The organism is Thioclava sp. NS-SX20 (genome assembly GCF_057380695.1).
This window is the reverse complement of sequence record NZ_CM170816.1, coordinates 976,131-1,090,227: the sequence shown is the minus strand read 5'-3', so window position 1 is coordinate 1,090,227 and position 114,097 is coordinate 976,131. Positions and strand designations below refer to the sequence as shown.

Sequence of the window (114,097 nt, the reverse complement as noted above, 5' to 3'; positions counted from 1 at the left end):
ATTCGGCAAGCTACAGCTCTACCGGCAATAACACGATCATCGGCGCGTCCAATGGCGACTCGCTCGCGGGTGGCACCGGAGATGATTCCATCACCTCCAATGCTGGTGCCGATACGATTGACGGCGGCGCGGGCAATGACACCATCTATTACGGCCAAGGCGGGGCCAGCTCGCTTGATGGCGACAGTGTCAGAGGCGGCGATGGCGACGATATCATCGACGACATCAGCGGAACCAATAACTGGGCCTATAACGATACGATCGATGGCGGTGCGGGCAACGACACCATCTGGGCCAATGCCGGTGCGGATTCGGTCCTCGGGGGGACCGGCAATGATGTGATCTACGGCGAAGGAGACAATGACACCCTCTACGGCGGCGATGGCAATGACTTCATCAGCGGCGGAACGGGCAATGATCTGCTTTATGGCGATGCGGGCAATGATACGCTGCTCGGGGATGAAGGCAACGACACCATCTACGGCGGCGACGGCGCGGATGCGATCACGGGTGGCAGCGGCAATGATTCCCTTGATGGCGGGGCCGATGCCGATGTCTTCTTCTTCAGCGATGGCTGGGGCATCGACACGGTGCTGGGCGGCGGCACGACCACCACCGGTTCGGATAATGACATCCTCAATTTCTACAGTCTGGGGCATGGGGTCACCATCACCTCCAGCGATTTCGAGGATGGCTCCGCCACCGATGGCACCAGCAGCCTGACCTATGACAATATCGAAGGCTATGTCGGCTCGAATTATGCGGATTCGCTGGACGGTGCCCTCGATGGGTCGGGCTTTTACGCCAATATGGAGGCGGGGGACGATACCGTTCAGGCGGGTGCGGGGGACGACACGCTCTTTGGTGGCGATGGCAATGACAGCATCGATGCCGGTGCGGGCAATGACTATGTGGATGGCGGGGCCGGAAATGACACCCTGCGCGGCGGCGCGGGCAATGACACGCTTTGGGGCGGCACCGGCCAGAACCAGCTTTATGGCGATGCCGGAGACGACCTGTTCGATCTGCGCGCAACCGACGGGGCGAGCAGCATCTATGGCGGGGCGGATTTCGATACGGTCTCGCTCTCGGGCGGGGCCGCAGAGGTCAGCTGGACCTCCGACCCCAATGGTGTCGGCACCATCAGCTATGATGGCGGCAGCACTCTGACCTATTTCTGGGATGTCGAGAAAATCGACGGTACCAGCTATGATGACCAGTTCGATGCCGGTCTGGCCGGCAGTGGCGTCAATATCGATGCGGGCGCAGGGGCCGACAAGATCGATGGCAGCGCCTATGCGGACACAATCAATACAGGCACGGGGGATGATACCGTCTATGCCGGTGCTGGCGATGACATCATCTATACCGATCACGGCAATGATGTCGTTTATGGCGAGGCGGGCGATGATTACCTTCATGGCGGTGCCGGCAATACGACGCTTGACGGGGGCGATGGCAACGACACGCTGATCGCCGGAACCGGTGCCAATTCCCTGTCGGGCGGCGCGGGCAACGATTCCCTCGTCGGCTCGACCACCACCGGACAGGACACGCTGGATGGCGGTGAGGGCAATGACACAATCCTTGCCGGTCAGGGGGCCAATCTTATTTATGGTGGCACCGGCGACGACCTGATCACGACAGGCGACGGTGCGGATACGCTGGGTCTGGCCGATGATTTCGGCTCTGACATCGTCACCGATTTCGACATGACCGATAGCGGCGACGGGCATACGGTCGACCAGCTCGACGTGTCCGCACTCACCGATACCAATGGCGATCCGGTGAATGCATGGGATGTGGTGATCAGCTCGGACGGAGCAGGCGGCTCGGTTCTGTCCTTCCCAAATGGCGAGACGCTCACATTGCAGAATGTGGACCCGAGCCTGCTATCCACCGCGCCGCAGCTCTATTCCATCGGTATTCCCTGTATCGCGGCGGGGATGCAGATTGCCACCCCCGAAGGGCCGCGTGCCATCGAGACCCTGCGCGCGGGCGATTTCGTGCAGACGCAGGACAAAGCCGCGCGCGTGCTCTGGGTCGGGCGTCGCGATCTCGGGGAGCAAGACCTGAAGACCCCCCGTCTGCTGCCGATAGAGATTCGGGCCGGATCACTGGGGGCGCATGAAAGGATCGTGCTGTCGGGCCAGCATTGCGTTTGGCTCAGGACCGAGACCGGTCCGCGTCTTATCCGTGCCAGACATCTGGCCGATTGCGGCTGGCAGGGGGCAAGGATCATGCGCGGCAAACGCCAGATCAGCTATATCCACCTGCTGCTCGAAACGCATTCCGCCGTTCGGATCAACGGTCTCTGGGTCGAAAGCTTCTGGCCCGGCCCTGTGGGGTTTCAGGCGCTGTCGCGGCAGGACCAGATCTCGTTGCTGCGCACCTGTCCGCAGCTTGCGCCCGCGCTACTGGGCAACTGGCCCGTGCAAAGCCTCTACGGGCCGCAGATCGCCCCTGTGCTCGCACGCAAAATGGTGACCCCCGAACATCTCCGGCGATGGCGGGCGATGGCCCAGCCTGTCACCTGAGACAATTTGCCCTTACGTTGCCTGCATCATGGCGCTTGTGGGGAGATCTTCATCTGCGTAGGCGAAGCATGCTAGCGTTCATCGCCAGCGGTGAGAGTCGCTTTCTTCAGCCAAAAGGGGATCATCGTGATCATCCGCAAACGCCCCACAATTCTGGGGCTGTTCTTTATCCTGCAAGGCTCGGTCGTCCAGATCATCTGGCCCCAGATTCTGGTGGTATTCGGCATCGGGATTGCCGTCGTTCTGGGGCATGATCATTTCCCCGATTATATCAAGGGCCTTGATCCCTCGCCCTTCGCACTGATCGGGATTGCGCTGTCGATCTTTCTCAGCTTCCGTAACGGCGCCTGTTATGATCGCTGGTGGGAGGCACGCAAACATTGGGGCGTGCTGATCCAGTCCTCACGCGATGTGATCCGCCAGACCACCATGCTGGAAGACCTGCCCGAACGGAGCGCCCTTCTTCACAGCCTGATCCGCTTTGCGCATCTGGTAGAGACGCAGTTGCGCGGACGCAGCCAGAACTGGCAGAGCGACGAGGCTCTGGCGCAGGCCGCGCGGATCGTGGGGCAGGCCGAACGCGAGGGCAAGCTGACCCATGTCGAGGCGCTTGTACTGCATGAAAGCCTGACCCGCCTGTCGCAATCGCTTCTTGCCTGCGAACGGCTGGCCAATACGCCGGTGCCCTTTGCCTATTCGCTTTTGCTCCACCGCACCGCCTATATCTATTGTGTCATCCTGCCTTTCGGCTTTGTCGACACGCTCGGGGCGGTGGCCCCCTTGGTGGCGGGGCTTGTGGCCTATGCGTTCTTCGGACTTGATGCGCTGGCCGAAGAGCTGGAACAGCCTTTCTCGGACCGCGTCAACGCATTGCCGCTGACAGCTTTTGCGACCGCCATCGAAATCTCGCTGAAACGCGCCTTGGGCGAGACGGATCTGCCGCAGATGCCCGAAGCCGTCGATTTCATCCTGCGCTGACACCCCTTGCAAGACAACGGGCAACCGCATGGTCCATCCGGTTGCCCCCGGCACAAGCCCGAGCCGCAATTACGTCTCCGCGGTCATAAGACGGCTGCGCCATCCGGACAGCCTTCGCCACTGTCGCATCCCGCACCCGTTCCAAAAACATCCCTTACCACTTAGATGGTAAGGGATGTTTCATCTCAAAACGTGCGATATGGAGGTATGACCGTCAGAACGGAATTTCGTCGTCAAAATCGGGACGGCTGCTGCCGCCACCCTGCGACGGGCCGCCATAGCCGCCCGAGGACGGGCCGTCATCATAGCCGCCCGAAGAGGGGCCGCCATAGCCGCCACCCTGACCTCCACCGTAACCGCCGCCACCTTGGCCGCCGTCATTGCGCCCGTCCAGCAAAGTCAGTTCGCCGCGATAGGGGCGCAGCACGACTTCGGTCGTGTAACGGTCCTGACCGGATTGATCCTGCCATTTACGGGTTTCAAGCTGGCCTTCGATATAGACCTTCGACCCTTTACGCAGATATTGTTCCGCGATTTTCGCAAGAGGCTCGCTGAAAATCGCGACCGAATGCCACTCGGTGCGTTCCTTGCGCTCGCCACTATTACGGTCACGCCAGTTTTCCGAGGTCGCGATCCGCAGGTTGCAGACCTTGCCACCATTCGAAAAACTGCGAACTTCCGGATCACGGCCGAGGTTACCCACGATAATGACCTTATTGACCGATCCTGCCATCAAAAAACCTCCGCTGGCTGGCTGACATGCGACGCATGCCGCGATTCAAGTGATTGCGCCGGGTATACCAGACCGGCACGGCATGCAAAGCACGAATGCGCCTGCATGGCGGGTCACCCCGCCAAATCCGCGCACCCACACGCTTGCCCCGACGGCAGATTCAAAGGGTTTTCAACACGACGTTTTTGGGTATATTCAGCCGCAACCAAAAAAGCTGGGGACAGAGGATGATGCGGATAAAGGCTGCGGGGACGCTCCTTGCTTTGATCACTTGTGCCATCTCGGTGGCCAGCAGCCCTGCGATTGCAGAAGGTCTGCGCCTTTCAGGCGCCTCCAGCTCGAACCGTACCCAGCTTTTCCGCAACCAGACCCAGCTTCTGGATTCCCGTGCTGCCGGACAATATGAACACAGCTCGCGCCTGCGGCCCGATGGCAAGACCATCACGGCGGCGGTCATTCCCAGCTATACCGGAAAATATCGCGGGAAATACATGCCCATTGCGCGTGCTGCGGCCCAGAAACACGGCGTTCCGCCGGATCTGTTCCTGCGTCTGATCCAGCAGGAAAGCGGTTGGAATCCGCAGGCGGTCTCGCATGCAGGCGCGCGCGGACTGGCCCAGTTGATGCCCGCCACGGCGGCCAAACTAAATGTCGATATTTCCAATCCGGAAGAGAATCTTGATGGCGGGGCGCGATATCTGCGCATGATGTATGACCGCTTCGGGAATTGGCGCCATGCGCTTGCCGCCTATAATGCGGGTCCGGAAGCTGTTGCCAAATATAACGGTATTCCGCCGTATCAGGAAACGATGAATTATGTGAAGGTCATTCTGGGCAGCTGAGGCACAGGCCAAAGACCAGACATAAGAAAGCACGCGAAGTTCGCGTGCTTTGTCTTTGTTATGCCGGTATTTATTACGGAATAATGCGGGTGTATTTGCTGCCCGCAAGCGACGCCCCCGCAATCAGACCGGCCTGACCGAAGACCAGCGCAATGACCGGCGCGCGCGAGGTGGTGGTGTCGGTGCCAAGCGAGCCGCCCCGATCGGGCAGCGCATATTTGGCATCCGCGCCAATCTGCCAGCCATCCGCACGGCGGAACCCCGACAAGGCTTCGGGGGTCATGAAGAACAGCGCATGCGCATATTGCTGCGCCCCGATCTGGAACCCGAAAGACGCCGAGGTCACGGCGTAATAATCAACCGTGGCGCCATTGATCCGCAGCGCACCGCGCCCGTAAGAGCCGCCAATGCCGAAGCCCGCCTCGGTCACCAGCGGCATGTAGAGAACACCGACCGCTTTGCCCATCAATTCCTGCGTCCCCGGATAGCGGTTCAGCAAATAATCACGCGTCGCGTCGACCCGCGCATCGATCTGCGGCCCGCCATTGGACCCGATCCCGTTGCCACAGGCTGCAAGACCGCATGCGGCGCCGCCCATAGCCAGAAGGTTACGTCTGGAAATCATCTCACTGCCTCTCGCTCGATTTCACATCGGGCTTGACCGCCCGCCTAGGTGGGGCGCACCCCTTTGTTTGAAAGACTAGCCCGAAAAATCGGGCCTGTCACTTCCTGTAAGGGGCTGTCGGCCTCGGGCCAAGCCTTGATCAGGCCCCGTTGGCCAAAGCCCGCGCGGCGGCGGGGGCGAAATAGGTCAGCACCCCGTCACAACCGGCCCGTTTGAACCCCAGAAGGCTTTCCAGCATCACCTTGTCATGATCCAGCCAGCCATTGCGGATCGCGGCCATCGCCATCGCATATTCCCCCGAGACCTGATAGGCGAAGGTCGGCACGCCAAACTCGTCTTTCACGCGGCGGCAGACATCCAGATAGGGCTGGCCCGGTTTGACCATCACCATATCCGCCCCCTCGGCCAGATCGCGCGCCACCAGACGCAGCGCCTCGTCGGAATTGCCCGGATTCATCTGATAGGTCTTCTTGTCGCCCTTCAGGGCGCCCGACGCACCGACCGCATCACGGAAAGGACTGTAATAGACACTGGCGAATTTGGCCGAGTAGCTCAAAATCGAGACATCGCGCCCGTAGCCCGCATCCTCGATCGCCTTGCGCATTGCCGCGATGCGCCCGTCCATCATATCGGAAGGTCCCAGAATATCGGCACCGGCCTCGGCCTGAGCCAAAGCCATTTTCACAAGCGCCTCAACCGTTTCGTCATTCAGGATCACGCCATCCTTCACCAGACCGTCATGGCCGAGCGAATTATAGGGATCCAGCGCGATATCGGTCATAATCGCGATTTCCGGCACATGTTTCTTGATTTCGCGGATCACCCGATTGGTAATGTTTTCGGGGTTCCACGCCTCTTCGCACAGCTCCGTCTTGACCGCCGGATCGGTATAAGGGAACAGACATAGCGCCGGAATACCAAGCTCTGCCGCTTCTTCCGCCGCACGCACCGCGCCCTCGATCGTCTTGCGGAACACACCGGGCATCGAAGGCACCTCGACATCGGCCCCCGCGACATCGGTGATGAAAATCGGCCAGATGAGGTCTTTCACGCTCAGACGGTTTTCTTGCACCAGATCGCGCAAAGCCGCCGTCCGGCGCAAACGCCGCATACGGTTATGAGGAAAAGCAGGAAAAAGCGGTGTCATTCTATGTCTCCGTTATTACAAACGGGGTGCCACGCAGCGGCCAGAAACTCAAGCCTTTTGACCGCGGGGATGCTTCCCTCTAGCCTTTGAATCGGCTAGAAAAAGAACACATCCACGCGATCAAGCCAAAAGAAGATAAAGAGTGGACTTCACCAACACCATATTCGCCCTGATCGACATGCACTCCTTTTCCAGCCTCTGGTACTGGATCATGCTGGCGGTCTGCTGGTCTTTTGCCGCCCATTTCGCGATGGGCATCCCCTATGATCTGGTCACCCAGTACCGGCGCAATGCCGAGACGGCGGACGATCTGGTTCTGGCCGCTGGGCTGAGCGCGCGCCGCCTGATCCGTTTCAGTCAGGCCAAGGCGGCGCTGACGGCGGGGTGGTTTTTCCTGACAAGCTTCCTTCTGGTCACCGGGTTTGGCTATGGCGCCGAACTGGCACAGGCCGCCTTTCTTTTGGGCGTGCCTCTCAGTTTTGTAACAATCATGACCCTTTACAACGCAAAGCTCTTGTTGAGCCTGAGCGAGAACGGGCAGGCCGAGGCGATTGCCAACTTTGTACATGGTGCGAGATTTCGGGTGCAACTTCTTGGAATGTCCGTGATCTTTGTCACTGCACTCTGGGGGATGCTGAGCAATCTGCTGTCACAGACCATTCGACTTTGGTAGGCGCGGCACCTATCTAACCCTGCGGACCGCGCCCGAGACGCGCATAGACAAAGGCCCCAAGCGATGACGCATTTCGTTCTTTCCGGCGCACCCGAAGGGTATGACGCGAAACTTCTGGTCCGCGAGCTGGAGCGTGGTCAAAGCGTGATCCATATCGCCCGCGACGACAGGCGGCTTGAGGCGATGCGTCTGGCGCTGGGATTTTTTGCCCCTCAGGTGACGGTGCTCAGTTTTCCGGCATGGGACTGCCTGCCATATGACCGCGTCTCGCCAAATCCCGAAATCTCGGCAGCCCGCATGGCGACCCTGGCAGCCCTTCAATCGGGGGTGCCCGGACCCTTTGTCCTGCTGACGACGCTTTCGGCGGCAATGCAAAAAATACCTGCGCGTCAGGTACTTGCAGACAATTCGTTTGTGGCCAAGGTTGGTGGGCACCTTAAGGATGAGGCGCTGCGCGGTTTCCTGACACGCATGGGATTTTCGCCTGTGCCCACGGTGTCGGAAGCGGGCGAATTTGCCCTGCGTGGCGGTATCATAGACATCTATCCCCCCGGAGAAAGCGGTCCCGTGCGTCTCGATCTGTGGGGCGATGTGCTTGACGGGGTGCGCCGGTTTGATCCGGCAACCCAGCGCACGACGGAAAAGCTCACTCGGATCGAACTGGCACCTGTCTCCGAGGTCATCCTCGACGAAGCCTCGATCGCCCGTTTCCGACAGAATTATCGCGTGGAATTCGGTGCGGGTGGTGCCGAAGATCCACTCTACGAGGCCGTCTCCGCCGGTCGCAAACATGCGGGCATGGAACATTGGCTGGGGTTTTTCCATGACCGGATGGAAACGATTTTTGACTATATTCCAGAGGCCTCCATCTTGCTGGACGATCAAATTCCGGTCTTGCGCGAGGCGCGTTGGGAACAGATTTCCGACCAGTATGACACCCGTCGCGAGGCGATGACACGGCGCGACAGGGTGGATAGCGTCTACAAACCCGCCGCACCGCAACTTCTCTATCTTGATGAAGCGGCGTGGGACAGCATCCTGAAGCCGCGCCGTGTGCTTGCCCTGCAAGTGCTCTCTGCACCGCCGGGACCAGGGATTCTGGATGCCGAGGCGCGGATCGGGCGCAGTTTTGCCCCCGAACGACAGATGGAAGACGTCAGTCTTTTCGGTGCGTTACGTGACCATGTTCAGACACGGCTCAAACAGGGGCCCGTAGTGATCGCCTCCTGGTCGGACGGCGCGCGCGAGCGGCTCAAGGGGCTGATGGAAGATGAAGGGCTACATATCGCGCGGCTGATTTCGGATGCGCGCCAGATCGGGCCGGGGGTCAACCTGACGGTCTGGACGCTTGATCAGGGGTTCGAAGCACCGCCCAAGGGGGATGATCCGGCGCTGACCGTGATTTCGGAACAGGACGTGCTGGGAGACCGGCTCATCCGCAAACCGAAAAAGAAACGTAAAGCGGATAACTTCCTGACCGAAGCTCAGTCGTTGTCTCAAGGTGATCTGGTCGTGCATGTCGATCATGGGGTCGGGCGCTATAAGGGGCTGGAAACCGTTTCGGCGCTTGGGGCGCCGCTGGATTGCATCTTGCTGGAATATGCGGGCGGCGACAGGCTGTTTCTGCCGGTCGTCAATATCGAATTGCTCAGCCGTTTCGGGCATGAAGACGGACTTCTTGACAAACTGGGCGGTGGGGCATGGCAGGCCAAGAAAGCCCGCCTGAAAGAGCGTATCCGCGAGATCGCCGACAAGCTGATGCGCATTGCCGCCGAGCGTTACCTGCGCAAGGCCTCGGTTCTGGAGGTTCCGCATCACGAATGGGAGGCCTTCGCCGCGCGTTTCCCCTATAGCGAGACCGATGACCAGCTTGCGGCGATCGAGGATGTGGTGGAGGATCTGAGATCGGGCACACCGATGGACAGGCTGGTGGTCGGCGATGTCGGTTTTGGCAAGACCGAGGTTGCCATGCGCGCAGCCTTTGTCGCCGCCAGTGCTGGGGTACAGGTTGCGGTAATCGCACCCACCACGCTGCTCGCGCGCCAGCATTACAAAACCTTTGCCGAACGTTTCCGGAATACCGCGATCAATGTCCGCCCCTTGTCGCGCTTCGTGACCGCAAAAGAGGCCGCGGCAACCCGCGCGGGCTTGGCAGATGGCAGCGTCGATATCGTGATCGGCACCCATGCGGTGCTGGCCAAAGCGGTTCGGTTTATGAACCTTGGCCTGCTCGTCATTGATGAAGAACAACATTTTGGCGTCCAGCATAAAGAGCGTCTGAAAGAGATGCGCTCGGATATCCATGTGCTGACACTCACCGCGACCCCCATTCCACGGACGCTGCAACTTTCCCTGACCGGAGTCAGGGATCTATCCGTGATCGGCACACCGCCTGTCGACCGTCTGGCCATTCGCACCTATGTCTCGGAATTCGACACGGTGACCATCCGCGAGGCGCTTTTGCGCGAACGTTTCCGTGGCGGGCAAAGCTTTTACGTCGTGCCACGCATCACCGATCTGGCTGAAATCGAGGAGTTCCTGCGCAATGAGGTGCCCGAAGTCACCTTTATCACCGCGCATGGGCAGATGGCGGCGGGCGAGTTGGATGAGCGGATGAACGCGTTTTATGATGGCAAATATGACGTGCTTCTGGCCACGACCATCGTGGAATCGGGGCTGGATATTCCGACCGCCAATACGATGGTGATCCACCGCGCCGATATGTTCGGCCTCAGCCAGCTCTACCAGATCCGCGGGCGGGTCGGGCGCTCGAAGATGCGGGCCTACTGCTATCTGACAACCAAGCCGCGGATGCCGCTGACCCCGCAGGCCACAAAGCGGCTGCGGCTTCTCGGATCGCTGGACAGCCTTGGGGCAGGGTTTAATTTAGCTAGCCAAGACTTGGACTTGCGCGGCGCAGGTAACATTTTGGGTGAAGAGCAATCGGGGCATATCAAGGAAGTCGGCTACGAGCTATACCAGTCCATGCTGGAAGAAACGATTTCGAAGCTGAAATCGGGCGAGCTGGGGGAAGATGTAGCCGATGGCGAATGGTCGCCCACGATCAATCTGGGTGTGCCTGTCACCATTCCGGAAAACTATATCCCCGATCTGGATGTGCGGTTGGGGCTGTATCGCCGTCTGAGCCAGATCACCACCAAGGTCGAAATGGAGGGCTTTGCCGCCGAGCTGATTGACCGTTTTGGCCCGCTGCCGAAGGAAGTCAACACGCTGCTACTGGTGATCCGCATCAAGGGCATGTGCAAGCGGGCCCATATCGGCAAGCTGGATGCGGGGCCGAAAGGGGTCACACTCCAGTTCCACAATGATAAATTCCCCAATCCCGCGGGGTTGGTGGATTATCTTACCACAGAACGTGATCTGGCGAAGCTGCGCGACAACAAGCTGATCATCCGTCGCGACTGGTCCAATGACGCCGAGAAGATCAAGGGCAGCTTCGCGATTGCCCGTGATCTGGCCGCAAAAGTGCGCGAGGCCGAAAAGGGAGCGAAATAAAAAAGGCCGGGATTTCCCGGCCTTTACGCTTCATCCTTCACCCTGCGTGCGTGTCATCAGCAGCATGGCCAGCCCCGAGCAGACAAAGGTCGCGATCACCAGCGGCAGGACGGTGCCGTTGAAGGCCAGCCCGATAGGCGCCGCAATCATCACCGATCCCACGGTCGACAGCGCGGTGATCACCGAGGCCGCCATTCCCGCCAGATGCCCCACATTCTGCATCGCCAGAGCGTTGAGATTGCCAAAGGTGACCCCCGCCATTGCAAAGACCGAGGTGAAGTAAAGGAAGAACACCGCAAAGCCCCAGCCGCTTTGCGGCATACCCGCAATCTGCAAAGCCAGCATGACCAGCGAAATCACCACCTGCGTGCGATACGCCACCGACACGATCCGGCGCATCCCCAGCCGCACGACAAGGCGCGAATTGAGGAAAGAGAAACTGCCCGCCATCAACGCCCCAAGCGCGAACCACCGCGGGAAATGATCGGTGACGCCATAGGCTTTATAAAGCTGTTCCGCCGAACTGACGGCTGCGAACATCTGAGAAAAGCCAAGGGTCATGATGACAATGTAAAGGCAGACCTGCCGGTCGCGCAGCACTTCGCTGGCACCGGCCACAAGCGCGCCCAGCCGCAGGGGACGACGGCGCTCGGGCGGGAGGGTTTCGGGCTGACGCAGGAACAGCCATGTCACGCCGATCGTCCCGAACAGACAGAAGACATAGAAGATGCCACGCCAGTCGGAAAAGGCGATGATGGCCGCCCCGATCGAAGGCGCGAGCGCCGGCACGATAATGAAGATCATCATGATGATCGAAGTCACCTGCGCCATTTCCCGCCCGCGATAGAGATCACGCACCAGTGCCATCGGCACCAGACGCGGGCTGGAGGCCCCGAACCCCTGAATGAAACGGGCGACAAGCAGCGCCTCGAGCGAATTGGCAGAGATCGCGATAATGGCACCGGTCATATAGATGACGATCCCAAGCGCGATTGTGACACGGCGCCCAATCGCATCGGAAATCGGGCCGACAAAAAAGGTTCCGGCCCCCATCCCGAAGACGAAGGAGGTCAGGATCAGCTGGGCCTTGTTCACATCCTCGGGGGTGAGGGCTGCGGCGATATCGCTCAAGGCCGGAAGCATGGCGTCAATCGAAAACGCGACTGTGGCGATCAGAGACGCCAGCATGACGGTGAACTCGCGCAGCGACAACGTCCTAGCCGTCTGCTCGAGGCTATGGTCCATATGGGTCATGTATATCTCGAAGAAGGAATGTTTGAGCCTGACTATAATAAGCAGCCTTAGCGCGTCCACCTTTTAGGACGCGCAAAAAAGCACAACCGGCAATATCAGATGTGCAGCGCCTGAAAGCCTCAGTTCAGAATGGCATCCGAAGGCGCGCCAGACAGCTCGTCGATCACTTTCAGCCACAGCTCTTTCGGCTGGGCGCCGGTGATGGCATGGGTGTTGGCCACGATGAAGGTCGGCACAGCGGTGATGCCGCGCTCGCGGGCATGGGCATCACGGCTGGCAATCGTGTCGCAATCGGCATCGCTGGCCAGAAGGCGGCCAATCATCGTGCCATCAAGCCCCGCCGCCTGCGCAATGCGCACCAGTTCGCGCGGATCGCCGATATCGCGCCCCTCATACCAATGCGCCGCCATCACGCCCTCCATCACAGCGGTCGCTTTCTCTTCCAGACCGGCCCAATAGACAAGACGCAGCGCATCCAGCGTGTTTGGCTGGCGCAGCACTTTCAGCGGGTCAAGCGGCAGGGCGTCGGAGGCGGCGATCTCCAGAAGCTGCTGGTGCATCTTCACCGCTCCGTCCTGCCCGAATTTGGCCTGCAGGTAATCCGCGCGCGCCATGCCCTCGCGGGGCATGGAGGGGTTGAGCTGGAAGGGGTGCCATGCCAGTTGGAAAGGATGGCCGGGCCGCTCTGCGAGCGCGCGGCGCAACCGTTCATAGCCGATCAGGCAGAAGGGGCAGACCGGGTCGGCAAAGATATCAAGCGCGATCATGGGCTTTCTCCAGAGGGGGCAAGACGTTCAGAACGTCTGTGTTTCAGGCCCGACCTCTGGCGTCAAGACGCAAGCTCACGCGGCACCATCTTCCTCCTCGTCATCGCCGAAGTTTTCATCCTCGTCATATTCGTCTTCGCCATCGCCGACATATTTTGCGGAATTGCGGATCGAGTGGTCATCATGGGTCGGGTCCATCACCACATCCGAGGGCAGCTCGCCCGCCAGCCATTCGCGCAACTCTTCAGCAACATCTTCGGCCTCATCGCCGGTGGCGTCGCACACAGCCTTGATGAAAGCGCGCCGGTCGCCATCGATCTCTGCGAGGTCATCCTCGGTCAAATCGGGCCAGCGATCAGTGATCGCCTCGTAAAACGCGGTCCAGTTCTGCTCGACATGGCTCCATTTCATGGCGTCCTCCTGAGTAGCAGCCCCTCGTGACGGGGCATCGTCATCCTGTGGAGAGAAAGCCCGCCCATCGCCATTTGTTCCCAACTATCTGCCACCCCCGCAGGCAAGGGGGCAAAGCACGGAAAAGACGGGCAGCCTCCGGTCCAAGAACCGGAAAACGCACAAAACAAAAGGGCCGTTGCTTGCACATCGGCCCTTCTTCCAATGCGGCATATAGCAGGGCCCGCAAGGCCCGCCTCAGACGCGTTCAGTTCATCCAGCCCTGCACGGTGCGCGCGCCATCGGACACGTCATCCCCGACGCCTGCAATCGTGTTGCACGCGCTCAGCGACACCATCAGAAGGCCAAGCAAAACGAGCTTTTTCATTTGTCTGCCTCATACCACCAAGTGTCGGGCATGAAGCCCGGCCAGTCACCATAGACCGGCAAGGTTTCGGGATAATGAAGGCTGGATTTATGTGCAAGCCTCGTGCTTTTGGAATACCATGCGGGGATCACATAGCGCCCTTGGGTCAGGATCCTGTCCAAGGCCCGCACTGCGGCCACGTAATCATCGTGATCAGTGGCTGCCAGCATATGGCGGATCATCGCTTCGGCGGCGGGGCTTGCCATGCCCATGTAGTTCCAGCTTCCCGGCTGCGCTACACCTGCAGAGCCCCAATAGAGCATCTGCTCGTTGCCCGGGCTCAGCGAGAGGGCGCGCCAGTACCATGTCATATCGAACTGGTAGTTGCGCGCGCGCTGGACATATTGCGCATCGTCGATCGTGGTCACGCGGGCCTTTACGCCGATCCGTTCAAGCGCCTGCACATAGATATCGACCACCGATTGCGGATCATAGGGGCCGCTGCCATAGCCGCCACCCTGACGCAGCAGGATCTCGAACTGGAACGGCTGGCCCGACGCATTGCGCAGCACCCCGTCACGCGCCACAGTCCAGCCTGCGTCTTCCAGAAGTTTCAACGCCTTGCGCGTGTTCTTTCGATTCATCTCCCGACCATCCGAGACGGGCAGGGGCGTGCCCTCCAGCGTGCCCGGGGCAAGCTGGTCGGCAAAGGGGGCCAGCAGAGCCTTGACCTTGCCGCTGGCAGGGCCGGGCTGCATGCCTAGCTCAGAGTTGGAAAAGAACGATGTAACGCGGGGTTCGGCGCCATTGTTGAGAGTCTTGTTGATGAATTCGAAATTGAAAACCTCGGTCAGCGCCTCGCGAACCCGCCAGTCCTTGAACAAGGGGTTGCGGGTATTCATCACCAGACCGTCAATTCCCGAAGGACGGGCATGCGGGATCTCGTCCTTGACGATCTCGCCGGATTGGGCGGCGGCAAAATTGTAGTTATTCTGCCAGCGCGCATCGCTCATCTCGCGCCATGCATCGACATCCCCAGCTTTAAAAGCTTCGAATATCACATTGCCATCCTTGAAATATTCATGGCGGATCGTGTCGAAATTCCAAAGGCCGTGATTGAAATTCACATCCTTGCCCCACCAGTCGGGATCGCGCTTGAAGCTGATGAACCGCCCGTTGGAAACCTGATCCACCACATAAGGGCCAGAACCGACCGGAACCATGTCGGTGGTGGCCTCGAAATCCTTGCCCGCCCATTGCGCTTTTTCCAGAATAGGGCGCATCCCCATCAGCAAGGCCAGCTCGCGGTCGGGGGCGTTGAAGGTGATACGCACGGAGCGCGGACCGGTCTGGCGGATGTCTTTCACCTTGGCCCAGGCGTTGCGGTAGCGCGGATGCCCGTGTTCGCCAAGCGTCTTGTAGGACCAGATCACATCCTCGACGGTCACCGGCTTGCCGTCGGAAAAATGCGCTTCGGGACGGAGCGTGTATTCGACATAGCTGCGCGCCGCATCGGTATCGACGCTTTCCGCCAGAAGACCGTAAAGGGTGAAGGGTTCGTCGATCGAGCGCGCCATCAGCGACTCGGTCACATATTGACTGATTCCCGTCGCAGGCCGGCCAAGCAGAATCCACGGATTAAGAGAATCAAACGTGCCGACTTCGCCCAGTTTCAGCGCTCCGCCCTTGGGCGCGTCGGGATTTGCATAAGGCAGGTGGTCAAACCCGTCGGGCAGGGCAGGCGCACCGGTCATCGCCAGAGCATGCTGCGGTGCCGCAAAGCCTTTTGAGCCAATCAATAAAGGACTTGCTGCAAGCATGGCACCTATAAGCATGCGTCTAAAGGCGGTTCGTTGCATCGCGATGATCCCGTTTCTGCTCGTGGTATTTGAAGGAAATCTAACGGAGCATTAGGGCTTACGCAATTTTCCCTTTGAAACTACGCGCAGTTCGGCCTATAACAAACTCACTGCTCGATAGGTTTCTTGCCTGTATGAAACCTGCCTCATGACTTAGCGCCCGCCTTGTGCGGGCGTTTTTTTTGGTTCTAACGGCAGTTCTTAGCCAGTTTCCCGCTGCAGTTGCATCCATTAACGTTTTGAACGCGCAGGTTTTTTAGGTCCAAATCAGAAAGGCACCAGCCCGGAAAGATCCGGCGGCACCTCGACGAAGCGGTTTCAGATAATAGGGCGCTTTTGCTTGATGCGATTCGTGAACGCAAGCGAAAAAACCGCACGGCTGCGTGAATAAGCGATTTTTCACGTGATTGGACCTTGCCAGATTCGGCCCTAGGATGATGATCGCAGGCATAATCCAAAGGAGGACCTCATGAGCCTAAACGGAAAAACTGCAGTTATTACCGGATCTAATTCGGGAATCGGATTGGGCGTCGCCCGCGAACTGGCCCGCGCGGGGGCGAATGTTGTTCTGAACTCTTTCACGGACCGTCCCGAAGATCATGAACTGGCGAAGAGCATTGCACAGGAATTCGGCGTCGAGGCGCGCTATATCAAAGGCGACCTTTCCAAAGGGGCCGAGGCGCGTGGTCTGATCGAGCAGGCTGGCACCTGCGATATTCTGGTCAATAATGCCGGTATCCAGCATGTGGCCCCGATCGACGAATTTCCCGTCGATAAATGGGACACCATTATTGCCATCATGCTCAGCTCGGCGTTCCACACCACGGCTGTCGCACTGCCGATGATGCGCAAGGCAGGCTGGGGACGGGTGGTCAATATCGCCTCGGCCCATGGCCTGACCGCCTCGCCCTACAAATCGGCCTATGTCTCCGCCAAACATGGCGTGGTGGGCATGACGAAGGTTGTGGCCCTGGAAACCGCGAAAGAGCCGATCACCGCCAATGCGATCTGCCCGGGCTATGTGCACACGCCTCTGGTCGAGGCGCAGATCCCCGATACGGCCAAGAAATACAACATGACCGAAGAAGAGGCGGTGGAGAAGATCATTCTGGACCGTCAGCCTTCGAAACAGTTTGCCACCGTCGAACAGATCGGCGGCACGGCGGTATTTCTTTGTTCGGACGCAGCGGAACAGATCACAGGCACCACGATTTCGGTCGATGGTGGCTGGACCGCCTTGTAAGATCGCTACCGAAGGGGGCGCAGGCCCCCTTCCGATTTTACCGGCACCGTTCCGACGGGCACGATTGGTCGCCCGATTGCGGCTACACCATGATGGATTTGTAATTCAAAGCGGTTTGAAACGGCTGCGGGAGTATCACGGATGGACACCAAAAGGATCAATCTCGCGCTTCAGGGCGGCGGCGCACATGGGGCCTTCACATGGGGCGTTCTGGACCGCCTCCTTGATGAGGACTGGATCGAGATCGCCGCCATCTCCGGCACCTCTGCGGGCGCGCTGAACGGTGCCGCGCTGAAATCCGGACTGGCGCAGGCAAGCGGCACGAAAGGGCGCGAGGCCGCCCGCGAGGCGCTGAACTGGCTGTGGTCGCAGGTGGCCGAAGGCAATGATTTCCGCACGGATCGCTGGGTCTCGGCACTGTTTCCCTATCCGGACACGGTGACGCGCTGGTTCGACCTGTTCACCCCTGCCTTCTATATCGAAAACTGGCTGAGGCTGCTTTCTCCCTATGATTCCGGCCCGTTCTACATCAACCCGCTCGCTCGGGTGGTTCAGGATCTGGAATTCGAGAATGTCTGCGCCAAGGAAGGACCGGCATTTTTTGTGTCGGCCACCAATGTGCGCAATGGCAAGATCCGTATTTTTTCGGGCGATGAGGTCACGCCCGATGCGCTGCTGGCATCGGCCTGCCTGCCCAACCTGTTTCGCGCGGTCGAAATCGACGATCCCGTGACCGGACGGCGCGAAGCCTATTGGGATGGCGGTTACACCGGCAATCCGGCACTGTTTCCGCTTTTCGAGCCGCAATTCCCGCGCGACATCATGATCGTGAATATCAATCCACTGGCGCGCGAGGGCATCCCGACCACGCCGCAGCAGATCGAGGAGCGGATCACGGAAATCTCGTTCAACACCTCGCTGCTGCGGGAATTGCGCGCGATCAATTTCGCCCGTCGGGTCATCGCCGAGAAGCACCTGCCCGAACGCGCGATGAAAGACGTGCTGATCCATCTGATTGCCGATGACGACACGATGGTGTCGCTCAGCCAAAGTTCCAAGGTCTCTCCCAGCTATGGCACGCTGGGGCGGCTGAAAACGGCCGGTCAGCAGGCGGCAGACCGGTTTCTGGACCAGCATGCCGACAAAATCGGTAAGGAGCCTTCGGTCAATCTGGCGGAGCTTTTCGGCTAACCCTTGCGAAAACGCGGCTCAACGCGGTTTGGGCGCGTCTTTTTCCGTGGGATAGACCAATCCGGCAGAGATGATCAGCTTGGCAGCATCTTCGATCGACATGTCGAGATAGGTGATCTGCGAACGCGGCACAAACATCAGAAATCCCGAGGTCGGGTTCGGTGTGGTCGGCATGAAGACCGAAATCAGCGGATCTTCGGGGGTATCGGCCAGCCGCGCGACCTCGCCCTTGGCGGTGGAGGAAACGAACGCCATCGCCTTGATACCGGGGCGCGGATATTCGATGATACAGGCGCGGTCGAATTTTTCTTCGCCTTGGCTGAAAACCGTTTCCGCAATCTGCTTGATACCGGAATAGACGGAGCGCACGACGGGGGTGCGGTCTACAATCGCCTCCCCCGAACGGATCAGCGCGCGCCCGAAGAACCCTTTGGCCAGCCAGCCGACAACCAGCGTGAAGATCAGGAAGATCAGCACCCCGATCCCGCGCAGATTGACCCCGATATAATGTTCGGGGCGCAGCTCGTGCGGCACCAGCGGCAGCACCCAGCCATCAACCCATCCTGCCACCGTCCAGATCAGCCATGCTGTCAGGCCGATAGGGGCAATGACCACAAGACCGGTCAGGAAAGACGCCCTGATCGCGGCGAAGCGCCGGCGGGGCTTGGGTTTCTGGTCGGTCGGGGGAAGGGTCATACCATGTCCTGCAATCACGAATCCCCCGCCTGCCGGGGGCAACCCGCCCTAGATGGGAGAGCCCTACCGCTTTAGCAACATTTGCTTAGCGCAAAGTGACGATTTCTTTCGCAATTTGCGCCGCCAGTCGCGCATTGTTCAGAACCAGCGCGATATTGGCGGCAAGTGAACGCCCCTCGGTCAACTCGAAGATGCGTTGCAACAGGAAGGGTGTGACCGCTTTGGCCTTGATATTGCGCGCGTCCGCCTCGGCCAGAGCCTGTTCGATCACCGGTAGGATGACCTCGCGCGGGATCTCTGCCTCGGGCGGCACCGGATTGGCCACAAGCTGCCCCCCCGGCAGACCCAACGCTGCCCGCATCAGCGCCGCTTTCGCAATCTCGGCAGGGTGATCCGCCCGCAACGGTGCCGCAAGCCCTGAATCGCGCGACCAGAAGGCGGGCAGGGTATCCTGCCCATAAGCGAAGACCGGCACACCATCGGTTTCCAGCACCTCGAAGGTCTTCGGCAGATCCAGAATGGCTTTGGCACCAGCACAGACCACGGTTACGGCGGTCTGGCCCAGCTCTGCCAGATCGGCGGAGATATCGAAGCTTTCTCCGGCACCGCGATGCACGCCCCCGATCCCGCCCGTCGCAAAAACCGAGATACCCGCCCGCTGCGCACAGATCATGGTGGCCGCCACCGTGGTGGCCCCATAGGCCCCGCGCGACAAACAGACCGCCAGATCGGCCCGCGAGACCTTCATCACCCCTTCGGCCTGTGCCAGTTCCTTGAGTTGCGGATCGCTCAAACCGATATGGATACGGCCCCGCATCAGGGCAATCGTTGCGGGCACGGCCCCTTCGGCACGGATCGCGGCCTCGACACGGCGCGCTGTCTCGATATTTTGCGGATAGGGCATACCGTGGGTGATGATGGTGGATTCCAGCGCCACGACGGGCTGTCCTGCCGCGAGCGCGGCAGAGACCTCGGGGGTGAAGACAAGTAGATCGGTCATGTCGCAATATCTCCGGAAACATAACGGGCAGCAGCCAGAAGGGCGCGCGACAAAGCCTCTTCGCGCGGGCAACCAGCATATTCGGCCACCAGATGGGCAGCCATGAACGTGTCGCCCGCGCCAGTCACGCGGGAAACCAGAACCTCGGGCGGGCAGGCGGTCAGGACGCCCCCTGCCGACATATCGGCCGCATCGCGCCCGCCATCGGTCACCAAGGCGCGCCGCGCACCACGACGGGCCAGCCCCTCGGCGGCCTCGCGCGCCGAGCCGAACTGGCTCTGGCACAGAATGCTCGCCTCTTCGAGATTGACATAAAACGTGACGCGGGGATGGGCGAGCAATGGCAAAAGCCGCTCGGCCTTGCCAGGGCTGGCCGGGGCCACGCGCAAATCGGCGCGCGCGAAAAGCGGGGATCGGGCGATCTGTGCCAGAAGGTCGGTCGTCAGATTTCCGTCCAGCGCCACAGGCCCGTGCCAAGGCGCGTCGGCAGAGCCCAGACGGCCATCCGCCAGCGGCTGCAGGATCTTGTCGCCCGCGGCCTCCAGCGAATGCGCATCGGCAAGCGCGGCCACAAGGCCCGTCGCGCATTCTATCGCCATATAGCGATCCGTCGGCAGGTCAGCCGAACGGTAGACATGGCCCGCATCGATCCCCAGCCGCCCGGCCTGCGCCAGAAGCTCCACCCCCTGACTGTCGCGCCCGACGGCGGATAGCAGGATAGGGCGCATACCGAAGCGCGTCAGGGTCATCGCGATATTCATTGCAACGCCCCCCGGCAAGCGGGTGATCCGTCCGGGCATATCCGCCCCGAACCGCATCGGAGCGGGCGTCCGGCCGATAATGTCCCACAGCACCGAGCCGATACATACTATGTCACGCATCTCTGTCATAAGCCCTCCTTGCCGCGCGGCAGAACACGGCGCAAGAGAAACCTGATCAGAAGGTCAAATCAAGATCCAGCCCGCAATCGAAACTGTCATACCGGTAAAGCGCGACATTCGAGCGGTTATTGGTGTAGCTGCAGCGCAGCTTCGGAACACTGTTGCCAATGCGGATCTGGCGGAAGCTGGCAAAGACCGAAAGCTCGGCCGTCTCGTCATGACGCACCTCGCCCAATAGCGGGAAATCGGCATCGTAGCGGCGCCAGTCATAGCGCAGCGTGGCCCCCGCCGTCACCTTGCGCCCCAGCGGACGGACGATCCCCGCCGAAAGACCCAGCGCGCGATACCGATGATAGTCCAGCCGCACATCCGAGCGCCCGAGCCGCAGCCCGTAACTTAGCTGGGACGCCCCCGCCTGATGTGAGAAACTTCCAGCAGCTTGGTAAAAACGCCCGTCATAGCCTTGTTTATCAAGATAATCCCGATATTCCGCCAGGAGTGATCCGCTGAGGCTGGCTTGCGGCACCGACGCGGCGTCCAGCCACCAGCGCTTGCGGGCCACAACCCCATAGGCGCGATAATCCGAAGTCTTCTGATCCGCCAGCCCGTCATAGGCCCGATACCGGCCATAGGCACTTACCCCCCAGTCATCCGGTGTGAGGAGGTTTTCATAGGCCAGCGTCACCGACGGCTGGAGATAGCGCAGATCGCGCTGCGCATACCACTCGCCCGAAAGCACAGAGGACAGACGCAGCCTGTGGCCGGGCGCAGGGTGGAAGATCCAGTCGCCACTGACCGAAAACTCCGCGCCGATGCCGGTTTTTTCATCACCGCCATTCTCGATCAGAAAGGTGCCGTAATCGGTCACCAGATAGGTCTGCGAGGAACTGCGCGCGATATTGGTCGAGGGCAGCAGACCAAACGATCCGGAAAATCGGAACGGATGCGCGCGATCGAGCTGCCGAAGCGCCGCAAGATAGGCGGGACGGTTGCGCGTTTCATGCCGCAGCACATAGCGCAGAACGGCCTCGGCCCGCTGCGGCCTGCCCATCTGCGCCAGAACCCTGTCAATCGCGGTGGCCGCAGGCCGGTAATCGGGGCGCTGCGCGGCAATCTCGCCATAGACTTTCAACGCCTTGAGCGGCTGCCCCGACATCTCCAGCTGCGCGGCCAGCGCCATCCACTGTGCAATCGTCCGCGTCTGCTCGGCGCGCAGGGGCAGGGTGCAAAGCCCCACAAACAGGAAGAACCAAACAAAACGCATCAGAACAGAGCGGGCAAAAGACAGCACGTGGGATATCCGATTTCAAAACGTAAAAAGATGCGCCAATGCTGGCGCATCCTATCAGTTATCATAAGTGATAAAGTCAGTCTTCATAAGCCACAAAACCACCGCCCGTGGTTTCGGTCACGCCCTCATCGGTGGTGAACGTGCCCTCGACATCGCCAAGCGCCATCAACGCATCGTCCTGCTCGTAGACATTCCCGGTCATCGTCAGGTCGAAATCGGCCCCACCATCGCCATCCGACAGATGCCCCGTCGCACTTGCGTCAATAGCAGCGGAGGTCACGGTGCCATCCACCGTCAACGCGCCGGAAACATTGCTGACTTTCACCGGATTGGCTTCATCGGACGTATCGAAGAGCGCGAAATTATCCGCCGTGCCGCTGACGGTGCCATTGTCGAAATCGACATCCATGCTCAGCTTGCCGAGCGCATCAATCTCGTCCTCCTCTTCCTCGATGCTGAAGCCCATATAGCCCGACATGGACACAGCGCCCGAGGCATCGGTGGCCACGGTGGCATCGCCGTTCTCCACGGCGGCAATAGCCTCGTCATATTGCGTCATCACCGTCGCCGCCTCGGACGCGCTCAGGCGGGCACCGCCACCCGTGCCGTTGCTGCCACCGCCGCTGCTGCTGCCACCACAGGCAACCAGCGCCGTACAGGCCAAAAGTGCAAAGCCGGAAAGTTGAATACGCATGAAATTCTTCCTTTGATATGCCTGCGCAACATCGTCACGCCCTTAGGTAACGGGAAGTTGAGGTGATGTGATACTGCACCGCAACCTAGGAATTCTTATAGGTTGCGATCTGCGGTAAACGCTGCGTAAACTGGAAAATGGTGGGACAAGTCAGGTAAAATCGGCCGTGAACATTATCACGGACCGGCGATGTTGATGTTAGACAATTCGGGAGCCGAGGCACGTTTATGAGACGTCCCAAGCCACAAGACCCTTTCCTCCAGACGCCCGAACCGCTTGCGCCTGCCTTTACACCGCCCGCATATGAACGCCCCCAGCGCCGCCCCTTCGAGGGTGCCTATCTTCTGGTCGGCGGTGATGGCAGAATTTCCAGCCAGACCGAGGCCGCGACAGAATTGCTGAACGCCTCGGACAGCTTTGCAGAATGCAACGGCCAGTTCTGCGCCGATGCGCCGGTCTTACGGGCGCTGGATGAGGTGATCCTGTCGCAATCGCTGGTGCCTGTGCGGCTGGATGTGAGCGACAGCAAGCTGGGGCGGATCACCTGCCATATCTTTGCGCATAAGGGGCTTAAAAATACGGCGCTGGTCTATTTCTGGGCGGCCAATATGACACCGGAGCCTGCCTTCTCGACATTGCTGAGCAAGCGGGAATTGCAGATATTCCATATGATTGCCGACGGGATGCGCCGCGACCAGATCGCGTTCGAGCTGTCGATCTCGCTGGCAACCATCGATCTGCATATGACCGGATTGCGGCGCAAACTGGGGGCCAAGACCCTGCCGGAGGCCGTGGCGCGTGGCTACGAGCTGGGTTTGCGCTGAAATCTGCGCCCTAAAGTCGTTTCCATGCCCGTTCATGGCATATTTCGCTTGTCACGCTGGAAAAACCACGGTAACAGGCGCGCACTTCACAGGCGAAGGCGGGCCTCTCGGGGGAGACATCCTCGAAGGTCCACCGGTTGGGGCCACCTAGCACGGTGGTTCTCAAAACCTTCGCCCAGGCGCAAACCGGAAAAGGAAAAGACCATGGCGCTTCCCGATTTCACCATGCGTCAGCTGCTTGAAGCTGGCGTTCACTTCGGTCACCAGACGCAACGCTGGAACCCGCAGATGCAACAATACATCTACGGCGACCGTAACGGCATCCACATCCTCGACCTGACCCAGACCGTCCCGATGCTGGATAAGGCTCTGCAAGTCGTGCGTGACACCGTTGCAAAAGGCGGCCGCGTTCTCTTCGTCGGTACCAAGCGTCAGGCTGCCAAGCCGATCGCAGAAGCCGCAGAGAAATCCGCACAATACTACATGAACCACCGCTGGCTCGGTGGTACGCTGACCAACTGGAAAACCGTTTCCCAGTCGATCTCGCGCATGAAAACCATCACCGAGAAGCTTGAAGCAGGCGCAGAAGGCCTGACCAAGAAAGAGCGCCTCGGCATGGAGCGTGACCACGAGAAGCTGACCGCGTCGCTCGGTGGTATCGCCGAAATGGGGGGCCTGCCGGACCTGCTGTTCGTCATCGACGTCAAGAAAGAAGATCTGGCCATCGCAGAAGCCAACAAACTGGGTATCCCGGTTGTGGCTGTTGTCGATACCAACTGCTCGCCCAAAGGCGTTGACTACGTGATCCCGGGCAACGACGACGCCGCACGCGCCATCTCGCTCTATTGCGATCTGGCAGCACGCGCAGCACTTGACGGTATGACCGCTCAGATGGGCGCTGCAGGCGTTGACCTTGGCGCTCTGGAAGACGCACCGGTTGAAGAAGCCGTCGAGGCAGAAGAAGCGTAATCGCTTCACCGTCATCCCAATGACACGGGAGGGGGCTATGACCCCTCCCAATTATATTTGACAGGAGATCCGAGCATGGCGATCACCGCAGCAATGGTGAAAGAACTGCGCGAAAGCACCGGCGCAGGCATGATGGACGCGAAAAAAGCGCTGACCGAAACCGATGGCGACATGGAAGCCGCGGTTGACTGGCTGCGCACCAAAGGTCTTGCAAAAGCCGCCAAGAAATCGGGCCGCGTTGCAGCAGAAGGCCTGGTGGCCGTGGCTGTGAACGGTGGCAAAGGTGTGGCTGTCGAAGTGAACTCGGAAACCGACTTTGTTGGTAAGAACGCCGAATTCCAAGCGATCGTTGCGAAAATCTCGGCAGCTGCACTGACCGTTGACAGCACCGAAGAGCTGGCAAACGCTCCCGTTGACGGCAAGCCGGTTTCGGAAGTCCTCACCGACGCAATCGCGAAAATCGGCGAGAACCTGACCCTGCGCCGCATGGTGAAAGTGGAAGGCGAGACCGTTGTCTCCTACGTCCACAATGCCGCAGCTGAAGGCATGGGCAAAATCGGTGTTCTGGTTGCGCTGAAAGGCGACAACGAAACCATCGGTAAGCAAATCGCGATGCATATCGCAGCAACCAATCCGGCGTCGCTGTCGGAAGCGGATCTGGATCCGGCAATCGTCGAGAAAGAGAAGCAGGTTCAGATCGATATCGCACGTGAATCGGGCAAGCCCGAAGCCGTGATCGAGAAGATGATCGTGGGTCGTATGCAGAAGTTCCTGCAAGAGATCACCCTCGTGAACCAAGCTTTCGTTATCAACCCCGATGTGACCGTTGGCCAAGCCGCCAAAGACGCAGGTGTTGAAATCGTTGCATTCGCCCGCGTCGAAGTCGGTGAAGGCATCGAGAAGAAAGAAGAAGATTTCGCAGCAGAAGTCGCAAAGACTGCCGCTGGCAACTGATCTCTTCGATCTGAACGATTTGAAACGAGCGTCCTGCGGGGCGCTCGTTTTTTTATGGACGCCTGACAGGCACAGCAGGATTTCAAGCTAGGAGACGCGCATAGGGCAGGCGGGTTCCCTGAGGGGCCGGATGCAAAGAACAGGCGCTAGGGGACCAAAACCAAAAGGCCTGACATACGAAAATGCGTATGTCAGACCCGAAACCGGTACCCCGGCAAGACCTCGAGACAACGCGGATGAATGCTCGCACGCCTCAAGATCCCCATGTTCCTGGCCAAAGCCACCACTCACGGAACAGATTTAATCTAACGTAAATTCATCCTGCTTGAGAAGTAAGGAAAACCATACCTTGCTCATCGATCAAGAAAATAGAAGATACGGTGTTAAACTCTTGGATGATTTTTAAGATCTGCGCCCGCAGCGATTGCCCCGTGTTGCGGCTGGAAGATCTGGTTCATGACGGCGGCTTTCAAAACAGCCTGTGCCGTTGTCTCGACATTCAGGGATTCGCGGGCCAGCCGCAGATGTTTCTCGACCGTGGTGACGGTAAGCCCCATCAGACAGGCCACATCCTGCGCGGTTTTGCCATCTGCGATCCATTCCAGCACTTCGCGCTGGCGGGGCGAGAGATGGCGTTTCGGGGGGATATAGGGCAGGCTGGACAGGCGCATATGCATCAGCTGGCAGGCCACAAGAAGCGTCCGCTGATGTTCGCACCAGATCTGGTCCACCTCGGTCTGCGACAGCCCCTTGCGCGCGCAGAGGCCAATGCCACCGCGCGCCCGCGTATTCGATTGCGGAAAGCCGATCGAGATACCGGCCAGAATGTCATAGCGGCGATTGAGTTCGAGCACCTTCAAAGAGGCGGCATCCAGAGTCCCCGACTGGAGCTTCTGGGCAACCAGTCCCCAGCTTTCCCAGCCCTCGTTCTCCCAGGCCCATTGGATCATCGGGGCATCGGCATAAAGGCGACCGTCCAGCAGCGCCTTTATGTAGCATTTTTCGTGATTGGACAGAACGATGGTCTCATCCAGATCCAGCAGATTCGGCTGGGTCTGAAAGCGAGTGTAACCATAAAGCAGGCGATCAAACCCGTAATCGTCCATAAACCGGCAGTGATGCGCCCAGATCTCTTCGACCGAGGTCAAACTCAGGAGAGTTTCGATATATTCCAGCATACGCAAGTCACCACTCTTTCTCGCAAGGAGTAGTCTGCAACTGCTAAAAATATCAATACCTCAACACGCGTTGACCTTTGAAGGAAATATCCGAATACACGGAATGATCAGGCCTTTTGTTCCGCATATGATGCCAAAGTTGTAATAAGCGGACGATGGTCATAGCCCGCAGAGGCCGCCGCCGACACGATCTCGGCAATGTCCATGCGGCCCGCCTGTGCCATCGCCCACAGATGCGAGCTGCGCGTGCCAGAGCGGCAATAGGCGAAACAGGGCTTCTCGGCGTCGTTCAGACAGGCTTCGAACGCCTGCACCAGTTCAAGCGTCATTTCCCCCGGATAGAACGGCAGGTAATGCGCAGTCATACCATTCTCCGCAGCCGCTTTCACAAAATGCTCATGCGCGAGTTCGGGCGGATTCTCCTCATCGGGGCGATTGATGATGAGCGAGCGGAAACCCTGTTCGGCCAGCGTCGAGACATCCTCCAGAGAAATCTGCGGTGAGACGGCAAATTCAGATGAAAGCGGGCGAATATCCATAACATGCTCCTTTCCGGAAAACCGGCAGTATTCGGAGTTTATAGAGCCCATAGGGCAGGGTGGCCGCAAGAGCGATCTGTTCAAGCCTCGGGGATTTCGCGCAGAAACTTCGCGACATAGTCAGGAAACTGCGCGAAGTCATCGAAACTCGCCCAAGGAGCAAGGCTGTCGATCGTGCTTTTGCGATAACCGCGTGTGAACAGCAAGAACGGCACGCCCGCCGCATGGGCCGTCTCGGCATCCACCTCGGAATCCCCGACATAAAGGCAATGCTCGGCAGATAACGCGGCCCTGGCGACCAACAGCATCTGCGGATCGGGTTTGCGGACAGACAAGCTGTCACCCGCAATAATATAGTCAAAAAACTCTTCAATATTAAGATGCTGCAAGACAGTCTTCGCAGGCTGCATCGGTTTGTTCGTGCAAAGGCCGAGCGCCACACCCTGAAGGCGTAGCGCCTGCAGCGCCGAACGTGCGCCCTCAAAGAGCGTATTCCCCTCGCGCTGGACCTCGTATTGGGCCGAAAACGCATGAAAAAGCTGCGAGAGTTTGGATGAACTTCGAGGTATTTCAAGATGATCCGCGACGCAGTTCATCAGATGCGGCACCCCATGCCCGATGAACCCGCGCACGGTCGCAACCGGAAGTTCGGGCAGGTGCTGCGCCGCAAGCGCCTGATTCAGGGCAAGCTGGATCGCCGCAGCGCTTTCAACCAGCGTTCCATCAAGATCGAATATAACGGAAAGCGGCGGAGCTGCTGCGGCGATCGCGGTCATTCTTTCACACGTGCCGCTTCGGCCGCCGTGCGGATCGCCGTGATATTGCGCCCGTAGACATCGGGATTTGTCACCGAACCGCCTTTGAACACGGCAGACCCGGCCACCAGAACATCGGCACCGGCTGCCGCCATCAGCGGCGCGGTCTCGGGCGTGATCCCACCATCAATCTCGATATGGATCGGACGGTCTCCGATCATGGCACGCAGCTTGCGGACCTTGTCGATCTGGCTATGGATGAATTTCTGACCGCCAAAACCGGGATTTACGGTCATGACGCAGATCAGGTCGAGCTGGTCGAGAAGATAGTCGATCTGCTCGATACCGGTACCGGGGTTCAGCGCCAGACCGGCTTTGCAGCCTGCGCCACGGATCGCTTGCAGCGTGCGGTGGATATGCGGACCGGCTTCAAGATGCGCGGTGATGACATCGGCACCAGCCTCGGCATAGGCATCGATATACTGATCCACTGGCGAGATCATCAGATGGACATCCATGACCGTCTTGATATGCGGGCGGATCGCCTTGCACAGCGGCGGCCCGAAGGTCAGGTTCGGAACGAAATGGCCGTCCATAACATCGACATGGACCCAATCGGCGCCTTGCGCCTCAATGGCCTGAATTTCACGACCGAAATCCGCGAAATCCGCCGAAAGGATCGAGGGGGCAATTTTGATGCTGCGGTCAAAGCTCATGGCTCAGTGTCCTGCGATTTAAAGGGAATTACCGATGCTTTAGTGGGTTGCGTGGCTCAGGTCCAGCAAACAATCGGAAAACTGTCCTGAATGATATGAGATAGAACCAAATATTTTACATAATCCTGATTATTCGCATTTTATATAGCAAATCAAATAAGCCACATTACTCATTGTAAGATATGCATTTTCATATCTCCCGCCGACATCGTGATGCCGATGGGAGATTTCGGAACAGTCAGCCCGCATTTTCCGACAATTTACGCAACCGCGCGATAAGCGAGGATGTATCCCAACGGCCACCACCCAAGGCTTGGACATCCTTGTAAAACTGGTCCACCAAAGCTGTCAGCGGCAATGGTGCCTTGATTTCATCCGCTGTGGTCAGGCAGATACCAAGGTCTTTCCGCATCCAGTCTACGGCAAATCCGAACGCATATTCCCCCTTGGCCATTGTCTCTGACCGGTTGGACATCTGCCAGCTACCGGCCGCGCCCTGACTGATCACCTCGACGACATCCGCAATCGACAAACCTGCCTTTTCCGCAAAAAGAAGCGCCTCGGACAGGCCTTGCACCACGCCCGCAATCGCGATCTGGTTGGCCGATTTACATAATTGCCCGGCACCGCTTTCGCCCAGACGGCGGCAGATCTTGCCATAGGCCGCCAACACGGGCTCGACCGCATCATAATGGGCTTGGGTCCCACCGCACATGATGGACAGCGCGCCATTTTCCGCACCCGCCTGACCGCCTGAAATCGGCGCATCGACAAAGCCCAGACCTTTTCCGTCAGCCAAAGCCGCCAATTCGCGCGTGACCATCGCAGACACGGTCGTATGGTCCACCAGAATGGCGCCGCTCTTCATGGCGGAAAATGCGCCATCGGCACCGGCACAGACCATGCGCAGATCATCATCATTCCCGACGCAGGTCATCACCATATCCGCGTCCCGAACCGCTTCGGCAGGCGTTTTTCCAAGCGCACCGCCGTGGTCAGCAACCCATTTTTCGGCTTTAGAAGTAGTGCGGTTATACACCGTGACGTCATGGCCTGCGGCCTTCAGATGGGCCGCCATCGGATAGCCCATTACGCCAAGCCCCAGAAATGCGATTTTTGTCATCGGCAAACTCCCTCATCCGATCGGCAAACTCGCGCAAACGCGCGTTGATCCTTTGTCATACCTGACTTACTAAGCCGCAACCCCTGCTGGTCACATCCGGCTCAACTTTTGCAGACCTACCCGGAGCGCGCATGTACAAACTCTTCCGCTGGATGGTGCGATTGACCGCAGTCGCAATCGCATTGGTGGTGCTTGGCGCAATCGGCGTGTGGTATTTTGCCTCGCGCTCCCTGCCTGATTACAATGCAACCTATCGCGTCTCAGGCATTTCCGCACCGGTCGAGATCGTGCGCTCGACAGAGGATGTCCCCCATATCTTCGGCAAGAACGATCCGGACGTCTTTTTCGGCCTCGGTCTCGCCCATGCGCAAGACCGGCTATGGCAAATGGTCATGCTGCGCCGCACCGTTCAGGGGCGGCTTTCGGAAGTCTTCGGGCAAAGCACGGTCAAAACCGACGAGCTGATGCGCAGGCTGGGCCTCTACGACGCGGCTCTGGCCTCGGTCGATGCGCAGGACCCGCAGACCAAAGCCGCCCTTGAAGCCTATTCGGCAGGCGTGAACCAATGGATCGCACAGGTCAATAAAGGGGCCAAGGGGCGTGGCGCGCCAGAGTTCTTTTTGTTCGATAATTCAATATCCTATTGGACACCTGCGGATTCTCTCGCAATCCTGAAGCTGATGGCTGTCGAACAGAACAACCAGTTCAGCCGCGAAGTGCTGCGGGCCCGTGTGTCGCTGCTGGACCCGTCTTGGGTGCGCGATCTGCTGCCCGATATGCCGGGGAGCGTGACAGATACCCTGCCCGCCTATCACGACCTCTTCCCCGATGTGCCGCGCGCCTTACAGCAGGAAAGCGCGCCCGAGCCGCTTTCGCCCTTTCCCGCCGCAGGCCTTGAGGCAGGCTCGAACGGTTGGGCGGCAGCGCCTGACCGATCTGCCGCAGGCGGGGCGCTTCTGGCCAATGACCCGCAACTCGGGCTGACCGCCCCTGCCCTTTGGTATCTGGCGCGGCTGCAACTGTCTTCGGGCGGCGTTATTGGCGGTACTATCCCCGGCATTCCGCTGGTGATCACGGGCCGTAACGAACATATGGCCTGGGGCGTGACCGCCGCCTATGTCGATGACATGGATCTGCATGTCGAACAGATCAATCCCAAGGACCGCGAAACCTATCGCACCCCCGATGGCTGGCAGAAATTCATCACCAAGCGCACCATTCTCAAGGTCAAGGATGCACAGCCGCTGACCCTGACCCTGCGCAGCACCGAAAACGGACCGGTCCTGCCGGGGACGCATTTCGATCTGGGCACGATCACGCCGCCCGGATCGGTGATTTCTGTCGATTGGACGGCACTCGACCCGCATGATACCACCATGAGCGCGGCGATGAAGCTGATGGAGGCCAAGGATGTCACCGCTGCAATCGAGGCCGGCCGCGACTATATCACTCCGGCGCAAAATCTGATTCTCGCGGATCAGAAAGAGGTGGCGCGTGTGCTTGTCGGAGCCATCCCGAAACGCGATCCGACCAATCAGACCGAGGGGCGCATGCCCTCGGCGGGCTGGCTGGCACAAAACCGCTGGATGGGACGCCTGCCCTATGACAGCAACCCGCGCGAGGTTAATCCTGCCGATGGTATCGTGCTGAATACGAACAATAAAACAACCGATGCCAATTTTCCGAACAATGTCACCTTTGACTGGGGAGACAGCCAGCGCATCCAGCGGCTGAGCAAGCTTCTGAGCGAACGCGAGGTGCATTCCCGCGAGAGCTTCATTTCGGCCCAGTTGGATACGGTCAGCCCCGCCGCGCGCAACCTGCTGCCATTGGTGGGCGCGGATCTGTGGTATACCGGCACGCCTGCCCCCGATGGTACTCCCGAACGGCTGCGGCAACGCGCGCTTGAGCTTCTGGCGGCATGGGATGGCGAAATGTCCGAGCATCTGCCGGAGCCGCTGATCTATGCCGCATGGATGCGCGAGCTGCAAAACCGTCTGATCCGCGACGAACTGGGGCCGCTGGCCAGTAAATTTACCGCGCTAGACCCGCTCTTTATCGAACGTGTTTTCCGCAATACCCAAGGGGCGGCCCATTGGTGCAATGTCATCCAGTCCGATGCGCAGGAAAGCTGCACCGATATCGCGCGGATCTCGCTGGATGCGGCCTTGCTGTCGCTGAAAGAGAAATACGGCCCGAATGTCGAGAGCTGGCGCTGGGGCGATGCGCATGAGGCCCGCCACGACCACCCTGTTCTGAAGAACATGCCGCTGATCAGCTGGTTCGCAGATATCCGGCAATCATCTTCGGGCGGGGATTTCACCCTGATGCGCGGCAAGACCCTCGGCACGCCCGACGCCCCCTTCGCCAATGTGCAGGCGGCAGGCTATCGTGGTGTCTATGATCTGGCCGATCCCGATAGCTCTGTCTTTATCATCGCCACAGGACAATCGGGGCATCTCTTCTCGCGCCATTATGACGATCTGGCCGAACTCTGGCGTCGCGGCGAATATATTCCGATGTCCCTTGACCCGGAACTGGCGCGCGCGGCAGCGGCAGGCATTACCAAGCTGGTGCCTGCCTCTTAAGAGCATAGATGAAGACCAGCCGCTAATACGCAGGTATCAAAGCGTTTCAAGAAGACCTGAGGCCAAGCGACGCAGGACTATGCCACGGAATATGAAAACCTCGGCGTAACCATTTGCTACGCCGAGGAAATTCATCACCATCGTTCACAGAACAGCGTCAAAGGGCGTTAAAACGCCCCTTCTGGGAGGCCGTCCACTCGACCTGCAAGACCCAGCCTTCTTTCGACTGCGCCTCGTCACGCACAACATTCTCGGCATGAAGCCATGCATGGCGGCGGCCATCGGCAAAGGGCAGATGCAGCTCCTCGTTCAGACGCTCTTCCCCCAGACGCTGCTCGATTTCAAGCAGGAGCGCCTCGAAGCCTTCCCCCGTCAGCGCAGAAATCGCACAGACATCATCCCGCCGCTCGGCCTGCAAGGCGGTCGCCGCATGATTTTCTTCCGACAACAGATCGAGCTTGTTCCAGACCTCGATGAAAGGAACATCATCATCCACTTTAAGTTTGTCGAGAATGTCTTCTACATCAGCCGCTTGCGCGTCACTTTGCGGATGGGAAATGTCACGCACATGCAAGATCAGATCGGCTTCAAGCACCTCTTCCAGCGTCGCACGGAAAGCGGCAACCAACTGGTGCGGCAATTCCGAGATGAAGCCCACCGTATCCGACAGGATCACCTTGCGCCCTGAAGGCAGCGTCACCCCCCGCATCGTCGGGTCAAGCGTGGCAAAAAGCATATCCTTGGCCAGCACATCCGCGCCGGTCACCTTGTTGAACAGCGTGGATTTTCCGGCATTGGTATAGCCGACAAGCGCGACAATCGGAAACGGCACCTTGCGCCGCGACGCCCGATGCAACTCGCGGGTTTTGACCACCTTCGCCAGCTGGCGACGGATACGGACCATCTGTTCGTCAATCGCCCGGCGGTCCGCTTCGATCTGCGTCTCGCCGGGGCCCCCGACAAAGCCAAGTCCGCCGCGTTGGCGTTCAAGATGTGTCCAGGCCCGCACAAGCCGCGTGCGTTGATAGCTGAGCGCGGCAAGTTCAACCTGCAGCACCCCTTCACGGGTTCGCGCCCGATCAGCAAAAATCTCGAGAATCAAACCGGTTCGGTCAAGAAGTTTAACCTTCCATTCCTTTTCCAGATTGCGCTGCTGCACAGGCGTCACCGGCCCGTCTACCAGCACCAGTTCAATCTCCAGCTCCTGAAGCCTGGCGCCCAACTCCTCCATCTTGCCGGTCCCGAACAGATGTCCGGCATGCGGCTTGGGCAGGCGCACAATCTCCGAGCCCACAACCTCGAGGTCGGGCAAAGCCGCAGCCAGCGCCACGGCTTCTGCCAGACCGTGTTCGGGCAGTCGCATCCCGTCCCCGATCTTGAGGTCGGGATGCAGCACATAGGCCCGCGTGGGAGCCTTATCGTGGGAAACGCTCTCGCTCAAAGGAAACTCAGTCGTCGCCTTCATAAAGCGAAATCGGCTGACCCGGCATGATCGTCGAAATCGCGTGCTTGTAGACAAGCTGGGACTGGCCGTCGCGGCGCAAGAGGACGCAGAAGTTATCGAACCAAGTAATAACCCCCTGCAGTTTCACACCATTGATCAAAAAGATCGTCACCGGAATTTTCGTTTTCCGTACGTGGTTCAGAAACGCGTCCTGCAGGTTCTGTTTATCGGCAGCCATTATATTTTGCCTTTTCTCTTAGCATTTCGGGGACGTTGGCTCGTCCCACTCTGGCTTGAGTATGCGCAAGTCAACGGGAGTTACCACCCCCAAAAAGCGCTGGCCCCACATGACGCGACAAATCGTGCCATTAAAGCACTCATTTTCGCCACAGTTCGGGATTGAAGAGCGCAATGATCGCCAAAGTTTCCAGCCGCCCCAGCACCATAGCAGCCGCCAGAATGGCCTTGGCGGCGGTGCTCAGATCCCCCCAAGCCAGCGGAAAATCTCCTGCCACAGCGGTCAGCGGGCCGGTATTGGACAGGGCCGCAACCGTGAAGATCATAGCGGGTTCGAAATCGAGGCCTGTATAGGAAATCGCGATCATGACCACCGAAATCGAGAGCGCGAAGAGCATGAAGAAAATCCATGCCACGAATGCCCCCTGACGGCGCAGACGGCGCGCCGCAGAGCCTCCGCCGCCGACCGAGCTGGGATAGACAAGCAGGTCCAGTTCGCGCTCGCCATGCCGGATCAGCGCATAGACCCGCAGCAGGCGCACACCGCCGGCGGTGGTGGCGATGCCGCCGCCAATGATCGCCAGTCCCGACAGGATCAGACCCGGCGTCCCCAGCCCCGCCCATGCCCGCGCATCCTCCCAGCCGCTTGATTCAAAGCCGGTGGTGGTCAGAAAGGACAATGTCGTGAACAGCCCGCCCCAAAGCGTGCGCAAGATCACCCCCGGACCGGGATGGGAATCCGTATCCAGCGCCGCAAGCCAGTGGCGGAAAAAGAGCAAGATCACCGTCAGCAATACGATCATCGCCGCCAGCCGCAATTCAGGATCGTCGCGCAACCGCTTGGTCGCGCGCATTTCTCCGTCACCGGGCCAGAACCGGCGCGACAGGGCGGGCAGGAAGAAAACGAAGATGATGACCTCGGTCAGCACGGAGCTTTGCCCCGAGGCCAGGCTGCTGGTCGGCAAGATCCCCGAGGTTGCCAAGGTGGACATTGCCGCACAAAGCGCCACCAGATTATCTTCGCCCGAAATCCGCAAAAGCACCCAGAGAATGCCGGTCAGCCCCGTATAAACCGGAAGCAATTCAAGCGCATATCCGATCATCTTGTCACGGGTAACAACCCCGCGCTGGGTGCCGCGCAGATTGACATCCTTCACCTCGCCGCCCGGCCCGCCAGCAAAGAAGATCTCGAAGCCGCCGACCCGCAGCGGAGCCAATACGGCAATCGTCATCACCAGCATGAAATAGCCGCCGCTCCAGCCCACAAGCGCGCGCCACAGATGTAGCGACGGCGGCAGGCGCGCGGGCGCATATAGCGTGCCGCCCGTCGTTGTCAGCGCCGAGACCATCTCCCACCACGCATTGAACAGCGAGGTGTCGCGCATGACCTCGTGGAAAGGGATCGCCAGAACCAGCGGCAGCAGCGTGAAGGCCCCGACCATCGTCAATAGCGAGGACCGCTCGCGCGGGCCGCGCTGGTTTGCCCCCGTGGCCAGCGCCAGCAGCACGAAAACAAAAAGCAACAGCGAGCCGGTATAGAAAAACGGTCGTGCCACCGCGTGCTGATGCAGGGTCAGCGCATGTATCGCGGGCAGATACATCAGCAGACCCGACACCGCGACCAGAATCACGAAGAGCGGCAGATTGCGCAGATTGGCTCCCATCGGACGCGCTTCAGAAATAGTCGATGGAGACCTGCAGCAGGCGCTCCACCTCGGCCACGTCATCGGCCAGCGCGAAAAGAACGACGACATCGCCTTCCTCGATGCGGGTATCGGCACGCGGGCGCACCACGATCTTGTCGCCTTTTTTCAACCCGCCAAGCAGGACGCCCTCGGGAAAATCTATGTCGCGCAACAACTTGCCAGACAAAGGTGAGGTTCCAAGCACCTGCGCTTCGATCACCTCGGCCTCGGCATCGCCGATCGAATAGATCTGGCGCACCCGCCCGTGCCGGATATGGCGCAGGATCGAGGACACGGTCGTAGCGCGCGGATTGATCTGGGCATCGATCCCCAGCGGCTCCATCATCGGGATCAGCGTCGGGTCGTTGACCAGCGTGATCGCCATCTTGCAGCCCGCCTGTTTCGCGCGCACCGCAACCAGAAGATTGGTCTTGTCATCATCGGTCACCGCCAAAAGCGCATCGGTGGCCGAGACATTGGCCTCCTCCAGCAGCTCCTGCGACATCCCGTCGCCATGCAGCACAATGGTGCGCTCAAGCGAATCCGCAGCCCGTTCGGCTTTCTCGCGCGACATCTCGATGATCTTGGCGCGCGTCCTGTCGCTGCGGGCTTCCAGTTTCTTGGCCACAGCCAGCCCGACATTCCCGCCCCCGACAATCAGGATCCGTTCCTGCTTATGGGTGTTCTTGCCGAAAATTTCGAGCGTGCGCGATACATCATCGCGATGGGTGCAGAGATAGATCTGGTCGCCGGCAAAAAGCTGGTCATTGGGCTCGGGCGCAAACAGCCGCCCCTCGCGGCGCACGCCCACCACAATCGCCCGCAGGGTCGAAAACAGATCCGTCAACTGCCGCAAAGGCGTGGACAGCACCGGACAATCGGGCTGAAGCGATATGCCCATCAGCCGCAACTGGTCTTCCATGAAACTTTCGGTATCGAATGTCGCAGGGGCCAGCAGCCGCCGCATCGCCGCCTCGGCCACCTCACGCTCGGGGCTGATGATCACATCAATGGGCAACTGGTCGCGGCGGTAGATGTCGCGATATTCCTCGTTGAGATAGCTCTGCGAGCGCAACCGCGCAATCTTGCGGGTCACGCCGAAGACAGATTGCGCAACCTGACAGGTCACCATATTGACCTCGTCGGAATGGGTCGCGGCGATGATCAGGTCGCAATCGCGCGCGCCCGCGGCCTCCAGCACATCGGGATGCGAGGCAAAGCCCACCGTCCCCTGCACATCCAGCATATCCGAGGCACGGCGCACCAGCTCGGGGTTGCTATCGACCACTGTCACATCATTGCGCTCGCCCGAAAGATGGCGTGCAATCTGCCAGCCAACCTGTCCGGCCCCACAAATGATCACCTTCATGCGACCCTCCGCAACTCACTGGCTCCGGTTCTATGCGGCAGCGCGGCAGGGGTCAATCACCCGCGCCCGTGCCTTAATCCGCATCCTCTTCAATCCGCGCCATACGACCGCCCGTTTTCGCCCCGGTCACAACACCAAGAGACTTCAGTTTGCGATGCAGGGCCGAACGCTCCATGCCGACGAAATTCGCTGTGCGGGAGATATTGCCGCCAAAACGGTTGATCTGGGTCAGCAGATATTCCCGCTCGAACAATTCGCGCGCCTCGCGCAGCGGCAAAGTCGCCAACTGCCCCGACAGCACGATGCGGCTGGATTCGGATTCTGCCGGCTGGTCCCCCTCAAGCTCGCGCGCCTCGATCTCGCCCGTGCCATCCCCGAGGATCAGAAGACGTTCGATCACATTGCGCAACTGGCGGATATTGCCCGGCCATTCCATCGTCTGCATCATCGCCAAGGCGTCGGCGGACAGCTTGCGGAGCGGCAGACCCTGGGTCTCGTTGAACTGCGCAAGGAAATACTCGGCCAGCAGCGCCAGATCCTCGCGCCGCTCCGCAAGGCCCGGCACGGCAATCGGCACCACATTCAACCGGTCATACAATTCCTGCCGGAACCGGCCCGCCGCGATCTCGGCGGTCAGGTCGCGCGTGGTCGAGCTGATGACGCGCAGATCCACCCGCACCTTATCCGCACCGCCCACACGCAGGAATTGCTGTTCCGTCAGGACACGCAGGATCTTCGATTGCGTGCCCAGCGGCATCTCGGCGACTTCGTCAAAGTAGACAACGCCGCCATGTGCCTGTTCCAGAAGGCCTTTCTCGATGCCGCGCTCCGGCGTTTCGCGCCCGAACAGGACCTCTTCCATACGGTCGGGTTCGATCGAGGCGGAATTGACGGTGATAAAAGGCGCAGTGGCGCGGGTCGAAAGCTGGTGGATATACCGCGCAGCAGTCTCCTTGCCCGAACCGGGCTCGCCGGTCAGCATGACACGACCGTTGGATTTCGTAACCTTATCAAGCTGATCGCGGAGCTTTTTAAACGCCGCACTCTCGCCCAGCATCTCGCCCGTCTGCATATCACGGCGCTTCAGCGTAGAATTTTCGCGCCGCAAACGCGATGTTTCCATAGCACGTGAAATAACCACAAGTAACTGGTCGATATTAAACGGTTTTTCGATAAAGTCATAGGCACCCTGCTTGATCGCGGCCACCGCGATCTCGACATTGCCATGCCCCGAAATGATGATGATCGGAATATCGGGATTGTCACGCTTTGTCGTCTTCAGGATGTCGATCCCGTCCATCCGGCTATCCTTGAGCCAGATATCAAGGATCATCAGCGCCGGTGGCTCTGCATTGACCGCATCCATACATTCATCGGAATTCGACGCCATGCGGGTCGAATAACCTTCGTCTTGCAGGATCTCGGAAATCAGTTCCCGAATATCCTTCTCATCGTCGACAATCAGAATATCGCTCATGTCAGCTCACTATCCTTGATGGCGCGCACTGCCGCATGGGCACGAGGCAGGCGGATTTCGGCAAGGGCACCGCAATGGGCACCGGGGTGAAATGGCGGCGCATCCCGAAGCATCAAAGTGCCGCCATGCTCTTCAATGATTTTCTTTACAATAGAAAGCCCTAGACCTGTTCCTTTAGAGCGGGTCGTCACATAGGGCTCGAACAGACGCGACCGGTCTTCGGGCAGACCTATCCCGTTATCCATAATGCGCAGCGTCACGAATTCGGGCTGCACCTGCATCACAACGCGCACTTCCGGCGCATACCCCTCTTCAGCGCCTTTTTCATAAAGCGATTCAACCGCTTCACCGGCATTCTTGATAAGGTTTGTTACCGCCTGCCCGATCATGGTCTGATCAAGCTCGACCAGAAGCGGGCCCTCCGGCAGATCGGCATTCAAGACGGCGCCATGCAGCGCACCTTCCTGAATGGTAATGGCATCCCGCAGCAACTGCACCAGATCCACCTCGCGCCGGTCCGGCTCGGGCATACGCGCGAATTTAGAGAACTCGTCAACAATACGCCGCAAGTCATTGGTCTGGCGAATGATAACGCCCGTCAGCTGCTCAAGGGCCGGCTCCTCATCGCCCACATGTTTGCGGAATTTGCGCTTGATCCTTTCAGCAGAAAGCTGGATCGGGGTCAGCGGGTTCTTGATTTCATGCGCGATACGGCGGGCCACATCCCCCCAAGCCGCCATTCGTTGTGCAGACACAAGCTCGGTCACATCTTCGAAGGCGATCACATAGCCTTCGCGCAACCCGTCCTCGCGCAGACGCAGCGCCACGCGCACAAGAAGGCTTTCCAGCTTGCCATAGCGCGAAACCCGAACCTCTTCTTGAAGCACGTCCTGAACAGCACCGTGCAAACGACTGAAAATATCCAGAAATTCCGGAACAGCATCAGCGATCATCCGTTGGTGATCCTTGATATTATCCAGATCGAGGAGCTTGGCAGCAGAGCGGTTGATGAAATCGATGCGCCCTTCGGCATCCAGTCCGATCACACCCGATGTCACCGACCCCAGAACCGAGTCAAACAGGCGGCGCTGTTCTTCGGTGATCGAATGGCTGGCCATCAGAGCCACTCGCTGGTCCTTAAGCTGGCCGGTCATCCGGTTGAAGCTCCGCCCGAGCATGGCAATCTCGTCATCGCCCTCAGCCTCGAGCACGCGCGCATCCAGATCCCCCGCACCGACCTTTTCAGCGGCCACCGCCATACGCCCGATCGGCAACGAAAGCCTCTCGGCAAACCACAACCCAAGCCAGACAGCGGCGAGAATGAGAATGAGCGCGAAACCCATGTAAACAAGCCCGAATTCAAACAGAACCCGTCCGCGCGTGGCTTCAAGTTGCTGATACAGCGTCACCGTGGTGCGCGTGTCGTCCAACAGCGACAAAATCGAGCCATCCACTTTGCGTGACACGTAAAGGTATCTGTCAGCAAAGGCGTCTAACTGCTTGAGCGCGCGAAATTCGTTGTCATCCCAATCCTCGATCAGGACGGTTTTACCCGATTGCGCCTGAACAATTTTCTCTGGCGCTGGCTTCTCGAAATCGAACAGATAGCTGCGATCGCCACGCGCGACAATCTCGCCGGTTCCGTCAATGACATAGGCTTCTTTCAAACCGCGTTGAATACCGCTTTGCCCCGCCACCAGCAGTTCGCGCAGCTCCCCGTTCGACATGAAGGTCGCGGCCTGCCGGCGCAGATTCAGAAACCCTGCAAGCGCATTGGCATCTTCCAGAAGGTCACGACGATGTTCATCCTGATAGGCTTCGGCAGCTTGCAAAGACGTGCCAACCACCTGCCGGACCCGATCCGAAAACCAGCCTTCCATGCCGATATTGACCGTCAAACCGGCAAATAGCGCTACCAGAACTGTCGGGACAAGCGCGACAAAGGCAAAGATCCCCGTCAGGCGCAATGTCAGTCGGGACCCGACAGAGCGCTTTCGCCGCGCGGCAAGCATCTGTGCAAGTCGCGTGGTAATAAGCCCTGCCAAGCCCATGAAATAAATGAAATCCGCAAGCAGGATAAGACGCAGGGAACCGCTATCGCTCCCCTGTGCCAGCGGCCCCAGAACCACGAATGTGGCAATCGCCAGAATCGGCCCGAGGATAACAAGACTTAGGGTCATCATGTTCTGGACCCGACGCTGCCTACGCAAACGCACGAGCCGATCCCACCACGCCCCTCGATGTCGATTGACCGATTTCACTGCCGCCCCCGAATACCGGAATAAGCCGGATGTCCTTCTTTTGGGCGCATCTCTTGCTTCTGTTGCCAGATTACATCAGCGCGGCAGGAGTGTCACGCTAAATAAGTCACAGAAACGAAAATTTAAACATGGATTTGCAATGAAAAACCGCCCGGAGAAACCTCCGGGCGGTAGGATTTCAGGTCAGTTTCCGGCGGCGTGTCACCTGAATATCGAGATCGGTGATTTTCTTCCGCAAGGTGTTTCTGTTGATGCCCAGAAGGTCGGCGCAGCGGGCCTGATTGCCACCGGTGGCATCCAAAGCGATTTCAATCAACGGCGCTTCCATCTCTTTCAGGATCCGGTCATAGAGCCCCGGAGCTGGCAGGTTGCCCCCGTGAAGATCGAAATACCGGCGCAGGTGACGGGCAATCGACGCCGAGAGTTTTTCGCCTTCCCCGCCGGGTCGAAGCGGTTCGACAGCCGGTTGGTTGCCCAGAACGGCCTCAACCTCAAGCCGCGAGATCTCTTCCTCCGAAGAGGTCACAACCAGCCGCCGGATGGTGTTTTCCAACTGGCGCACATTGCCAGGCCAGGCGTAAGCCCGCACCAAGGACATCGCATCCGCCGAGAAATGCCGCAGCCCCAAGCCCTCATTTTCCGAGCGGCCAAGGAAATGTTCGGCCAGCAGCGGGATATCCTCCACCCTTTCACGCAGCGGCGGAACCGCCAAGGTCACCCCCCCGAGGCGGTAATAGAGGTCCTGACGGAACTTGTCCGCCTCCATCAGCGCCGCCAGATCGACCTGCGTTGTTGCCATGATCCGCGGCGCGGGGTCCGGCAGCGCATCCAGCAGGCGCACGATTTTCGCCTGCGTCTCGTCGTCATAATCGCCCACCTCGTCAAACACGAGACTGCCGCCCTTGGCCCGCGTGATCAGCGAGGCCGCCCCTTCGCTGCCTTGCAGATCCGAGGCCTGCGCGACCACGAAGGGCAATGTCCGACGATCAGAAAAATCGTGGATTGCCCGTGCGATAAGCGACTTTCCTGTACCGGATTCCCCCAAGATCAGCACCGGCAGATCGGCATTCATCACCCGCGCGACAAGGCGATAGAGCGCCTGCATCGACTGGGTGCGCCCGACCAGCGGCAGGTCGCTTTTCTGCTCGCGCGGCTCGATCTCGACGGGCTTCGGCGGCGAGACCTGATGCTTGCGTTTCTGCTCGAGCGCCTTTTGCGCGCGCTTCATCAGATCGGGCAGATCGAACGGCTTGGGCAGATAATCATAGGCATCGGCCTCGGCAGCCTGCACCGCCGTCATGATGGTGTTCTGCGCCGAAATCACGATGACCGGCAGGCCGGGGCGCAATTCGGCAATTTTCGGAAGCTGCTGCAACCCGTTTCCGTCGGGCATCATCACATCCGAGATCACCAGATCGCCTTTGCCCTCCTCGACCCAGCGCATCAGCGTGGTCAGGGAGGCGGTCGCATGCACGCGGCACCCTGCCCGCGTCAAAGCTTGGGTCAAAACGGTTCGGATGGTGCGATCGTCATCAGCAACAAGGACTGTACCGTCCATGGGCGTTACTCCTCTTCTCGGGCGACTGGCAGGGAAATACGGAATACGGTCCGACCGGGAACGGAATCGAGATTGATCCATCCATCATGGTCGGAAATGATCTTGGAGACGAGCGCGAGACCAAGCCCCGTGCCGTTCTCGCGTCCGGAGACGAAGGGTTCGAATACATTCGCCGCAATATCTGCAGGGATGCCGGGGCCGTCATCGATGATCTCGATCTGCAGCGGCAGCGCCTTCCCGCGCCCATCCGCCGTGCGGATACGCAGCTTATGTTCGTAGAAGGTGTGAATCGTGATTGTGCCTTCTGTTTTAGCGGCTTGGCTTGCGTTCTTCAGAAGGTTCAGGAAGACCTGCGTCAGCTGATCGGCATCGCCCAGCGTCAACGGCAGCGACGGGTCGTAATCATCGCGGATGACCATATGCCCGCCAAAGCCGACCTCTGCCGATTTGCGCGCACGGTCCAGCACGTCATGGATGTTGACAGGCTTCTTCTCCGGCGGACGGACATTGCCGAACTGCTCGACCTGCTCAAGCAGCTTGACCACCCGCCGCGTCTCGTCAACGATCAGATCCGTCAGTTCCAGATCCTCGCCCGTCAGCCCCATCGACAAAAGCTGCGCCGCCCCTGCAATCCCCGCCAGCGGGTTCTTGATCTCATGGGCCAGCATTTCGGCCATGCCAATCGCCGAACGCGCCGCGGTCTTTGCCATATTGGCGCGGCCAAGGCGGTCCGACAGCTCGCGCGGGGTGATGAGAAACAGGATCTGGTCGGGATCGGAGCCCAGCGTGGCAGTTTGCAGGTTGCATTGCACCGGCGCCTTCTCGCCCGTGGTCACCTCGACATCATTCACGAAAACCGTGGTCTGGCCGGAGCGGGTCCGCGCAAAGATCTCTTCGAGCGGGGCATTGATGGCCAGCCGCTCGGAGACGGATTTGCCCTGCATCGCACGGGCCGACAGATTGAGGAACTGCTCGGCTGCGGGATTGACCTCGCTTACGCAATCATAGCGGTCAATCAACAGGGCCGGAATAGGCAGGGAGTTCCAGATTACACCAGGAGCAGGCAGGGTCACGCGGCCATCCTTTCACCGAATGCGGCCCGGATCAGAGCGCGCGTGGCCTCTGGCGTCTGGGCACGAACCATCTCGTCACGCAGGGGCGCACCCGCCGCCTCGGCATACCAGCCAAGATGCTTGCGCGCGAGCCGAAGCCCCAGCTCAGCGCCGTAAAAGCGCAAAATCTCTTCGTAATGTCCAAGGATCAGCTCGGCCAGATCCACCCCTTGCGGGATCTCCGGCGCGGGCGTGCCGTAGATCTCATGGGCAATCTGGGCCAGAAGCCACGGGCGGCCCTGAATGCCCCGCCCGACCATCACCCCCGCCGCGCCGCTCTGGCGCAGGGCCTCGCGCGCGCTTGCAGCATCGGTGATGTCGCCATTGGCCACCACCGGAATGCGCACCGCCTCGACCACCTCGCGGATGGCAGCCCAATCGGCCTCGCCCTTATAGAACTGCATCCGCGTGCGCCCGTGCACGACAATCATCTGCACGCCCGCATTTTCGGCCCGACGCGCGATCTCGGCGGCATTCCGGCTTTCGTCACACCAGCCAAGGCGCATCTTGAGCGTCACCGGCACCTCGACCGCCGCCACCACGGCCTCGATCAAGGTCAGCGCATGGTCGGGATTGCGCATCAGCGCCGAGCCGGAGGCCCCGCCTGTGACTTTCTTCGCGGGGCAGCCCATATTGATGTCGATGACACGTGCGCCCATCCCCGCCACCAGTTTGGCCGCCTCGCCCATCGGCTGCGCCTCGCGCCCCGCAAGCTGCACCGAAGACGGCATGTCCAGCGACATATCGGTACGGGCCTTCGCCCGCACGGAAGGCTTCGCCGTCAGCATCTCGCCGGAGGCCACCATTTCGGACACCACAAGCCCCGCGCCGAACCCGCCGACAAGGCTGCGGAACGGCCTGTCGGTAATACCGGCCATCGGTGCCAACAGCACCGGCGGATCGATCAAGACATTATCAAGCTGGATGAACACGGAACTTCCCGAAGTAACTCTGGTTTTCTGCTACCGCCTTGAACCGCGATTCACAAATCCCCTCGGGCGATTCTATGGGCAGAAAGGCAGGAAAAATATGCATCCGCACATTATTTAGGCATCATAACGCGGAAATTGGTCGCATTTCAATAAAAGCCTGTTCTGATTGCACAGAACTTGCGCTTCGCCTAAGTCCTTGGCACAGATTTCGACAGGCAAGAGGTTCGGATGTCGATTGCATTGATCATCGTTGCCGCAGGGCGTGGCACCCGCGCCGGAGGGACGCAGCCCAAACAATGGCAGATGCTGGCCGGAAAACCGGTGCTGGCCCATACGATCGACAGTTGCCAGACGGCTCTGCGCAACGCGGGCAGGGATGCGCGGCTGCTTCTGGTGCTGCATCCCGATGATATGGCGCGCGGACTGGAACTGACCGGCGGCACCGTCACGCTGATTGCGGGGGGCGAAAGCCGTGATGCCTCGGTTCGAAACGCTTTGGAAGCCTTGGAGCACCAGAATATCGACAAGGTGCTGATCCATGACGGCGCGCGCCCCTTCCTGCCCGAAACTGTTCTGACAGGCGTGCTGGACGCGCTCGAGACCCTGCCCGCCGCCGCACCGGCCCTGCCCGTTTCGGATGCGCTCTGGCTGGGAGACAGAGCCCGCGTGGCGGGCACCCGCGACCGTAGCGGCCTCTATCGCGCGCAAACCCCGCAGGGTTTCCACTACGATGCCATTCTGGCAGCCCATCGGTCCCATCAGGGCCCTGCCCCCGATGATGTCGAAATTGCGCGTAGCGCAGGGATGGACGTTGCGATCACTCTTGGGCATGAAGACAATCTCAAGATCACCTATCCCGCAGATTTCGCCCGCGCCGAGGCGATCCTGCGGGCAAGAAAGGACGCCAGAATGGATGTAAGACTGGGCAACGGATATGACGTGCATGCGTTCACCGAGGGCGATCACGTCATTCTCTGCGGGGTGGAGATTCCGCACTCCAAAGCGCTTTTAGGCCATTCGGATGCCGATGTCGGCATGCATGCGCTGACCGACGCGATCTATGGCGCATTGGCGCAGGGCGATATCGGCCGCCATTTCCCGCCATCGGACCCGCAATGGAAAGGCGCGGCCAGCTGGATTTTCCTTGATCATGCCGCCAAGCTCGCGGGCGAGATGGGCTACCGGATCGGCAATGTCGATGTCACACTCATCTGCGAGCGCCCCAAAATCGGCCCCCACGCGCCCGCGATGATGGCCGAACTGGCCCGCATCATGGGCTGCGAGGCAAGCCGTGTCTCGGTCAAGGCCACCACTTCGGAGAAGCTGGGCTTTACGGGCCGCGAAGAAGGCATCGCCGCCATCGCCACCGTCACCCTGATTGCCGACTGACCCGACCGCCCTATCTGCGCCTTGAGGAGACGCCCATGCTGAATTTCATCAATACCTTCTTCTGGTCGGGCAAGCTGAAACCGGCCTCCGGCACCTGGGGGTCGCTGGCGGCGCTGGCCGTGGGATGGTCGATCGAGCACTGGCTGGGCTTCTGGCCGCTGGTTCTGGCCTTCGTCATTGCAACCGTTGTGGGCTTCATCACGGTGCCTGCCGAACTGAAAGACCGCCCCGGCGATGATCCCTCCGAGATCGTGATCGACGAGGTCGCGGGGCTCTGGCTCGCCATGCTATTTCCTGCTGTGGGCTTTTACATGCGCGATATGTCGATGGTCTGGCCCGGCCCCGTTGCGGCCTTCCTGCTGTTCCGTCTGTTCGACATCTGGAAACCCTCGATTGTCGGCTGGGCCGACCGCCTGCACACCCCGCAAGGCGTGATGCTGGACGACCTCTTCGCGGGGATCTTCGCGGGCATCGGCACCATCGTGCTGGCCGCGCTCTACCATATCCCGCTGATCCTGATGTCCTGATCCGGAGCCCCGTCATGTCCGACCTCGCCCCCCGCGTCATTGCCGAAGCCAAAGCCCGCGCGATCATGATTGCCACCGCGGAAAGCTGCACGGCGGGGCTGATTGCAGCCGCCCTCACCGATCTGGCGGGGTCCTCCGCCGTCTTCGAACGTGGTTTCGTCACCTATTCCAACGCCGCCAAAACCGAAATGCTGGGCGTGCCTGCCGAGATGATCGCCCGCTACGGCGCGGTCTCGGAAGCGGTCGCCCGCGCAATGGCCACCGGCGCCCTGCGCAACAGCCGTGCCACGCTTGCCGTTTCGGTCACCGGCATCGCAGGCCCCGGCGGATCGGAGCATAAACCCGAAGGGCGCGTCTGTTTCGGACTGGCCTGTGACTGGGCGCCCCCCGTCACGAGCACCTGCGAATTCGGCGCCATCGGGCGCGAACTGGTGCGCCTGCATACCCGCGAACATGCTCTGGATTTAATCCTGTCGGCGCTAAAATAAGCGCCGTAAAAATTCTCATAACGGCCAGTATTTAATCACACACCCCAAAATATACGCCATTTTTGCAGCATTTCATAAAATGCGCAGATATTAACCCGTTCAAGGTCCGATTTGCCTCTTTCAAGGCCCCCAAGAAGAGATATGCCGCCTGCGCGCTATCTTTTTACGGAGGACGTCGGATGAGCGGAGCAGATACCGCATGGGTTATGGTTGCCACAGCCCTTGTTCTATTCATGACCTTGCCGGGGCTGGCCCTGTTCTATGGCGGGCTGGTGCGGGCGCGCAACGTCCTGTCGGTCTTCATGCAATGTTTTGCCGTCGCCGCCCTGATGAGCGTTTTGTGGCTTGTCTTCGGCTACTCGCTCGCCTTTGGTCATGCGAACGGCTTCTGGGGCGGCTTCGGGAAAATCGCGCTGATCGGGCTTACACCCGAAACGCTTTGGGGCACGATTCCCGAAATCGCCTTCTTCGCGTTCCAGATGACCTTCGCCATCATCACGCCCGCCCTCATTATCGGGGCCTTCGTCGAGCGGATCAATTTCTCCTTCGTGCTGGCCTTCTGTGCCCTGTGGATGCTGGCGGTCTATGCGCCCGTCACCCACTGGATCTGGGGCGGCGGCATGATGGCCGATGGCGGGATTTTCGGCGCGACCGGCACCAAAGATTTCGCCGGCGGAATCGTGGTGCATGAGACCGCAGCTCTTGCCGCGCTGCTTCTGGCAGTCATGGTCGGGCCGCGCGCCAAACGCCACACGCCGCCGCATAGCCCCGTGCTGGTGGCCATAGGAGCGGGGATGCTCTGGGTCGGCTGGTTCGGCTTCAACGGCGGATCGCAACTGGCCGCCGATGGCGGGGCGGCAATGGCAATCACCGTCACGCATATCTCGGCCTCGGCGGCCTCGCTGTCTTGGGCCTTGTGGGAACGCATCAAATTCGGCAAATCCAGCCTGATCGGCCTTGTCACCGGCACCATTGCAGGGCTGGCCTCGATCACTCCAGCGGCAGGCTTTGTCGGCCCGCTCGAAGCCTTGGCCATCGGCGTCATCGCGGGGATCCTGTGTCAGGAAGCCGTGATCCTTCTGCGCGACAAAATCCGCATCGACGACTCGTTGGATGTCTTTGCCGTGCACGGAATCGGTGGCATTTTCGGCACCATCATGATTGCGGCCCTCGGCCACGGTGCGTGGCTGGCACAGCTGGGCGCACTGGTGGTGGTCGGGCTTTACACACTTGGCGTCAGCTGGCTGATCGCGAAACTCGTCGCACGGGTCTTCCCGATGCGGGTCTCAAAAGAAGACGAGAATAACGGCCTCGATCTCAGCTCGCATGGCGAGCGCGCCTATGACCATACGTCCTGAGCCATTTAAAAAGCCGCCTCTTGGGGCGGCTTTTTTTGACAGCATCTAGCGACGGCCCTCAGGCATTCCGGCCGCCTCAGGCATTGCCGTAAAGCGCGTGAGCGCGATCCTCGAACGCCTTCACGATACGGCGCATGGCCTCGTTGAAAACCGTGCCAATAACGCCTTGCAAGATCATGTTTTTAAATTCAAAATCCACAAAGAACTGAACCTTGCAGCCGCCCTCGGGAAGGTCTTCGAAATCCCATGTGCTTTTGAGATATTTGAATGGCCCGTCAAGATATTCGGTATCGATATGGTAGCGGTCGGGCCAAAGCGTCACACGCGATCCAAAGCGTTCGCGGAAAACTTTAAACGAAATCACCAGATCCGCGAGCATGACCGTAGAGCCATCGGCCTGAAGCTCGGTCGAACGGATACGCGCCGCAGAATTCCACGGCAGGAATTTCGGATAATTCTGCACATCTGCCACCAGATCATACATTTGGCGTGCGCTATACGGTAGCACGCGACTGTCAGACTGTTTTGGCATACCCGGCCTTCTTCCCATTACCCTTGTTTCGCCGCCCCTTTACTTGCGATAAACGGAACGAGATTCAAGAGCCGATCACGCAAAGCGGCTCTCCCAAGGAGCCAAAGCCGATGACCGACCGTCCCTATGAAATCGAAACGTTCATTTCTGCCAAGCAAATCGCCGCGCGTGTCGAGACATTGGCCGCCGAAATCACCGAACATTTCGCCGGAACCGACAAGCTGGTGGTCATCGGCCTGCTGCGCGGGTCATTCGTGTTCATCGCCGATCTGATCCGCGAGATCCATCTGCCCTGCGAGGTCGATTTCCTTGAGGCATCAAGCTATGGCAACGAGACGACATCTTCGCGGGAAGTCCGCATTCTCAAGGACTTGCGCGGAAATATTGGCGGGCGGGATGTGCTTGTGGTCGAGGATATTGTCGACACCGGCCACACGATCTCGAAGATCATGGAGATGCTTCGGGCGCGTGGTCCGCGCAAAATCGCCTGCTGCGCCATGCTTGATAAACCTTCGCGACGGGAAGTCGACGTTAAAGCCGACTGGTGCGGCTTTTCGATTCCCGACGAGTTTGTCATCGGCTACGGGCTTGATTTTGCACAAAGTCATCGCAACCTGCCTTATATCGGCACAGTCAAATTTCTGGATGACAAAAAGTGAACCTGATCTGGCTCCTGCGGATGGCGAAATGGGTACGTCATCCGCCCTCAAAACGACAGGTGCGGATCATGCTGGTGGTTGCGGCCTGCGTCCTCCTTGTTCTGGGGCTGGATTGGCTGGGCCTATGGCCGGATTGGGCCAAGAGCACGCCACAGAGCCGGCAGAGGATTTATTGAACAACCAAACCGCTTTGGATGATTTTCAAAGCGGTTTGAACTCAAAAAAAACGTCATCATGGGCGCATCTGAGAGAACGGAGCACAACCGTCCATGAACCACATGTCGGACAGGGCTCCCCAGTGTCGCAGGCTCTCAAACTGGCGGGCGTAAACATCATGCAAGGGCCCGCAAGGGGCCTTCGTCCTCCGGCAGCATGATCGATGATCAGGCCAGCCGTCCATCGCGTGGCATCCGGTGATCGACAGGCTCTATTGCGACGCTTTCGGCAGCAGAGGCCGGATTTTCTGAGCAATCACATCCTCGGTCAGAGGCCCTGCATACCGCATCAAAACCTTGCCCTGCCCATCCACGACGAAAGTTTCCGGCACCCCGTAGACGCCCCAGTTTAACGCCATCTGACCTTGCGGATCCTGACCGGCCCGCGCAAAGGGATTCCCAAGACTATTGAGGAATTTCAGCGCCTTATCAGGGGTATCTTTATAGTTTACACCAAGAATTTCCACCCCTTGCCCAGAGAGCGCCTCAAGGTTTGGATGCTCGACCCGACAGGGCGCGCACCATGACGCCCAGAAATTCACTAGCTTCACCTGACCGTCGCGCAGATCGCTATTGTTGAACTCCGGCAGGCTGCCCAGCGGGGACAGGGCCACGGCGGGCGCGTCCTTTCCGGCAAAGGCTGTGGGCAACTGGCTTGGATCCTGCCGCCACATCCCCCAGACGAACAGGATCGCCAATCCCGCGAAAACCAGCGGCGGCGCCAGCATCAGAGGCTTAACCATTGTGGCTCTCCTCACGGCTGTCCTGCATCGGCGTGTTTTGCCGACGGATGTCGTGCATACGGGCCTCCTGCCGCGCCAGTGCCGCCTTCACGCGGCGCCCCTGCCAAAGCGTGACAGCCACAAGCACCAGCAGCAGAAACAGACAGGCCCCCCAGCTGATCAGCACCGTATATTCGTATTTCCCCAGATCGATCATCATGCCATCCGCTCCCGTTGTTCAAGCGCATGCAAGCGACGACGCCGGATCTCGGTGCGGGTCCGCAGCAGAACCAGCGTCACGAAAAAAAGGCCGAACCCCACCAGACACAGCAGAAGCGGGAACCAGTAGACATTGGCGATATGCTGTTCGCGGTCCATCGACAGCGTCGCCCCCTGATGCAGCCCCTGATTCCAGAAATTCACCGCATAGCGCGACAGCAGCGCAAACACGGACCCCACAAGACACAGCACGCCCGTCAGATCGGCGGCGGTATCGGGATTATCGATAGCGGCCCAAAGCGCCATATAGCCGAGATAGAAAAGGAACAGGATCAGGAACGAGGTCAGACGCGGATCCCATGCCCACCACGTCCCCCACATCGGCTCGCCCCAGACCGCACCGGTGATCAGGGCGATGACCGTCATGACCATACCAACGGGGGCAGCGGCCTTGGCCGCAAGCGCGGAGACATGGTGGCGGCGGATAATCCAGATCAGCGAGGTGACCAGCATCATGATCCAGATATTGATCGCCATCATCGCTGCGGGCACATGCACATAGATGACCTTGACGCTGGAGCCGAAATTATCGGCGGCAGGCGTGAAGAAGAACCCCCAGACCAGCCCCGGCACGAGGGTGAGGACAGTCAGGACCACCACGAATGGCAGCAGCTTATCGGTCGTTCGCATGAACTTGACCGGATTGGCGTATTCCCAAATGGACATCAGTGGCGGCACCTTTCAACGAACGTCGCAGATGACCCATGCCCGCCACGGGCGTGAGAGTCTCTGATCTATCTCAGATTTATCCGGATTGCGGCTGCGGATGCAAATGGGACCAAAGCGGCACAGGCAAGGGTGATCCCTGCCAGCACCAGAGCGGGCGCCTCGACATTTGCACCCTCCGCCCCGCGGCGCACCAGCTCGGCGGCAAAAATCAGCGTGGGCACATAGAGCGGCAGCACCAGCAACGAAAGCAGCAACCCGCCACGTTTGATGCCCACCGTAAGGGCCGCGCCGAATGTCCCCAGCACCGAAAGCGCGGGCGTTGCCAGCAAAAGCGCGCTTACCAGCCAGATATAGCCCTTGGGGTCCAGATGCAGCAGCAGGCCGAAAAGCGGCGAGGCGAGCGTCAGCGGCAGGCCCGTCACCAGCCAATGCGCCAGCGCCTTCATCGAGACCACCGCCTCCATCGGAACGGGGGCCGTTGCCAGAAGGTCGAGCGAGCCGTCTTCGTAATCGAGCGCAAAGATCCGGTCCAGCGATAGCAGGCAGGCCAGCAGTGCCCCCACCAGCAGGATTCCCGGCGCGATACGGGCCAGAATCTCTGCCTGCGGGCCAACACCGAAGGGCACAAGTGTTACCACGATCAGAAAGAAGGCCAGCCCGAGACCGAAGCCACCACCAGCCCTGACCGCCAGTTTAAGATCGCGCAGCAAGAGGGCTCTCATAGGAAGGCCTCGTCGAAAGCACCGGCGGACCCGCCTGTGGGGGCCAGCGGATCGGCGCGATAGGGGCCAAGGTCCAGCACGCGTGCCTCGGGGAGACCGAGGTCGATATGGGTCGCCATCAGGGCCGCCCCGCCTTGCGCAAGGTGGCTGCGGATGGCCTCGGCAAACAGCTGCACCGACGCCTGATCCAGCGACACGGTCGGTTCGTCCAGAACCCAGATCGGTCGCCCCGTCACCAGCAGACGCGCCAGCCCCAAGCGCCGTTTCTGTCCGGCCGAAAGACTATGCGCCGCGCGATCCGCCAAAGCGTCGAGATTCATCTGCGCAAGGGCAGGCGCGATATCCTTTGTCGCATAGATATCGGCCCAGAATCTGAGATTTTCGACAACGCTCAGCGTGGCCTTCAACCCGTCCGAATGGCCGGCATAGGCCATAGATTCGGCGGCCAGGGACATCTCTCCGGCCAAGGCCGGTTGCAGGCCGGCAATGGTGCGCAAAAGGGTGGTCTTGCCAATACCATTTGGCCCGCGCAGCACAAGTGCCTCGCCATGATCCACGCAGAAGGAAAGCGCGGAGAGGATCGGAAGCCCCGCACGCGCGACACTGAGATCGGTGATCGTCAGAAGGGGCATCGGGCCGCCCTCAGTCACGCGCCAGCTCGGGCGGCAGGTCGCCCGGCATCGGCAGCAGCGCCACGGCCACGCGGCGGCCTTCGGTCAGCAGGACATTGTAGCTGCGCGCGGCAGAGGGGCTGGACATCGGTTCGGGCATCAGGCCCATTTCCTCGACCGCCGCGATGAAATCGGCAGGCGGGAAGGCGATATCTGCCCCCATGCCGACAAACAGCACATCAATGCGCCCGACCAGCGCACGGATCGCGGCAAGATCCTCGAAGCCGCCCCAATCGACAGCCCCTGCCCCATATACCAGTTGCGCACCGCGACGCACCGCACCAGCAATCCGGAAAAACCCCGGCCCATAGCCGTCAATGGGCGTCTGTCCGGAAAAACTGGCTTCGGTCATCTGCATCGCGGTCCCCTTGGGTCGTTATTTGGCTTCGCTACCGGTGTTCTTGTCAAAGAACTTCTCGGCGGGGTCTTTCTTTTCAGAACGGTTGAGACCGATCATCAGAACGATGTTTTTCGCAACAAAGACCGAGGAATAGGTCCCGACCACCACACCGAACGTCATCGCGAACACGAAACCACGGATCACGTCGCCCCCAAGCACCAGAAGCGAGATCAGCGCAATCAGCGTGGTGCCAGAGGTCATCACCGTCCGCGACAGGGTCTCGTTGACCGAGATATTCATTACCTCGCGCAGCGGCATGGTTTTGTATTTGACCAGATTTTCACGCAACCGGTCAAACACCACCACGGTGTCGTTGATCGAATAGCCCAGAATGGTCAGCAGCGCCGCGATGATCGTCAGATCGAACTTGATCTGCGCCACGGCGAAAATGCCGACGGTGATCACAAGATCATGCACCAGCGCGGCCACAGCGCCCACGGCAAACTGCCATTCGAAGCGCAGCCAGATATAGACGAGGATCGCGGCGGTTGCCGCCAGAACCGACAGGATCGCCGTTTTGATCAGCTCGCCCGAAACCTTCGGACCGACGGATTCCGTAGCCGTGAATTTGACATCCGGCGTTACCTCTTTCAGCGCGGCATTGATTGCATCGACGGTCTGCGGCGTGATCGACCCTTCGTCATTTTGCGCCTGAATGCGCACCTCGGCCACATTCTGGTCGGGGCCGAAGGAGGGGTCGAACACCTCGGTAATCACCACATCGCCCAGATCAAGCGGCTGGAGCGCCGAGCGCCAGGCCCCCACATCGATCGACTGGCTGCTTTCCGCGCGGATGGTGGTCCCGCCGCGGAAGTCGATGCCGAAATTCAGCCCCATCACCGCGGTGGCGATAATCGAGGCAATGACCAGAACCACCGAAAACCCGAAGGTCAGGAACTGGTGACGGAAAAAGTCGAATTTGGTCTCGTCCGGAACGAGCTTGAGACGGAATGCCATGTGTTTCGCTCCTTCAGAGGTCTAGCGTTTTCGGACGACGGCGGTCGTACCAGGTCACCACCATCAGGCGGGTCACCCAGATTGCGGTAAACACCGAAGTCACAATCCCGATGATCAGGGTCACGGCAAAGCCGCGCACCGGCCCTGCCCCCAGCACAAACAGGATAAGGGCTGTCAGGAAGGTAGTGACATTGGCGTCGATAATGGCCGACATCGCCTTTTCATAGCCGATCTCGATCGCCCGCGCAGGGCCTTTGACGCGCTTGAGTTCCTCGCGGATACGCTCGTAGATCAGCACATTGGCATCCACGGCGGTGCCCATCGTCAGCACGATCCCCGCAATCCCCGGCAATGTCAGCGTGCCGCCGATCATCGACATGATCCCGAAGAGCAGGCCGATATTGATCAGCAGCGCAATCGCCGCGAACGTCCCGAACAGCCCGTAGCTGGCAATCATATAGGCAATCACGAGGAACAGCCCGACCACGGCGGCAATCGCTCCGGCACGGATGGAATCCGCGCCCAGCTCCGGCCCGATCGTGCGTTCTTCAAGGAAGTCCAGCTTGGCCGGAAGCGCGCCCGAACGCAGCAGAAGGGCCAGATCGGTGGATTCCTGAATGGAGAAATTGCCGGTGATAATGCCCGAACCGCCCGCGATATGGCTCTGGATGGTGGGGGCCGAGATCACCTCGTTATCCAGCACGATGGCGAAGGGTTCGCCGATATGCGAGGCGGTGAAATCCCCGAACTGGCGCGCGCCGGTCGTATTGAAACGGAAGCTGACTGCCGGATAGCCGTTCTGGTCGGTGGCGGCTTTCGCATCGGTCAGGGCATCCCCCGACACAACCGGCACATCCCCCAGAATGTAGTAAAGGCCCTTGCGGTTGGCATCGGGGACCAGCACGTTGCCCGCGCCGGGATTGGCGTTCTCGTCCTGCGTGCTGCCATTCACCTGCATGAAGTTCAGCTGCGCGGTCGTGCCGATCAGATCCTTCAGCTCCTGAGCCGAGCCGATGCCGGGAACCTCGATCAGGATCCGGTCCGAGCCCTGACGGGCAATCGTCGGCTCGCGGGTGCCTGCGGCATCGATCCGGCGGCGCACGATTTCAAGCGATTGCTGCATGGTACGGTCGTCAGTGGCCTGTTTTTCCGCATCCGACAGCTTGATGGTGATAGTATCGCCCTGCCCCGTGATCTGCAGATCATCCTGACCGACGCCAGTCAGCGTCACAATCGGCGAAGCGAGCGTTTTGGCAATTTCGACCGCCTTCTGGATCTGGTCGGCATTGCCGATCTGGATCCGCAGCTCGTCCTCGGGCGAAGAGACGCGGCGGATCGCACCGATGGTGGAACGCTCTTTGGCCAGCGCGCTGCGCATTTCCGGCCAGAGCGATTTCATCCGCGCCGCATAGACATCCGAAAGCTGGACTTCGGCCAGAAGATGGGCGCCGCCCCGCAGGTCGAGCCCGAGATTGACCAGCCCGTTGGGCAGCCAAGCGGGCCAGGCGTCCAGCGCAGCTTGCTGTTCGGTCGTCAGGGTCTTGGTTTTGGCGAAAGTCGAGGCGGCATCATTATGCCCCTCGACCTTGGCGTAAAAGATATTTGGCGCGGCCATTGCCAGCCCGATAACACAGAGGGCGATAATGAGAATACGCTTCCAAAGCGGGATATGCAGCATGGCCGACGCTTTCGTTCTTATTTGGATTCAGCAGCAGGTTCGGTTTTCGAAACCACCTGACCGATGGTCGATTTCACCACGCGCACTTTGACGCCCTGAGCGATTTCCACTTCGACCATGCCATCTTCGCGCACATTGGTCACTTTCCCCAGAATGCCGCCTTGGGTGACAACCTCGTCACCGCGACGCAGGGCTTCCACCATCTGGCGATGCTGTTTCGCCTTTTTCTGCTGCGGACGGATCAGCAGGAAATACATGATGATGAAGATCAGGATCAGCGGCAAGAACTGGCCGAGAGCGGCCATACCACCGGGTGCTGCTGCACCGGCTGCCTGAGCATATGCGGGGGTCACGAACATTGACTTTGGGTCCTTTCCTGAGGGCCAGAGAGCGCAAAAACGCCTTGAATTCGGCGCGCACCCTATATGGGCCTTGGGACGATGGCAAGTTTCTGCCGCCCTAGTAACGAACAGAACGCCGGAATACACGACGCATCCGACGGTCACACGAAAATGTCAGGAAATTCTGGGGATCTGCCCCCGTTCTGGGGCATCGGCCGTGATCCTGTCCGGGAGGGGTGAGACCGGGGGAGCTGCTCCCCGGTCGGGGTGACCCGGACAGGATCATTGGCGAAAGACGTGCGATCGCCCGCAAGGCTGCGGAAGATCACGTGGCAGGAAGGTGGCCACAGGGGAGTTGACCACCTGCGGGAGGGATCACAGGGTCTGGGCGTCGATCAACGTTTGCAGCTTGGCGCGTTCTGCGCCGACCATATCCTGCGCGCTCATCTCGGCGATATCGGTGCATTCCTCGATCATGAAGGCAAAGAAATCGCTTTCGAATTCGACACCATCCACCACAAGGCGGGCGATGAAGCGCAGCTTGGCAAGAGCTTCTTTCAGGTTCGACGGCTCGGTTTCGTAAATTACGCTCTCGAGCGTGTTGAGCTGGTAGCGGTAGATGCGGACCTCGGTCTCGAGTTCTTCGATCTCGGCGGTCTCGCGGGTATGGACGGGAGGACGTTCCGGAATGTCGGTGGTGCCACGCAGAGCCTGCTTGATACGCTCTTCGCTGATCATCTGGTGATAGCGCGACATCTTGGCCTGCTGTTCGGTCAGGACGCGATCGCACAGCCCTTCGATATAGTCATAACGACGGATCAGTTCGATCAAGGTCTTGCTGTCTGCACGCTCTGCTTTGGGAGCACCGATGGTTTGGAATTCAACTGCGTTCTGCATTGTGTTCGTCCTTCTGTTCGCCTTGGGCAGTCAGCCCTGTCTGCTGCCGATGAACACATAATTGCGAGTAGGCTTGACCAAATGAGGGAGGAACCAAGGCATTGTTTCCCACTTGGTTACCAATTCCTTAACGAAGGCGGGAAGATGGTTAAATTTGGTTAACACGAAGGCATGGAAGATTTTTTGTTATTTTTCATAAACTTGTAAGGTTATGTTTGAAGGCGAAAATAAGGCAGAAAATCTGGCGCGTCGGGGCGCCGTGAATCTTTACCCTTTATTTACCAATCAGGCAGGCTTTGCCCTATTTCACAGGCGATCAGGGCAGATTTGGACAGTGGTTCGATCTTGGCAACAATCGTGATTTGCCGGTGATTCCCCGTCGGAGCAGAATCACCCCCCTGCATCGTGGCAGCCAAGCGCATGACAGGGCGGATAACGGGCCGATACACCGCAGGCAGATGAAAGGCGCCCGAAAGCGCCTTTTGTCAGACACGACCCCGGCCCTGCGGCCGAGGGGGCCACTAATGATGGCGCTAATGATGGAACGCCATCAGACTCTCGCAGCCCTGAACCGCGCCATGATCCAGAAGCTCGGAACATTCTTCCATGACATTCGCGAAATAGTCGGGAGAGAATTCATAGCCATCCTGCATCTGCCCCGAGAGAAAGCGCAGTTTGGCCAGAGCCTCTGCCGGATCGCGCGGAGGCGTCTCGAAGATCACATCCTCGATCAGTTCCATCTGGTATCCGAGAATGCGGATCTCCTGTTCCAGCTCGTCAATCTCGGCAAGAAGCTTATCGGCAAGCGCAGACAGTTCTGCAGGCATCGCATCGGGCGCAAAACGACCCTGCCCTGCCGATACGGTGCGCGCCAGCGCATCCTGTTCCCCGATCATCTTGTCGCTAAGATCGCGAAGATAGCTGTGGCGGGCCACGAGCTCTGTCATCGGTAGCCGTCCTGCGGGGCTACTACCCGATCCGGTCTCGGTCTTCACTTCTGCAAACATCACCCGTCATCCCTTCTTGGTGCGCAATCGTTTCCGGCTTTCGCCATAGAGCCCCCGAAATACGGCAGCCCGAAACACCACGGCCCGAGCACGCCCCGTTCGAGGACATCCGGACAACTGCGCCAAGCGAAGAGACGGCAATTTTTGCCGCACATATTCCACAAGCTCCTGCTTGCAGCCCCGCCTGGCTGGCGCGGTCTTCACGGTTGACGTTAGTGCAGCACGCTTAACGCAAGGTGAATTTGTTCCCCTTTTGATCACTTTTCTCCGCCACCCGCTCTGGACTTTGGGGCGGCGCGGTTTGATAAAGACCCCCATATGGGCGCACAGACTGCAGGAAGGGTTCAGACATGACATCTCCCGATGATCCGATCATCTTCGACGACCAGCCCGAGGCCGGCCACCAGTTCCAGCGCCTGCTGGCGATCATGTCCAATCTGCGCAACCCCGATACGGGCTGCCCGTGGGATATCGAACAGGATTTCAGCACCATTGCGCCCTATACTCTGGAAGAGGCGCATGAGGTGGCCGATGCGATCGAGCGCGCGGCATGGGACGAGCTGCCTGCCGAACTGGGCGATCTCGCGTTGCAGGTGGTGTTCCATGCGCAGATCGCCAAGGATCGCGGCCTGTTCGACGTGACGGATGTGCTGCGCGCGATCAATAACAAGATGGTGCATCGCCATCCCCATGTCTTCGGCACGGAAAATCGTGACAAAACGGCGCAACAGCAGAGCGCGGACTGGGAAAAGATCAAGGCCGCAGAGCGCGCGACCAAGGGAAAACGCGAGACGCCGACGGGCGTGCTGGACGATGTGGCTCTGGCCCTACCCGCGCTCACCCGCGCCCTCAAGCTGCAGAAGCGTGCCGCGCGGGTCGGGTTCGACTGGACCGATATCGGGGATGTTCTGGCCAAGATCTCGGAGGAATCCGAAGAGCTGGTCGAGGCGCGCGCCATGCTGGGCGCAGACGAGATTGCCGAAGAATATGGCGATCTGCTGTTTGTCATGGTGAATCTGGGGCGGCATCTGGATCTTGACCCCGAAGCCTGCCTACGGGCGGCCAATAGCAAGTTTACCCGCCGGTTCGCCTATATCGAAGACGCCCTGCGCAAACGGGGCAAAACGCCAGATCAAAGCGATTTGGAGGAAATGGATGCGCTTTGGAACGCGGCAAAAGCGGCAGGGATCAAATAATCCCTGCCTTATCGGTCCGAGCCTTAAAAGAAGACCTTCCGCGCCATATTCAGCGCGACCAGTGCCAGAAAGAGCGCAAAAACGCGTTTGAGCACTTTCGGATCCAGCTTATGCGCCAGCGTGGCGCCTATGGGTGCGGTCAGCGTGGTGGTGGCGATCACGATCAGGAAGGCCGGAATATTCACCGCCCCGATAGTGTAAGGCGGCGGATTACTGACCGAAGTCAGCAAAAATCCGATAGCGGAAGGCACCGCGATAATCACCCCGAAGCCCGAGGCCGTCGCGACCGCGCGATGGATCGGAACGCCATGCAGGGTCATCAGCGGCGTTCCGATGGACCCTCCCCCGATCCCCAGAAGCACGGACACCAACCCCGTCAGCGGCGCATAGATCGCCCGCCGCGCAAGGCCGGGCATCGTTTCGGCCAGCCGCCAAGTGGGTTTTCCAAACAGCATATACATTGCAATCACAAACACCATCACCGCAAAAAATGCCTGCAATATCGTGGTGCTGAGATGGTGGACCACCAAAACCCCAGCCAGCGCGCCAATGGCAATGAACACCGCCCATGACCGCAGGATCGACCAGTCGACCGCGCCGCGCTTGTTATGCGCCAGCAGCGAGCGGCAAGAGGTTACGATGATCGTGGCAAGCGAGGTTGCCACGCAGATCTGCATCAGATCATCGGACGCATAGCCCAGAGCCGAGAACAGGTAGAGGAACGCGGGCACAAGCACGATGCCGCCCCCAACGCCCAAAAGCCCTGCCAGAACACCCGCAACGGCACCGGTTGCAATCAGGATAAGAATAAGCGGCCCTAAAGTGGCAGCGTCAGTCGTCATACGGACATCTCCGAAAATGTGGAGAGCCCGCAAGGGCTCATGGATCTTGCTCTGCCTGCGCCGCCATCGCCTCGGATACGGCGGCAACCGCCTGACGGAACAGCGAAACCCCAGCCCCGGAGCGCGTCGCCCCTTCGGACAGGATCTGCCGGTATCGCCGCGCCCCCGGACGGGCATGGAACAGGCCGAGCATGTGACGGGTAATCTGGTGCAAGCGCCCGCCCTGAGCAAGATGTGACTCGATATAGGCGATCATATTTTCGGCAATTTCAAAGGGATCGCGCGGGCTCCCCTCTTGCCAGATCCGCAGATCGGCCTCTCCAAGGATCGCCATCGGTTCATGATAGGCCGCCCGCCCGATCATCGCCCCGTCCAACCCGCGCGATAAAGCGGCCTCGGCAGCAGCCAGATCCGCCAGCCCGCCATTCAGCGACAGGTTCAGATGCGGGAACTCCAGCTTCATCCGATCCACGAGTTCGTAATCCAGCGGTGGGATCTCGCGATTGTCTTTAGGCGAAAGCCCCTGCAACCAGGCCTTGCGCGCATGGATGGTAAAGCGGTTCACCCCTGCCGCCGAAACGGTTTCCAGAAAGCGCGGCAGCACCTCCTGCGGGTCTTGATCATCCACCCCGATCCGGCATTTCACGGTAACCTCCGCCGTGCTGACCGCGCCCATCTCTGACACGCATTCCGCCACCAGCTCGGGCGTTTTCATCAACACCGCCCCGAACGCCCCCGATTGCACCCGATCAGACGGACAGCCGCAATTCAGGTTGATCTCGTCATACCCCCAGTCATTGGCAATCGCGCTTGCCGCACGCAATTCCGCCGGATCGGAGCCGCCAAGTTGCAAAGCCACGGGGTGCTCGGGGACGTTATATTCCAGAAGCTTGCGCCGGTCCCCATGCACAATCGCCGGAGCCGTCACCATCTCGGTATAGAGCAAGGCGTGACGGGAGATCTGGCGATGAAAGAAACGACAATGCCGGTCCGTCCAATCCATCATCGGTGCTACAGAGAGCCTAAAGCTACTGTTTTTATGAATAAAATCAGGTTTGTTCAGGCCTTGTTCTGTCATATCATCCCGCAAGATTTTCGTTTATTTACAGTAGGTCTTGTTGATATCCGTTTTGCAGTTGCTGAATTTCAGCAAATTGCAGCACGGGGTTTCAGCAAATGGCCCCCATTCACAACGGCGCTGCCGCGATGGGTCAGCGGTCTATACCGCACAAGTCCGAATAATGCGAGACGGCAAGAATGTTGCGTTTCTTTCGGTTTTGAACGGCCAAGGCCGCGTAAAGGGCCTCGGCAAAACACGACCATTTCTTGAAAACATGGGAAATTCTTCCTGCAAGGCCGGAACCGCCGACACTGTCGCAATGCGCCCCTGCCATATGGCAAAACATGGACAGGCGTGAACATGTCAAACCCGTGCCGATTTCGCACGCCATCAAAAATTTTACTTGCCAATTCCAGTCGCGCGCTTCATGTTTGGGCGGCTATTGCTTTTCTCTTCGAAATTCTGCCCCCGCGGTCTCGCGGTCTCGGCTGATCGACTTGGATCGACTTTCGCCGGGTTGCCGCATATCGCGGGCAGCATTTTAAAATTGGAGACTACGGATATGGCCAACGGCACCGTAAAATGGTTCAACAGCACTAAAGGTTTCGGCTTCATCGAGCCCGAAGGTGGCGCGAAAGACGTTTTCGTGCATATCTCGGCAGTAGAGCGCTCGGGTCTGCAAGGCCTGAAAGACGGTCAGAAAGTGACCTTCGAACTGCAAGCCGGTCGCGACGGTCGCGAATCTGCTGTTAATCTTGAACTCGTTTGAGTCGCGCTGACGATCTCTTCAAGAAAATCTCTGATGCAACAGACGCGGCATCGGTACAAAAGCCACTTTCCGGCGATGCTTCACGCAAGCCTGTGAGCGCTTTGGACAAGGCCGATGCAGCGTTCCTCAGCATCATGGATGAAGAGACGTTAGAACGTATCGAGAAGACGGCGCGGCTCAAGGCCGCCCGCCTTACCCGTGATAGCCAGAATTAATTCTGTTCATCATCGGCCTCTGGCGAGGGTGTTTACCCCCCTGCCTGTCCTCCCTTCCAGATATCATATACCTCCCACCGCTAACGTCCCGTTATTGCGGTTTTCTGCTATGGCAGCTTGCATATCGGGCTGGCACGCGCACCACCGGCAACAAGGGAGAAGCTCCCTACAACGCTTGGGTCACGCCTTGCCAAAGCGCTTTTTGCCGCACAGAGGCCCGATTGATGCGGGCCTCTGTGCCTTCCCTGCGTGGGAGGTGACAAATCAGAACAATGCGAGACAGGCCGAGAGGGTTACGATGGACAACACCGTAGAGATCAAGACCACACGGCCGGTCAATAGCGCTTCGCGGCCATAGAATTCCGCCAGCATGAACGGGCCGGTTCCGGTGGGTAAAGCCGCCAGAATCACAGCGGCAGACGCCATAGGGAGCGGCAAATGCAGCAACGGCACCGCGATAATCCATGTGACCAAAGGCTGGCTTACCAGTTTCAGCAGCACCAGCGTCATCTGCATCGGCGTTCCGGCCTTGGGGGCACGCCCCGCATTCTCGGCCAGAAACAGGCCCAAAGCGATCAGTGCACAGGGTGAGGCCGCGCCTCCCATCAGCTTGAGATAGGTATCAAGCGCATGAGGCATCGGCAGATGCCCCGCCATAAAGACCAACCCCAGAACCGGCGCGATAAGAAGCGGGTTTTTCACCAGTTTCAAAACGGTTTGGAACACAATTTGCGACGGGCGCGCCGCCTCCATCGTGCTCACCTCGATCAGCACGATCGCAATCGCGAATAACACGCAGGCAGTGATGATCGTCGCCACCAGTGTCACCCCAAGAGCGTCTTGCCCGATCACGGCGGCGATCAGGGGAAATCCGATAAATCCGGTATTGGCATAACCGGCATTCAGCCCGTCAATCGCGGCATCGGCCAGAGCGGTGCCCTGCCACTTGCGCAACAAAACGGTCCCAGCAAACACCACAAGACAGCCCGCGCCAAAAGCGAGGATAAACCCAGGCTGCCAGATCTGCGCCGGATCCGCCTTGGCCATAATATCGAAAAGCAGGGCGGGCAGCGCGAGATAGACCACCACGCGATTGACCTCGCGCGTGGCATTTGGCCCCAATGCCCCGCTCCTGCGCGCGACCCATCCGGTGAGGATCAGGGCAAAGATAGGCAACACGATAAGAAGGTTCGCCAACATGATTGGGCTCCGTTACTAAAAACGGGTTCTTTTTAGAAAGGCTGACCGATATAATCCAATCCATATCAGATACGCTCAGGATACCCAAAAGGTATGGACACACGGCATATGCGGCTTTTCGTGGCCCTTGGTGAAACCCTGAATTTCGGGCAGGCGGCCGCGCGGATGAACATGACGCAGCCGCCATTCAGCCGACAGATTGCCAATCTCGAACGGGATATCGGCACTGTGTTGGTGGATCGTAGCGCCCGTCAGACCCGCCTGACCGCGGCGGGACAACGTTTTCTGGAAGATGCCCGTAAGGTTCTGGCAAGTTTCGAGGATGCCTGCCGCGATGCCCGCCTTGTTGGCGAAGGGCTGAAGGGAGAGTTGCGTCTGGGCTTCATGATGCATGCCGCGCACCGGCTTGTGCCGAACCTGCTGCGCGCCTATACCGCGCTCCGCCCCGATGTGCGTGTGCGACTGGAAGAAACAACGCCCGGCGAGATCGAAAATCTGCTGCTTTCAGGAGTTCTGGATGCGGGGATTACCTTCGCCGGTCGCACGACGCCCGCGCTGCACGAAGTGGAGGTGATGCGTGACACGCTCAGCTTCGTGTGTTGCCCCACGCATCCGCTGGCCAAGCGCGCGATCATCCATCCCGAAGACCTCAAGGCGCAGTCGCTGATTGCAGCCCCCGACCAGACGGTGGCCGTTTTGCGTCACGCAATCACCGAATTTCTGGCTCGCGCAGGACTTCCAGCGCATTTTACGCTGGAGCCAAAGCTGCAAAACACCGTCTTGCGCCTGATCGCTGCCGATCTGGGGGTGGCGCTGGTGCCCTCCTCCATCTGCGACCAGCTAGGGGCGGAGGTTGTGATGCGCCCGCTTTTCCAGCCTCCACATCTGTCCGTCGTGCTCAAGACGCGTCGCGATGCGGACAATGCCGCTCTAGCGCCGCTTATCACGCTTGCACAAAACATAAACATTTAATTCCAATGCGTTGTGCAGAAAATATTCTGGCGCAACGTGGGGAACATGACCCGCAGCACGGGCCTTCAAAGCGCTTTGAGGACCATGTGAAACGGCAATCAAGGCCGAACTATCCCGTATGCCCCAACAATGCGCCTTTGTGGATCGCGGCCCATACCGCAGAACCGGCATGACAGCCCCCCAGCAAAACCGTCCCTAGTCCTGCGGATCGGCAAGCCGCGCACTTTGTTCCAGCATCGCATCCGCATAACGACGGGTCAACGTCACCAATGCCGCCACCTCCTCCCCAGACCACCCCGTCAACGTGCGGCGCATGATGGCCTCGCGGGCCGCATCGATACGGTCCGTCATCTGCCGTCCCGCGTCGGTAATGACCGCCGCGCGTACCCGCCGGTCATCGCGCGAAGCCTGACGCTGGATCAGCCCCAGTGCCTCCAGCTTGGCGGCCTGACGGCTGATTGTCGTATGGTCACGCCCGACCCTGTCCGCCAGTTCGCCCAAGGCAATCGGCCCCAGCCTCTCGACCAGCACCAGCAAAGGAAACAATGCCCGATCCAGCTTGATCCCTGCGGCCTCGACCATTTTTCCATCATGCTGCGGGCGGTTCATCACCGCCACGATATCCAGAACCGCCCCATGAAGCTGCCGCATTTCTGCCGACATATGTGTATTATGCACGTTTTTCATTGACACTCTCAGGCTGCGTGAATTACCTGCATAATACACATATATTCATCTATCGAAAGAGAGATTCATGAAAGCCGCCATTGTCACCCAACTGGGCCAGCCCCCTGAAGCCTCGACGTTTGACGCTCCTTCCTGCAAGGACGGCGAAGTTCTGGTACATGTCCGCGCGGCGGCCATCAGCCAGCTTGTGCGCGCCCGTGCATCCGGCACGCATTACTCTTTCGATGGGCATTATCCGTTTATTCCCGGTGTCGACGGAGTCGGCACCCTCCCCGATGGCACGCGGGTCTATTTTGCTTTTCCCGCCGCGCCGTTCGGGGCAATGGCCGAACAGGTGGCCGTGCCCCGCCTGCAATGTGTCACACTGCCCGACGGGCTTGACGATATCAGCGCCGCGGCGCTCGCCAATCCGGGTATGTCGTCCTGGATCGCGCTCAAGGAACGTGCGGGCCTGCATGCGGGCGAAAGCGTGCTGATCAACGGGGCCACCGGCGCATCGGGGATGCTTGCGGTGCAGATTGCCAAACATCTCGGGGCCAGCCACATCATCGCGACAGGGCGCAATGCCCAGAAACTGGCCCATCTCAAAACGCTTGGGGCGGATGAGACGATACAGCTGACCGAAGATGCCGCTGCGATGCAGAAGACCTTCTCGGCGGCGCTCGATACGGGGGCGGATGTCATTCTGGATTATCTCTGGGGCCCGTCGGCGCGCGCGCTCCTTGAGGCGGCAAGCCATGCGCTCCCTCATGAGAAGCGCCGGCGCTTCGTACAGATCGGTTCGCAAAGCGGGGCCGAAATCAGCCTTCCCGGCGGCTGGCTGCGCTCTTGCGCGATCGAGCTGATGGGCAGCGGCCTTGGCAGCGTGCCGACCCCGAAAATCATCGCCGCCATCGGCGAGATGCTACAGCTTGCCGCAGACACGGGGATCCGTATACCGACACAGGCCCATCCCCTGAGCGCGTTGCGCAAAGCATGGGCCGATACCGGTTCGGATATGCGGCAGGTCATCACATTCCCGGAAACGGTGTAAGCCGACCGATCCAATATCGCACAGGGCCTGCTTCCTGCGGGCCCTGGCACCATACCCCGCCTCGCTTTGCGCCGTGCCTTGGCAGGAGATGACGGGACACGCCCCTCACGGGACCCTAGCGCCCTTGCTCCAACCCCGAGAAAAACACCGACAAAGCGGCAGGGACAATCGGCTTGGGCAGGATCGTGATCTTCTCGGCCTCGGCCTGCTTCATCAGTTCCAAGGAACGATTGGCCGTCACCAGCCGCACCTTGATATCCCCCTGCTGCTGACGCAGCATACGGATCAGCTCGACCCCGTTCATACCTTCGCCAAGCTGATAATCCACCAGCCAGAAATCCGGCTCTACACCCGTATCGGCGATCAGCTCCAACGCCTCTTCAGCGCTTGACACATCAAGCACATTGATGCCCCATTTTTCAAGCAGTTGCACCATCGCCCGCGATAGTTCCGCGTCATTCTCGACCAGCAGGACGGTCTGTTCCCGGCTATCCGGTTCGCTGGCATGATAGGCCAGAAGATCGGCCGCTGGTTTGGGCAGGCTGTCCTTGCGGGCCAGAGGAATCTCGACGCTGAACGTCGCACCACATCCCAACTGCGAACGCAGGGTCAGCGGATGGCTCAGCAAGGCCGCGGCCCGCTCGACAATCGCAAGTCCGAGCCCCATCCCCTCCGAGGCAGAGGCCTTGGCATTGACCCGATGGAATTCGCGGAAGATCAGCTCCTGTTCGTCATCGGGAATGCCGGGCCCGCTATCGCGCACTTCTACCCGCACCGCGCCACGCCGATGACGGGCGCGGACCAGAACCCGTCCCTTGGGCGTATAGCGGATCGCATTGGAGATCAGGTTTTGCAGGATACGGCGCAGATAGGTGTTGTCGGACACCACAACCGCATCCGTGTCGCGGATCAAAAGCTGCAAACCTTTCATCTCGGCAATGGGCGTAAATTCGTCGCGCAGCGCGCGGAACATCGGGGCCAGCGGGATCGGACCGGGATGCACAGCCGCCTTACCGGCCTCGAGCCGTGAAATATCCAGCAGCGCTGAAAGAATCCCCTCGACCGACAGCAGCGCATTCTGCGCCTTTTCCAGCGTTGTTGCCGCGAGCGGGGACATGGTCTCGTCGCTGAGCGAGGCCATATAAAGCTTTGCGGCGGAGAGCGGCTGCAAAAGATCATGGCTGGCGGCGGCAACAAACCGTGCGCGCGAGGCATTGGCCCGTTCCGCCCGTGACAGCGCGTCTTCAAGCTCGAGCGTCCGCTCCATCACCCGCGCCTCAAGCGTATCCTTGGCGCGGCTCAACTCGCTGATGGCCTGCCGCTCGGCGGTGATATCGGTCAGCGACATCACGAAGCCACCATCGGGAAGTTCCTGCGCGTAAAGGTCATAGACCTGCCCGCCCTCGCGCGTCAGCTCCATCTGGAAATTGTCGCGCCGCCGCGCGCGCCGTACCCAATCCGCCAGCCGGTAAGCCGACAGACCATGCGGAAAAACGAACTGGTCGCGCACCTGTTCCAGCAAAAGATCGAACTGCATCCCGCGCCGCAACCGGTTGCGCGGCAACAGCAAAAGCTCTGCCAGCCGTTCATTCCACCCCAACAGACGCAACCGCGCGTCAAAGATACAGGCCCCCAGCTTCAGATGTTCCAGCGTGGCTTGCAAGATCCGTGTCTGGTCATCCAGAAGCCGCCCACGCTCTTCGCGTTCGCGGCGGATCAGATCGGTCACCTCGGTCTGCAAGATCACCGTGCCACCATCGCGGGTCCGGTGTTCGCTGACCTGAATCCAGCGATCATCGCCCATCTCCTGATTGAAGATGAAGTGATGTTCGTCATGGCGCTTGCGGCGCATCGCCACCCAGTCCGCCCGCGTCATGCCTGCCGGCAAATGCAGATGCGACGAGGCCGACACCAGATCGAGATAGTCGAGAAAGCCGAGGCCGGGCTTGAGATCGGCACGAATATCGATCAGCAGCGCGTTGAAACGGGTATTGCACATCACCAGTTGTTCATGCGCATCGAACAGGGCAAACCCCTCCTGCACCGTCTCGATGGCCGAGGCCAGATTCTGGCGGGCAGATTCGGTTTCGCGATTGGCCTCGGCCAGCCGCGCATTCGACATGTTCAGCAGATCCAGCGCCTTTTCCAGATCCCGCGTGCGTTCGCGCACCTGATCTTCCAGAAGGGCCGCGCGTTCGAACTGCGCATATCCTGCCTCGCTGTCACCACGAGACGATTCCGCATGGCGGATCAATGCCGAGGCAATCGCCAGCAGCTTCTCGTTCTGTCGCAGAATGTCATCACCGGGCCCAAGCAGGGATGCTGCAAGCTGGTCCGGCATCCGGTCCGTCATACTCTCTCCTCTTCCTCCCCTTGGCCCCGAGGCCCGCGACCCAAGGGGGAGTAAAACGCGATGCCGGTGAAAGTCTGATTAACATGCATCGCTCCGAACTGCTCGCCATAGGTGGAGAACCCCTGCACATTATAGCGCCGCAACAAATCGGATACGGGCTGCATAATCTGCCGTCCCTCGACCTCTATACGTCTGAAAATACAATCGAAGGCCAAAATCAGACCGGGTGCGGCGGGCTGACTGAGACGCTCCAGTTCATCTTCCAGATGACGCACCATATTTTGCGGACGCGCAAGCGTTAACACCAATCCGCAATCAATCGCCGAGAAAAACACCAGCCCGCCATCCTCGCTGCATTCACGGATAGAGCGCACGTAATAGCGCCCGCCCACACGCACCTGCACAGGGTTGATTGAAAAAAGAAACTGGCACAGATCTTTCTCGGCAACCCCGAGCAGTCGGGCATATTCGGCAGCGGCAGGTTCGTCATTGATCCGCAGCACGGCACGGCGGGCAGGATCTGCCTGCGTGACCACCATGCGCCGCCCCGTGGGCACCAGATGGTCCACCGAAAACATCCGGAAGCTGGCATGGGCGCGCACCAGAAGCAGGATGGCCGCATCCTGATAGAGCCTGCCCGACAGGAACAGGCAGGTCTGCCCCGCCGCCCCCCCATCGCCCGCCGAGCCGCCGAAAACCGGCACCGGCCCCAGACCGCCGGACAGCGTGTTCAGCAGCGCATCCTCTTGGGCATTGGTCCCGTCGGCCAGCAAAAGGGCGAATTCATTCGGCCCCGCCCCCTCGCGCAGGGCCATCGCCTGCCGCCGGTTGGTGATCTGTTCGATGATCTGGCGCGCATCTTCGCGTGCCAGCGACGACACCAGCACCGGTTCGACCTCGAACCCCTCCTGCGGGAAGGCAAAAGCCAGAATCTGCCCCTCGCTATAGCCGTGGCGGGTCAGCTCTCCGCTTGTCGTGCAGCCCGCCACAACAGAGCCGGAAAACAGCCCCTCGGCCTCCGCAACGATCTTGCCGATCTGCGCCTGCGGGCTGCAAAACAGCAGCACCAGCGCGAAGGGCCCCGCGCCCAGTTCTTCGGACAGCGCCTGTAACGGGCGCGCTGCATCGGCACTCACAGAGGCGGTCAGCGGCATCAAAGCGCCTTCGATGCGCCTGTGTTCTATTGCAGCGGACAGCATGGGCGAACTCCGTCAGGCGGGATCAGCGCGGGGTCGCAGGATCGGGCGAGGACGAAAGCGAATGGGCTTCGCGCGCCAGAAGCACGGCCTGCGTGCGCGAATAGACCCCGAGCTTGCGCATGATCGCGGTGACATGCGCTTTCACCGTGGTCTCGGCAATCGACAGATCATAGGCGATCTGCTTGTTCATCTTGCCCTCGCAGATCTGGTCGAGAATGCGCGCCTGCTGGCGGGTCAACTGGCTGAGACGACGGATCGCCTCATCCTGCGACGACGCCTCGTCGGATTTGGTCAGATCGTCGCCCGAACATTCGGGGGCGAAGACCTCGCCTTGGGCGATCGCGCTGAAGGCGATGCGGAACAGTTCGCGCTTGGAATGTTTGGGCACGAAACCCGCCGCCCCCGCCAGAAGCGCCTGCCGGATCACCCGCGGCTCATCCACCGAGGAAATCACCACGATCGGCAGTTGCGGTGCGGCAGCACGCAGCTTCATCAGGCCGTCAAGCCCCGTGACATCGGGCAGGTTGAGATCAAGCACGATCACATCGGGACTGGGCCTGCTTTCCAGAAATTCCAGCGCCAGACCGATCCGCTCCGCATGGCTGACCTCTTCGATCCCTGCGACCGTCTGCAAGGTCATCGCCAGCGCATCCCCGAAAAGCGGGTGATCCTCGACAATAAGGGCGGTGCGAAACTCTCGGCTCATAAGCATCTCCTGCAAGGCATCGCGTCTACTCGTTCACAAGGGAAGCAATCGTTTCACGCAAAAGCATCTGTAATAGGGTCTAGGGTAGCGGTGTCCCTAGCCTTTCTCATACTGGCAAAAAGTATAAGCCCGAATGGCGCAGGAAACGATAAAATGATCCCCGAAGGCCTTGCCCTCCCCGAAAGAGGAACAAAGCCCCGCGCAAAGCGGGATATAAAAGCAACACACGCGATGCATAATTAGCACTATTTCTCAACGACCCCGCCCTCAGCTCTGGTGCTTTGCCGCATATCGGTCTATCCAGCCCCCCTCTGAAACCCCAGCCCGAGGAGAGCATGACATGACGACATTCATCACCACAGTCCTTTCTTCGGACATGGCGCGGTTCTGATCGGCCCAAAGCGTTCCTTTCCCCGTCTGTCCAGTCGCGATTCCAGATCGCTATTTCTTCTTGGAAAGACATACAGCCTATGGGCACTTCCTTTTCAGGCAGGACAGGCCGCGCGCCCGTCCGCCATTTCTACACGCGCGACAGCTGGATTGACGGCCGCGCGGAAGACCAGCTTGCGCAAGTGGCGGGCTGGTCCGGCATGCAATCGGTGGCGGGCTTTCCTGACCTCCATCCCGGAAAATTCGGGCCGGTGGGGGCGGCCTTTCTGGCCAACCGGATCTATCCGCAGCTTGTCGGCACCGATATCGGCTGCGGTATGGGGCTCTGGCGGCTGGACCTGCCACGCCGCAAACTGAAACTCGACAAAGCCGCGAAACGACTTGAGGTTCTGGAACGGGGGACCGATCCCGCGCAGGCCGCTGATGCCTTGGCAGCCGTAGGGCTGACGGGGCAGATCGGGGAGGCCGGTCTGGGCACCCTCGGCGGGGGCAACCATTTTTGCGAGCTCCAGACCGTCGAGGAGACCGACGGGACTGCGGGGCTGCGCAAGGGTGATCTGTGTCTGCTGGTCCATTCGGGCTCGCGCGGTTACGGGGCGCAGATTTTCGACGGGCTGGAGGACAGCTGGAAGGCGGGGTTTGACCCGCAAAGCGCGGCGGGGAACGCCTATCTGGCCCTGCATGCACGGGCCGTGGCATAGGCGCGCCTCAATCGTCGCCTGATTGCCGAAACCGCCGCCGACGCTCTGGGCACGACCGTCACGCCTCTTTGCGACAGCGTCCATAATTCGGTGGTGGCGCATCAGGGACACTGGCTGCATCGCAAGGGGGCCGCCGAGGCCGATCGTGGTCTGGTTCCGCTGGCCGGTTCGCGCGAGGCACCAAGCTTCCTGCTGGCGTTGCCGGATACGGTGCCCGAAGCCCTCTCCTCGGTGTCACATGGTGCAGGACGGCGCTACGACCGCGCCTCGATGCATGGGCGCATCCGCAAGGTCAGATCCGAACTGGAAGCGCTGACCCGCACCCGCTTCGGGGGCCGCGTGATCTGCCATGACCGCGGCCTGCTGATTGAAGAGGCCGGCCCTGCCTATAAGGCCCCCGAAGCGGTGCTGGCGGATCTGACCGCTTTCGGGCTGGCCACGCCGCTGGCGCGCATGGTGCCGCTGATCACCTATAAAACGTCAGGAGGCCAAAGATGAGCCCACGCGAAACCCTGCTTGTCTCCTCGGGCAACGGACCGGCAGAATGCCGTCAGGCGGTCGCATATCTGCTGGAGGCACTGGCTGACGAGGCCGGGATCCTCGGGCTGGATATCGACATATCCGAACGTGCTGCCCTGCATGGCCCCTCTTCGGCTGTGGTCGTTCTGACCGGCTCGGGGGCGACGGATATGGCGCACGACTGGGAAGGCACGGTGCTATGGCGCTGCGCCTCAAGGCTGCGCCCCGCACATCCGCGCAAGAACTGGTTTGCCCAGATCTTCCGCCTACCCTCCCGCCCTGCCTGCCTGTCCATTGCCCCCGATGAGGTGGTGATGGACGGCCTGCGCGCCGGAGGTCCGGGTGGCCAGCACCAGAACAAGACCTCCAGCGCGATTCGGGCACGCTGGTGTGACCCGCAGGGCCGCCTCTGGTCGGTTGTGGTGCGCGAGAGCCGCTCGCAGCACCACAACCGCAAGATCGCAATCGACCGGCTTTCGGCGCTGATCTCTGCCGATCGGGCCATGAACGAGGCGGCGGCGCGCATGGCGCTGCACGACCTGCACGGCCAGATCCAGCGCGGGAACCCGAGACGGGTGTTCGACGGGCCGAACTTCCGGCCCGCATGAAGCGTCCCGTTTCAAACCGGTTTGACGATCAATAACTTAAAAAACGGCCCCGTCCTGCGGGGCCGTTTGTTGTGTCAGGGATGCTCGCCAGCTTGGGCAAAGACCCTGCGGATCAGGCCCAATCGCCGTTGCGGAAAATCGCGACACGACTGCCATCGGCGCGAATACCATCGATATCGGTCTGCGGCCCGCCAATCATCCAGTCGACATGGATCAGCGAGCTATTGCCCCCTTTGGCCGCAATCTCGTCGGGCTTCAGGCGTGCGCCGTCAAGGAAACACTTCGAATAGCACTGCCCCAAAGCGATGTGACAGGCGGCATTCTCGTCATAAAGCGTGTTGTAGAACAGAATACCGGATTCCGAGATAGGCGAATGGAAGGGCACCAATGCCACCTCGCCCAGACTGCACGCGCCATCATCGGTCGCGACAAGCTCTTTCAGAACCGCCTCGCCCTTGCTCGCACGGACCTCGATGGCGCGGCCATCCTTGAACACCATCTCGATATTCTCGATCAGGCTGCCCTGATGCGACAGCGGCTTGGTCGCGCGCACGGTGCCATTGATGCGGTCCTTATGCGGCGTGGTGAAAACCTCTTCGGTCGGGATATTCGGATTGCAGACGATCCCGTTCTGCGCGGGCGAGGCCCCGCCATGCCATTCATGATCATCGGCCAGCCCCACCACCAGATCAGTGCCCGGCCCCGTGAAATGCAGCGCCGAAAACCGTTCTTCGTTGAGCCAGGCCGATTTTTTCGCAAGCGTCGCGTTATGGTCGGCCCAAGCCGAGACCGGATCAGCTCGATCCACACGGGAAGCCGCAAAAATCGCCTCGGCCAGTTTCGCCTGAGCCTCCCGATCCGAGAGATCGGGGAAAATACGCTTGGCCCACGCCACGGTCGGATAGCTGACAATCGACCAGTTGATTTCAAAATTCGAAATTTTCTCCAATGCGGGTTTATAGGCCTTGGCATTGGCCTTGCCCGCGCGCGACACTTTCGCAGGATCGCATTCCGAAAGCAGCATCGGGTCTTCGCCCACAATCGCCAGACGTGCCGCGCCATTGGCATAAGCCTTGGCCATACCTTCATAAAGCCAGCCCGCTGCGGTGTCGAAACTATCATCCGCAGCATAGTCATAGCGCGCCTTTGCCATCTCGCCATCCGACAGGATCGGCGTCACAAGGCCCGCGCCCGCCTTATAGGCCTCGGCCACGATACGACGCAGAAGCGGCAGTGCCTCGACCGGCGCGGTCACCACAAGATCCTGCCCCTTCCGCAGGTTCAAACCGGTTTGGACAGCCACTTTCGCCAAGCGGTCAAGGGCTTCAAGATCAAAGGGTAAATCAGCCATAGGGCCCTCCGTAATCGTCTTCGCCCCCACGTTCTGCCCTTCCCCACGCAAGGTCAAGCAAGTGGCAAAAGAAAAGGGGCGGAAAGACCCGCCCCTTCTGCCGTAAAACCTGACCAAGATCAGGTAATCACATCCGGCTGCTGCTTGCCGGTGGTCGCGGCAATGCCGACAATCTCTTCGGTCGCCTTGATGATCGGGGCCAAGGCCTCTTGCGGGTCCTGAGCCAGACCTTCGGGACCTGCAACATAGCGCTCCAGATAGACCCGCAGGGTTGCGCCCTCGGTGCCCGTGCCCGACAGGCGCAGCACAACACGCGACCCGCCCGCAAACAGGATACGGAAGCCCTGATGCTGCGAAACGGATTGGTCGACCGGATCGGTATAGGCGAATTCATCGGCATTGCCGACGACAAGCCCCTGATATTCCTTGCCGGGAAGGTCGGAAAGCTTGGCGCGCAAATCATCCAGCATGCCTTCCGCCAGCTCTTTCGGCAGCGCCTCGTAATCATGGCGCGAATAATAGTTGCGGCCAAAGCGCTTGAAGTGATCCGCAACGATCTCGCCGACCGACTGGCCACGCGCCGCGATGATGTTGAGCCACATCAGCACCGCCCAGAGGCCGTCCTTCTCGCGCACATGGTCGGAGCCTGTCCCGAAGCTTTCCTCACCGCAGAGCGACACGCGCCCCGCATCCATCAGGTTGCCGAAAAACTTCCAACCGGTCGGGGTCTCGAAACAGGCCAGTCCCAGTGCCTCGGCCACACGGTCCACCGCCGCCGACGTCGGCATCGAGCGTGCCACACCCTTCAGCCCCTCGGCATAGGCCGGCACCAGTTTCGCATTGGCCGCGATCACCGCCAGACTATCGGAGGGCGAGACATAGGTGCCCGCGCCCAGAATCATGTTGCGGTCGCCATCGCCATCGGAAGCCGCGCCGAAATCGGGGGCATTCTCGCCCATCATCTCGGCCATCAGCTCATGCGCCCAGGTCGGATTCGGATCGGGATGCATGCCACCGAAATCCTCCAGCGGCACCTCATGGACCACAGTACCTTTCGGCGCCCCCAGACGGTTCTCGAAGATCTCGACCGCATAGGGACCGGTGATCGCGCACATCGAATCCATGCGCATCCGGAAGCCCTTGGCAAACAGCGACTTCAACGCGGCAAAGTCGAAAATGCCTTCCATCATATCGGCATAGGCCGCCACAGGATCGAGCACCTCGACAACCATTTCCCCCAGCGTCTGCGTGCCGATATGGCCCAGATCCACGTCCGGCACGTCCAGTTTGAGATAGGAGGTGATGTTTTTCGTGCGCTCGAAGATCGCATCGGTGATCTTTTCCGGCGCTGGCCCCCCATTGGCCGCGTTATATTTAACGCCGAAATCCTCTTCGGGGCCGCCCGGATTGTGGCTGGCCGACAGGATGATCCCGCCATCGGTTTCAAGCGTGCGGATCAGATGAGAGGCCGCAGGCGTCGAAAGCCACGCACCCTGCCCCACAAACACTTTGGCCGCCCCATTGGCCGCCGCCATTTTCAGAATGATCTGCGCCGCTTCTTTGCCGAAATACCGTCCGTCACCGCCCAGAACCAGAATTTTACCATCCACACCGCCGATCGCGTCAAAGGTGGATTGAATAAAATTTTCCAAAAAGTGCTTTTGCATGAAAACCTTGGTTTTCTTGCGCAACCCCGAAGTGCCGGGCTTCTGGCCCTCGAACGGGGTGGTCTGAATCGTTGTCATGATCTCTCCTCATGGACAGTCGGTCGGCTAATGATTTGATCATATTGCGACTTCTTGCAAGTGCTTGGCGGGTTATGAGCGTGGAACTGCGCATCCGGTTCCGTTACGCGCGACCGCTGCGCCCCTCTCCGCGCCCCTTTCTCATCGCATAGTTAACGCGAGCGGATACATATTCCAGCCAGAGACGCGCGTCCTGAGAACGGCACGTCACAAATGCCACAACCTTAAGCTGAAGGTGAAAAAAGCATCAGCCGGACGCGTCATGCCAGCGGCAGATAGACGATAAACCGCGAGCCTTTGCCCTTTTCGCTTTCAACCTTCAGCCGCCCCCGATGGCGCGAAACGATATGTTTGACAATCGCCAAGCCCAGCCCCGTCCCCCCCTGTTCGCGCGAACGATGGGTATCGACGCGATAGAAACGTTCGGTCAGGCGCGGCAGGTGGATCGCCTCGATGCCGTCGCCCTGATCGGCCACCACCACCCGCAGCGCGGGGCCGCGCAGGGTAGGCTCATGTTCGACAGAGCCGAGCGTCACGCGCACCTGCGCATCGCGCGCCCCATATTTGATCGCATTCTCGATGAGATTCGAGAAAACCTGTGTCAACTGGTCCGGATCGCCCGAGACCCGTTTGGGTCCGGGTTCACCATCGCGCAGCAAGGTCACATTGCGCGCCTCGGCCACCGGAGCCAAAGCCTGTATCGCACCGTTCAGAACGGCAGAGATATCCACCTTTTCCGTCGGACGCCTGCGCTCTTCCGATTCGACGCGGCTGAGCGACAGAAGATCCCCCACCAGCCGGTTCATCCGCGCCGCTTCCCGCTCCATGATCGACAAAAACCGCGTCCGCGCGACCGGATCATCTTTCGCTGCATGCAGTAAAGTCTCGATAAATCCCGAAAGCGCGGTCAGAGGGGTGCGCAATTCATGGCTGACATTGGCCACAAAATCGCGGCGCTGCGCTTCCGCCTCTTCCAGAGCGGTAATATCCTCGATCACCACCAATGCGCCCCCATGCGGCAAGGTGCCCCCCGGCTCGGCCGGCATGGGCGAGACCGTCACCCGCACCGACATCTCGCGCGCGCCAAGCGAGAGGCGGTCGCGCACACGCTCTTCCCGCTCCTGCCTGAGCGCCTCGTCGAGGGCGAAATTGATGGCGGGTTTACGGATCACGGTCACAAAGGTGCGTCCGGTAAGCCCCTCTCCGAACAATCCAAGCGCCGAGGGGTTGGCGTAGACGATTTTCTCGTCCTTTCCTACCAGCAGGATCGGAAAGGGAACCGCCCCCAAGGCCGCAATCGTCGAAGATTTATTCAAAACGGACTCCTTTTTCCTTTTTGCAGAATTGACCTAAATCAGATCACGGTAAACAGTTGATGACAGGAAATTTTCGCATTTACCATTTGCTAACCACTAGCTGTTTTTGGGGTGTGACATTCCACCCGTTGGCGAGTTAACCTGATCATAACGAAAAGGATTGACGCTAAATGATCTCTCGTCTTGGACCCAATAACCCTCCATCAGAGGTCGAACGCAAATCAGCAGAGCTTGCCGACCGACGGATCTTGGTCATAGAACCGACAATGGAACTGCCGCATGCGCTGCGCGGCGTAACGGGCGCGGCCATCACTATTGCACGGCTGACAACTATAGATGCCGCTCTGATTGAAAGAACAGCACCAGATCTTGTGCTCTCGCCGCTGCTTTCCGAAGCGTTCGATATTCTGGATCTCGCGCGGGTGATGATCCGCTATGGCTATAACGGACCGTTGCGGGCCTATTCCCTGCCCCTGCCCAATGCAGACCTGATCCGGCGCGAAGTGCGCCAGATCTGGCCAAATGGTGATTTCGATATATTCGAAATCCCGAATCTCGCGCCCTCTCCAAACTTTTCACGCAGAAGGTAAACGCAAGGCTCGGGAGGTCAGAGCGCTTTGAGGCCCTTGCGATACCGCTCCGCATTGGCGCGGTAGCGATCAGCCCCCTTGCGCAGCATCGCACGATCCGCCTCTTGCAATTCACGCACGACCTTGCCCGGAGCCCCCAGAACCAGCGAATTATCGGGGATGACCTTGCCTTCGGTCACCAGCGCACCCGCACCAATCAGGCAGCCCTTCCCCACTTTGGCGCCATTCATGATCATTGCGCCCATCCCGACAAGCGTGCCCGCGCAGATTTCGCACCCATGCAGCAATGCGCGATGACCGATGGTGCAGTCCGGCCCGACCACAAGCGGGAACCCCATATCGGTATGCATAATCACGCTTTCCTGCACATTGGACCCCGCGCCGATAAAGATTTCCTCGTTATCGCCGCGCAGGGTTGCGCCGAACCAGACCGAGGCCCCCTCTTCCAGCACCACGCGCCCGATCAGATTGGCATCTGCGGCAATCCAGACATTCTCCGCAAGACGCGGCTTGATCCCGTCAAGTTCATAGATCATCGGTTTTCGAACTCCTCATCCAAAGAACGAATGAACGCATTCAGCCCGGGCTGACGATCCCGCCTTGCCCGTTCGGCCATCAAAATGGTTTTCAGCTCGGCCTCCGCAACATCCAGATCGCGATTGACCAGCACATAGTCATATTCCGCCCAATGGCTGATCTCGGACATGGATTTCTCCATCCGCCCCGCAATCACCTCGTCACTATCTTGCGCACGTGTACGCAACCGGCTTTCCAGTTCGGCAATCGAGGGAGGAAGAATGAAGATCGACACCACATCCTTGCCAAGCGCCGAATTGCGGATCTGCTGCCCGCCCTGCCAATCAATGTCGAACAGCGTGTCGCGGCCTGCCGCCATCGCGGCCTCGACCGGCGCTTTCGGTGTGCCATAGGAATTGCCGAAGACGCGCGCATGTTCGAGCATCTCGTCCTGCGCCACCATATGATCGAACTCTTCATGGGTTTTGAAGAAATACTCGACCCCCTCCCGCTCGCCCGGTCGCGGTTCGCGGGTGGTTGCGGACACGCTGAAGCTCAGGGTCGGGTCCCAGCTCATCAACCGGCGCGCCAAAGTGGATTTTCCCGCCCCCGAGGGCGAGGAAAGAATAATCAGGATACCACGCCGATCGGCCATTCAGTCAGCACTCCACATTAGGGTCGTGTATGGGGAATCTGCCGCCGCGAACCAGCCGGACGATCCGGCTTTCGCACGAGAAACAGACATGTCCGCCCCGCCTAGCATCTTTAGCAATAAAAAGTCGAGCCACAGAGCCCGCCCGAGGCCGGTCACCTCCCGATCTGGCGCAAAGATCTGCCACAAGGCGGTTTTTTGGTGGCCCCACCCGCAGAAAACCGGACCGTTTCCATGCCGCAGTCCCGCCACAAACCCCTCTTCGTTACGATTCGACGGGGCAATCCATTAAAATATCGGCGGGCTTTCTTACGATTGACGCTGAAAAAATCTGACGCGACTCAGGTCCAAATCGACAAGTCTTAACAAATCCTTTCCAAGGCCCAGAAATAAACCTCGGTTTCTTCAGAAATATTAACCATAAGACATTGATTTATTTACTTTAATCACCTGGCCATTTGGACAGGTCTCAAGCCGGGATGCGTCAAAGCTTCAAATTGGTCATATATTTTTCTCAAATCATCTTAAAGATGCAAAATCTGATAATATGCAGGCCCTATGTATGAAATATATAACCTATAAATTCCAAAAACTTGCGTGCCATACTTAAGAATATTCCGCCCGTTGATCCAAGGCATGACACATAGGGATTCAACCATATGTTCGCCGCTAACAGGCCCGCCGACATGTCCTGACCTAGGGGCAAACTTTCGCAAAACGGGCCCGAAATTCTGCCCCTCCTGCCGCAGAAAACCTGCTATAAATTTCTCAAGGGCAGGCAGGGCGCACAGGGCTCCGGCCTTAACCATTTAACAAGTTAGTTCTCCATTCGACGAGAAAATGGCGTATTAAGAGTTCAGTAAGCAATTCGATCCCACGGCCTGCAAAATGGCCCATGCCGCAAAAGCGAGGGGACCACAACGCAATCAGACTGGCAGGCACGATACGCCGCCGCGGATGGTAGGAACGATAACGATGGAAAACGATACGAAGATTGTGCGCATGGACCTTAACGCTGGCAAAGCCCGTCAGGTGACCTCTGAACTCCGCGCCTATTGGGAAGCGCTTCGCATGGGCCGCACGGTTCCGGCGCGCTCGGATATCGACCCCCGTGGTATCGAACGTGCTCTGGAATATGCGTTCATCATCGAACGTGTCGCACCGGGTATGGGCCGTTTCCGTCTGGCCGGTATGCATCTCAATGACCTGATGGGAATGGAAGTGCGCGGCATGCCGATGACCGCCATGTTCGAACCCGCTGGCCGTAAAAAAGTGGCCGAAGCCACCGAAGCCTGCTTTACCGGCCCCGCGATTGCCGAGCTGGATCTGATTGCCGATGACGGGATCGGGCGCCCCGCCCTGAAAGCCAAGCTTCTGATTTTGCCGCTGAAATCCGATCTGGGCGATATCAACCGCGCGCTTGGTTGCCTTGTGGCCGAGGGCGAGTCGATCGGGCGCACGCCGCGCCGCTTTACCGTGACCGATGCGCGCATCACGCAGGTCCAGCAAGGCAAGCCGACCCCTGCCGAGCTGCCCCAGCCCGTCCGCCCCGAGCTGGCCGGTTTTGCCGAGGACGCACCGGTCTTCGGCCATGCGCCGCGCAAACCGCGCCCCGCCGCGCCCGAAATGCCTGCGGCCCCGCAGATGACCACCCCCGAGGAACGTCGCGCCATGTTCCGCGTGGTCAGCAACAACGACTAAACCATAAGGACGGCGCCTCCTTGCGGTTTTCCGCATCGGCGCATGGTCACTCAGAGCCTTCAGAAAGAAGTGAAGCCCCAACGCAAAACGCGGCGGGGCTTCGACCATTTGGGGGATATCACAGCCTCAAAGCCCTTTGGATATAAAAAAGGGGGCCGTAGCCCCCCCTTTTCAAAGGTTTCCCGCTTACAGATTACTGACAGCGCGTTGCTGCGAGCGGCGGTTTTGCAACTCTTCTGCCACAAGGAAGGCCAGTTCCAGCGCCTGATTGGCGTTCAGACGCGGGTCGCAGGCGGTATGGTAGCGTGACGACAGATCTTCGTCGGACACGGCGCGCAGACCACCGGTGCATTCGGTCACATCCTTACCGGTCATCTCGAAATGCACCCCCCCGGGGATCGTGCCTTCGGCATTATGCACGGCGAAGAATTCCCGCACCTCTTGCAGCACCGCTTCAAACGGACGGGTTTTGTAACCGCTGGCCGATTTGATGGTGTTGCCATGCATCGGATCACAGGACCACACAACATTGGCCCCCTCTTCCTGCACGGCCTTGATCAGACGCGGCAGATGCTCGCCCACCTTGCCCGCGCCGAAGCGCGCGATCAGGGTCAGACGACCGGCCTCGTTTTTCGGGTTCAGCTTGGACATCAGAACCTTGAGGTCTTCCGCCGTGGTCGACGGGCCGCATTTGAGGCCGATCGGGTTTTGCACCCCGCGACAGAACTCGACATGCGCGCCATCGGGCTGACGGGTACGATCGCCGATCCAGATCATATGACCCGATCCCGCAACCGGCAGACCCGTCGTGGTATCGGTCCGGCACAGCGCTTCTTCATATTCCAGAAGCAGCGCTTCATGCGAGGTGAAGAAATCGACCGTTTTCAGCTCGGGCGCGGTTTCCGATGTCACGCCAGCGGCGGCCATGAAATCCATTGCTTCGGTGATGCGATCTGCCAACACACGGTATTTCGCGGCTTTTTCCTCGTCGGTGAAGCTGGTGATCCAACCGTGCACGCGATGGATATCGGCGTAACCGCCGGTCGAGAACGCGCGCAGAAGGTTTAGCGAGGCCGCAGCCTGCGTATAGGCCTGCAGCATCCGGTTCGGGTCCGGCACGCGCGCGGCTTCGGTGAAATCGAACCCGTTGATGATATCGCCACGATAGCTGGGCAGCTCGACGCCACCCACCACCTCGGTCGCCGACGAACGCGGCTTGGCGAACTGGCCTGCCATCCGGCCAACCTTGACCACGGGCACTTTCGCCCCCCAGGTCAGGACAATGGCCATTTGCAGCATTACCTTGAATGTATCACGGATATTATCCGCGCCGAATTCTGCAAAGCTTTCGGCGCAATCCCCCCCCTGAAGCAAGAACGCCTCGCCGCGGCAAGCCCGCGCCAACTCGTCACGCAAACTACGGGCCTCGCCCGCAAAAACCAGAGGAGGCATTCGCGAGAGCGACTGTTCAACGGCATTGAGCGCCGCCGCGTCGGGATAGTCGGGCATCTGTACCCGCGGTTTCGCGCGCCAGTCCGACTTTTTCCAACTCTGAGCCATCAGTTCCTCCATTCCGGCTTCTTATAATTAGGCCCGCGTTATAGACCGGACCTTCGCGGCAATAAACAATATTTTCCCCGACTGCATAAAGTTTAATCCATGATGACAGAAGTGGCAGTGAATTGCCTAGCCCGAGGGCATCGGGGCCGTGCTTTCTCTTGCGGGCGTCCATATTCGGTGATTGGGTCGAAGCCCATCAAAGAGTGATGTGTGTAGGATGCGCAAAACCACCCCCAAAAGACTCACGGCCAGGCCAGCCCCTTCCTATGGCTCCCAGCGCCTTCCGGTGCAGAACCGCGCCAAGCGTGTGGTCTTCCTGCTGCTGGACCGTTTCACATTGATGGCCTTTACCAGCGCGCTCGAACCGCTGCGGCTGGCCAACCAGATCTCGGGTCAGCCGCTTTACGAATGGGCGCTGGCCGCCGAGGGGGGCACCAAGGTGCAAAGCTCCAGCCGTGTCGAGATCACGGTGGATATGGGGCTGGACGAGGTGCAGCGCGAGGACACGATCATTGTCTGTGGCGGGATCGATGTGATCGAGGCCACCACCAAGCCGGTGATCAGCTGGCTGCGGCGCGAGGCCCGAAAAGGGGGCGTGATCGGCGGGTTGTGCACGGGTGCATGGGCGCTGGCCGAAGCGGGGCTTCTTGATGAACGCCGCGCCACGATCCACTGGGAAAACCACGATGCCTTCACCGAAGAGTTCGACGAGGTGGATCTGGCGAAATCGGTCTATGTGATCGATGGCAACCGGATGAGCTCGGCAGGTGGCACGGCGGCCCTTGACCTGATGTTGCGCATCGTGGCACGCGATCATGGCGAGGCTCTTGCCAACACGGTTGCGGATCAGCTGATATACACTTCTATTCGCACGGAAAAAGACAGCCAGCGTCTTTCCATTCCAACACGGATCGGGGTGCGCCACCCCAAGCTTTCGCAAGTGATCGGGCGGATGGAGGCGAATATCGAAGAACCGATTTCCCCCGCCAAGCTGGCCACCGAAGTCGGCATGTCGACACGGCAGTTGGAACGGCTGTTCCGCCGCTATCTCGACCGCAGCCCGAAACGCTATTATATGGAATTACGGCTTCAGAAAGCGCGCGCGCTGCTGATGCAGACAGAGATGTCGGTGATCAATGTGGCACTGGCTTGTGGCTTTGCCTCCCCTTCGCATTTCTCCAAATGCTACCGCGCGCATTACCAGACCACCCCCTATCGCGAACGCGGTGCCTCGGGCGGGCATCCGGCTCCTGATCTGGTCGAGGAAGCCCTGCCGATGGTCGAGGAACTGCCCATCGACGCGCCTTGGGATATCGAGATCGCGCAGGACGATTTCGACGAGAACGAGGCCTTCGACGCGGAGGATCCAGAAAATGGGCCAGAAAATGGACCAGAAGACGGAAATGCGCCAGCCCGCCGACCGCATGAGCGGAACTTCTAGGCGATAAACTCGCGCAAGGGGCGATTATTTTCTGTGCCACCAGCCCCTTCGCCGTATTTTCGTCCAGCACCTGCTGTGGCACACCTTCCCTTTGATGCGCATCCCTTTTATTCTGACCGGCAAGTCAAAACACGATCAGGGGAGATAACTGATGCGCAACCTTTTGCTGGTAACCACCGCTCTTGCCATGACCGGCACGGCGGCTCTTGCCGATGACGTGAAAATCGGCGTTCTGCTTGGGTTTACCGGCCCTCTTGAATCGCTGGCCCCCGGCATGGCCGAAGGTGCGGAACTGGCGATGAAAGAAGTCAGCGATAGCGGCAAGTTCATGGATGGCTCGACCGTGACGCCAGTTCGCGGAGATTCCACCTGCATCGATGCAGGTGCGGCAACCTCTACCGCAGAGCGCCTGATCACCAGCGATGGTGTGAAAGGCATCTTTGGTGCGATGTGCTCGGGCGCCACCAGCGCCGTTCTGCAAAACGTCGCTATGGCCAATGGTATGGTCATGATCTCGCCTTCCGCCACCTCTCCGGCCCTGTCGGATATGGAAGATGACGGGCTCTTCTTCCGCACCGCGCCCTCCGATGCGCGTCAGGGCGATGTCATGGCCGATATCATTCTGGAACATGGCATCAAATCGGTCGCCCTGACCTATACCAATAACGACTATGGCAAGGGGCTCGCGGATAGTTTCCAAAGCGCCTACGAGGCCAAGGGGGGCACAGTCACGATTTCGGCGTCGCATGAGGATGGCAAGGGCGATTACTCGGCCGAAGTCGGCGCGCTGGCCTCGGCGGGCGGCGATGCGCTGGTGGTTGCGGGCTATGTCGACCAGGGCGGTTCGGGCATTCTGCGCGGGGCGCTTGATACCGGTGCGTTCGACACCTTCGTTCTGCCCGATGGCATGATCGCCTCGGCGCTTGAAAACAACTTTGGCGACGAGCTCGATGGCTCTTTCGGCCAGATCCCCTCTTCGGAAGGCGAAGGCAAGGACAAATTCCTTGCGCTGGCGCAAGCGGCAGGCTTCGACGGCAATCAGGTCTATTCCGGCGAATCCTACGATGCAGCGGCCCTGATCATGCTGGCGATGGCCGAGGCGAAATCCACCGATCCGAAGGTCTACAAGACCCATATCATGGATATTGCAAACGGTCCGGGCGAAAAGATCCTGCCCGGTCAACTGGGCCATGCGCTTGACCTGATCGCTGAAGGCAAAAAGATCGATTATGACGGCGCCTCTTCGGTCAATCTGATCAAGGGTGGCGAGTCCGCGGGCACTTTCCGCGAAGTCGAAATCAAGGATGGCAAGATCGAAACGGTTAAATACCGCTAAGCTCTCCGACATGCAGTGGACAGCCCGGGACCAATGCGCCCCGGGCTGTTTTCCGTAGCGCAAGGATCAGGGGTCAAGGGTCCGGCGCGGTCAACAGACGGGACAAAAAATGATAAGGGTTGAAAACCTAAAGAAACAATTCGGCGGCTTCCATGCTGTCGACGGGGTCACATTGAACATCGCCAAAGGCTCGATCACCGGCTTGATCGGCCCGAATGGCGCGGGAAAATCCACCCTGTTCAACGTCATCGCAGGCGTCCATAAACCGACCTCCGGTCAGGTCTTTCTGGATGGCGAGGACATCACCGGCCTTTCACCGGATTCCTTGTTTCACAAGGGCTTACTGCGCACTTTTCAGATTGCGCATGAATTCCCTTCGCTCACGGTGCGCGAAAACCTGATGATGGTGCCCGCAGGCCAGAGCGGCGAAACGCTCTGGTCGGCCTTGTTCCAGCGCAAGAAAATCCGCGAGGAAGAAGCACAGCTTCTGAAGAAAGCCGATGAGGTTCTTGATTTCCTTACGATTTCCCATCTGAAGGATGAAAAGGCCGGCAACCTGTCGGGCGGTCAGAAAAAGCTGCTGGAATTGGGACGCACGATGATGGTCGATGCGAAGATCGTCTTCCTTGACGAGGTCGGCGCCGGTGTCAACCGCACCCTGCTGAACACGATCGGCGATGCCATCGTACGGCTCAACAAAGAGCGCGGCTATACATTCTGCGTCATCGAACATGACATGGATTTTATCGGGCGGCTCTGCGATCCGGTCATCGTGATGGCCGAGGGCAAGATGCTGGCCACGGGGGCTCCCGATACGATCATGCAAAACGAAGCGGTCATCGAAGCCTATCTGGGCACCGGACTGAAGAACAAGGCCGTTGTGGCCACGGAGGCAGAATGAGCTTTCTCTCAGCATCCCAGATGACTGGCGGCTATGGCAAGGCGGATATCCTGCATGGCTGTACATTAACGGTCGAGAAAGGCCAGATTGCGGTGATCGTCGGCCCGAACGGGGCCGGAAAATCCACCGCGATGAAGGCCGTGTTCGGCATGTTGCCGCTGCGCAGCGGCTCGGTCACACTGGATGGCGACGACATCACCTCCCTCACGCCGCAGGACCGTGTTGGCCGCGGAATGGGGTTTGTGCCGCAGGTCAACAATGTCTTCCCGACGATGAGCGTCGAGGAAAACCTTGAGATGGGCGCATTCACCCGCCGCGACGATTTCCGCGATACTATCGAGCAGGTCTACGAGCTTTTCCCGATCCTGCGCGAGAAACGTCGGCAGAATGCGGGCGAGTTGTCGGGCGGGCAGCGTCAGCAGGTGGCCGTGGGCCGTGCGCTGATGACGAAACCCAAGCTGCTGATGCTGGACGAACCCACCGCAGGGGTCAGCCCGATTGTGATGGACGAGCTTTTCGACCGCATCATCGACGTGGCACGGACAGGGATCTCGATCCTGATGGTGGAACAGAACGCGCGCCAAGCCCTTGAAATCGCGGATGTCGGCTATGTTCTGGTGCAGGGCGCAAATGCCTATACCGATACCGGCCCCGCGCTTCTGGCTGATCCGGAAGTGCGCCGCACCTTTCTTGGGGGATAAGATGAAAAAAATCCTATATCCCTTTGTTCTGATATCTTTTTTCGCGCAAGCTTGCACTGCAGAAGGTCGCAAGGACACGCTTCTGACCTGTCACTTTGACAGCCGCGAGGTCATCCTTTCCCAGGATGGCGCCGACGGATTGCTCTGGACCGATAACCGCGACCATACCACCGGCGTCATGGCCGCATGGACGCGCAACGACACCAGCATACAGATCACAACGCCTCTGGTGATGGATCTTTCCGTCATGATCACCCTGCCGGCAATGGACCATATCCCCGCTGGCACGCCTGCAAAATTCACCCGTTCGGGACTGGGGCTGACGCCGACCACTCTCGACGGCACTTGTGAGGAACCGGTTTAATGGAAGCCCTCAACGCATTGGTGGCCTTCGCCAATTACGTCTTCATCCCCGCGCTGTCCTATGGCTCGCAACTGGCCCTTGGCGCGCTTGGAGTGACCCTTGTCTACTCGATCCTGCGCTTCTCGAATTTCGCGCATGGCGATATGATGGCCTTCGGCACGGGCGTGACAATTCTTGTGACATGGCTTTTGCAGGATGCCGGTCTGGGCCTTGGTCCCTTGCCCACGGCGCTTCTGGCGCTCCCGATCGGCATCGTCGTCACCGCCGCGCTGGCCTTGGTGACCGACCGTCTTGTCTATGCCCATTACCGCAAGATCCGTGCGACACCGGTGGTGCTGGTCATGGTCTCGGTCGGGGTGATGTTCGTGATGAACGCGCTGACGCGCATCATGATCTCCGTGCTCTCCGTGCCTGTTCTGGGCGCGAAGGAGGCGGTCTCGGGCGTCGACGAAATCCGCTTTGCCGATGGCGAACGCTTTCTGGTCTCGGCGCGCGCATTCAAGAACTGGAGCGGCCTGTCGGAGCCGCTGGCCATCCGCGCCAGCTCGGCCATCACCTTCGTCACCGCAATCCTCGTGATGATCGCGCTATTCTGGTTTCTGAACCGGACGCGGGCGGGCAAATCGATGCGCGCTTTCTCGGATAACGAGGATCTGGCGCTTTTGTCGGGGATCGACCCCAAACGTGTGGTGATGATCACATGGATCATCACCGCCGCCCTCGCCACCATCGCAGGCACGCTTTACGGGCTTGATAAATCCTTCAAGGCTTTCAACTACTTCCAGCTGCTTCTACCGATTTTCGCCGCCACCATTCTGGGCGGGATCGGCAATCCGGTCGGGGCCATTGTCGGCGGCTATATCATCGCCTTCTCGGAGGTGGGTGTGACCTATGCGTGGAAGAAAATCGCGACCTATCTGATCCCCGGTTGGGAGCCCTCGGGCCTCGTGCAACTGCTCTCCACCGATTATAAATTCGCGGTCAGCTTCACCATCCTGATTGCCGTGCTGATCTTCCGTCCCACCGGTCTTTTCAAGGGGAAATCGATATGAGTTCTCGTCAAGCGGATGCCGCAGCGGGCGGCAAACTGCGCACCCCCATTCTGTTTCTTGCCTTGCTGGCGCTGTTCGCAATCGAGGCGGCGACATCAGGCTGGAATGCGGCTTTGGTGATTTTGAACATGGGCGTCATCAGCGCGATCATGGCGCTGGGGCTCAATCTGCAATGGGGCTATGCGGGCCTGTTCAACGCGGGCACTATGGGCTTTATCGCCTTGGGTGGCGTTGCGCCTGTGCTGATCTCCATGCCTGCCACCCAAGGCGCGATGAGCGCGGGTGGTTGGCGCATCCTGCTGGCACTGGCCATCGCCATTGCGGTGCTGGCGATTGCGGTGCAACTGTGGAAGCGGCTGCGTAAAGGGCTGCGCGGGCTGGCCACCTGCCTCGTGCTGGTGATCGGTTTCTTCCTGTTCCGCGGCGTCTTCGATCCCGGCGTCAGCGCGGTGGAGGCGATCAACCCCTCTGCACAAGGCTATCTGGGCGGGCTCGGATTGCCGGTGCTGTTGGCATGGCCGGTCGGGGCGCTGTTTGCCGCGCTGGCGGCATGGGCCATCGGCAAGGCCGCTTTGGGCCTGCGCTCGGACTATCTGGCGATTGCCACGCTTGGCATCGCGGAAATCATCGTGGCCGTGCTGAAAAACGAGAACTGGCTGGATCGGGGGGTGATGAATGTCAACGGCATCCCGCGCCCCTTCTTCATCCCGCGCGAGATAGACCTGCAGGCCTCGGGCGAGTTCGTCGCCCATGCCGCGCAATTCGGCATGGATCCGGTGCTGGCCTCGACCGTATTCGTCAAACTCCTGTATCTTGTGCTTTTCTCGGTGGTGCTGGTGGTTTTCGTGATTGCTGCGCAACTGGCCCTGCATTCGCCCTGGGGCCGCATGATGCGCGCCATCCGCGAAAACGAGGTGGCAGCCGCGGCTATGGGCAAGAACGTGACGAAGCGCCATTTGCAGATCTTCATCATCGGTTCCGCCATCTGCGGTTTCGCAGGGGCCATGATGGTGACGCTGGACGGCCAACTGACCCCTGCAACCTATAACCCGCTGCGCTTTACCTTCCTGATCATGGTGATGGTGATCCTTGGCGGGTCGGGCAATAACTGGGGCGCGGTTCTGGGCGGTATTCTGGTATGGTTCCTGTGGATCAAGGCCGAGGCTTGGGGGCCGGATCTGCTGCAGCTTCTGACCGCAGGCATGGCACCGGGCGCGCTCAAGGACCATCTTCTGGAATCTGCGGCCCAGATGCGCTATCTGGCGATGGGGCTGGTCCTGCTGCTGGTGCTGCGCTTTGCGCCACGCGGGCTTCTGCCCGAGCGCTGATGATAACTGGCGTGTCCCGTGACAAACGGGATGCGCCTAACTCCGCGTGATGTCATAGTCGCGCTTGATCGCACGGGTCCTTTCGCCCCAGATCGAATGGGCAAGCCGCGATTGATGCGCCTCAAACGCCCGCCTGTCGATAAAGCTTTCGGTCACGCGCCAGACCAGCGGATCTTCGGTTTCCTCCACCTCGAATAGCAGGCATCCCGGCTCGGCCAGTGTCAGCGCACGGTGTTGCGGCAGATAAAGGCGGATAAGCTCGGCCTCCTCGCGGTTTTTACAAATCAGATGGCCAGAGACATGGACCGGCATAGCGTTTCTCCCGGACGACTGGATCTGAGAACCAGATTTGGAATCAGATGTGCTTGTTCCAGAAGTTTATCGTCAAACGCCGGAGCCACCAAGATACCCGTTTGCGGCGTGGTCAGACGCGACGCATCAAACAGGTTGCGATGCACATGGAACAGATCCGCATGGACCGCCTGCACCGGTTTGTAATACAGCAACACCCTCTGCCCTTCGGCATCCAGAAGCTGCATCCGTAGCCCCTGAAAGGCATCCATCACCAGAACCGGTGCCTGTCTGACGGTCATCTGGTCCAAAGAGCCGGCGGCATCACTTGTGGGCATATAGCGCGGCAGGTGATCCATCCTCACGCGCCCGTGCAGATAGCGGTCATAATAGTCCAGACAGGCGCGCAGCTCGTTCAGACACCCGATCAACCCGCGATCCATATCCGCCGCGTTCTGACGGGCGATCTGCGCCCCGTGCTGCAAGGCCCGCCGCACCGACACCCCATCATCACGTAGAAAATGCGCCTCCAACGGACCATAGGCCTCTTCCAAAGCGCGCAGCCCCAGAACCATACCGGAAAGATGCAAAGGCTTCCGGTTCAGGTCGACGAGCTTACTCATATCACCATCCATGCGATCCTCCTTGGGTTGAAATCCTAAAGGCACGATGGGCGGCGAATGGTTAACAGAGATTGAAATAAGGCAGAAAATCCTGAGGATGAAACAAAACCACAGGTTGCATACGGGCAAGCCCCCGAAGGCCGATCATATTTTATGCAACATGCTTATAATAAAGCCTGCCAGAGTATGACGCCAATGCCTCAAAGCCCGCACGAGTGCAAAGAGACGCGGCAAAAAAGCGGCCCGATGCGAGGGAAACTTTTGGCGTCGCCTTCTGACGACGCATGGCAGGCACAAAAAAGCCCGCAAGAATGCGGGCTTAAATGCAGTTTCTCAGGAATCAACGCCCGAAATCATTCCCACTCGATCGTGCCCGGGGGCTTCGAGGTGATGTCATAGGTCACGCGGTTGATGCCCTTGACTTCATTGATGATCCGCGTGGCTGTCTCGCCAAGGAAGTCGTGGGTGAAGGGGTAGTAATCCGCCGTCATCCCGTCGACCGAGGTTACTGCGCGCAGCGCACAAGCGTAGTCATAGGTCCGACCGTCGCCCATAACGCCCACGGTCCGCACCGGAAGAATCGCCACGAAGGCCTGCCAGATTTCATCATAAAGACCATGCTTGCGGATCTGGTCGATATAAACCGCATCCGCTTTGCGCAGGATCTCCAGCTTTTCGCGGGTGATCTCGCCGGGGCAGCGGATCGCCAGACCCGGTCCGGGGAACGGGTGACGGCCGATGAAGCTATCGGGCAGACCGAGTTCACGGCCAAGCTCACGAACCTCGTCCTTGAAGAGCTCCCGAAGCGGTTCGACCAGCTTCAGACCCATCTTTTCAGGCAGGCCGCCAACATTGTGGTGCGACTTGATGGTGACCGAAGGACCGCCCGAGAAGGACACGGATTCGATCACATCGGGATAGAGCGTGCCTTGCGCCAAGAATTCGGCGCCCTCAATCTCATTGGCGTATTTCTGGAACACGTCGATGAAGAGCTTGCCGATGGTCTTACGCTTGACCTCGGGGTCCGAGACCCCTTCCAGTGCGCCGATGAACAGATCGGATTCATCTGCCGCGATCAGCTTGATGTTATAATTGTCGCGGAACATGGCGACGACCTGCTCGGCCTCGTCTTGACGCAGAAGCCCGTGGTCGACGAAGACGCAGGTCAACTGCTCGCCGATGGCCTCATGCAGCAGGATCGCGGTGACCGAGCTGTCCACACCGCCGGAGAGGCCGCAGATGACCTGCTTGTCGCCAACCTGTTCGCGGATGGTCTTGATGGCTTCCTCGCGGTAGGCCGCCATGGTCCAGTCGCCGGTAAAACCTGCTTTGCGCAGGAAGTTCTCGATCAGCGCCTTGCCGTTGGGCGTATGATGCACCTCGGGGTGGAACTGGACCGCGTAGAACTGGCGGCTTTCGTCTGCGGTGATCGCATAGGGCGCATTCGGCGAGGTGCCGATGACCTCGAAGCCCGGAGCAAGCTGGGTCACGCGGTCACCGTGGCTCATCCAGACCTGCTCGCGGCCATCATTGAGGAAGAGACCGGCGAAGATACCGTCGAGCTTGTGGCCTTCGGCAGGCGTCACATAGGCGCGGCCATATTCGGCATGATGTCCTGCTTCGACTTTGCCGCCGAGCTGTTCCATCATGACTTGCTGACCGTAGCAGATGCCAAAGATCGGAAGGCCCATCTCGAACAGGGCCTGCGGCGCGCGGGGAGAGCCTTCGCGCGTCACGCTGTCAGGTCCGCCCGAGAGGATCACGGCCAGAGGCGCGATCTCGCGGATCACCTCTTCGGTGACCGATTGATAGGGGCGGATTTCGCAATAGACATTCAGCTCGCGCAGGCGGCGCGCGATCAGCTGCGTCACCTGGGAACCGAAGTCGATGATAAGGAGGGTCTGATGCTGTGCCATATGCGAGCCTTTAAGGGGCGTTTTTCACAAAGGCAATAACTTTGCGAAAGCCGCGTGTGGATGGGGAGAAGACGGGGGCTCTGCCCCCTCTGGCGCGGGATGCCCCGCGCCATTCACCCCCGGGATATTTCGGGCAGCTGGATGCAGGGGTTACCGCCGACGGCCGAGGGCTTCTTCCAGCACCGTCTTCAGGGTGTCGCGCGGGACGTCGGAGGTGACAAAGGCCTCGCCTATGCCGCGCGCCAGAATGAAGCGGAGCTTGCCATCGAGAACCTTCTTGTCCTGCGCCATCAGCGCGATGAGGCCTTCGGCGTCGGGCAGCGGACCCTCGATATCGGCAAGGTCGGTTTTCATGCCCATCGCGCGCAGATGGGCGCGGACGCGCGAGGGGGCCTCCTGTGCGCAAAGGCCCAGTTTCTGACTGAGTTCAAAGGCCAGGGCGCAGCCGATAGAGACGCCCTCGCCGTGAAGCAGGCGGCTGGAATAGCCGGTGGCTGATTCCAGCGCATGGCCGAAGGTATGGCCGAGATTCAGAAGGGCGCGGTCGCCTTCTTCGGTTTCGTCGCGCGCCACGATATCGGCCTTCATCTGCACCGAGCGACGCACGGCCTCCTGACGCAGCGCTGTATCGCCTTTGGCCAATGAGGGGCCGTTGGTTTCCAGCCAGTCGAAGAAATCTGCCGAGCCAAGCAGACCGTATTTCGCCACCTCGCCATAGCCTGCAAGGAAATCGCGCGGGGTGAGCGTGCCCAACAGGTCGATATCGGCCAGCACCAGGGAGGGTTGATGGAAGGCCCCGATCAGATTTTTGCCGCTGGGCGCATTGATCCCCGTCTTGCCGCCGACCGAGCTGTCCACCTGTGCCAGAAGCGTTGTCGGGATCTGCACGAAGCGCACACCGCGCCGCAGGACCGAAGCCGCAAAGCCCACGAGGTCACCAATCACGCCGCCGCCAAAGGCGATGACGATATCCTTGCGTTCGACCTTCTGTTCCAGCAGCCATTCCACCGTATGGGTGAAATGCGGCCAGCTTTTGGTGGATTCGCCTGCCGGAAGCGTCAGGGATACCATCTCCATATCCCCCAGCCCCGCGCGCAGCGCTGCCAGATGAAGTGCGCCCACGGTCTCGTCGGTGACGACCGCCACGCGGGGACGGCGCAAGAGCGGCGCGATCTCGGCCCCCGCACGGGCCAGAAGCCCTGCCCCGATCCGCACCTGATAGGCGCGCGCGCCCAGTTCCACCGCTACGATATCAACCATTCTGTCGCTCCGTCTTGAATAGGTCCGGCACCTTATGCAGCGCCTCGAGCACCTTGGCTGTCATCGCGCTCACATCGGTTTGAGGACCGGCTTCCACATGTATCTGCGCTTGGGCATAGACCGGAAGGCGTGCCTCCAGCATGGCGCGCAGGGTGCCTTTCGGATCAGCGGTTTTCAGAAGCGGGCGCGTTGTCTTGAGCCGCACGCGATGCCACAGGGTCTCCAGATCGGCCTGAAGCCAGACCGACACACCGCGTTCGGCGATGACGCGTCGATTGGCTTCGGACAGAAACGCTCCGCCGCCGGTGGAAATCACCGCAGGGGCGCCGCGCAACAACCGTTCGAGGATCTCGGTTTCGCGCGCACGAAAGAACGGCTCGCCATCGCGGGCGAAGATCTCGGCGACACTCATCTGCGCAGCCTCTTCAATGGCCTCGTCGCTATCGAGAAAGGGCACATCGAGCGTCTGGGCCAAAGCCTGACCGATCGTGGTCTTGCCGCAGCCCATCATGCCCACCAACACGATGCTTCTTTCCAGCCGGTTTGTCACTCGTCCGCCCACGCGCCCCTCTTGTCTTGCCCTACAGTCGCCTCTGTGCACCACCGCACCGGAAATCGCAAAAAGGCCTGCAAGCCTCTTACTTGGCGCAATCGTGAAGATTTCCTTCCTCAATGGCGTGAACTTCCCCAAAATGCCAGTTATAATGTGCAGGATTTTGTGATCGATGCGGCAGCGGGGGACGGTTATCCGCCTTGCACCTGCCGCCTCAACGCCGTGAAATCGCAAGAGCAGAACGCGAAAAGACATAACAGACGAAAGACGTGGGGACAGATGGGGCGCATCTTCAAAGTAATCGTAATCCTGTTGATACTGGCCGTTCTGGCCGTCATCGGTTACGCCTATATCGGTGATATGGCGCCGCGGCAGGAAGAGACATCCGTGGACGTTACCTTGCCGGACCAACCGGCCGCGCAAGAATAACCGGAGATCAGGCGTGGCCACCCCTCCTCTTGCAGCTGCGGCGATTCTCTGGATTGGGACGGTCGGCTGGGCGCAGGCTCAGGAGGATGCGCCGATTTCGGCCATCGACTGGCTGTCCAACTCGATCGTGACACCGACCGCCATGCCCGCCAGCCCGACCTTGGGGGGCGCGCAGCCCGCCACTCCCGGCGGAAGCCTATCGGTGATGCCACCGGTTCCGGGCGAGCCTCCCATCAGCAAAGGCGTGGGAACGGAAGATATTTCCGTTTTCACTCTGGGTGGACCCGATCCGAATATGATCGGGCTTCTGCCTGCGGCGCGCGCGGGCCTGCCCAAAACGCTTTGGGGCAAAACGCCAGAGACAGATCTGGTGGCGCTGGTGCGCAAGGAGCAGATCAATACCGCGCTGCCGGCCATCCAGTCGCTCTTGCAAAAACTGCTGCTGGCCGAGCTGGACCCGCCCGAGATTTCCAATCCCAATCGCGAAGACAGCCTGTTTCTGGCGCGGATTGACAAGCTGCTGGATCAAGGTGCTTTGGAACCGGCTTTAGCGATGCTCGAACAGGATACGACCGCCGATCCGGAAGTGTTCCGCCGCCGTTTCGATGTGGCGCTTTTGTTGGGCGAAGAAGACAGCGCCTGCAAGCTGATGGACACCACCCCCGATGTGGCACCGTCTTTCGGGGCGCGGATCTTCTGTCTGGCACGCAACGGGGATTGGGAAGCGGCGGCTGTGTCGTTGCAAAGCGGCGAGGCCTTGGGGCAGTTCGATCCGGAAACCGCGACTCTTATGGAGCGGTTTCTGGAACCCGAACTGACCGATGACAGCGAGGATCTGCCGCCGCCCACCCGCATCACCCCGCTGAATTTCCGCATGATGGAGGCCATCGGGCAATCCCTGCCCACCACCAGCCTGCCTTTGGCCTTTGCCCATGCCGATCTCCGCTCGAATAACGGCTGGAAAGCCCAGATCGAGGCGGCCGAACGGCTGGCACCGCATGGGGCGATCGACCCGAACCAGCTTCTGGGCCTTTATACCGAACGTCGGGCAGCGGCCTCCGGCAGCCTATGGGATCGAGTCTCGGCGGTATCGCAACTGGATAAGGCGGTGGAGGAAAACGATCTCGACAAAATCAACGAGATCCTGCCGCAAGCCTATAAAGCGATGGAACAGGTCGAGCTGGAGCCTGTTCTGGCCCAGCTTTACGGGCCGCGACTGGCGGCGATGGATTTGCAGGGCGCGGCCAAGCAGATCGGTTTCCGGCTGGGCCTGCTGTCGGAAGATTACGAGAATGTCGCCAAGAATGCGGCGGATGACGATCCCGATGATGCGCTGCTAATCGCGCTTGCCTTGGGCAATACCGAAACCGTTCCCGCACAGGACCAGCTTGGCCTTGCGCTCAAGCGCGTGTTCGACGCCCCGCCCGAACAGGCCCCCGCGCCCTATCGTGGCCTCCTGCCCGACCAGCTTGGTGCGGCGGTGCTGGAAGCGGCGGATGACATCACTAATGGCGCCAGAGGCGATTACCCCCGTATGGTGAACGGCCTGACACTGCTACGGCTGGTCGGGCTAGAGGATGTGGCGCGCCGCACCGCCTTGGAAATGATCATTCTGGAGCGCCGGGGATGAGTGATCGTGTCCCGACAGATCTCAACTGGCTGTCGATCTTTCTCGAGGCGCAGGCCGCCGAAGCGGGGGCTGCGCATAATACCGTGCTCAGCTACGGGCGCGATCTGAACGACTTTCTGGCCTTCACAAGCGCCAAGTCGCTGTCTTTCGGCACGCTTGCACAGGATGATATCGAGACCTATCTGATCCGCTGCGAGGCCGATGGTCTGGCCCAATCCACCCGCGCGCGCCGACTGTCGGCCATCCGGCAGCTTTTCCGTTTTGCCTATGAGGAAGGCTGGCGCAGCGACAACCCGTCTTTGCGGATCAGCGGCCCCGGCAAGGTGAAGGCCTTGCCGAAAATCCTGTCGATAGAAGAGGTTGACCGCCTGCTTGTGGCGGCGCGCGATCATGGGCGCCATCCGATTGACCGCGCTCGCAATCGCTGCCTGATGGAAATGCTCTATGCCACCGGCATGCGTGTCAGCGAGCTGGTCACCCTGCCCGTTTCGGGCGCGCGCGGCAATCCGGCGATGCTGATGGTCAATGGCAAGGGCGGCAAGGACCGTATGGTTCCGCTGTCCGAACATGCGCGTCAGGCGCTGGCCGATTGGATCATATTGCGCGACGAAGCCGAAGATGACGCCCATCGCAAGGCCCGCAAGCCCTTGTCACGCTTTCTTTTTCCCTCTTCGGGCAAAGACGGGCATCTGACGCGGCAGGCTTTCCACCGGTTGTTGAAAGACTTTGCGGTCGAGGCGGGGATAAGCCCTGCCAAAGTCACGCCGCATGTGCTGCGCCACGCCTTTGCCACGCATCTGTTGCAAGGCGGCGCAGATTTACGGGCGATCCAGATGCTTTTGGGGCATGCGGATCTTTCCACGACAGAGATCTATACCCATGTGTTGGACGAGCGGCTGAAAACGCTGGTGATGCAGCATCATCCGCTAGCAAAACGATCTTGAAGCAGGGCAAAAGCAGTATAAAACTCGGCTATGGACACCAATTTTCTTGATGCCGCCTTCATTGGCTCGGCTGCAACCATCCTGATCCTTCTGGCCTTCTCGGCCTTTTTCTCGGGGTCCGAGACCGCATTGACCGGCGCGAGCCGCGCCAAATTGCGTGCACGTGCCGATAAGGGCGAGAAAGGCGCGGATGTGGCGCTGAATGTCACCGAAGACAGCGAAAAGCTGATCGGGGCCATTCTGCTGGGCAATAACGTCGTCAATATCCTGTCGACATCGCTGGCCACCGCCCTTCTGACACGGGTCTTCGGGGATTCCGGCGTGGCGCTGGCCACTTTAGCCATGACGGTGCTCGTGCTGATCTTTGCCGAGGTTCTGCCCAAGACCTATTCGATCAACAATCCCGAGACCGTGGCCACCAAGGTGGCCCGTCCGATCAAGCTGATCACCATCCTGCTTGCCCCCGTTGTCGCGATTGTCCGCCTTGTGGTGCGGGGAATCTTGCGGCTTTTCGGCCAGAGAACCAATGCCGATACGCATATGTTCTCGATCCATGAAGAGATTGCGGGCGCGCTGGCCTTGGGGCAATCTGAAGGCACCGTGGATAAGGAAGACCGCGACCGGCTTCTGGGCGCGCTGGATCTGGGCAACCGGACGGTCGAAGAGATCATGCTGCACCGCAGCCATATCGAGATGCTCGATGTGAATTCCGAACCGAGCGAGATCCTGACCGCTGTGTTGTCCTCGCCCTATACCCGTTTGCCGCTTTATGATGGCGAGCGGGAGAATGTCGTGGGGATCATCCACTCCAAAGACCTGCTGCGCGCGGTGGAGAAGCTCTTGCGCGAGGATGGGTCTACCTTGCAAAGCATCCGCCAGCTGGATGTGACGCAGGTGATGATGAAGCCCTATTTCATCCCCGAAACCTCGCCGCTGGATGAACAGATGCGCGAATTCCTCAAGCGCCGCACCCATTTCGCGCTGGTGGTGGATGAATATGGCGACCTTCGCGGCCTGCTGACGCTGGAGGATATTCTGGAAGAGATCGTGGGCGAGATCACCGACGAACACGACCCCACAGCGCCCTCGCGGCTGCTGCCCAATGCGGCTGGCGATTATATTGTCGATGGCGGCATGACCATCCGCGACCTCAATCGCGAAACAGACTGGTCCCTGCCCGATGACGAAGCCCATACGATTGCCGGTCTGGTGATCCACGAGGCCCAGACCATCCCGACGCCGGGTCAGGTGTTCAGCTTCCATAGCTTCCGCTTCGAGGTACTGGCCCGCAAGGATAACCGCATCACCCGCCTGAAGATACGCCCGCTCCTGCCCTCGGCGGCAGAAGAGGGCTAACATGGCAGCCTGACCCCACGACCAAACCGGTTTGGACAAGATCCAAACCGGTTTTTTTCTTGCCTAGCCGCGTTGTATTTCCGCTTTGCGGCGGGCCACGAAAGCCTCAAGCGCGGCGCGCCGTTCGGGGGCCAGGGCTGGCGGCTGGTAAGTCTGCAAAAGCGCCGACACCCGCTGATGGGCATGCCAGACGGTATCGGGCCGCCCCGCGTGATCCCATGCGTCAAATGGCCGGTCCTCGACCACCTCGCTTTTCCAAAGCCGCGCCTGCCCCTCGGCAAGGGTTTCCTGCGCCCCCAGATAATGCCCGCCCGGCCCGACCTCGCGCAGGGCCGCAAGCGCGGCACCGCTTGGGGCCACAATCCCGCCATACTGGCGCAGCATGGCCGAAAGCTGATCGGCATCCAGCACGAATTTCTCCGCCGAGGTCGCCAGACCGCTTTCCAGCCAGCCGCAGCCATGCAGCATGAAATCCACCCCTGCAAGCTGGCTGGCCCAAAGCGACCCTGCCGCCTCGTATCCGGCATGGGCATCGGACTGGAACGCCCCCGTCAGGCAGCCGCCCGCCCGATAAGGCACCCCCAACCGCCGCGCAAGCTGGCCTGCGGCAATGGTCAGCTGTGTGACTTCCGGAGAGGCGAAAATCGAGGCACCGGTCCTGAGATCCAGCGCACTGGCGTAAAGACCAAAGATCACGGGCGCGCCGGAGCGTATGAGTTGCGCATAGGCGATGCCGGCCATGACTTCGGCCAGAGCCTGCGCCAGCGCCCCTTCCACAGTGACCGGCGCGGTGGCCCCCATGATCGCATAGGCCGAGATCACCGTCGCCTGCCCCGCCTGCGCATAGAGTTCCAGACATCGGCTCATGGTCGCATCGAAGCTCAGCGGCGAACCGATATTGATCAATGCGCTCAGCAGCACCGGCAACTCTGTCCCTTCATATCCGAACAGGATCTTCGCGAAGGCGATGGAATCGCGGGCCCGTTCAGGGTCGGTTGAGGCCCCCATGAACGGCTTGTCCGACAGTGTCGCATGTGCCAGCAACATATCCAGATGGCGGGTTTCCAGCGGCAGGTCCGTCGGTTCGCACAGCGTGCCGCCCGCATGGGTAACGCTGTCGCACGCTTGCGCCAGACGCATCAGAAGCTGGAAATCGCCAAAACGCGCATCCCGTCGTCCAGCCACCGGATCTTGCATGAAAGGCGGGCCATAGACCGGCGCAGTCACCGGCCGCGCGCCGCCGATCTCGACATCGCGGGCCGGATTGGCGGCATGCTGCACAAAACGGGCGGGGGCGGTCTGGCACAATTTGCGGGCAAGACCACGCGGCAGATACACCCTGTCGCCCTGCACCTGCGCCCCGACAGCCTGCCAGCGGGCCAGTGCCTCGGGGTGATCGGTGAAATTGATCCCGATCTCGGCGAGAATCGTCTCGGCCTCGGCCTCGATCTCCGCCGCTTTGGCCTCACTGAGCAGATCACAGGGCGGGATACGGCCCATCGGCTGCACGGCGCTATGTGGCGAGGAGGACGGCAGGGGCATTCGGGGTTCCGTTCATGGCAGACAGGTTCGGCCCCGATCTTGCCCCCGAACCCCGCCGGAGTTCAACCGCCCTGCTCAACTCTGTTGCAAAAGCAGAAGACTGGCCTGCCACGGGCCCAGATGCAGGCTGTGATCGGGATTGGGCCGGATCGATCCCAGCTCGCCCGCAATCGTCACCCAGTTGCCCGCAGGCACCGTCACACTGACCGGATGATCCGACAGGTTGAAAAAGCATTGCACCACCTCGTCCTCCAGCACGCGCTGGAAGGCCAGCACCTCGTCGCCGGCCCAGACATCGCGGATATCCCCCTTGCGCAAGGCCGGATGATTGCGCCGGAACGCCAAGGCCCGACGGTAGTGATGCAGCAGGGCCGAAGGGTCCTTATCGGCGGCATCCACGGCAAGACGGGCATGGGCACGCGGCACCGGCAACCACGGTTTCGCCTGCGAGAAGCCCGCATAGGGGGCCTCCTCTTCCCAGACCATCGGCGTGCGCGCGCCGTCGCGCCCCTTGAACTCGGGCCAGAACTCGATGCCATAGGGGTCTTGCAGGTCTTCGTAATCCAGCTCCGCCTCGGGCAGGCCCAGCTCTTCGCCCTGATAGAGACAAAGGGAGCCGCGCAGACAGGACATCAGCGTGGTATAGAGGCGTGCCGCCTGCGGCACGAGCCCCCAGCGCGTGATATGGCGCTCCACGTCATGGTTGGTAAAGGCCCAGCAGAGCCAGCCATCTGGCACCACTTCGGCCACCTTGTCGAACACCGCCTTGAAGCTGCTTGCAGGCAGGGGCGCGTGGCCCGAGAGGAACTCGAAAGCATAGGACATATGCACCTTGTCATTGCCCGACGTATATTCCCCCAGAAGCTCCAACCCCCGCTGGGCATCTCCGACTTCGCCCACCGCAGCCGCATTATAGCCGTTCATCAAGGTGCGCAGCTTGCGCAGGAATTCGAGATTGCGCGGATGGTTCTTGTCGTAAAGATGGAGCTGGTGATTATAGGGATTGACCTTGGGGGCGGTGGAATCATTGCGCTGTTCCGGCGGCAAGGGCGGATTGTCGCGCAGCTTCTCGTCATGCATGTAATAATTGACCACATCCAGACGGAACCCATCCACCCCGCGGTCCAGCCAGAATTTCGACACATCCAGCAATGCCTGCTGCACCTCGGCGCAGTGATGGTTGAGATCGGGCTGCTGGGTCAGGAAGTTATGCAGATAATATTGCTCGCGGCGGCTGTCCCAATGCCATGCCGAACCGCCGAACATCCCCAGCCAGTTATTGGGCACCGTGCCATCGGGTTTCGGCTCGGCCCAGACATACCAGTCGGATTTCGGATTATCGCGGCTGGAACGGCTTTCCTTGAACCAGGGATGCTGGTCGGAAGTATGCGAGAAGACAAGATCGATCAGCACCTTGATGCCCAGAGCATGGGCCGTCTCGATCACCTGATCGAAATCGGCCAGCGTGCCGAACATCGGATCGATATCGCAGTAATCGGCGACATCATACCCGAAATCCTTCATCGGAGAGGTGAAGAACGGCGAGATCCAGATCGCATCCGCCCCGAGCCGCGCGATATGCGGCAGGCGACGCACGATCCCCAGAAGATCGCCGATCCCGTCCCCGTTGCTGTCTTGGTAACTGCGCGGATAGATCTGGTAGATCACCGCACCACGCCACCAGTCGGGATCCTTGCGCATCACACTCATACCAGCTGTCTCCTTTTGTCACTCTCCGGTCCTCGTCGCGTTCAAAGGATAGGAAGCCCTGCAAACGAGATGAACCCCTATGACAAAAAACTGAGGTGGAATATGTCGCGCGCGCCCATGCTGCGGCCCTGAAGCGACACCTGCATGCAACACCGCCCGTCTTTGACGAAAGAGACGGCAAAATCAGTTTGGAACCATTTCAAACCGTTTTAGCGTTTCCTTTCAAAGGACCAGATATCTCGGGGTTTGAAATGACGCTGAAAGACCTCGCCCGTCAACTCGGGCTTTCGCCCACGACTGTCAGCCGCGCGCTCAACGGGTTTCCCGAAGTGGCCGAGGCCACGCGCCTGCGCGTATGCGAAGCTGCGCGCGAAAGCGGCTACCATCCCAATATGCAGGCCCGCCGCCTTGCCACGGGCCGCGCGATGGCCATTGGCCATATCCTGCCGATGGCACCCGAGCATGATCTGGTCAATCCGGTCTTTGCCGACTTCATCGCCGGAGCCGGCGAGATCTATGCATTGCGCGGCTATGATCTGGTGATGACCCTCGTGCCCGCTCAGGACGAAGAGGCCGCCTATCGCGCGATGGCCGCCAAACATAATGTCGATGGGGTGATCCTGCATGGGGCGCGCCAGAATGACCCCCGCCCCGCGCTTTTGCGCAGTCTGGGCCTGCCGTTTGTCACGCATGGCCGACCGCCCGCATCGTCCGAGACCGATCTCTGGGTCGATGCCCATCATGAAGCCGCCTTCGAGCAACTGACCGCTCTGCTGCTGGATCAGGGGCATAGGCAGATCGCCTTTATCAACAGCCCCGATCCCCTGCAAAGCTCGGCCTATCGCCGCACGGGGTTCGAGCGCGCCTTTCTGGCCCGCGGGCTGGAGGTGCCACGGCTCTATATGGTCGCGGGGGAGGTTTCCGATGAAACCGGCCGCGACGCGGCGGCTGAAATGCTCAGTTGGGAACAGCGCCCCAGCGCCTTTGTGACCGCCTCGCTGATGGCTGCGATGGGGGTGCGGCGGGCTGTCGAGGATACGGGACATGTCTTGGGGCGCGATATTTCGGTGGTGACATGGGATGACGAGCTGTCCTTTGTCAGCAATCGTGGCCTGAACCCGCTTTATACCACGATGAAATCCCCGATCCGCGAGGCCGGACAGCGCGCCGCGCAGATGCTGATTGACCGGATCGAGACCCCCGAGATCGCCCAGTCGCCCCTGCTGATCGAGCCTGCCTTGCTGATGGGCCATTCCATCGGCGCATGGAACGGCTGACCGGCGCCGATCAGCCAAGGCGCGGGGGCGCCGCTGTTAGCGCCCAAACGCACCCTTGCTTGGCCCTGTCAGGGCCTCTATCAAAGGGCGAGGATCGCTGAGGAGACCGAGATGCACACAGCTACCGCCCCCCGTTACACGCTTCTGGCCGATATCGGCGGCACCAATACGCGGGTGGCCCTGGCGCAGGGCTCGACGCTGGTGCCCGCCTCGGTCGCGCGGTTTCCCAATAAAGGGCGGGCCGCTCTGGAAGAGATCCTGACAGAATATATGGTGGCCGAGCGGGTATCCAATCTGGCGGGCGTCTGTGTCGCGGTGGCCGGGCCGGTATCGGTTGATGGTCAGGACGCACGAATGACCAATCTGGACTGGACAATCCGTGCCAGTGCCTTGCAGGCCACGACAGGGGCCGCGCATGTGTCCATCCTGAACGATCTTCAAGCTCAGGGCCATGCGCTTTCGGGGCTGGCCCCCGAGGCGTTGCGGATGGTTCTGCCCGGTGCCCCCGCGCCCAAGGGGGCCGCGCAGCTTGTCGTGGGCATCGGCACCGGCTTCAATGCCGCGCCCGTGCATCACGCACCGCAGGGCTATGTCGTGGTGCCCGCGTCGGAATGCGGCCATATCACCCTGCCCCTGCGCAGCGAATTGCATATCGAGATCAAGCGCTATTTCGAACGCAAGCACCGCTTTGCCAGTGTCGAACATGCCTGCGCCGGACGTGGTCTGGAACGAATCTACGCCTTCGTGACGGGACAGGAGGACGCCACGGTCGACGGAAAAGAGATTCTTTCCCTCATGCAAAGTGAAGACCGTGACGCCTTAAAGGCTGCCGAAATCTTCACGACTCTCCTTGGAGGTGTGCTGGGCGATCTCGCACTGACCCACCTGCCCTTTGGTGGCATTTATCTGATTGGCGGGGCCGCCCGCGCGATAGAACCCTGGCTGGAACGGTTCAATTTCCAGCAAGCCTTTAAAGACAAAGGATCTTTTTCAGACTACATGGAGCGGTTTTCGATCCATGTGGTGGAAGATGATTATGCCGCGCTGGCAGGCTGCGCAAATTATCTTGCCGCCCATAAGCTGGGATTGCTGTAAAGCGACGCCGACCCCTGTGTCGTCAAGTCTATGTTAACAGACCTGCGCTAAACCCATTTCATTACCGAATGAAAGGGGAACTAGGTGCAGTTTTCTCACTCAGACATCCCTGGGGGTCGCACATGACGACGCTTCCCCTGGACCCAAAGCTAGACCTGACCAAGGTCGCAGGACTAACGGATACACTTCGCTCTCATAAGGGTAGCGATCTGGTTATCGATGCCGCAGAGGTAAGCCATCTGGGGGCTTTGGGCCTGCAGGTTCTTGTTTCCGCCGCGAAGACCTGGCGTGACAGCGGTCACTCGCTGACAATTTCTCCCCGTTCCGAAGCCTTCGACGAAGCGCTTGGGATCTTTGGGGTTTCCCTTGATGATTTACAATCCACGGAGGCCGCATGAGCCTGACAGTTCTGGCCGTCGACGACAGCCGTACCATCCGCGACATGCTCAAACTCGCTTTGAAAGATGCGGGCATTGAACTTCACGTCGCCGAAGATGGCGTGCACGGGCTTGAGGTGCTTGAGGGCATCGAACCCGACGCGATCATCTCCGATATCAACATGCCGCGCCTCGACGGCTTTGGCTTCATCGAAGCCGTCCGCGGTCAGGAAAAGCATCGGGCAACCCCGATCCTCGTCCTCACGACAGAATCCGCCCCTGAACTGAAGGCACGTGCCCGTGCGGCAGGTGCAAGCGGCTGGATCGTGAAGCCTTTCGACCCGCCCAAGCTGGTTAAGGCACTTCAGATGGTGGCAGGCTAAGGGAGGGATCCATGTCTGATCCGATGGCAGAAATTCGGGCCAGTTTCTTTGTTGAATGCGAAGAACTGCTTGAAAGTCTTCAGGACGCACTCATCGAGATGGATGAAGGCGCCTATGATAACGAGACGATCAACGTCGTCTTCCGGGCCGTGCACTCCATCAAAGGTGGGGCTGGAGCCTTCGGACTGGACGCGCTCGTCGCATTTGCCCACCGGTATGAAACGGTGATGGATGAGGTGCGCTCCGGCAAACTTCAGCTTTCGCCCGATGCCGTAAAGCATTTTTTCCAATGCGCCGATTTCCTGTCGGATCACGTCCGCGCAGCACAAGCTGGTGATCCTCCGCCACAAGGGGCCGAGGAAGCCCTGTGCGAGCTGGAATCCCTGATGGGCATGGCCCCTGGCGGGGCTGTCGAGGAAGAGGAAGTCTCCTCTGACGATTTCCAGCCGATGGGGTTGAGTTTTGATCTTGATCTGGGAGCAGCTGACGAGGTCAGCGAAACCCGGATCGAAGTGGACTTCGTGCCCAAGGCCGAATTGTTCACCTCGGGCAATGAGCCGCTCCATCTGTTCCGTGCCTTGCACGAGCTATGTCCGGAAATGGTGGCGACCCTTGATCTGGATGCCATCCCCGCGCTCGACGACCTCAATCCGGAGATCCCCTATCTGTCCTGGAATGTTGTTCTGACAGGCGATGTCAACGAGATGGATATCCGCGAAGTCTTCGATTTCGTGGAAGATGTCAGCACGCTTGAAATCAAACAGGATAACGGCGTCGAAAACAGTTTTCTCCCTTTTGCCAATGACGGCGCAGAAGCATCGACTGATGCCGTCATGGATGCAGAATTCATGGATGCCCCGTCATCACCTGCTCCGCAACCCGAGCCCACGGCAGTAATGCCCGCTCCTGTGGAGGCGACACCTGCGCCCGAACGGGCGGCTCCGAAAGAGACGGAGGCGGGGGCTGCTGCTGCGCAAGCGAAACATGGCAATGACCCGTCCCCCACCGTGCGTGTGGATCTGGACCGGATCGACCGTCTTGTGAACCTTGTCGGGGAGCTGGTCATCAACCAGGCAATGCTCGCACAAAGCGTGGCCGAGGCCGGTTTGCCACCGAATTCTGCCGTCATGACCGGGCTTGAAGCCTTCATGATGCTGACCCGGGATATTCAGGACTCGGTCATGATGATCCGGGCACAGCCCGTCAAACCGCTCTTCCAGCGGATGGGGCGGATTGTGCGCGAGGCGTCGGCCGCAGTTGGCAAGGATGTCCGGTTGAAGGTCGAAGGTGAAACGACCGAGGTCGACAAGACCGTCATCGAACGCCTTGCAGATCCTTTGACCCATATGATCCGGAACTCGGTCGACCACGGTCTCGAGACGCCCGATAAGCGTCGCGCGGCAGGAAAACCCGAAGAAGGCGTCATCACACTCTCGGCGCAGCATCGCTCGGGACGTGTGGTTATCGAAATCGAAGATGATGGTGCAGGGATCAACCGGCCGAAAGTCCTGGCAAAAGCCATCGAAAAAGGTCTTGTCGCGCCCGAGGCGCAACTGACGGATGCAGAGATCGACAACCTGCTGTTCTTGCCGGGTTTCTCTACAGCAGATCAGGTCTCGGCCTTGTCCGGTCGTGGTGTCGGTATGGATGTCGTGCGTAGCTCTATCCAGTCTCTGGGCGGGCGGATCACCATCCATTCAGAACCCGGCAAGGGAACGATCTTCTCGATCTCTCTGCCGCTTACCCTGGCCGTGCTGGATGGTATGGTCGTGAATGTCGCCGGAGAAACGCTGGTCGTGCCTTTGAACGCCATTCTGGAAACGCAGACCCTTACGGCGGAAGATCTGCGGAAACTGGGGCCGACGACCAATGTCATCCATGTCCGTGGCGAGTTCGTTCCCCTTTACGATCTTGGGGCCGAGCTTGGATATCGCGGCGCGAAAAGCAACTATGAGGGATGCATCGTCTTGCTCACCGCGCAGGAAGATGGCCGCCGGAATGCCCTGATTGTCGACCAGATCATGGAACAACGTCAGGTCGTGATCAAAGGTCTGCAGCAAGCCTACGGGCACATCCCCGGCATCGCCGCAGCCACTATTCTTGGCGATGGTCAGATCGCTCTGATCCTTGACCCCGCCGACCTTGTTCAAAACGCAACCGGCCACACCCGGTCCGACTTTGCCCTAGCAGGATGATTAAGATGACTGAAACAGCATCGAGCCAAACCTCGTCCGAGATCGAACTTCTGTCTTTCCGCTTGGCAGACGAAGAATATAGCGTCGATATCATGTCTGTGCGCGAGATCCGTGGATGGACGCGTGCAACCCCTCTGCCGCATGCCCCGCCGCATGTGCGTGGTGTCATCAACCTGCGCGGCACAGTACTGCCGGTGGTGGATTTGTCTGTCCGTTTGGGCATGAGCCCGGTAGAAGGCGATGCGCGTAACGTGATCATTGTGGTCCAGTTCGGCAACCAGACCGCAGGGCTGCTTGTCCATGCCGTATCGGATATTCTCTCGATCCCGCGCGAAGAGCTGCAACCGCCGCCGGATCTTGCTGCAGATATGTCGCATAGCTTCATTTCGGCACTGACCATTGTGGAAGGACGTATGATCCGCGTCTTGGATCTCGCCACGGTTCTGCCCGAAGATACCGCGGAAGCCGCATGAACGCACTAACCCCCAATATTCCCCAGACGACCCCTAGCGAGAAAGAACTGGCAGAAATTGCCGCGATTCTTATGGCGCATGCGGGAATCGTCCTGGCACCGGGAAAGGGCTCGATGGTCCAATCCCGGCTACAGAAACGGCTTCGTGCTCTGGGGCTGAACTCCTACCGTAGCTATATCGACCTCGTCAGCAGTCAGGACGGCCTGAGCGAACGTCAGGAGATGATTTCTGCCCTGACCACGAATGTGACGAATTTCTTCCGAGAAAATCATCATTTCGAAACGTTGAAGACAACGGCCCTGCCTCAGTTGTTGGCCTCGCGCGGCAAAAGGCTCCGTATCTGGTCGGCGGGCTGCTCCAATGGTCAGGAAGCCTATTCGATCTTGATGACTGCGGCAGAATCCGTCCGAGATTTCGACCAGTCCGATATCCGGCTTCTGGCAACCGATATCGATCCGGTCATGATCCGACGTGGCACTGCGGGCGTCTATTCTGAGACTATTCTAGAAGCCGTTCCCGGCCCTCTTCAGAAAAAGTACTTTCAGAAGCACGGGGAAGATTTTCAGGTTCTAGACAGGTTGCGCAATCGCGCAGCCTTCCGCGAGCTGAATATCCATTCGGATTGGCCAATGAAAGGCCAGTTTGACATCATCTTCTGTCGGAACATGATGATCTATTTTTCTCCAGAAGCCCAAAACCTTCTGTGGAAACGTTTTGAAAAAATCCTTGCTCCGGGCGGCTGGCTTTTTGTTGGCCATTCCGAGCGGGTTCCGCTGGACACGGGCAGCAAACTCCTGCCGGCCGGAATCACCACTTATCGACTCCCCGAAACGGGTTAATGAAGGAGGCCACAAATGGCATTGCGAGACCAACTTAAAGTCATGGTGGTCGATGATATGTCCACAAGCCGCGGCCTGATCCTACAGGCGCTGGACGCTATGGGTATTCGCCAAGTGGGCTATGCAGTCGATGGCCCGGGCGCATTGAGCATTCTGGAGAAAACTCCGGTCCACCTTGTCATCTCGGACTATAACATGCCGGGAATGGACGGGCTGCAGCTGCTTCATGCGATCCGTAAAAATCCGAAGACCCAGCGTAGCGGGTTCATTCTGATCACGGGTCGTGCGGATAAAGAGATCATCGAGAACGGCAAGAAGCTTGGCATGAACAACTTCATCAAGAAGCCGTTCCAGCCGCAAGATCTTCGCAACTGCATCGAGGCCGTTGTGGGGCGCCTATGATCACCAGCACCGCACAGGAAACCATTCCGCCAAAGCATCAAGACCTGCCTCTTGATGCGTTGGCAGCCCGTGTTGGCGACGAGCTGGAAACTCTGGCACGTCTTTCCGCCGATGTTCAGAAAGCGATTTCGGAATGCGAATTTTCCGAACATACGCGGGCCGAGGCGATCCGGGGGATGCAAGGCATCGACCGGATCACACAATCGCTCGAAGATCTTGGTCGCCTGATGGCGGCGGTCTCGGGGGAAATGCCGGAGGGCGTGAAACTTCACGCCGTTCCGATCCTGTCCCGTCTGCGACTTCACGAGCTGATCACAAATCTCAATCCTTCCCAGGACCGGATCGTGCTCAGCCATGAAGAGGCCGATGGCGAAATCGAGTGGTTCTAAGCGGAGCAACCCGCTTAGAACGATCTCTGGATTATTTCCGTTTGCCAAACGCTTCGGCCAAGGCAGACCCTAAAGCCCCAGTGGAACCGGTTTTGGGAGAATCCCCGGTCCCTTTGCGGGATCGATATGCGTTCTGTTGATCGCGCGCAGGCTTGCCCTCTTTCGCGGCGGCGGCTGCGGGCTTGGCATCCCGACGCATACTCAACCCGATACGTTTACGGGCAATATCAACTTCGGTCACCATGACCTTGACCACATCACCCGCTTTCACCACTTCATGCGGGTCCTTAACGAAGCGGTCTGCCAACTGGCTGACATGCACAAGCCCATCCTGATGAACGCCGATATCCACAAAGGCTCCGAAAGCGGCGACATTGGTCACGGTCCCCTCAAGGCGCATTCCGGGGCGCAGGTCCGAAATTTCTTCAATCCCGTCTGCAAAACTCGCGGTCTTGAAATCCGGACGCGGATCACGCCCTGGCTTTTGTAGCTCTGCCAGAATATCGTGGATAGTTGGAAGGCCGAACCCGTCACGCAGGAAATCTTCGGCCCTGATCATACGCAAAGCGGCCTCATTGCCCATGACCGAACGCAGATCGCGCCCGCAGGCTTTTACGATATCGCGCGCGATGTCATAGGCTTCCGGGTGCACCGCCGAGGCGTCCAGAGGTTCTTTCCCGTCGCGAATGCGCAAGAAACCGGCGGCTTGCTCGAAAGCGCGCGGCCCCAGTCGGGCGACTTTCAAAAGGTCTTTACGCGCGGAAAACGCCCCGTTTGTTTCCCTATGGGACACAATCGCCTCGGCCAAAGCGGGCCCGAGCCCCGACACATGCGACAAAAGCGCCGCCGACGCCGTGTTCAGGTCAACGCCCACCGCGTTCACGGCATCTTCCACGACCCCTTCCAGCGAGCGCCCCAAACGGTGCTGGTCCACATCATGCTGATACTGCCCGACGCCGATACTTTTGGGTTCGATCTTGACCAGCTCGGCCAGCGGATCCTGCAGGCGTCGCGCAATAGAAACCGCTCCCCGCAGGCTCACATCCAGATCCGGAAACTCCCGCGCAGCCAGTTCCGAGGCGGAATAGACGGAGGCGCCTGCCTCGGAGACAATAACCTTTGTCGGAACAGGCTGCCCCTTGGGCAGACGTTTGAGAACATCCAGCACCAACCGCTCGGTCTCGCGCGAGGCGGTGCCATTACCAATCGCGATCAATTCGATCTTATGTTTCATCATCAGGGCCAAAAGCGCGGCTTCCGCCCCCCGCAGATCATTTTTCGGCTGGAACGGGTAAATCGTTGTGCTCTCGAGCAGTTTGCCGGTGGCATCGATAGCGGCCACTTTCACGCCTGTGCGAATCCCCGGGTCCAGCCCCAATGTCGCGCGCGCGCCAGCAGGAGCCGCCAGAAGCAGATCCTTGAGATTGCGGGCAAAGACCGAGATCGCCTCCTCTTGCGCCCGCGTCCGCAAATCCCCCAGAAGGTCCAGCATCATCGACAGGGACAACTTGACCCGCCATGTCCATGCAGCGGCCTGACGCAACCAATGCGCCCCCGCGCCATGCCCCCTCAGATTGAGCGACGCGGCAATCATCTCTGCGGGCCGGTCGGCCACGGTTTCTTCGGGCAGGATATCAAGCGTGATCACCCCCTCATTCGAAGCCCGCAACATAGCCAGAGCGCGATGCGACGGCGCCGTCTGCCATTTCTCGCTGTGATCGAAATAATCCGAAAACTTCGCGCCCTTGTCGGCCTGCCCGTCCACAAGCTTCGCCCGCAAGACCGCATTCTGATGCATCCAGTCGCGCAACCGTCCCAGAAGCGCGGCATCCTCCGTCAGACGCTCGCCCAGAATGTCACGCGCGCCGGTCAAAGCCTCTTTGACAGTTGGCACAGCCTCGTTGAGATACGCGGCCGCCACTGTCTCGGGGTCCGCGCCATGATCGGCCAAAATCGCATCAAGCAAGGGTTCAAGACCGTTCTCGCGCGCAATCATCGCCTTGGTGCGGCGTTTTTTCTTATAGGGGAGGTAAAGATCTTCCAGCTCTGCCTTGGTCTGGGCGCGCGCGATCTGCAGTGCCAGATCATCGCCAAGCTTCCCCTGTTCCGCGATGGATTTCACAATCGCCGCACGCCGCGTTTCCATATCGCGCAGGTAGATCAGCCGGTCGGAGAGCAGACGCAGCTGTGTATCATCCAGCCCCCCCGTCGCCTCTTTACGATACCGCGCGACAAAAGGCACGGTCGCGCCCTCGTCCAGCAGCTTGACCGCGGCCACCACCTGTTCGGGGCGGGCAGAAATATCACTGGCAATCTGGCGGGATATGCGGAGTTCGGGGTCCAAGGCTTCCTCCATGCGTCTTAGGCAGTCTTCTCGGAAGAAGGGGTCTATCCCCGATCCGGCCAGCCGCCAAGGGGGATTGCATCCGCGCAAGGCCGACCGGCTCGGTTTTGCCGATCACAGCCTCAGGCAAAGCGCCCCGAACGCGCCAGCACCTCGATCTGGTATCCATCGGGATCGGCCACAAAGAAGAACCGCGCAATCGACGTGCCCGCCGGTGCGAAATCAACGATGTTGCGGGGGGCAAAACCTTCGGCCTCGAAACGCGCGTGTTCCGCATCGAGATCGGCCACCGTCACCGCCAGATGGCCATAGCCGGTCCCCAGATCATAGGGCGTGCCCTGCCCCTTGTTCACCGTCAATTCCAGTTCGAATTCCGTTTCGGAATTCGACAGATAGACCAGCGTGAATTCCGGAAACTCGAGCCGCTCCACCAGTTCAAGCCCGAAAGCCCGATGGTAGAAGTCACGCGACTTCCTCTCATCCGTCACGCGGATCATGGAGTGGACCAGTTTTGCCATTTTAAACCCTTTTGCTACGAGGTGGTTGCGCGCGCCGTCCCGCGTTCAGAGGCCGGCGTTCAGATATAGCCGAAGCGCGCGCGGCGACGCCAGTCGAAGACCGTGACACAGAACAGAAGCAGCCCGCCAAAACTCAGCGCAGCCCCCACATAGCCCGAAACCGGATAATCATAGCCCGCCGTCAAGGCTTTGGCGGCAAGAAACGGCCCCAGCGCATTGGCCAGATTGAAGGCCGCGTGATGGAGGGCCGCGGCAAGTTGCTGGGAGTCACGCGCCACATCCATCAGGCGGATCTGCAACGGCATAGAGACCCCGCTAAGAAGGCCCAACAGCAGCACACAGACCGCATAGCTGCCCAGATGGCTGGTGGCCGACGGATAGGCCAGCAACAGAAGCGTCCCCACCGTCAGGCTGAAAAAGGCGGTCGCGGTGTGGCTGCGGTCAGACGCCCAGCCATAGATTATCGTGAAAATCGTCATCCCGATCCCCGCCAGCGCCAGAATGAAGGGCACGTAAGTGGCCGGAAGATGCATGCTGTCCGTCGTGGTGGAGGCGAGATAGGTATAGACCGAGAAAAACCCGCCAAACCCGATAGCGCCGGTCGCCAATGTCAGCCAGACCTGCGTATTTTTCAGCGCCCCCAACTCCTTGAGCGGGCTGGCATTCGGGTCCACGGGCACGCGCGGGGCCGCCAGAAAGACCGAGATCGCGGTCATCAACGAAATCGCGCCGACCAGCAGGAAGCTCCAGCGCCAGCCCACCGTCTGCCCCAATATATTGGCCATCGGCACGCCAAGCGTAGTGGCGATGGTCAGCCCCAGAAACATCTTGGACACAGCCGCCGCACGTTTTTCTTTGGGGACGGCCGCCGCGATCACCAGCGCGCCCACGCCGAAATAGGCCCCGTGCGGAAGCCCTGACAGAAACCGCATCGCCATGAAGCTGCCGAAATTGGGAGCAAGGGCCGAGAGCATGTTGAACACCGCAAAAGCAACCATCAGCCATGTCAGCATCAGACGCCGCCGCACCTTGGCCCCGATCACTGCCAGCGTCGGCGCACCGATCACCACTCCCAGCGCATAGGCGCTGATGGCATCCGCCGCACGCGAGGCATTCACCCCGAGTTCCTTCGAGAAATAGGGCAGCAGCGCCATCGAGGCGAATTCCGTCGTACCAATGGCAAAGCCCCCGAGCGCCAAGGCCAGAATAATCAATCTCGGCGATGCCTTGAAGACGGGCGGTTCGGCCCCCTGCAGCGGGCCAGCCGTTGAAGAGTGTTCGATGCTCATGAGATGGGTCCTAGCATTGGAGGGAGAAGCCAGCGGGCCTTTATGTGCCTAGTATGGAGCATGTGGAAAAAGAACAAGCGACCGACATGATTTTATGTATGCGCTCATTGCAAGCCCGCTTGCAATCGGGCGCAAAGACGGGTTCGGCACAAAAAAACGGCGGTCCGGAAACCGCCGTTCTGCAAGGTCAGTTTGCAGCCCCCCAGTCAGGCAGGCCAGGACCTGCGAGATCACACACCGTCATCGATCGGGAAGAAACTATCGGAGCGCGCGCGGTGCCAGCGCGACAGATAGCCGAATTTATCCTCTTCCTCGCGCAGCAGGAAGCCTTCGGGCATATAGGGATACACCTCGCTGCCCACCACCATCTGCCGGTCCTTCTCGCGCATCATCAGGTGATGGGGCAGGAATTTCGACGGATGGTCCAGCCCCGCAGCGCCAGTCATTTCCTTGAGGGCTTTCATCGTGTTGCGATGGAAATTCGCGACCCGCGTCGCCTTATCTTCCACCACAAGCGCCTTCTGGCGACGGGCGTCCTGCGTGGCCACCCCGACCGGACAGCGGTTGGTATGGCAGGCCTGCGCCTGAATACAGCCAATCGCGAACATGAAGCCCCGTGCCGAGTTGCACCAATCCGCCCCGAGCGCCAGCGTGCGGGCAATATCAAAGCTGGAAATGATCTTGGCAGAGGCCCCGATCCGGATCTTGTCACGCAGCCCCGCACCGCGCAGCGCGTTGTGGACAAATGTCAGCCCTTCGACAAGCGGCATGCCCAGACGGTTGGCAAACTCCAGCGGTGCCGCCCCGGTGCCGCCTTCCTTGCCATCGACCACGATGAAATCGGGGGTGATGCCGGTTTCGATCATCGCCTTGATCATGCACATGAATTCGCGGCGGTGACCAACACAGAGTTTGAAGCCCACAGGTTTTCCGCCCGAAAGATCGCGCAGCGTCTTGATAAATTCGCACAGCTCGATCGGCGTCGAGAACGCCGAATGCGAGGCAGGCGAGACACAATCCTGATCCATCGGGATATCACGTGCCTCGGCAATCTCGGGCGAGATTTTCGCCGCCGGCAACATCCCGCCATGACCGGGCTTGGCACCCTGGCTGAGCTTGATCTCGATCATCTTGACCTGCGGGTCCTGCGCACGCTGCGCGAAGGTCTCGGGATTGAAGCTGCCATCATGATTGCGACAACCGAAATAGCCCGAGCCGATCTCCCAGATGAGATCGCCGCCGCCCGCACGGTGATAGCGCGAAATCGACCCCTCACCGGTGTCATGGGCAAAGCCCCCCAGCTTCGCACCGGTATTGAGCGCCTGAATGGCATTGGCAGACA

At 59.9% G+C, this 114,097-nt stretch carries 106 protein-coding genes and 2 pseudogenes (2 of these 108 only partly in view); 45 read left to right on the top strand and 63 right to left on the bottom strand.

The annotated features are described in order from the left end of the window. Both AC2ISB_RS05475 and AC2ISB_RS05470 read left to right on the top strand, forming a co-directional pair. Positions 1-2,537, top strand: the 3' portion of a protein-coding gene (locus AC2ISB_RS05475; RefSeq protein WP_486576464.1) for a Hint domain-containing protein. Its footprint begins 409 nt before the window's first position; only the last 2,537 of its 2,946 coding nucleotides appear in the window; the start codon falls outside the window, past its left edge; the stop codon is at positions 2,535-2,537. 126 nt (positions 2,538-2,663) lie between these two features. After that, positions 2,664-3,515 carry a bestrophin family protein gene (locus AC2ISB_RS05470; protein WP_406720760.1) on the top strand — a complete coding sequence of 284 codons (852 nt, stop codon included), beginning with the start codon at positions 2,664-2,666 and terminating at the stop codon, positions 3,513-3,515. 214 nt (positions 3,516-3,729) lie between these two features. On the opposite strand, the gene ssb is transcribed toward AC2ISB_RS05470, so the two are convergent. Then, positions 3,730-4,248, bottom strand: coding sequence for a single-stranded DNA-binding protein (gene ssb, locus AC2ISB_RS05465; protein ID WP_486576462.1), 519 nt, complete (start codon positions 4,246-4,248; stop codon positions 3,730-3,732). A gap of 230 nt (positions 4,249-4,478) precedes the next feature. Here ssb and AC2ISB_RS05460 point away from each other — a divergent pair, with 230 nt between their 5' ends. Beyond that, the gene (locus tag AC2ISB_RS05460) at positions 4,479-5,090 is read left to right on the top strand and encodes a lytic transglycosylase domain-containing protein (protein ID WP_406721659.1); all 612 of its coding nucleotides are present in this window, start codon (positions 4,479-4,481) and stop codon (positions 5,088-5,090) included. Between the two features lie 73 nt (positions 5,091-5,163). Here the strand turns inward: AC2ISB_RS05460 and AC2ISB_RS05455 are convergent, their stop codons facing one another. Continuing rightward, on the bottom strand, positions 5,164-5,715 hold the full coding sequence (locus AC2ISB_RS05455) for a lipid-binding SYLF domain-containing protein (protein WP_339107300.1): 552 nt from the start codon (positions 5,713-5,715) through the stop codon (positions 5,164-5,166). Positions 5,716-5,854: 139 nt separating this feature from the next. After that, positions 5,855-6,862 carry a porphobilinogen synthase gene (gene hemB / locus AC2ISB_RS05450; protein WP_339107299.1) on the bottom strand — a complete coding sequence of 336 codons (1,008 nt, stop codon included), beginning with the start codon at positions 6,860-6,862 and terminating at the stop codon, positions 5,855-5,857. A gap of 142 nt (positions 6,863-7,004) precedes the next feature. Here hemB and AC2ISB_RS05445 point away from each other — a divergent pair, with 142 nt between their 5' ends. Both AC2ISB_RS05445 and mfd read left to right on the top strand, forming a co-directional pair. Continuing rightward, positions 7,005-7,535, top strand: coding sequence for a component of SufBCD complex (locus AC2ISB_RS05445; RefSeq protein ID WP_406720757.1), 531 nt, complete (start codon positions 7,005-7,007; stop codon positions 7,533-7,535). 63 nt (positions 7,536-7,598) lie between these two features. Then, the gene (gene mfd, locus AC2ISB_RS05440) at positions 7,599-11,051 is read left to right on the top strand and encodes a transcription-repair coupling factor (RefSeq protein WP_486576459.1); all 3,453 of its coding nucleotides are present in this window, start codon (positions 7,599-7,601) and stop codon (positions 11,049-11,051) included. Positions 11,052-11,081: 30 nt separating this feature from the next. Here the strand turns inward: mfd and AC2ISB_RS05435 are convergent, their stop codons facing one another. The 5 genes from AC2ISB_RS05435 to AC2ISB_RS05415 all read right to left on the bottom strand — a co-directional run bounded on the left by AC2ISB_RS05435 (position 11,082) and on the right by AC2ISB_RS05415 (position 15,688). After that, complete coding sequence (locus tag AC2ISB_RS05435; protein WP_339107296.1) at positions 11,082-12,305, bottom strand: multidrug effflux MFS transporter; 1,224 nt, start codon at positions 12,303-12,305, stop codon at positions 11,082-11,084. Between the two features lie 119 nt (positions 12,306-12,424). After that, entirely contained in the window at positions 12,425-13,072 is a 648-nt protein-coding gene (locus AC2ISB_RS05430) for a DsbA family oxidoreductase (RefSeq protein WP_406736563.1), read from the bottom strand. Between the two features lie 75 nt (positions 13,073-13,147). Then, positions 13,148-13,483, bottom strand: coding sequence for a CsbD family protein (locus AC2ISB_RS05425; RefSeq protein WP_486576456.1), 336 nt, complete (start codon positions 13,481-13,483; stop codon positions 13,148-13,150). A gap of 247 nt (positions 13,484-13,730) precedes the next feature. Continuing rightward, positions 13,731-13,850: an entericidin gene (locus AC2ISB_RS05420; protein WP_339107293.1), complete on the bottom strand. Its 120-nt coding sequence runs from the start codon at positions 13,848-13,850 to the stop codon at positions 13,731-13,733. Beyond that, positions 13,847-15,688: an extracellular solute-binding protein gene (locus tag AC2ISB_RS05415; RefSeq protein WP_486576453.1), complete on the bottom strand. Its 1,842-nt coding sequence runs from the start codon at positions 15,686-15,688 to the stop codon at positions 13,847-13,849. The genes AC2ISB_RS05420 and AC2ISB_RS05415 overlap by 4 nt, the downstream gene beginning before the upstream one ends. Positions 15,689-16,157: 469 nt before the next feature. Here AC2ISB_RS05415 and AC2ISB_RS05410 point away from each other — a divergent pair, with 469 nt between their 5' ends. Further along, positions 16,158-16,931, top strand: coding sequence for a 3-hydroxybutyrate dehydrogenase (locus AC2ISB_RS05410; RefSeq protein WP_339107291.1), 774 nt, complete (start codon positions 16,158-16,160; stop codon positions 16,929-16,931). 141 nt (positions 16,932-17,072) lie between these two features. After that, on the top strand, positions 17,073-18,122 hold the full coding sequence (locus tag AC2ISB_RS05405) for a patatin-like phospholipase family protein (protein WP_486576451.1): 1,050 nt from the start codon (positions 17,073-17,075) through the stop codon (positions 18,120-18,122). Positions 18,123-18,140: 18 nt separating this feature from the next. Here the strand turns inward: AC2ISB_RS05405 and AC2ISB_RS05400 are convergent, their stop codons facing one another. From AC2ISB_RS05400 to AC2ISB_RS05380, 5 genes are all read right to left on the bottom strand, one after another. After that, positions 18,141-18,818 carry a DUF502 domain-containing protein gene (locus tag AC2ISB_RS05400; RefSeq protein ID WP_339107289.1) on the bottom strand — a complete coding sequence of 226 codons (678 nt, stop codon included), beginning with the start codon at positions 18,816-18,818 and terminating at the stop codon, positions 18,141-18,143. 85 nt (positions 18,819-18,903) lie between these two features. Further along, positions 18,904-19,818 carry a pseudouridine-5'-phosphate glycosidase gene (locus AC2ISB_RS05395; RefSeq protein ID WP_486576449.1) on the bottom strand — a complete coding sequence of 305 codons (915 nt, stop codon included), beginning with the start codon at positions 19,816-19,818 and terminating at the stop codon, positions 18,904-18,906. Continuing rightward, positions 19,815-20,708, bottom strand: a complete 894-nt coding sequence (locus AC2ISB_RS05390; RefSeq protein WP_339107287.1) for a PfkB family carbohydrate kinase — start codon at positions 20,706-20,708, stop codon at positions 19,815-19,817. Before AC2ISB_RS05390 ends, AC2ISB_RS05395 begins: the two co-directional genes overlap by 4 nt. 46 nt (positions 20,709-20,754) lie before the next feature. Then, complete coding sequence (locus AC2ISB_RS05385; protein ID WP_486576447.1) at positions 20,755-21,990, bottom strand: surface lipoprotein assembly modifier; 1,236 nt, start codon at positions 21,988-21,990, stop codon at positions 20,755-20,757. 76 nt (positions 21,991-22,066) lie between these two features. Then, complete coding sequence (locus AC2ISB_RS05380; RefSeq protein WP_406736568.1) at positions 22,067-22,684, bottom strand: hypothetical protein; 618 nt, start codon at positions 22,682-22,684, stop codon at positions 22,067-22,069. Between the two features lie 227 nt (positions 22,685-22,911). On the opposite strand from AC2ISB_RS05380, the gene AC2ISB_RS05375 reads away from it, so the two are divergent. The 3 genes from AC2ISB_RS05375 (at position 22,912) to tsf (ending at position 25,431) form a co-directional block, all read left to right on the top strand. Next, a complete protein-coding gene (locus AC2ISB_RS05375; protein WP_406720750.1) occupies positions 22,912-23,508 on the top strand; it encodes a helix-turn-helix transcriptional regulator in 597 nt (198 codons plus the stop codon). A 204-nt stretch (positions 23,509-23,712) separates the two neighbouring features. After that, positions 23,713-24,477, top strand: coding sequence for a 30S ribosomal protein S2 (gene rpsB, locus AC2ISB_RS05370; RefSeq protein WP_339107283.1), 765 nt, complete (start codon positions 23,713-23,715; stop codon positions 24,475-24,477). A 75-nt stretch (positions 24,478-24,552) separates the two neighbouring features. Then, positions 24,553-25,431, top strand: a complete 879-nt coding sequence (gene tsf / locus AC2ISB_RS05365) for a translation elongation factor Ts (RefSeq protein WP_339107282.1) — start codon at positions 24,553-24,555, stop codon at positions 25,429-25,431. Positions 25,432-25,814: 383 nt separating this feature from the next. Here tsf and AC2ISB_RS05360 read toward each other — a convergent pair whose 3' ends face one another. From AC2ISB_RS05360 to AC2ISB_RS05340, 5 genes are all read right to left on the bottom strand, one after another. Beyond that, on the bottom strand, positions 25,815-26,609 hold the full coding sequence (locus AC2ISB_RS05360; protein ID WP_339109507.1) for a helix-turn-helix transcriptional regulator: 795 nt from the start codon (positions 26,607-26,609) through the stop codon (positions 25,815-25,817). Positions 26,610-26,716: 107 nt separating this feature from the next. After that, positions 26,717-27,148 carry a protein tyrosine phosphatase family protein gene (locus tag AC2ISB_RS05355; RefSeq protein WP_339107281.1) on the bottom strand — a complete coding sequence of 144 codons (432 nt, stop codon included), beginning with the start codon at positions 27,146-27,148 and terminating at the stop codon, positions 26,717-26,719. Between the two features lie 80 nt (positions 27,149-27,228). Beyond that, positions 27,229-27,924 (bottom strand): phosphoglycolate phosphatase, encoded by a 696-nt coding sequence (gph, locus tag AC2ISB_RS05350; RefSeq protein ID WP_339107280.1) that lies wholly within the window; start codon positions 27,922-27,924, stop codon positions 27,229-27,231. Next, on the bottom strand, positions 27,921-28,619 hold the full coding sequence (gene rpe, locus AC2ISB_RS05345; protein WP_339107279.1) for a ribulose-phosphate 3-epimerase: 699 nt from the start codon (positions 28,617-28,619) through the stop codon (positions 27,921-27,923). The genes gph and rpe overlap by 4 nt, the downstream gene beginning before the upstream one ends. A gap of 238 nt (positions 28,620-28,857) precedes the next feature. Next, positions 28,858-29,742: an NAD(P)-dependent oxidoreductase gene (locus AC2ISB_RS05340; RefSeq protein WP_406720748.1), complete on the bottom strand. Its 885-nt coding sequence runs from the start codon at positions 29,740-29,742 to the stop codon at positions 28,858-28,860. A 131-nt stretch (positions 29,743-29,873) separates the two neighbouring features. Here AC2ISB_RS05340 and AC2ISB_RS05335 point away from each other — a divergent pair, with 131 nt between their 5' ends. After that, positions 29,874-32,330, top strand: a complete 2,457-nt coding sequence (locus tag AC2ISB_RS05335; protein WP_406720747.1) for a penicillin acylase family protein — start codon at positions 29,874-29,876, stop codon at positions 32,328-32,330. A 157-nt stretch (positions 32,331-32,487) separates the two neighbouring features. Here AC2ISB_RS05335 and hflX read toward each other — a convergent pair whose 3' ends face one another. From hflX to dusB, 9 genes are all read right to left on the bottom strand, one after another. After that, the gene (gene hflX / locus AC2ISB_RS05330; RefSeq protein WP_406721657.1) at positions 32,488-33,693 is read right to left on the bottom strand and encodes a GTPase HflX; all 1,206 of its coding nucleotides are present in this window, start codon (positions 33,691-33,693) and stop codon (positions 32,488-32,490) included. 85 nt (positions 33,694-33,778) lie between these two features. Then, positions 33,779-34,012: an RNA chaperone Hfq gene (hfq, locus tag AC2ISB_RS05325; protein ID WP_339107276.1), complete on the bottom strand. Its 234-nt coding sequence runs from the start codon at positions 34,010-34,012 to the stop codon at positions 33,779-33,781. A 139-nt stretch (positions 34,013-34,151) separates the two neighbouring features. Further along, the gene (locus tag AC2ISB_RS05320) at positions 34,152-35,675 is read right to left on the bottom strand and encodes a potassium transporter TrkG (RefSeq protein WP_486576442.1); all 1,524 of its coding nucleotides are present in this window, start codon (positions 35,673-35,675) and stop codon (positions 34,152-34,154) included. A 10-nt stretch (positions 35,676-35,685) separates the two neighbouring features. Next, complete coding sequence (gene trkA, locus AC2ISB_RS05315; protein WP_339107274.1) at positions 35,686-37,065, bottom strand: Trk system potassium transporter TrkA; 1,380 nt, start codon at positions 37,063-37,065, stop codon at positions 35,686-35,688. A gap of 73 nt (positions 37,066-37,138) precedes the next feature. Then, positions 37,139-38,542 (bottom strand): nitrogen assimilation response regulator NtrX, encoded by a 1,404-nt coding sequence (ntrX, locus tag AC2ISB_RS05310; RefSeq protein ID WP_339107273.1) that lies wholly within the window; start codon positions 38,540-38,542, stop codon positions 37,139-37,141. Beyond that, the gene (locus AC2ISB_RS05305) at positions 38,539-40,725 is read right to left on the bottom strand and encodes a sensor histidine kinase NtrY-like (protein ID WP_339107272.1); all 2,187 of its coding nucleotides are present in this window, start codon (positions 40,723-40,725) and stop codon (positions 38,539-38,541) included. Before AC2ISB_RS05305 ends, ntrX begins: the two co-directional genes overlap by 4 nt. Positions 40,726-40,981: 256 nt before the next feature. Continuing rightward, positions 40,982-42,361 (bottom strand): response regulator, encoded by a 1,380-nt coding sequence (locus tag AC2ISB_RS05300; protein ID WP_339107271.1) that lies wholly within the window; start codon positions 42,359-42,361, stop codon positions 40,982-40,984. A 5-nt stretch (positions 42,362-42,366) separates the two neighbouring features. Then, complete coding sequence (locus AC2ISB_RS05295) at positions 42,367-43,434, bottom strand: two-component system sensor histidine kinase NtrB (RefSeq protein ID WP_339107270.1); 1,068 nt, start codon at positions 43,432-43,434, stop codon at positions 42,367-42,369. Further along, the gene (gene dusB, locus AC2ISB_RS05290; protein WP_486576439.1) at positions 43,431-44,405 is read right to left on the bottom strand and encodes a tRNA dihydrouridine synthase DusB; all 975 of its coding nucleotides are present in this window, start codon (positions 44,403-44,405) and stop codon (positions 43,431-43,433) included. The genes AC2ISB_RS05295 and dusB overlap by 4 nt, the downstream gene beginning before the upstream one ends. A gap of 228 nt (positions 44,406-44,633) precedes the next feature. Between dusB and AC2ISB_RS05285 the strand changes: the two genes are divergently transcribed. The 4 genes from AC2ISB_RS05285 to AC2ISB_RS05270 all read left to right on the top strand — a co-directional run bounded on the left by AC2ISB_RS05285 (position 44,634) and on the right by AC2ISB_RS05270 (position 48,167). Then, entirely contained in the window at positions 44,634-45,794 is a 1,161-nt protein-coding gene (locus AC2ISB_RS05285) for a bifunctional 2-C-methyl-D-erythritol 4-phosphate cytidylyltransferase/2-C-methyl-D-erythritol 2,4-cyclodiphosphate synthase (protein ID WP_486576437.1), read from the top strand. A 35-nt stretch (positions 45,795-45,829) separates the two neighbouring features. Beyond that, a complete protein-coding gene (locus AC2ISB_RS05280) occupies positions 45,830-46,321 on the top strand; it encodes a phosphatidylglycerophosphatase A family protein (protein ID WP_406720744.1) in 492 nt (163 codons plus the stop codon). A gap of 14 nt (positions 46,322-46,335) precedes the next feature. Beyond that, positions 46,336-46,809: a CinA family protein gene (locus tag AC2ISB_RS05275; RefSeq protein WP_486576435.1), complete on the top strand. Its 474-nt coding sequence runs from the start codon at positions 46,336-46,338 to the stop codon at positions 46,807-46,809. Positions 46,810-46,988: 179 nt separating this feature from the next. Next, the gene (locus AC2ISB_RS05270) at positions 46,989-48,167 is read left to right on the top strand and encodes an ammonium transporter (RefSeq protein ID WP_339107265.1); all 1,179 of its coding nucleotides are present in this window, start codon (positions 46,989-46,991) and stop codon (positions 48,165-48,167) included. 76 nt (positions 48,168-48,243) lie between these two features. Here AC2ISB_RS05270 and AC2ISB_RS05265 read toward each other — a convergent pair whose 3' ends face one another. Then, entirely contained in the window at positions 48,244-48,699 is a 456-nt protein-coding gene (locus AC2ISB_RS05265) for a type II toxin-antitoxin system RatA family toxin (protein WP_339107264.1), read from the bottom strand. A 110-nt stretch (positions 48,700-48,809) separates the two neighbouring features. Here AC2ISB_RS05265 and hpt point away from each other — a divergent pair, with 110 nt between their 5' ends. After that, entirely contained in the window at positions 48,810-49,358 is a 549-nt protein-coding gene (gene hpt / locus AC2ISB_RS05260) for a hypoxanthine phosphoribosyltransferase (protein WP_339109505.1), read from the top strand. Positions 49,359-49,785: 427 nt separating this feature from the next. Here the strand turns inward: hpt and AC2ISB_RS05255 are convergent, their stop codons facing one another. The 11 genes from AC2ISB_RS05255 to AC2ISB_RS05205 form a co-directional block, all read right to left on the bottom strand. Continuing rightward, positions 49,786-50,316 carry a DsbE family thiol:disulfide interchange protein gene (locus AC2ISB_RS05255; RefSeq protein ID WP_339107263.1) on the bottom strand — a complete coding sequence of 177 codons (531 nt, stop codon included), beginning with the start codon at positions 50,314-50,316 and terminating at the stop codon, positions 49,786-49,788. Then, a complete protein-coding gene (gene ccmD / locus AC2ISB_RS05250; RefSeq protein ID WP_339107262.1) occupies positions 50,309-50,515 on the bottom strand; it encodes a heme exporter protein CcmD in 207 nt (68 codons plus the stop codon). Before ccmD ends, AC2ISB_RS05255 begins: the two co-directional genes overlap by 8 nt. Beyond that, positions 50,512-51,240 carry a heme ABC transporter permease gene (locus AC2ISB_RS05245; RefSeq protein ID WP_339107261.1) on the bottom strand — a complete coding sequence of 243 codons (729 nt, stop codon included), beginning with the start codon at positions 51,238-51,240 and terminating at the stop codon, positions 50,512-50,514. Before AC2ISB_RS05245 ends, ccmD begins: the two co-directional genes overlap by 4 nt. Positions 51,241-51,308: 68 nt before the next feature. Beyond that, positions 51,309-51,965, bottom strand: a complete 657-nt coding sequence (gene ccmB / locus AC2ISB_RS05240) for a heme exporter protein CcmB (protein ID WP_339107260.1) — start codon at positions 51,963-51,965, stop codon at positions 51,309-51,311. Further along, complete coding sequence (ccmA, locus tag AC2ISB_RS05235) at positions 51,962-52,597, bottom strand: heme ABC exporter ATP-binding protein CcmA (RefSeq protein ID WP_339107259.1); 636 nt, start codon at positions 52,595-52,597, stop codon at positions 51,962-51,964. Before ccmA ends, ccmB begins: the two co-directional genes overlap by 4 nt. A gap of 10 nt (positions 52,598-52,607) precedes the next feature. Further along, the gene (locus AC2ISB_RS05230) at positions 52,608-52,994 is read right to left on the bottom strand and encodes an Mth938-like domain-containing protein (protein ID WP_339107258.1); all 387 of its coding nucleotides are present in this window, start codon (positions 52,992-52,994) and stop codon (positions 52,608-52,610) included. A gap of 18 nt (positions 52,995-53,012) precedes the next feature. Then, positions 53,013-53,993 carry a protein translocase subunit SecF gene (gene secF, locus AC2ISB_RS05225; RefSeq protein ID WP_406720740.1) on the bottom strand — a complete coding sequence of 327 codons (981 nt, stop codon included), beginning with the start codon at positions 53,991-53,993 and terminating at the stop codon, positions 53,013-53,015. 13 nt (positions 53,994-54,006) lie between these two features. Then, the gene (gene secD, locus AC2ISB_RS05220; protein WP_339107256.1) at positions 54,007-55,671 is read right to left on the bottom strand and encodes a protein translocase subunit SecD; all 1,665 of its coding nucleotides are present in this window, start codon (positions 55,669-55,671) and stop codon (positions 54,007-54,009) included. 17 nt (positions 55,672-55,688) lie between these two features. Further along, on the bottom strand, positions 55,689-56,030 hold the full coding sequence (yajC, locus tag AC2ISB_RS05215; RefSeq protein WP_339107255.1) for a preprotein translocase subunit YajC: 342 nt from the start codon (positions 56,028-56,030) through the stop codon (positions 55,689-55,691). A 357-nt stretch (positions 56,031-56,387) separates the two neighbouring features. Next, a complete protein-coding gene (locus AC2ISB_RS05210; RefSeq protein ID WP_339107254.1) occupies positions 56,388-56,909 on the bottom strand; it encodes a hypothetical protein in 522 nt (173 codons plus the stop codon). 533 nt (positions 56,910-57,442) lie between these two features. After that, entirely contained in the window at positions 57,443-57,916 is a 474-nt protein-coding gene (locus tag AC2ISB_RS05205) for a hypothetical protein (RefSeq protein ID WP_486576426.1), read from the bottom strand. Positions 57,917-58,266: 350 nt separating this feature from the next. Between AC2ISB_RS05205 and mazG the strand changes: the two genes are divergently transcribed. After that, positions 58,267-59,112, top strand: coding sequence for a nucleoside triphosphate pyrophosphohydrolase (gene mazG / locus AC2ISB_RS05200; protein ID WP_486576423.1), 846 nt, complete (start codon positions 58,267-58,269; stop codon positions 59,110-59,112). 23 nt (positions 59,113-59,135) lie between these two features. On the opposite strand, the gene AC2ISB_RS05195 is transcribed toward mazG, so the two are convergent. After that, positions 59,136-59,954 (bottom strand): sulfite exporter TauE/SafE family protein, encoded by an 819-nt coding sequence (locus tag AC2ISB_RS05195; protein WP_339107251.1) that lies wholly within the window; start codon positions 59,952-59,954, stop codon positions 59,136-59,138. 37 nt (positions 59,955-59,991) lie between these two features. After that, on the bottom strand, positions 59,992-61,032 hold the full coding sequence (gene dusA / locus AC2ISB_RS05190) for a tRNA dihydrouridine(20/20a) synthase DusA (protein ID WP_486576421.1): 1,041 nt from the start codon (positions 61,030-61,032) through the stop codon (positions 59,992-59,994). Positions 61,033-61,576: 544 nt separating this feature from the next. Here dusA and AC2ISB_RS05185 point away from each other — a divergent pair. Continuing rightward, entirely contained in the window at positions 61,577-61,783 is a 207-nt protein-coding gene (locus AC2ISB_RS05185) for a cold-shock protein (protein WP_339109504.1), read from the top strand. Beyond that, complete coding sequence (locus AC2ISB_RS05180; protein ID WP_486576419.1) at positions 61,780-61,998, top strand: hypothetical protein; 219 nt, start codon at positions 61,780-61,782, stop codon at positions 61,996-61,998. The genes AC2ISB_RS05185 and AC2ISB_RS05180 overlap by 4 nt, the downstream gene beginning before the upstream one ends. 264 nt (positions 61,999-62,262) lie before the next feature. On the opposite strand, the gene AC2ISB_RS05175 is transcribed toward AC2ISB_RS05180, so the two are convergent. After that, on the bottom strand, positions 62,263-63,198 hold the full coding sequence (locus tag AC2ISB_RS05175; RefSeq protein ID WP_486576417.1) for an AEC family transporter: 936 nt from the start codon (positions 63,196-63,198) through the stop codon (positions 62,263-62,265). Positions 63,199-63,291: 93 nt separating this feature from the next. On the opposite strand from AC2ISB_RS05175, the gene AC2ISB_RS05170 reads away from it, so the two are divergent. Next, positions 63,292-64,170, top strand: coding sequence for a LysR family transcriptional regulator (locus AC2ISB_RS05170; protein ID WP_486576415.1), 879 nt, complete (start codon positions 63,292-63,294; stop codon positions 64,168-64,170). A gap of 195 nt (positions 64,171-64,365) precedes the next feature. Here the strand turns inward: AC2ISB_RS05170 and AC2ISB_RS05165 are convergent, their stop codons facing one another. After that, positions 64,366-64,857, bottom strand: a complete 492-nt coding sequence (locus AC2ISB_RS05165) for a MarR family winged helix-turn-helix transcriptional regulator (protein ID WP_339107246.1) — start codon at positions 64,855-64,857, stop codon at positions 64,366-64,368. 67 nt (positions 64,858-64,924) lie between these two features. On the opposite strand from AC2ISB_RS05165, the gene AC2ISB_RS05160 reads away from it, so the two are divergent. Then, positions 64,925-65,890 (top strand): quinone oxidoreductase family protein, encoded by a 966-nt coding sequence (locus AC2ISB_RS05160; RefSeq protein ID WP_339107245.1) that lies wholly within the window; start codon positions 64,925-64,927, stop codon positions 65,888-65,890. Between the two features lie 115 nt (positions 65,891-66,005). Here AC2ISB_RS05160 and AC2ISB_RS05155 read toward each other — a convergent pair whose 3' ends face one another. From AC2ISB_RS05155 to AC2ISB_RS05145, 3 genes are read right to left on the bottom strand one after another with little or no spacing between them, the layout of a single operon-like run. After that, positions 66,006-68,243 carry a hybrid sensor histidine kinase/response regulator gene (locus AC2ISB_RS05155; protein WP_406720691.1) on the bottom strand — a complete coding sequence of 746 codons (2,238 nt, stop codon included), beginning with the start codon at positions 68,241-68,243 and terminating at the stop codon, positions 66,006-66,008. Beyond that, positions 68,240-69,442, bottom strand: a complete 1,203-nt coding sequence (locus AC2ISB_RS05150) for an FIST N-terminal domain-containing protein (protein ID WP_486576412.1) — start codon at positions 69,440-69,442, stop codon at positions 68,240-68,242. Before AC2ISB_RS05150 ends, AC2ISB_RS05155 begins: the two co-directional genes overlap by 4 nt. Before the next feature lie 22 nt (positions 69,443-69,464). Beyond that, entirely contained in the window at positions 69,465-70,148 is a 684-nt protein-coding gene (locus AC2ISB_RS05145; protein WP_339107242.1) for a response regulator, read from the bottom strand. 470 nt (positions 70,149-70,618) lie between these two features. Between AC2ISB_RS05145 and AC2ISB_RS05140 the strand changes: the two are divergent. Both AC2ISB_RS05140 and AC2ISB_RS05135 read left to right on the top strand, forming a co-directional pair. After that, positions 70,619-71,737 (top strand): annotated as a pseudogene (locus AC2ISB_RS05140) (RNA ligase RtcB family protein). After that, positions 71,734-72,366: a peptide chain release factor-like protein gene (locus tag AC2ISB_RS05135; protein WP_486576410.1), complete on the top strand. Its 633-nt coding sequence runs from the start codon at positions 71,734-71,736 to the stop codon at positions 72,364-72,366. The pseudogene AC2ISB_RS05140 and the gene AC2ISB_RS05135 overlap by 4 nt, the downstream one beginning before the upstream one ends. Before the next feature lie 112 nt (positions 72,367-72,478). Here AC2ISB_RS05135 and AC2ISB_RS05130 read toward each other — a convergent pair whose 3' ends face one another. The 3 genes from AC2ISB_RS05130 to AC2ISB_RS05120 form a co-directional block, all read right to left on the bottom strand. Then, complete coding sequence (locus tag AC2ISB_RS05130; RefSeq protein WP_406720688.1) at positions 72,479-73,717, bottom strand: aminopeptidase; 1,239 nt, start codon at positions 73,715-73,717, stop codon at positions 72,479-72,481. A 119-nt stretch (positions 73,718-73,836) separates the two neighbouring features. Continuing rightward, positions 73,837-75,462: an alpha-D-glucose phosphate-specific phosphoglucomutase gene (locus AC2ISB_RS05125; protein WP_486576408.1), complete on the bottom strand. Its 1,626-nt coding sequence runs from the start codon at positions 75,460-75,462 to the stop codon at positions 73,837-73,839. Positions 75,463-75,722: 260 nt separating this feature from the next. Beyond that, on the bottom strand, positions 75,723-76,778 hold the full coding sequence (locus tag AC2ISB_RS05120) for a sensor histidine kinase (protein ID WP_406736690.1): 1,056 nt from the start codon (positions 76,776-76,778) through the stop codon (positions 75,723-75,725). Positions 76,779-76,948: 170 nt separating this feature from the next. Here AC2ISB_RS05120 and AC2ISB_RS05115 point away from each other — a divergent pair, with 170 nt between their 5' ends. Continuing rightward, on the top strand, positions 76,949-77,368 hold the full coding sequence (locus tag AC2ISB_RS05115; RefSeq protein WP_339107236.1) for a hypothetical protein: 420 nt from the start codon (positions 76,949-76,951) through the stop codon (positions 77,366-77,368). Between the two features lie 17 nt (positions 77,369-77,385). Here AC2ISB_RS05115 and AC2ISB_RS05110 read toward each other — a convergent pair whose 3' ends face one another. Both AC2ISB_RS05110 and gmk read right to left on the bottom strand, forming a co-directional pair. After that, positions 77,386-77,904: a gamma carbonic anhydrase family protein gene (locus tag AC2ISB_RS05110; RefSeq protein ID WP_406720685.1), complete on the bottom strand. Its 519-nt coding sequence runs from the start codon at positions 77,902-77,904 to the stop codon at positions 77,386-77,388. Continuing rightward, the gene (gene gmk, locus AC2ISB_RS05105) at positions 77,901-78,539 is read right to left on the bottom strand and encodes a guanylate kinase (RefSeq protein ID WP_339107234.1); all 639 of its coding nucleotides are present in this window, start codon (positions 78,537-78,539) and stop codon (positions 77,901-77,903) included. The genes AC2ISB_RS05110 and gmk overlap by 4 nt, the downstream gene beginning before the upstream one ends. Before the next feature lie 972 nt (positions 78,540-79,511). Here gmk and AC2ISB_RS05100 point away from each other — a divergent pair. Continuing rightward, on the top strand, positions 79,512-80,237 hold the full coding sequence (locus tag AC2ISB_RS05100) for a PAS domain-containing protein (RefSeq protein ID WP_406720684.1): 726 nt from the start codon (positions 79,512-79,514) through the stop codon (positions 80,235-80,237). 186 nt (positions 80,238-80,423) lie between these two features. Here AC2ISB_RS05100 and AC2ISB_RS05095 read toward each other — a convergent pair whose 3' ends face one another. After that, positions 80,424-81,797, bottom strand: coding sequence for a class II 3-deoxy-7-phosphoheptulonate synthase (locus tag AC2ISB_RS05095; protein ID WP_339107232.1), 1,374 nt, complete (start codon positions 81,795-81,797; stop codon positions 80,424-80,426). 217 nt (positions 81,798-82,014) lie between these two features. On the opposite strand from AC2ISB_RS05095, the pseudogene AC2ISB_RS05090 reads away from it, so the two are divergent. From AC2ISB_RS05090 to AC2ISB_RS05060, 7 genes and pseudogenes are all read left to right on the top strand, one after another. Continuing rightward, a pseudogene (locus tag AC2ISB_RS05090) lies at positions 82,015-83,049 on the top strand (GlxA family transcriptional regulator); the annotation flags it as partial. A gap of 340 nt (positions 83,050-83,389) precedes the next feature. Further along, on the top strand, positions 83,390-84,574 hold the full coding sequence (locus AC2ISB_RS05085; protein ID WP_339107231.1) for an ABC transporter substrate-binding protein: 1,185 nt from the start codon (positions 83,390-83,392) through the stop codon (positions 84,572-84,574). Between the two features lie 109 nt (positions 84,575-84,683). Beyond that, entirely contained in the window at positions 84,684-85,475 is a 792-nt protein-coding gene (locus tag AC2ISB_RS05080) for an ABC transporter ATP-binding protein (protein WP_406720683.1), read from the top strand. Then, positions 85,472-86,176 carry an ABC transporter ATP-binding protein gene (locus AC2ISB_RS05075; RefSeq protein WP_339107229.1) on the top strand — a complete coding sequence of 235 codons (705 nt, stop codon included), beginning with the start codon at positions 85,472-85,474 and terminating at the stop codon, positions 86,174-86,176. The genes AC2ISB_RS05080 and AC2ISB_RS05075 overlap by 4 nt, the downstream gene beginning before the upstream one ends. A 1-nt stretch (position 86,177) precedes the next feature. Then, positions 86,178-86,540, top strand: a complete 363-nt coding sequence (locus tag AC2ISB_RS05070) for a hypothetical protein (protein ID WP_486576403.1) — start codon at positions 86,178-86,180, stop codon at positions 86,538-86,540. Next, positions 86,540-87,592: a branched-chain amino acid ABC transporter permease gene (locus AC2ISB_RS05065; protein ID WP_339107227.1), complete on the top strand. Its 1,053-nt coding sequence runs from the start codon at positions 86,540-86,542 to the stop codon at positions 87,590-87,592. The genes AC2ISB_RS05070 and AC2ISB_RS05065 overlap by 1 nt, the downstream gene beginning before the upstream one ends. Continuing rightward, on the top strand, positions 87,589-88,920 hold the full coding sequence (locus AC2ISB_RS05060) for a branched-chain amino acid ABC transporter permease (RefSeq protein ID WP_339107226.1): 1,332 nt from the start codon (positions 87,589-87,591) through the stop codon (positions 88,918-88,920). The genes AC2ISB_RS05065 and AC2ISB_RS05060 overlap by 4 nt, the downstream gene beginning before the upstream one ends. A gap of 36 nt (positions 88,921-88,956) precedes the next feature. Here the strand turns inward: AC2ISB_RS05060 and AC2ISB_RS05055 are convergent, their stop codons facing one another. From AC2ISB_RS05055 to AC2ISB_RS05035, 5 genes are all read right to left on the bottom strand, one after another. Then, positions 88,957-89,232 carry a putative quinol monooxygenase gene (locus AC2ISB_RS05055; protein WP_406720680.1) on the bottom strand — a complete coding sequence of 92 codons (276 nt, stop codon included), beginning with the start codon at positions 89,230-89,232 and terminating at the stop codon, positions 88,957-88,959. After that, a complete protein-coding gene (locus AC2ISB_RS05050; protein ID WP_486576400.1) occupies positions 89,205-89,834 on the bottom strand; it encodes a hypothetical protein in 630 nt (209 codons plus the stop codon). The genes AC2ISB_RS05055 and AC2ISB_RS05050 overlap by 28 nt, the downstream gene beginning before the upstream one ends. A 353-nt stretch (positions 89,835-90,187) precedes the next feature. After that, a complete protein-coding gene (gene guaA, locus AC2ISB_RS05045) occupies positions 90,188-91,750 on the bottom strand; it encodes a glutamine-hydrolyzing GMP synthase (protein WP_406720678.1) in 1,563 nt (520 codons plus the stop codon). 150 nt (positions 91,751-91,900) lie between these two features. Continuing rightward, on the bottom strand, positions 91,901-93,010 hold the full coding sequence (aroB, locus tag AC2ISB_RS05040; RefSeq protein WP_486576397.1) for a 3-dehydroquinate synthase: 1,110 nt from the start codon (positions 93,008-93,010) through the stop codon (positions 91,901-91,903). Next, the gene (locus AC2ISB_RS05035) at positions 93,003-93,560 is read right to left on the bottom strand and encodes a shikimate kinase (RefSeq protein WP_339109503.1); all 558 of its coding nucleotides are present in this window, start codon (positions 93,558-93,560) and stop codon (positions 93,003-93,005) included. Before AC2ISB_RS05035 ends, aroB begins: the two co-directional genes overlap by 8 nt. Before the next feature lie 45 nt (positions 93,561-93,605). On the opposite strand from AC2ISB_RS05035, the gene AC2ISB_RS05030 reads away from it, so the two are divergent. Genes AC2ISB_RS05030 through AC2ISB_RS05015 form a run of 4 tightly spaced genes read left to right on the top strand, consistent with a single transcriptional unit; the run spans position 93,606 to position 97,922 of the window. Next, positions 93,606-93,992, top strand: a complete 387-nt coding sequence (locus AC2ISB_RS05030; protein ID WP_486576396.1) for a hypothetical protein — start codon at positions 93,606-93,608, stop codon at positions 93,990-93,992. A 13-nt stretch (positions 93,993-94,005) separates the two neighbouring features. Continuing rightward, on the top strand, positions 94,006-95,622 hold the full coding sequence (locus AC2ISB_RS05025) for a hypothetical protein (RefSeq protein WP_486576394.1): 1,617 nt from the start codon (positions 94,006-94,008) through the stop codon (positions 95,620-95,622). Next, positions 95,619-96,566 carry a site-specific tyrosine recombinase XerD gene (locus tag AC2ISB_RS05020; RefSeq protein ID WP_406736700.1) on the top strand — a complete coding sequence of 316 codons (948 nt, stop codon included), beginning with the start codon at positions 95,619-95,621 and terminating at the stop codon, positions 96,564-96,566. Before AC2ISB_RS05025 ends, AC2ISB_RS05020 begins: the two co-directional genes overlap by 4 nt. Positions 96,567-96,596: 30 nt before the next feature. Next, positions 96,597-97,922, top strand: a complete 1,326-nt coding sequence (locus AC2ISB_RS05015; RefSeq protein WP_339107218.1) for an HlyC/CorC family transporter — start codon at positions 96,597-96,599, stop codon at positions 97,920-97,922. Between the two features lie 63 nt (positions 97,923-97,985). On the opposite strand, the gene AC2ISB_RS05010 is transcribed toward AC2ISB_RS05015, so the two are convergent. Both AC2ISB_RS05010 and AC2ISB_RS05005 read right to left on the bottom strand, forming a co-directional pair. Next, positions 97,986-99,464: a trimethylamine methyltransferase family protein gene (locus AC2ISB_RS05010; protein WP_486576391.1), complete on the bottom strand. Its 1,479-nt coding sequence runs from the start codon at positions 99,462-99,464 to the stop codon at positions 97,986-97,988. Between the two features lie 75 nt (positions 99,465-99,539). Continuing rightward, entirely contained in the window at positions 99,540-101,174 is a 1,635-nt protein-coding gene (locus tag AC2ISB_RS05005) for an alpha-glucosidase (protein ID WP_339107216.1), read from the bottom strand. A gap of 251 nt (positions 101,175-101,425) precedes the next feature. On the opposite strand from AC2ISB_RS05005, the gene AC2ISB_RS05000 reads away from it, so the two are divergent. The 9 genes from AC2ISB_RS05000 to AC2ISB_RS04960 all read left to right on the top strand — a co-directional run bounded on the left by AC2ISB_RS05000 (position 101,426) and on the right by AC2ISB_RS04960 (position 108,604). Continuing rightward, positions 101,426-102,451 (top strand): LacI family DNA-binding transcriptional regulator, encoded by a 1,026-nt coding sequence (locus AC2ISB_RS05000; RefSeq protein ID WP_339107215.1) that lies wholly within the window; start codon positions 101,426-101,428, stop codon positions 102,449-102,451. A 111-nt stretch (positions 102,452-102,562) separates the two neighbouring features. Then, positions 102,563-103,546 (top strand): glucokinase, encoded by a 984-nt coding sequence (locus AC2ISB_RS04995; protein ID WP_339107214.1) that lies wholly within the window; start codon positions 102,563-102,565, stop codon positions 103,544-103,546. 122 nt (positions 103,547-103,668) lie between these two features. Next, entirely contained in the window at positions 103,669-103,944 is a 276-nt protein-coding gene (locus tag AC2ISB_RS04990) for an STAS domain-containing protein (protein WP_339107213.1), read from the top strand. Further along, entirely contained in the window at positions 103,941-104,306 is a 366-nt protein-coding gene (locus AC2ISB_RS04985) for a response regulator (RefSeq protein ID WP_339107212.1), read from the top strand. The genes AC2ISB_RS04990 and AC2ISB_RS04985 overlap by 4 nt, the downstream gene beginning before the upstream one ends. An 11-nt stretch (positions 104,307-104,317) precedes the next feature. Then, positions 104,318-106,501 (top strand): chemotaxis protein CheA, encoded by a 2,184-nt coding sequence (locus tag AC2ISB_RS04980; protein WP_406736703.1) that lies wholly within the window; start codon positions 104,318-104,320, stop codon positions 106,499-106,501. A gap of 5 nt (positions 106,502-106,506) precedes the next feature. Next, positions 106,507-106,974: a chemotaxis protein CheW gene (locus AC2ISB_RS04975; RefSeq protein ID WP_339107210.1), complete on the top strand. Its 468-nt coding sequence runs from the start codon at positions 106,507-106,509 to the stop codon at positions 106,972-106,974. Further along, positions 106,971-107,813 (top strand): CheR family methyltransferase, encoded by an 843-nt coding sequence (locus tag AC2ISB_RS04970; protein ID WP_339107209.1) that lies wholly within the window; start codon positions 106,971-106,973, stop codon positions 107,811-107,813. Before AC2ISB_RS04975 ends, AC2ISB_RS04970 begins: the two co-directional genes overlap by 4 nt. A gap of 15 nt (positions 107,814-107,828) precedes the next feature. Further along, positions 107,829-108,215 carry a response regulator gene (locus tag AC2ISB_RS04965; protein ID WP_339107208.1) on the top strand — a complete coding sequence of 129 codons (387 nt, stop codon included), beginning with the start codon at positions 107,829-107,831 and terminating at the stop codon, positions 108,213-108,215. Next, positions 108,212-108,604, top strand: coding sequence for a hypothetical protein (locus tag AC2ISB_RS04960; RefSeq protein ID WP_339107207.1), 393 nt, complete (start codon positions 108,212-108,214; stop codon positions 108,602-108,604). Before AC2ISB_RS04965 ends, AC2ISB_RS04960 begins: the two co-directional genes overlap by 4 nt. A 31-nt stretch (positions 108,605-108,635) precedes the next feature. On the opposite strand, the gene AC2ISB_RS04955 is transcribed toward AC2ISB_RS04960, so the two are convergent. The 4 genes from AC2ISB_RS04955 to AC2ISB_RS04940 form a co-directional block, all read right to left on the bottom strand. Further along, positions 108,636-110,948, bottom strand: a complete 2,313-nt coding sequence (locus AC2ISB_RS04955; RefSeq protein ID WP_486576385.1) for a Tex family protein — start codon at positions 110,946-110,948, stop codon at positions 108,636-108,638. Between the two features lie 122 nt (positions 110,949-111,070). Then, positions 111,071-111,466 carry a VOC family protein gene (locus tag AC2ISB_RS04950; RefSeq protein ID WP_339107205.1) on the bottom strand — a complete coding sequence of 132 codons (396 nt, stop codon included), beginning with the start codon at positions 111,464-111,466 and terminating at the stop codon, positions 111,071-111,073. A gap of 59 nt (positions 111,467-111,525) precedes the next feature. Beyond that, complete coding sequence (locus AC2ISB_RS04945; RefSeq protein ID WP_339107204.1) at positions 111,526-112,755, bottom strand: MFS transporter; 1,230 nt, start codon at positions 112,753-112,755, stop codon at positions 111,526-111,528. Positions 112,756-112,985: 230 nt separating this feature from the next. Continuing rightward, positions 112,986-114,097, bottom strand: partial view of an FMN-binding glutamate synthase family protein gene (locus AC2ISB_RS04940; protein ID WP_486576382.1) — the 3' portion only. 505 nt of this gene lie beyond the right edge of the window; only the last 1,112 of its 1,617 coding nucleotides appear in the window; the start codon falls outside the window, past its right edge — the gene reads right to left on this strand; it ends in the stop codon at positions 112,986-112,988.

Bases quoted from the DNA above. Each gene is read 5' to 3' on its own strand.
- ssb (WP_486576462.1), bottom strand. From the start codon at position 4,248: ATGGCAGGATCGGTCAATAAGGTCATTATCGTGGGTAACCTCGGCCGT.
- AC2ISB_RS05460 (WP_406721659.1), top strand. From the start codon at position 4,479: ATGCGGATAAAGGCTGCGGGGACGCTCCTTGCTTTGATCACTTGTGCC.
- AC2ISB_RS05455 (WP_339107300.1), bottom strand. From the start codon at position 5,715: ATGATTTCCAGACGTAACCTTCTGGCTATGGGCGGCGCCGCATGCGGT.
- hemB (WP_339107299.1), bottom strand. From the start codon at position 6,862: ATGACACCGCTTTTTCCTGCTTTTCCTCATAACCGTATGCGGCGTTTG.
- mfd (WP_486576459.1), top strand. From the start codon at position 7,599: ATGACGCATTTCGTTCTTTCCGGCGCACCCGAAGGGTATGACGCGAAA.
- AC2ISB_RS05435 (WP_339107296.1), bottom strand. From the start codon at position 12,305: ATGACCCATATGGACCATAGCCTCGAGCAGACGGCTAGGACGTTGTCG.
- AC2ISB_RS05430 (WP_406736563.1), bottom strand. From the start codon at position 13,072: ATGATCGCGCTTGATATCTTTGCCGACCCGGTCTGCCCCTTCTGCCTG.
- AC2ISB_RS05425 (WP_486576456.1), bottom strand. From the start codon at position 13,483: ATGAAATGGAGCCATGTCGAGCAGAACTGGACCGCGTTTTACGAGGCG.
- AC2ISB_RS05420 (WP_339107293.1), bottom strand. From the start codon at position 13,850: ATGAAAAAGCTCGTTTTGCTTGGCCTTCTGATGGTGTCGCTGAGCGCG.
- AC2ISB_RS05415 (WP_486576453.1), bottom strand. From the start codon at position 15,688: ATGCAACGAACCGCCTTTAGACGCATGCTTATAGGTGCCATGCTTGCA.
- AC2ISB_RS05410 (WP_339107291.1), top strand. From the start codon at position 16,158: ATGAGCCTAAACGGAAAAACTGCAGTTATTACCGGATCTAATTCGGGA.
- AC2ISB_RS05405 (WP_486576451.1), top strand. From the start codon at position 17,073: ATGGACACCAAAAGGATCAATCTCGCGCTTCAGGGCGGCGGCGCACAT.
- AC2ISB_RS05400 (WP_339107289.1), bottom strand. From the start codon at position 18,818: ATGACCCTTCCCCCGACCGACCAGAAACCCAAGCCCCGCCGGCGCTTC.
- AC2ISB_RS05395 (WP_486576449.1), bottom strand. From the start codon at position 19,818: ATGACCGATCTACTTGTCTTCACCCCCGAGGTCTCTGCCGCGCTCGCG.
- AC2ISB_RS05390 (WP_339107287.1), bottom strand. From the start codon at position 20,708: ATGACAGAGATGCGTGACATAGTATGTATCGGCTCGGTGCTGTGGGAC.
- AC2ISB_RS05380 (WP_406736568.1), bottom strand. From the start codon at position 22,684: ATGCGTATTCAACTTTCCGGCTTTGCACTTTTGGCCTGTACGGCGCTG.
- AC2ISB_RS05375 (WP_406720750.1), top strand. From the start codon at position 22,912: ATGAGACGTCCCAAGCCACAAGACCCTTTCCTCCAGACGCCCGAACCG.
- rpsB (WP_339107283.1), top strand. From the start codon at position 23,713: ATGGCGCTTCCCGATTTCACCATGCGTCAGCTGCTTGAAGCTGGCGTT.
- tsf (WP_339107282.1), top strand. From the start codon at position 24,553: ATGGCGATCACCGCAGCAATGGTGAAAGAACTGCGCGAAAGCACCGGC.
- AC2ISB_RS05360 (WP_339109507.1), bottom strand. From the start codon at position 26,609: ATGCTGGAATATATCGAAACTCTCCTGAGTTTGACCTCGGTCGAAGAG.
- AC2ISB_RS05355 (WP_339107281.1), bottom strand. From the start codon at position 27,148: ATGGATATTCGCCCGCTTTCATCTGAATTTGCCGTCTCACCGCAGATT.
- gph (WP_339107280.1), bottom strand. From the start codon at position 27,924: ATGACCGCGATCGCCGCAGCAGCTCCGCCGCTTTCCGTTATATTCGAT.
- rpe (WP_339107279.1), bottom strand. From the start codon at position 28,619: ATGAGCTTTGACCGCAGCATCAAAATTGCCCCCTCGATCCTTTCGGCG.
- AC2ISB_RS05340 (WP_406720748.1), bottom strand. From the start codon at position 29,742: ATGACAAAAATCGCATTTCTGGGGCTTGGCGTAATGGGCTATCCGATG.
- AC2ISB_RS05335 (WP_406720747.1), top strand. From the start codon at position 29,874: ATGTACAAACTCTTCCGCTGGATGGTGCGATTGACCGCAGTCGCAATC.
- hflX (WP_406721657.1), bottom strand. From the start codon at position 33,693: ATGCGACTGCCCGAACACGGTCTGGCAGAAGCCGTGGCGCTGGCTGCG.
- hfq (WP_339107276.1), bottom strand. From the start codon at position 34,012: ATGGCTGCCGATAAACAGAACCTGCAGGACGCGTTTCTGAACCACGTA.
- AC2ISB_RS05320 (WP_486576442.1), bottom strand. From the start codon at position 35,675: ATGGGAGCCAATCTGCGCAATCTGCCGCTCTTCGTGATTCTGGTCGCG.
- trkA (WP_339107274.1), bottom strand. From the start codon at position 37,065: ATGAAGGTGATCATTTGTGGGGCCGGACAGGTTGGCTGGCAGATTGCA.
- ntrX (WP_339107273.1), bottom strand. From the start codon at position 38,542: ATGAGCGATATTCTGATTGTCGACGATGAGAAGGATATTCGGGAACTG.
- AC2ISB_RS05305 (WP_339107272.1), bottom strand. From the start codon at position 40,725: ATGATGACCCTAAGTCTTGTTATCCTCGGGCCGATTCTGGCGATTGCC.
- AC2ISB_RS05300 (WP_339107271.1), bottom strand. From the start codon at position 42,361: ATGGACGGTACAGTCCTTGTTGCTGATGACGATCGCACCATCCGAACC.
- AC2ISB_RS05285 (WP_486576437.1), top strand. From the start codon at position 44,634: ATGTCGATTGCATTGATCATCGTTGCCGCAGGGCGTGGCACCCGCGCC.
- AC2ISB_RS05280 (WP_406720744.1), top strand. From the start codon at position 45,830: ATGCTGAATTTCATCAATACCTTCTTCTGGTCGGGCAAGCTGAAACCG.
- AC2ISB_RS05275 (WP_486576435.1), top strand. From the start codon at position 46,336: ATGTCCGACCTCGCCCCCCGCGTCATTGCCGAAGCCAAAGCCCGCGCG.
- AC2ISB_RS05270 (WP_339107265.1), top strand. From the start codon at position 46,989: ATGAGCGGAGCAGATACCGCATGGGTTATGGTTGCCACAGCCCTTGTT.
- AC2ISB_RS05265 (WP_339107264.1), bottom strand. From the start codon at position 48,699: ATGCCAAAACAGTCTGACAGTCGCGTGCTACCGTATAGCGCACGCCAA.
- hpt (WP_339109505.1), top strand. From the start codon at position 48,810: ATGACCGACCGTCCCTATGAAATCGAAACGTTCATTTCTGCCAAGCAA.
- AC2ISB_RS05255 (WP_339107263.1), bottom strand. From the start codon at position 50,316: ATGGTTAAGCCTCTGATGCTGGCGCCGCCGCTGGTTTTCGCGGGATTG.
- ccmD (WP_339107262.1), bottom strand. From the start codon at position 50,515: ATGATGATCGATCTGGGGAAATACGAATATACGGTGCTGATCAGCTGG.
- AC2ISB_RS05245 (WP_339107261.1), bottom strand. From the start codon at position 51,240: ATGTCCATTTGGGAATACGCCAATCCGGTCAAGTTCATGCGAACGACC.
- ccmB (WP_339107260.1), bottom strand. From the start codon at position 51,965: ATGAGAGCCCTCTTGCTGCGCGATCTTAAACTGGCGGTCAGGGCTGGT.
- ccmA (WP_339107259.1), bottom strand. From the start codon at position 52,597: ATGCCCCTTCTGACGATCACCGATCTCAGTGTCGCGCGTGCGGGGCTT.
- AC2ISB_RS05230 (WP_339107258.1), bottom strand. From the start codon at position 52,994: ATGCAGATGACCGAAGCCAGTTTTTCCGGACAGACGCCCATTGACGGC.
- secF (WP_406720740.1), bottom strand. From the start codon at position 53,993: ATGGCATTCCGTCTCAAGCTCGTTCCGGACGAGACCAAATTCGACTTT.
- secD (WP_339107256.1), bottom strand. From the start codon at position 55,671: ATGCTGCATATCCCGCTTTGGAAGCGTATTCTCATTATCGCCCTCTGT.
- yajC (WP_339107255.1), bottom strand. From the start codon at position 56,030: ATGTTCGTGACCCCCGCATATGCTCAGGCAGCCGGTGCAGCAGCACCC.
- AC2ISB_RS05210 (WP_339107254.1), bottom strand. From the start codon at position 56,909: ATGCAGAACGCAGTTGAATTCCAAACCATCGGTGCTCCCAAAGCAGAG.
- AC2ISB_RS05205 (WP_486576426.1), bottom strand. From the start codon at position 57,916: ATGTTTGCAGAAGTGAAGACCGAGACCGGATCGGGTAGTAGCCCCGCA.
- mazG (WP_486576423.1), top strand. From the start codon at position 58,267: ATGACATCTCCCGATGATCCGATCATCTTCGACGACCAGCCCGAGGCC.
- AC2ISB_RS05195 (WP_339107251.1), bottom strand. From the start codon at position 59,954: ATGACGACTGACGCTGCCACTTTAGGGCCGCTTATTCTTATCCTGATT.
- dusA (WP_486576421.1), bottom strand. From the start codon at position 61,032: ATGACAGAACAAGGCCTGAACAAACCTGATTTTATTCATAAAAACAGT.
- AC2ISB_RS05185 (WP_339109504.1), top strand. From the start codon at position 61,577: ATGGCCAACGGCACCGTAAAATGGTTCAACAGCACTAAAGGTTTCGGC.
- AC2ISB_RS05175 (WP_486576417.1), bottom strand. From the start codon at position 63,198: ATGTTGGCGAACCTTCTTATCGTGTTGCCTATCTTTGCCCTGATCCTC.
- AC2ISB_RS05170 (WP_486576415.1), top strand. From the start codon at position 63,292: ATGGACACACGGCATATGCGGCTTTTCGTGGCCCTTGGTGAAACCCTG.
- AC2ISB_RS05165 (WP_339107246.1), bottom strand. From the start codon at position 64,857: ATGAAAAACGTGCATAATACACATATGTCGGCAGAAATGCGGCAGCTT.
- AC2ISB_RS05160 (WP_339107245.1), top strand. From the start codon at position 64,925: ATGAAAGCCGCCATTGTCACCCAACTGGGCCAGCCCCCTGAAGCCTCG.
- AC2ISB_RS05155 (WP_406720691.1), bottom strand. From the start codon at position 68,243: ATGACGGACCGGATGCCGGACCAGCTTGCAGCATCCCTGCTTGGGCCC.
- AC2ISB_RS05150 (WP_486576412.1), bottom strand. From the start codon at position 69,442: ATGCTGTCCGCTGCAATAGAACACAGGCGCATCGAAGGCGCTTTGATG.
- AC2ISB_RS05145 (WP_339107242.1), bottom strand. From the start codon at position 70,148: ATGAGCCGAGAGTTTCGCACCGCCCTTATTGTCGAGGATCACCCGCTT.
- AC2ISB_RS05135 (WP_486576410.1), top strand. From the start codon at position 71,734: ATGAGCCCACGCGAAACCCTGCTTGTCTCCTCGGGCAACGGACCGGCA.
- AC2ISB_RS05130 (WP_406720688.1), bottom strand. From the start codon at position 73,717: ATGGCTGATTTACCCTTTGATCTTGAAGCCCTTGACCGCTTGGCGAAA.
- AC2ISB_RS05125 (WP_486576408.1), bottom strand. From the start codon at position 75,462: ATGACAACGATTCAGACCACCCCGTTCGAGGGCCAGAAGCCCGGCACT.
- AC2ISB_RS05115 (WP_339107236.1), top strand. From the start codon at position 76,949: ATGATCTCTCGTCTTGGACCCAATAACCCTCCATCAGAGGTCGAACGC.
- AC2ISB_RS05110 (WP_406720685.1), bottom strand. From the start codon at position 77,904: ATGATCTATGAACTTGACGGGATCAAGCCGCGTCTTGCGGAGAATGTC.
- gmk (WP_339107234.1), bottom strand. From the start codon at position 78,539: ATGGCCGATCGGCGTGGTATCCTGATTATTCTTTCCTCGCCCTCGGGG.
- AC2ISB_RS05100 (WP_406720684.1), top strand. From the start codon at position 79,512: ATGGAAAACGATACGAAGATTGTGCGCATGGACCTTAACGCTGGCAAA.
- AC2ISB_RS05095 (WP_339107232.1), bottom strand. From the start codon at position 81,797: ATGGCTCAGAGTTGGAAAAAGTCGGACTGGCGCGCGAAACCGCGGGTA.
- AC2ISB_RS05085 (WP_339107231.1), top strand. From the start codon at position 83,390: ATGCGCAACCTTTTGCTGGTAACCACCGCTCTTGCCATGACCGGCACG.
- AC2ISB_RS05080 (WP_406720683.1), top strand. From the start codon at position 84,684: ATGATAAGGGTTGAAAACCTAAAGAAACAATTCGGCGGCTTCCATGCT.
- AC2ISB_RS05075 (WP_339107229.1), top strand. From the start codon at position 85,472: ATGAGCTTTCTCTCAGCATCCCAGATGACTGGCGGCTATGGCAAGGCG.
- AC2ISB_RS05070 (WP_486576403.1), top strand. From the start codon at position 86,178: ATGAAAAAAATCCTATATCCCTTTGTTCTGATATCTTTTTTCGCGCAA.
- AC2ISB_RS05065 (WP_339107227.1), top strand. From the start codon at position 86,540: ATGGAAGCCCTCAACGCATTGGTGGCCTTCGCCAATTACGTCTTCATC.
- AC2ISB_RS05060 (WP_339107226.1), top strand. From the start codon at position 87,589: ATGAGTTCTCGTCAAGCGGATGCCGCAGCGGGCGGCAAACTGCGCACC.
- AC2ISB_RS05055 (WP_406720680.1), bottom strand. From the start codon at position 89,232: ATGCCGGTCCATGTCTCTGGCCATCTGATTTGTAAAAACCGCGAGGAG.
- AC2ISB_RS05050 (WP_486576400.1), bottom strand. From the start codon at position 89,834: ATGAGTAAGCTCGTCGACCTGAACCGGAAGCCTTTGCATCTTTCCGGT.
- guaA (WP_406720678.1), bottom strand. From the start codon at position 91,750: ATGGCACAGCATCAGACCCTCCTTATCATCGACTTCGGTTCCCAGGTG.
- aroB (WP_486576397.1), bottom strand. From the start codon at position 93,010: ATGGTTGATATCGTAGCGGTGGAACTGGGCGCGCGCGCCTATCAGGTG.
- AC2ISB_RS05020 (WP_406736700.1), top strand. From the start codon at position 95,619: ATGAGTGATCGTGTCCCGACAGATCTCAACTGGCTGTCGATCTTTCTC.
- AC2ISB_RS05015 (WP_339107218.1), top strand. From the start codon at position 96,597: ATGGACACCAATTTTCTTGATGCCGCCTTCATTGGCTCGGCTGCAACC.
- AC2ISB_RS05010 (WP_486576391.1), bottom strand. From the start codon at position 99,464: ATGCCCCTGCCGTCCTCCTCGCCACATAGCGCCGTGCAGCCGATGGGC.
- AC2ISB_RS05005 (WP_339107216.1), bottom strand. From the start codon at position 101,174: ATGAGTGTGATGCGCAAGGATCCCGACTGGTGGCGTGGTGCGGTGATC.
- AC2ISB_RS05000 (WP_339107215.1), top strand. From the start codon at position 101,426: ATGACGCTGAAAGACCTCGCCCGTCAACTCGGGCTTTCGCCCACGACT.
- AC2ISB_RS04995 (WP_339107214.1), top strand. From the start codon at position 102,563: ATGCACACAGCTACCGCCCCCCGTTACACGCTTCTGGCCGATATCGGC.
- AC2ISB_RS04990 (WP_339107213.1), top strand. From the start codon at position 103,669: ATGACGACGCTTCCCCTGGACCCAAAGCTAGACCTGACCAAGGTCGCA.
- AC2ISB_RS04985 (WP_339107212.1), top strand. From the start codon at position 103,941: ATGAGCCTGACAGTTCTGGCCGTCGACGACAGCCGTACCATCCGCGAC.
- AC2ISB_RS04980 (WP_406736703.1), top strand. From the start codon at position 104,318: ATGTCTGATCCGATGGCAGAAATTCGGGCCAGTTTCTTTGTTGAATGC.
- AC2ISB_RS04975 (WP_339107210.1), top strand. From the start codon at position 106,507: ATGACTGAAACAGCATCGAGCCAAACCTCGTCCGAGATCGAACTTCTG.
- AC2ISB_RS04970 (WP_339107209.1), top strand. From the start codon at position 106,971: ATGAACGCACTAACCCCCAATATTCCCCAGACGACCCCTAGCGAGAAA.
- AC2ISB_RS04965 (WP_339107208.1), top strand. From the start codon at position 107,829: ATGGCATTGCGAGACCAACTTAAAGTCATGGTGGTCGATGATATGTCC.
- AC2ISB_RS04960 (WP_339107207.1), top strand. From the start codon at position 108,212: ATGATCACCAGCACCGCACAGGAAACCATTCCGCCAAAGCATCAAGAC.
- AC2ISB_RS04950 (WP_339107205.1), bottom strand. From the start codon at position 111,466: ATGGCAAAACTGGTCCACTCCATGATCCGCGTGACGGATGAGAGGAAG.
- AC2ISB_RS04945 (WP_339107204.1), bottom strand. From the start codon at position 112,755: ATGAGCATCGAACACTCTTCAACGGCTGGCCCGCTGCAGGGGGCCGAA.